The 102,412-nt window shown below is 65.0% G+C and carries 81 protein-coding genes and 7 pseudogenes; 48 read left to right on the top strand and 40 right to left on the bottom strand.

The window, feature by feature from the left end; translation table 11 throughout:
- Positions 1-165: 165 nt before the first annotated feature.
- A pseudogene (locus ACV22V_RS25675) lies at positions 166-490 on the top strand (transposase); the annotation flags it as partial.
- Positions 491-502: 12 nt separating this feature from the next.
- On the opposite strand, the gene ACV22V_RS25670 reads toward ACV22V_RS25675, so the two are convergent.
- Both ACV22V_RS25670 and ACV22V_RS25665 read right to left on the bottom strand, forming a co-directional pair.
- Positions 503-1,591 (bottom strand): aldose epimerase family protein, encoded by a 1,089-nt coding sequence (locus tag ACV22V_RS25670; RefSeq protein WP_448015876.1) that lies wholly within the window; start codon positions 1,589-1,591, stop codon positions 503-505.
- 27 nt (positions 1,592-1,618) lie between these two features.
- The gene (locus ACV22V_RS25665; RefSeq protein WP_448015875.1) at positions 1,619-2,812 is read right to left on the bottom strand and encodes a XylR family transcriptional regulator; all 1,194 of its coding nucleotides are present in this window, start codon (positions 2,810-2,812) and stop codon (positions 1,619-1,621) included.
- A 263-nt stretch (positions 2,813-3,075) separates the two neighbouring features.
- On the opposite strand from ACV22V_RS25665, the gene xylA reads away from it, so the two are divergent.
- From xylA to ACV22V_RS25640, 5 genes and pseudogenes are all read left to right on the top strand, one after another.
- Positions 3,076-4,398, top strand: coding sequence for a xylose isomerase (gene xylA / locus ACV22V_RS25660; protein WP_223964915.1), 1,323 nt, complete (start codon positions 3,076-3,078; stop codon positions 4,396-4,398).
- Between the two features lie 4 nt (positions 4,399-4,402).
- The gene (gene xylB, locus ACV22V_RS25655; RefSeq protein ID WP_448015874.1) at positions 4,403-5,881 is read left to right on the top strand and encodes a xylulokinase; all 1,479 of its coding nucleotides are present in this window, start codon (positions 4,403-4,405) and stop codon (positions 5,879-5,881) included.
- A 108-nt stretch (positions 5,882-5,989) separates the two neighbouring features.
- Positions 5,990-7,018: a D-xylose ABC transporter substrate-binding protein gene (gene xylF / locus ACV22V_RS25650; protein ID WP_059536104.1), complete on the top strand. Its 1,029-nt coding sequence runs from the start codon at positions 5,990-5,992 to the stop codon at positions 7,016-7,018.
- Between the two features lie 87 nt (positions 7,019-7,105).
- Positions 7,106-8,665, top strand: coding sequence for a D-xylose ABC transporter ATP-binding protein (xylG, locus tag ACV22V_RS25645; RefSeq protein ID WP_448015873.1), 1,560 nt, complete (start codon positions 7,106-7,108; stop codon positions 8,663-8,665).
- A pseudogene (locus ACV22V_RS25640) lies at positions 8,662-9,861 on the top strand (sugar ABC transporter permease). Before xylG ends, ACV22V_RS25640 begins: the two are co-directional and overlap by 4 nt.
- Positions 9,862-9,888: 27 nt before the next feature.
- Here the strand turns inward: ACV22V_RS25640 and ACV22V_RS25635 are convergent.
- A complete protein-coding gene (locus ACV22V_RS25635) occupies positions 9,889-10,845 on the bottom strand; it encodes a mannuronate-specific alginate lyase (protein ID WP_448015872.1) in 957 nt (318 codons plus the stop codon).
- A 111-nt stretch (positions 10,846-10,956) separates the two neighbouring features.
- Positions 10,957-11,886, bottom strand: coding sequence for a LysR family transcriptional regulator (locus ACV22V_RS25630; RefSeq protein WP_059700959.1), 930 nt, complete (start codon positions 11,884-11,886; stop codon positions 10,957-10,959).
- Between the two features lie 100 nt (positions 11,887-11,986).
- Between ACV22V_RS25630 and ACV22V_RS25625 the strand changes: the two genes are divergently transcribed.
- The gene (locus ACV22V_RS25625; RefSeq protein ID WP_448015871.1) at positions 11,987-12,862 is read left to right on the top strand and encodes an aldo/keto reductase family oxidoreductase; all 876 of its coding nucleotides are present in this window, start codon (positions 11,987-11,989) and stop codon (positions 12,860-12,862) included.
- A gap of 52 nt (positions 12,863-12,914) precedes the next feature.
- On the opposite strand, the gene ACV22V_RS25620 is transcribed toward ACV22V_RS25625, so the two are convergent.
- From ACV22V_RS25620 to ACV22V_RS25610, 3 genes and pseudogenes are all read right to left on the bottom strand, one after another.
- The gene (locus ACV22V_RS25620) at positions 12,915-13,313 is read right to left on the bottom strand and encodes a cupin domain-containing protein (RefSeq protein WP_059536128.1); all 399 of its coding nucleotides are present in this window, start codon (positions 13,311-13,313) and stop codon (positions 12,915-12,917) included.
- A 146-nt stretch (positions 13,314-13,459) separates the two neighbouring features.
- Positions 13,460-13,630 (bottom strand): hypothetical protein, encoded by a 171-nt coding sequence (locus ACV22V_RS25615; protein ID WP_162999306.1) that lies wholly within the window; start codon positions 13,628-13,630, stop codon positions 13,460-13,462.
- Positions 13,631-13,776: 146 nt separating this feature from the next.
- Positions 13,777-14,268 (bottom strand): annotated as a pseudogene (locus tag ACV22V_RS25610) (fumarylacetoacetate hydrolase); the annotation flags it as partial.
- Here ACV22V_RS25610 and ACV22V_RS25605 point away from each other — a divergent pair.
- Positions 14,244-15,392 (top strand): annotated as a pseudogene (locus ACV22V_RS25605) (aldehyde dehydrogenase family protein); the annotation flags it as partial. The pseudogenes ACV22V_RS25610 and ACV22V_RS25605 sit on opposite strands and share 25 nt — an antisense overlap.
- Positions 15,393-15,442: 50 nt before the next feature.
- Complete coding sequence (locus ACV22V_RS25600; protein WP_448015870.1) at positions 15,443-16,630, top strand: M20 aminoacylase family protein; 1,188 nt, start codon at positions 15,443-15,445, stop codon at positions 16,628-16,630.
- Between the two features lie 76 nt (positions 16,631-16,706).
- Here ACV22V_RS25600 and ACV22V_RS25595 read toward each other — a convergent pair whose 3' ends face one another.
- Positions 16,707-18,911, bottom strand: a complete 2,205-nt coding sequence (locus tag ACV22V_RS25595; RefSeq protein WP_448015869.1) for a LamG-like jellyroll fold domain-containing protein — start codon at positions 18,909-18,911, stop codon at positions 16,707-16,709.
- Between the two features lie 646 nt (positions 18,912-19,557).
- Between ACV22V_RS25595 and ACV22V_RS25590 the strand changes: the two genes are divergently transcribed.
- Positions 19,558-21,747 (top strand): TonB-dependent siderophore receptor, encoded by a 2,190-nt coding sequence (locus tag ACV22V_RS25590; RefSeq protein WP_448015868.1) that lies wholly within the window; start codon positions 19,558-19,560, stop codon positions 21,745-21,747.
- 47 nt (positions 21,748-21,794) lie between these two features.
- On the opposite strand, the gene ACV22V_RS25585 is transcribed toward ACV22V_RS25590, so the two are convergent.
- Entirely contained in the window at positions 21,795-22,913 is a 1,119-nt protein-coding gene (locus tag ACV22V_RS25585) for a helix-turn-helix transcriptional regulator (protein ID WP_448015867.1), read from the bottom strand.
- 233 nt (positions 22,914-23,146) lie between these two features.
- Here ACV22V_RS25585 and ACV22V_RS25580 point away from each other — a divergent pair, with 233 nt between their 5' ends.
- From ACV22V_RS25580 to ACV22V_RS25570, 3 genes are all read left to right on the top strand, one after another.
- Positions 23,147-25,228, top strand: a complete 2,082-nt coding sequence (locus ACV22V_RS25580; protein WP_448015866.1) for a hypothetical protein — start codon at positions 23,147-23,149, stop codon at positions 25,226-25,228.
- Between the two features lie 685 nt (positions 25,229-25,913).
- Positions 25,914-28,046 (top strand): hypothetical protein, encoded by a 2,133-nt coding sequence (locus ACV22V_RS25575; RefSeq protein ID WP_448015865.1) that lies wholly within the window; start codon positions 25,914-25,916, stop codon positions 28,044-28,046.
- Between the two features lie 34 nt (positions 28,047-28,080).
- Positions 28,081-29,319, top strand: coding sequence for a S53 family peptidase (locus ACV22V_RS25570; RefSeq protein WP_448015864.1), 1,239 nt, complete (start codon positions 28,081-28,083; stop codon positions 29,317-29,319).
- A 102-nt stretch (positions 29,320-29,421) separates the two neighbouring features.
- Here the strand turns inward: ACV22V_RS25570 and ACV22V_RS25565 are convergent, their stop codons facing one another.
- On the bottom strand, positions 29,422-29,574 hold the full coding sequence (locus ACV22V_RS25565) for a hypothetical protein (RefSeq protein ID WP_373557212.1): 153 nt from the start codon (positions 29,572-29,574) through the stop codon (positions 29,422-29,424).
- Between the two features lie 812 nt (positions 29,575-30,386).
- Positions 30,387-30,533, bottom strand: a complete 147-nt coding sequence (locus tag ACV22V_RS25560; protein ID WP_081053095.1) for a DUF3096 domain-containing protein — start codon at positions 30,531-30,533, stop codon at positions 30,387-30,389.
- A gap of 232 nt (positions 30,534-30,765) precedes the next feature.
- Here ACV22V_RS25560 and ACV22V_RS25555 point away from each other — a divergent pair, with 232 nt between their 5' ends.
- A complete protein-coding gene (locus ACV22V_RS25555) occupies positions 30,766-30,942 on the top strand; it encodes a CsbD family protein (RefSeq protein ID WP_059536240.1) in 177 nt (58 codons plus the stop codon).
- A gap of 207 nt (positions 30,943-31,149) precedes the next feature.
- Positions 31,150-31,425, top strand: a complete 276-nt coding sequence (locus ACV22V_RS25550) for a hypothetical protein (RefSeq protein ID WP_448015863.1) — start codon at positions 31,150-31,152, stop codon at positions 31,423-31,425.
- A gap of 486 nt (positions 31,426-31,911) precedes the next feature.
- On the opposite strand, the gene ACV22V_RS25545 is transcribed toward ACV22V_RS25550, so the two are convergent.
- Positions 31,912-33,540, bottom strand: a complete 1,629-nt coding sequence (locus ACV22V_RS25545; protein WP_448015862.1) for a hypothetical protein — start codon at positions 33,538-33,540, stop codon at positions 31,912-31,914.
- 503 nt (positions 33,541-34,043) lie between these two features.
- Here ACV22V_RS25545 and ACV22V_RS25540 point away from each other — a divergent pair.
- The 5 genes from ACV22V_RS25540 to ACV22V_RS25520 all read left to right on the top strand — a co-directional run bounded on the left by ACV22V_RS25540 (position 34,044) and on the right by ACV22V_RS25520 (position 39,756).
- Entirely contained in the window at positions 34,044-34,496 is a 453-nt protein-coding gene (locus tag ACV22V_RS25540; RefSeq protein ID WP_448015861.1) for a hypothetical protein, read from the top strand.
- 142 nt (positions 34,497-34,638) lie between these two features.
- Positions 34,639-35,292: a common pilus major fimbrillin subunit EcpA gene (locus tag ACV22V_RS25535; RefSeq protein WP_059536252.1), complete on the top strand. Its 654-nt coding sequence runs from the start codon at positions 34,639-34,641 to the stop codon at positions 35,290-35,292.
- A 112-nt stretch (positions 35,293-35,404) separates the two neighbouring features.
- A complete protein-coding gene (locus tag ACV22V_RS25530) occupies positions 35,405-36,112 on the top strand; it encodes an EcpB family pilus assembly chaperone (RefSeq protein WP_059536256.1) in 708 nt (235 codons plus the stop codon).
- 52 nt (positions 36,113-36,164) lie between these two features.
- Positions 36,165-38,840: a TcfC E-set like domain-containing protein gene (locus tag ACV22V_RS25525; protein WP_448015860.1), complete on the top strand. Its 2,676-nt coding sequence runs from the start codon at positions 36,165-36,167 to the stop codon at positions 38,838-38,840.
- A 178-nt stretch (positions 38,841-39,018) separates the two neighbouring features.
- Positions 39,019-39,756, top strand: a complete 738-nt coding sequence (locus ACV22V_RS25520) for a hypothetical protein (protein ID WP_059690528.1) — start codon at positions 39,019-39,021, stop codon at positions 39,754-39,756.
- Positions 39,757-39,832: 76 nt separating this feature from the next.
- On the opposite strand, the pseudogene ACV22V_RS25515 reads toward ACV22V_RS25520, so the two are convergent.
- A pseudogene (locus tag ACV22V_RS25515) lies at positions 39,833-40,081 on the bottom strand (IS3 family transposase); the annotation flags it as partial.
- A 534-nt stretch (positions 40,082-40,615) separates the two neighbouring features.
- On the opposite strand from ACV22V_RS25515, the gene ACV22V_RS25510 reads away from it, so the two are divergent.
- Entirely contained in the window at positions 40,616-42,772 is a 2,157-nt protein-coding gene (locus tag ACV22V_RS25510; protein ID WP_448015859.1) for an ATP-binding protein, read from the top strand.
- 2 nt (positions 42,773-42,774) lie between these two features.
- On the opposite strand, the gene ACV22V_RS25505 is transcribed toward ACV22V_RS25510, so the two are convergent.
- Positions 42,775-45,198 (bottom strand): ATP-binding protein, encoded by a 2,424-nt coding sequence (locus ACV22V_RS25505; protein ID WP_448015858.1) that lies wholly within the window; start codon positions 45,196-45,198, stop codon positions 42,775-42,777.
- A gap of 350 nt (positions 45,199-45,548) precedes the next feature.
- Between ACV22V_RS25505 and ACV22V_RS25500 the strand changes: the two genes are divergently transcribed.
- Positions 45,549-46,226, top strand: a complete 678-nt coding sequence (locus tag ACV22V_RS25500; RefSeq protein ID WP_306453744.1) for a response regulator transcription factor — start codon at positions 45,549-45,551, stop codon at positions 46,224-46,226.
- Positions 46,227-46,620: 394 nt separating this feature from the next.
- Positions 46,621-46,914: an H-NS histone family protein gene (locus ACV22V_RS25495; protein WP_059690532.1), complete on the top strand. Its 294-nt coding sequence runs from the start codon at positions 46,621-46,623 to the stop codon at positions 46,912-46,914.
- A 520-nt stretch (positions 46,915-47,434) separates the two neighbouring features.
- Here ACV22V_RS25495 and ACV22V_RS25490 read toward each other — a convergent pair.
- Together ACV22V_RS25490 and ACV22V_RS25485 are read right to left on the bottom strand one after the other, a co-directional pair.
- A complete protein-coding gene (locus ACV22V_RS25490; protein WP_448015857.1) occupies positions 47,435-47,749 on the bottom strand; it encodes a helicase in 315 nt (104 codons plus the stop codon).
- Between the two features lie 55 nt (positions 47,750-47,804).
- Positions 47,805-48,224, bottom strand: coding sequence for a DUF1810 domain-containing protein (locus tag ACV22V_RS25485; RefSeq protein ID WP_059536288.1), 420 nt, complete (start codon positions 48,222-48,224; stop codon positions 47,805-47,807).
- 324 nt (positions 48,225-48,548) lie between these two features.
- Between ACV22V_RS25485 and ACV22V_RS25480 the strand changes: the two genes are divergently transcribed.
- A complete protein-coding gene (locus ACV22V_RS25480) occupies positions 48,549-51,308 on the top strand; it encodes a UPF0182 family membrane protein (RefSeq protein WP_448015856.1) in 2,760 nt (919 codons plus the stop codon).
- 12 nt (positions 51,309-51,320) lie between these two features.
- Here ACV22V_RS25480 and ACV22V_RS25475 read toward each other — a convergent pair whose 3' ends face one another.
- The gene (locus ACV22V_RS25475) at positions 51,321-52,691 is read right to left on the bottom strand and encodes an MFS transporter (protein WP_223961358.1); all 1,371 of its coding nucleotides are present in this window, start codon (positions 52,689-52,691) and stop codon (positions 51,321-51,323) included.
- Between the two features lie 546 nt (positions 52,692-53,237).
- On the opposite strand from ACV22V_RS25475, the gene ACV22V_RS25470 reads away from it, so the two are divergent.
- From ACV22V_RS25470 to ACV22V_RS25405, 14 genes and pseudogenes are all read left to right on the top strand, one after another.
- Positions 53,238-53,915 carry a LuxR C-terminal-related transcriptional regulator gene (locus ACV22V_RS25470; protein ID WP_448015855.1) on the top strand — a complete coding sequence of 226 codons (678 nt, stop codon included), beginning with the start codon at positions 53,238-53,240 and terminating at the stop codon, positions 53,913-53,915.
- 122 nt (positions 53,916-54,037) lie between these two features.
- Positions 54,038-54,588: pseudogene (locus tag ACV22V_RS25465) on the top strand (FimD/PapC N-terminal domain-containing protein).
- A 143-nt stretch (positions 54,589-54,731) separates the two neighbouring features.
- A complete protein-coding gene (locus ACV22V_RS25460; protein ID WP_448015854.1) occupies positions 54,732-55,394 on the top strand; it encodes a response regulator in 663 nt (220 codons plus the stop codon).
- Between the two features lie 83 nt (positions 55,395-55,477).
- Entirely contained in the window at positions 55,478-58,420 is a 2,943-nt protein-coding gene (locus ACV22V_RS25455) for an ATP-binding protein (protein WP_448015853.1), read from the top strand.
- A 681-nt stretch (positions 58,421-59,101) separates the two neighbouring features.
- Complete coding sequence (locus tag ACV22V_RS25450; RefSeq protein ID WP_059700922.1) at positions 59,102-59,905, top strand: transporter substrate-binding domain-containing protein; 804 nt, start codon at positions 59,102-59,104, stop codon at positions 59,903-59,905.
- A gap of 4 nt (positions 59,906-59,909) precedes the next feature.
- Positions 59,910-60,644, top strand: a complete 735-nt coding sequence (locus ACV22V_RS25445) for an ABC transporter permease (RefSeq protein WP_059690538.1) — start codon at positions 59,910-59,912, stop codon at positions 60,642-60,644.
- The gene (locus ACV22V_RS25440; protein WP_448015852.1) at positions 60,641-61,528 is read left to right on the top strand and encodes an ABC transporter permease subunit; all 888 of its coding nucleotides are present in this window, start codon (positions 60,641-60,643) and stop codon (positions 61,526-61,528) included. The genes ACV22V_RS25445 and ACV22V_RS25440 overlap by 4 nt, the downstream gene beginning before the upstream one ends.
- Positions 61,529-61,554: 26 nt before the next feature.
- Positions 61,555-62,937, top strand: a complete 1,383-nt coding sequence (locus ACV22V_RS25435; RefSeq protein ID WP_059536327.1) for an LLM class flavin-dependent oxidoreductase — start codon at positions 61,555-61,557, stop codon at positions 62,935-62,937.
- A 150-nt stretch (positions 62,938-63,087) separates the two neighbouring features.
- Positions 63,088-64,014 carry a TauD/TfdA dioxygenase family protein gene (locus tag ACV22V_RS25430; protein WP_448015851.1) on the top strand — a complete coding sequence of 309 codons (927 nt, stop codon included), beginning with the start codon at positions 63,088-63,090 and terminating at the stop codon, positions 64,012-64,014.
- A gap of 47 nt (positions 64,015-64,061) precedes the next feature.
- Positions 64,062-65,093 (top strand): ABC transporter substrate-binding protein, encoded by a 1,032-nt coding sequence (locus ACV22V_RS25425; protein ID WP_448015850.1) that lies wholly within the window; start codon positions 64,062-64,064, stop codon positions 65,091-65,093.
- Between the two features lie 67 nt (positions 65,094-65,160).
- A complete protein-coding gene (locus ACV22V_RS25420; protein ID WP_448015849.1) occupies positions 65,161-66,150 on the top strand; it encodes an ABC transporter ATP-binding protein in 990 nt (329 codons plus the stop codon).
- Positions 66,147-67,034, top strand: coding sequence for an ABC transporter permease (locus ACV22V_RS25415; protein ID WP_448015848.1), 888 nt, complete (start codon positions 66,147-66,149; stop codon positions 67,032-67,034). Before ACV22V_RS25420 ends, ACV22V_RS25415 begins: the two co-directional genes overlap by 4 nt.
- 175 nt (positions 67,035-67,209) lie before the next feature.
- Positions 67,210-68,427, top strand: a complete 1,218-nt coding sequence (locus tag ACV22V_RS25410; protein WP_448015847.1) for an acyl-CoA dehydrogenase family protein — start codon at positions 67,210-67,212, stop codon at positions 68,425-68,427.
- Between the two features lie 39 nt (positions 68,428-68,466).
- The gene (locus ACV22V_RS25405; protein ID WP_448015846.1) at positions 68,467-69,855 is read left to right on the top strand and encodes an LLM class flavin-dependent oxidoreductase; all 1,389 of its coding nucleotides are present in this window, start codon (positions 68,467-68,469) and stop codon (positions 69,853-69,855) included.
- A 2-nt stretch (positions 69,856-69,857) separates the two neighbouring features.
- Here the strand turns inward: ACV22V_RS25405 and ACV22V_RS25400 are convergent, their stop codons facing one another.
- From ACV22V_RS25400 to ACV22V_RS25385, 4 genes are all read right to left on the bottom strand, one after another.
- Positions 69,858-71,069 carry an LLM class flavin-dependent oxidoreductase gene (locus ACV22V_RS25400; protein WP_448015845.1) on the bottom strand — a complete coding sequence of 404 codons (1,212 nt, stop codon included), beginning with the start codon at positions 71,067-71,069 and terminating at the stop codon, positions 69,858-69,860.
- Positions 71,070-71,166: 97 nt separating this feature from the next.
- Complete coding sequence (locus ACV22V_RS25395) at positions 71,167-71,715, bottom strand: c-type cytochrome (RefSeq protein WP_448015844.1); 549 nt, start codon at positions 71,713-71,715, stop codon at positions 71,167-71,169.
- Positions 71,708-72,967 (bottom strand): sulfite dehydrogenase, encoded by a 1,260-nt coding sequence (soxC, locus tag ACV22V_RS25390; RefSeq protein ID WP_448015843.1) that lies wholly within the window; start codon positions 72,965-72,967, stop codon positions 71,708-71,710. The genes ACV22V_RS25395 and soxC overlap by 8 nt, the downstream gene beginning before the upstream one ends.
- A gap of 132 nt (positions 72,968-73,099) precedes the next feature.
- Positions 73,100-74,284 (bottom strand): porin, encoded by a 1,185-nt coding sequence (locus ACV22V_RS25385; RefSeq protein WP_448015842.1) that lies wholly within the window; start codon positions 74,282-74,284, stop codon positions 73,100-73,102.
- Between ACV22V_RS25385 and ACV22V_RS25380 the strand changes: the two genes are divergently transcribed.
- The 3 genes from ACV22V_RS25380 (at position 74,283) to ACV22V_RS25370 (ending at position 76,178) form a co-directional block, all read left to right on the top strand.
- Entirely contained in the window at positions 74,283-74,672 is a 390-nt protein-coding gene (locus ACV22V_RS25380; RefSeq protein WP_156437207.1) for a hypothetical protein, read from the top strand. The genes ACV22V_RS25385 and ACV22V_RS25380 overlap by 2 nt on opposite strands.
- A 95-nt stretch (positions 74,673-74,767) precedes the next feature.
- Complete coding sequence (locus ACV22V_RS25375; protein ID WP_448015841.1) at positions 74,768-75,112, top strand: DUF3088 domain-containing protein; 345 nt, start codon at positions 74,768-74,770, stop codon at positions 75,110-75,112.
- A gap of 67 nt (positions 75,113-75,179) precedes the next feature.
- Entirely contained in the window at positions 75,180-76,178 is a 999-nt protein-coding gene (locus ACV22V_RS25370) for an ABC transporter substrate-binding protein (RefSeq protein ID WP_448015840.1), read from the top strand.
- A gap of 306 nt (positions 76,179-76,484) precedes the next feature.
- Here the strand turns inward: ACV22V_RS25370 and ACV22V_RS25365 are convergent, their stop codons facing one another.
- The 9 genes from ACV22V_RS25365 to argH all read right to left on the bottom strand — a co-directional run bounded on the left by ACV22V_RS25365 (position 76,485) and on the right by argH (position 86,521).
- The gene (locus ACV22V_RS25365) at positions 76,485-77,498 is read right to left on the bottom strand and encodes a hypothetical protein (RefSeq protein ID WP_448015839.1); all 1,014 of its coding nucleotides are present in this window, start codon (positions 77,496-77,498) and stop codon (positions 76,485-76,487) included.
- Positions 77,499-77,584: 86 nt separating this feature from the next.
- Positions 77,585-79,150, bottom strand: a complete 1,566-nt coding sequence (locus ACV22V_RS25360) for a methyl-accepting chemotaxis protein (RefSeq protein WP_448015838.1) — start codon at positions 79,148-79,150, stop codon at positions 77,585-77,587.
- A 154-nt stretch (positions 79,151-79,304) separates the two neighbouring features.
- A complete protein-coding gene (locus ACV22V_RS25355; protein ID WP_448015837.1) occupies positions 79,305-80,711 on the bottom strand; it encodes an MmgE/PrpD family protein in 1,407 nt (468 codons plus the stop codon).
- Positions 80,708-81,616, bottom strand: a complete 909-nt coding sequence (locus ACV22V_RS25350; protein ID WP_448015836.1) for a polysaccharide deacetylase family protein — start codon at positions 81,614-81,616, stop codon at positions 80,708-80,710. The genes ACV22V_RS25355 and ACV22V_RS25350 overlap by 4 nt, the downstream gene beginning before the upstream one ends.
- Complete coding sequence (locus tag ACV22V_RS25345) at positions 81,613-82,485, bottom strand: polysaccharide deacetylase family protein (RefSeq protein ID WP_448015835.1); 873 nt, start codon at positions 82,483-82,485, stop codon at positions 81,613-81,615. The genes ACV22V_RS25350 and ACV22V_RS25345 overlap by 4 nt, the downstream gene beginning before the upstream one ends.
- Before the next feature lie 7 nt (positions 82,486-82,492).
- Positions 82,493-83,326 carry an ABC transporter substrate-binding protein gene (locus ACV22V_RS25340; protein WP_059536384.1) on the bottom strand — a complete coding sequence of 278 codons (834 nt, stop codon included), beginning with the start codon at positions 83,324-83,326 and terminating at the stop codon, positions 82,493-82,495.
- 77 nt (positions 83,327-83,403) lie between these two features.
- Positions 83,404-84,171: an amino acid ABC transporter ATP-binding protein gene (locus ACV22V_RS25335; RefSeq protein ID WP_059536387.1), complete on the bottom strand. Its 768-nt coding sequence runs from the start codon at positions 84,169-84,171 to the stop codon at positions 83,404-83,406.
- Positions 84,172-84,203: 32 nt separating this feature from the next.
- Entirely contained in the window at positions 84,204-85,094 is an 891-nt protein-coding gene (locus ACV22V_RS25330) for an amino acid ABC transporter permease (protein ID WP_059693208.1), read from the bottom strand.
- Complete coding sequence (gene argH / locus ACV22V_RS25325; RefSeq protein WP_448015834.1) at positions 85,088-86,521, bottom strand: argininosuccinate lyase; 1,434 nt, start codon at positions 86,519-86,521, stop codon at positions 85,088-85,090. The genes ACV22V_RS25330 and argH overlap by 7 nt, the downstream gene beginning before the upstream one ends.
- A 126-nt stretch (positions 86,522-86,647) precedes the next feature.
- On the opposite strand from argH, the gene ACV22V_RS25320 reads away from it, so the two are divergent.
- On the top strand, positions 86,648-87,526 hold the full coding sequence (locus ACV22V_RS25320; RefSeq protein ID WP_448015833.1) for a LysR substrate-binding domain-containing protein: 879 nt from the start codon (positions 86,648-86,650) through the stop codon (positions 87,524-87,526).
- 13 nt (positions 87,527-87,539) lie between these two features.
- On the opposite strand, the gene ACV22V_RS25315 is transcribed toward ACV22V_RS25320, so the two are convergent.
- The 5 genes from ACV22V_RS25315 to ACV22V_RS25295 form a co-directional block, all read right to left on the bottom strand.
- Entirely contained in the window at positions 87,540-88,070 is a 531-nt protein-coding gene (locus ACV22V_RS25315) for an N-acetyltransferase family protein (protein ID WP_448015832.1), read from the bottom strand.
- Positions 88,071-88,170: 100 nt separating this feature from the next.
- Positions 88,171-88,920 carry an amino acid ABC transporter ATP-binding protein gene (locus tag ACV22V_RS25310; protein WP_448015831.1) on the bottom strand — a complete coding sequence of 250 codons (750 nt, stop codon included), beginning with the start codon at positions 88,918-88,920 and terminating at the stop codon, positions 88,171-88,173.
- A complete protein-coding gene (locus ACV22V_RS25305; protein ID WP_059700904.1) occupies positions 88,907-89,557 on the bottom strand; it encodes an amino acid ABC transporter permease in 651 nt (216 codons plus the stop codon). The genes ACV22V_RS25310 and ACV22V_RS25305 overlap by 14 nt, the downstream gene beginning before the upstream one ends.
- Positions 89,554-90,240, bottom strand: a complete 687-nt coding sequence (locus ACV22V_RS25300; protein ID WP_223960632.1) for an amino acid ABC transporter permease — start codon at positions 90,238-90,240, stop codon at positions 89,554-89,556. Before ACV22V_RS25300 ends, ACV22V_RS25305 begins: the two co-directional genes overlap by 4 nt.
- Before the next feature lie 89 nt (positions 90,241-90,329).
- On the bottom strand, positions 90,330-91,136 hold the full coding sequence (locus ACV22V_RS25295; protein WP_448015830.1) for a transporter substrate-binding domain-containing protein: 807 nt from the start codon (positions 91,134-91,136) through the stop codon (positions 90,330-90,332).
- Positions 91,137-91,634: 498 nt separating this feature from the next.
- Between ACV22V_RS25295 and ansP the strand changes: the two genes are divergently transcribed.
- Positions 91,635-93,125 (top strand): L-asparagine permease, encoded by a 1,491-nt coding sequence (gene ansP, locus ACV22V_RS25290; RefSeq protein WP_059693150.1) that lies wholly within the window; start codon positions 91,635-91,637, stop codon positions 93,123-93,125.
- A 93-nt stretch (positions 93,126-93,218) separates the two neighbouring features.
- Here ansP and ACV22V_RS25285 read toward each other — a convergent pair whose 3' ends face one another.
- Positions 93,219-93,830, bottom strand: coding sequence for a TetR/AcrR family transcriptional regulator (locus ACV22V_RS25285; RefSeq protein ID WP_448015829.1), 612 nt, complete (start codon positions 93,828-93,830; stop codon positions 93,219-93,221).
- Between the two features lie 497 nt (positions 93,831-94,327).
- Between ACV22V_RS25285 and ACV22V_RS25280 the strand changes: the two genes are divergently transcribed.
- The 3 genes from ACV22V_RS25280 (at position 94,328) to ACV22V_RS25270 (ending at position 96,809) form a co-directional block, all read left to right on the top strand.
- Complete coding sequence (locus ACV22V_RS25280; protein WP_059693148.1) at positions 94,328-94,912, top strand: tetratricopeptide repeat protein; 585 nt, start codon at positions 94,328-94,330, stop codon at positions 94,910-94,912.
- Positions 94,913-95,032: 120 nt separating this feature from the next.
- Complete coding sequence (locus tag ACV22V_RS25275; RefSeq protein ID WP_059693146.1) at positions 95,033-95,860, top strand: hypothetical protein; 828 nt, start codon at positions 95,033-95,035, stop codon at positions 95,858-95,860.
- Between the two features lie 154 nt (positions 95,861-96,014).
- Positions 96,015-96,809, top strand: coding sequence for a hypothetical protein (locus tag ACV22V_RS25270; RefSeq protein ID WP_448015828.1), 795 nt, complete (start codon positions 96,015-96,017; stop codon positions 96,807-96,809).
- Positions 96,810-96,845: 36 nt separating this feature from the next.
- On the opposite strand, the gene ACV22V_RS25265 is transcribed toward ACV22V_RS25270, so the two are convergent.
- Complete coding sequence (locus ACV22V_RS25265) at positions 96,846-97,166, bottom strand: DUF4148 domain-containing protein (protein ID WP_223960623.1); 321 nt, start codon at positions 97,164-97,166, stop codon at positions 96,846-96,848.
- 325 nt (positions 97,167-97,491) lie between these two features.
- On the opposite strand from ACV22V_RS25265, the gene ACV22V_RS25260 reads away from it, so the two are divergent.
- On the top strand, positions 97,492-98,445 hold the full coding sequence (locus ACV22V_RS25260; RefSeq protein ID WP_448015827.1) for a universal stress protein: 954 nt from the start codon (positions 97,492-97,494) through the stop codon (positions 98,443-98,445).
- A gap of 12 nt (positions 98,446-98,457) precedes the next feature.
- Here ACV22V_RS25260 and ACV22V_RS25255 read toward each other — a convergent pair whose 3' ends face one another.
- The gene (locus ACV22V_RS25255) at positions 98,458-100,749 is read right to left on the bottom strand and encodes a heavy metal translocating P-type ATPase (RefSeq protein WP_448015826.1); all 2,292 of its coding nucleotides are present in this window, start codon (positions 100,747-100,749) and stop codon (positions 98,458-98,460) included.
- A gap of 228 nt (positions 100,750-100,977) precedes the next feature.
- Here ACV22V_RS25255 and ACV22V_RS25250 point away from each other — a divergent pair, with 228 nt between their 5' ends.
- Positions 100,978-101,595: a VTT domain-containing protein gene (locus ACV22V_RS25250; RefSeq protein WP_059542018.1), complete on the top strand. Its 618-nt coding sequence runs from the start codon at positions 100,978-100,980 to the stop codon at positions 101,593-101,595.
- Between the two features lie 50 nt (positions 101,596-101,645).
- Here the strand turns inward: ACV22V_RS25250 and ACV22V_RS25245 are convergent.
- Both ACV22V_RS25245 and ACV22V_RS25240 read right to left on the bottom strand, forming a co-directional pair.
- Positions 101,646-101,768: pseudogene (locus ACV22V_RS25245) on the bottom strand (cation diffusion facilitator family transporter); the annotation flags it as partial.
- 202 nt (positions 101,769-101,970) lie between these two features.
- Positions 101,971-102,412 (bottom strand): CBS domain-containing protein (locus ACV22V_RS25240; protein WP_448015825.1); only part of this gene is annotated, 442 nt, incomplete at its 5' end.

The raw sequence follows: 102,412 nt of genomic DNA, 5'->3' as shown, positions 1-102,412 counted from the left end.
AGTAGATTATTTAGATAGGCTGACCTTGCTTCATAATCAGGGCGGATTTTTGAAAGAATTCGGTAAGGCAGTGTCAGGCGACAACACCGACCGAACTGACCTAAGACTTTTCCGTGGCCGTTTGGCAAGTGAGTTCTCTTTTATCCTAGAGGCAAGGAGAACTCGATGAAGAAGCGATTTACCGACGAGCAGATCATTCGGATCTTGCGCGAGGCCGAGAGCCGGGACGAGCCGGTGAAGGATCTGTGCAAGCGCCACAACATCTCGGAGCAGGCGTTTTATCGTTAGTGCAACGAGTTCGGCTGCATGGATGTGGCCGACACCCGTCGGCTCAAGGATCTGGAGTTGGAGAATGATCGGCTCAAGCGCCTGATCGCCGAGCAGATGCTTGTCATCGACGGCCTGAAGCAGTTCAGCCAAAAAAATGATCACCCCGACGGGCCGGCGCGAAGCGCTGGAAGTCCTGACTCGGCGGGGGCTCTCGCAACGTGATCCGCCACTGCTATCCGCGAATGCCGACCCGATACCGGGTCGTCTGGCGATAGGTCTGGCCCGGATGAAGGATGGTTTCGTCGCGCAACGCGTCCATGTTGACCTGGTTCGGATAGAACCCGGCTTCGACGCACAGTGCCGCATGCCGCACGCACGGGACGCCGCCGCCCACGCGCACGCCATCCAGATAGTTACCCGTATAGAGCTGCAGCCCGCGCTGATCCGTCGACACGGTGAGCTCCCGACCGCTTTCCGGATCGTAGATCGACGCGACGGGCCGCACGCCGCGCGTAGGGTCGCGCAGCACGTAACAGTGATCGAAGCCGCGCCCGCGCGCGAGCTGCGCATGCGGCCAGTCGAGGCGGGCGCCGATCGGCGCGCTCTGCCGGAAATCGAACGCGGTGCCGGTCACGTCGGCCGTGCCGGTCGGGATCAGCGCGTCGTCGACTTCGACGAACGCGTCGGCGTCGACCTGCAGCAGGTGGCCGCGCACGTCGCTGCCCGTGCGTCCGCTGAGGTTGAAGTAGCTGTGATTCGTGAGGTTCAGCGGGGTCGGCGCATCGGTTCGTGCCGAATAGTCGATCGTCAGCGTGCCGTCGTCGTCGAGCACGTAGCGCACCTGCACGCTCACGTTGCCGGGGAATCCCGCATCGCCTTCCGGCGAATCGAGCCGCAGCGTCAGCTCGCCGCGGTCGTCGATCACGTCCCAGCGCGCGCGATGAAAGCCGCTTGCGCCGCCGTGCAGCAGATTGCCGTTCTCGTTGCGGTCGAGCGTGTAATCGATGCCGTCGAGCGTGAAGCGCGCGTCCGCGATCCGGTTGGCCCAGCGGCCGACCGTCGCGCCGAGGTACGCACCCGATTCGAGGTACTCGGCCGGCGTGTCGTGCGCCAGCACGATATCGGCGAAGCGCCCGGTGCGGTCGGGGGCGAGCCACGACACGACGGTCGCGCCGAGATCGCTGACGACGACGCGCATGCCGTGCGCGTTGCGCAGCGTGTAGCGCCGCACCGGGTCGCCGCCGGGCAGCGTGCCCCACGGTTCGGACGGAATGCGGCCGACGTCGGATGCCGGGCGGGGGGAGTCGGTGTCGATATGCATGTGTGGGTTCGCTCGTGAGCGGTGAATTCAGTGAGCCGATGCCGCGCGTTCCTGGTACTCGCGCGGCGTGCAGCCGAGTTCGCGGCGAAACACCGCGTACATGTATTGCAGCGACGTGAAGCCGCAGCGGATCGCGACTTCCGCGCTCGACGCATTGCGGCTCGCGAGCAGCGCCTGCGCAGCCTCGATCTTGTGACGCAGGATTTCCTGGTGCACGGTGCGCTGCAGTTCGCGCCGGAAGTGCTCTTCGAGCAGCGAGCGCGACACGCCGACATAGTCGGCGACCTGTTCGGTCTTGATCCCCTGGCACGCGTACTGCCGGATGAAATGCCGGGCGCGCATCACGTGCGGGCTCGTGAGCGGCTGGTGGCGCGTCGATTCGAGCACGTTGATGCCGACCGGCGGCACGAGGATGCGCTGCCCGGGAAACCTCGCGCCGCGCAGCATCCGGTGCAGCAGGTGCGCGGCGGTGCGGCCCATTTCCTCGGTGCCCTGGATCACCGACGACAGCGGAATGCGCGTCAGCGTGCGCGTGAGCGGATCGTTGTCGATGCCGATGATCGCGACCTGTTCCGGCACCGCGATGCCGGCGAGCAGGCACGCCTGCAGCAGATGCCGCGCGCGCGCATCCGTGACCGCGATCACGCCGACGGGCTTCGGCAGCGCATGCAGCCAGCCGATCAGCTGCTCGATCGCGTGATTCCAGCCCGATGCGCTCGTCGACACGCCGCGGTAGATCGGCGCGTCGAGCCCGTCCGCGCGCGCGAGCCGGTCGAACGCGAGCTCACGCTGCTGCGCCCAGCGGTTCTCCTGCGCGACCGGCAGGCTGTACATCGCGAAATGCGCGAGCCCCGCGCCGATCAGGTGCGTATAGGCGAGCGACACGAGCTTCGGGTTGTCCGTCGCAATATATGGGACGCCCTCCGGGTACTGCGCCGGATCCTCGTACGACGAGCCGACCGCGACGATCGGCAGCGGCGAGCCGGCGAGCGCGTCGGCGACGGCCGGATCGTCGAAGTCCGCGATGATGCCGTCGCCGTCGAAGCGTTCGATGCCGGCAAGCCGGCAGCGGAAGTCGTCTTCGAGGAACAGGTCCCACACGACGCGCGTCGTGTGCAGGTACTGGCCGATGCCGCTGATGATCTCGCGGTCGTAGACCTTGTTCGCGTTGAACAGCAGCGCGATGCGGTGCGGCGTCTGGGCGGAAGAGGCACGGGTCATGTCGGTCTCGGGGCGGGCGCCGCTCGGGCGTCTCGCCATTGTCTCCGGGGCGCGCGGGCGGTGCCGCGCGGTTCTCTGGTGTCCGGCGATTGTAGGACGGAACGCACGCCGCGCGCAGCGGCTGGCAAGAAACGTTAAGCGTGCTGCGCAATTTCGCAATTGCCGGCCGGCAGGCGCGCGGGCACGATCCAGCCAACCGGATTCGGCCGCGTGCGTCATCGCGACGCGCGTTGCGCTGCAACAAGACCCAGCACGGAGACACCATGTCGTATTTCGAACACATTCCCGCCATTCGCTACGAAGGTCCGCAGTCGGACAACCCGCTGGCGTACCACTATTACGACCCCGAGAAACGCGTGCTCGGCAAGACGCTCGCCGAGCATCTGCGGATCGCGGTCTGCTACTGGCACACGTTCGTATGGCCGGGGCACGACATCTTCGGGCAAGGCGCGTTCCGGCGGCCGTGGCAGCAGCCGGGCGACGCGCTCGAACGTGCGCGGATGAAGGCCGATGCCGCATTCGAGTTCTTCACGAAGCTCGGCACGCCTTTCTATACGTTCCACGACACCGACGTCGCGCCGGAAGGCGACAGCCTGCGCGAGTACGCGGCCAATTTCGCACGGATGGTCGACTATCTCGGCGAGCGCCAGCAGGCGAGCGGCGTGCGACTTCTGTGGGGCACTGCGAACCTGTTCTCGCACCCGCGCTTCGCGGCGGGCGCCGCGACGAATCCGAACCCCGACGTGTTCGCGTGGGCGGCGACCCAGGTGCGCCACGCGCTCGACGCGACACACCGGCTCGGCGGCGAGAACTACGTGCTGTGGGGCGGCCGCGAAGGGTACGAGACGCTGCTCAATACCGACCTGAAGCGCGAGCGCGATCAGTTCGCGCGTTTCCTGTCGATGGTCGTCGAGCACAAGCACCGGATCGGCTTCAAGGGTGCGCTGCTGATCGAGCCGAAACCGCAGGAGCCGACCAAGCATCAGTACGACTACGACGTCGCGACCGTGCACGGCTTCCTCGTGCAGTACGGACTGCAGAACGAGATTCGCGTCAACATCGAGGCGAACCATGCCACGCTCGCCGGCCACTCGTTCCATCACGAGATCGCGAATGCGTTCGCACTCGGCGTGTTCGGCAGCGTCGACGCGAACCGCGGCGATCCGCAGAACGGTTGGGATACCGACCAGTTCCCGAACAGCGTCGAGGAACTGACGCTCGCGTTCTACGAGATCCTGCGCCACGGCGGCTTCACGACCGGCGGGATGAACTTCGACGCGAAGGTGCGGCGCCAGAGCATCGATCCGGAAGACCTGTTCTACGGCCACGTCGGCGCGATCGACGTGCTCGCGCTCGCGCTCGAACGCGCGGCCGTGCTGGTCGAGAACGACCGGCTCGATGCGCTGCGCCGGCAGCGCTACGCGCAGTGGGACGACGCGTTCGGCCGCAAGATCCTGTCGGGCGGCTATACGCTGCAGTCGCTCGCGGACGACGCGCTCGCGCGCGGCGTGGACCCGCGGCATGTGAGCGGCGCGCAGGAGCGGCTCGAGAACATCGTGAACCAGGCGATCTACGGGCTGCGCTGACGCCATGTACATCGGACTCGATCTCGGCACGTCGGGCGTGAAGGCGGTGCTGCTCGACCGCGACGGTGTGGTGCGGGCGAGCGCGAGCCGCCCGCTGACGGTGAGCCGGCCGCGGCCGCGCTGGTCCGAACAGGCGCCGCGCGACTGGTGGGACGCCGCGTGCGGCGCGCTGGCCGCGGTCGTCGATGAGGCGCGCGCGGCCGACATCGATCCGCGCGACATCGACGCGCTGGGACTGACCGGGCAGATGCACGGCGCGACGCTGCTCGATGCGCACCGCGACGTGCTGCGCCCCGCGATCCTGTGGAACGACGGCCGCGCGGACGCGGAGTGCGCGGAACTCGAGCGGCTCGTGCCCGCGCTGCGCGCGGTGACGGGCAACGTCGCGATGCCGGGCTTCACCGCGCCGAAACTGCTGTGGGTGCGCCGCCACGAGCCCGACGTGTTCGCGCGCATCGCACACGTGCTGCTGCCGAAGGATTACCTGCGCTACCGGCTGACCGGCGCGTTCGCGACCGATCCGTCGGATGCCGCCGGCACGCTCTGGCTCGACGTCGCGAAGCGCGACTACGACGATACGCTGCTCGCCGCGTGCGGGCTGTCGCGCGCGCAGATGCCGGCCGTGTTCGAGGGCAACCGCGTGACCGGCACGCTGCTGCCGGCCGTCGCGCGCGCGCTCGGGCTGCGCGAGATTCCGGTGGTGGCCGGCGGCGGCGACAACGCGGCCGGCGCGGTGGGCGTCGGGATCGTGCGGCCCGGCGACGCGTTGCTGTCGCTCGGCACGTCGGGCGTCTATTTCGCGGTGTCGGACGGGTTTCGCGCGAACCCCGAATCGGCGGTGCACAGCTTCTGCCACGCACTGCCCGATACCTGGCATTTGATGTCGGTGATGCTGAACGCGGCCGGCTGCATCGACTTCACCGCGCAACTGGCCGGTTACGACGGCGTCGCGGCGCTGCTCGCCGATGCCGAGGCGAACGCACGCGCCAGCCGCCCGTGGTTCCTGCCTTACCTGAGCGGCGAGCGCACGCCGCACAACGACGTGAATGCGAAGGGCGTGTTTTACGGGCTCACGCCCGACACGCAGCGCGCGGATCTCGCGAACGCAACGCTCGAAGGCGTCGGCTTCGCGTTGCTCGACGGCATCGATGCGCTGCATGCGGCAGGACTCGCGCCCGACGGCATCACGGTGATCGGCGGCGGCTCGCGCAGCGCGTACTGGGCGCAGATGCTCGCCGACCTGAGCGGTCGCGCGCTGACGCTGCGCGCGGGCGGCGAGGTCGGCCCGGCGCTCGGTGCCGCACGGCTCGCGCATCTCGCGCTCGAACCGGATGCGTCGCTCGACGACGTGTGTCCGCAGCCGCCGATCGTCGCGGTGCGCGAGCCCGATCCCGCGCGACACGCGTGGTATCGCGACGCGCGGCGGCCGACGTTTCGCGCGCTTTACCGCGCGCTCGAGCCGGTGTTTGCGACGGGCGCGTGACCGGCGCTTCGCCGGCGCGATCCCGTGCTTTGCAGTGACTCGATGCGGGCGGCGCATTCCCGCGGCCGCCCGGTGTTCGTGAGTTGTCCAATAACAAGGAGTGGAGACATGAAATCCGTGACGCGTCGTACCGTATTGAGTTCCCTTGCCGGCGCCGCAGCGCTGGCGCTCTTCGCGCTCGGCGCGCCGCTCGCGCATGCGAGCAAGGACAAGCCCGAGATCGGCTTCTGCATCGACGACCTGCGCGTCGAGCGCTGGTCGCGCGATCGCGACTATTTCGTCGCGGCCGCGACGAAGCTCGGCGCGAAGGTGTCGGTGCAGTCGGCCGATGCGAGCGAGGAGCGGCAGATTTCGCAGATCGAGAACCTGATCTCGCGCGGCGTCGACGTGATCGTGATCGTGCCGTTCAATTCGAAGACGCTCGGCAACGTCGTCGCCGAAGCGAGGAAGGCCGGCATCAAGGTCGTGTCGTACGACCGTCTGATCCTCGATGCGGACGTCGACGCGTACATCTCGTTCGACAACGAGAAGGTCGGCGAACTGCAGGCGAAGGGCGTGTTCGATGCAAAGCCGAAGGGCAACTATTTCCTGCTCGGCGGCGCGCCGACCGACAACAACGCGAAGATGCTGCGCGAGGGCCAGTTGAAGGTGCTGAAGCCGGCGATCGATCGCGGCGACATCAAGGTCGTCGGCCAGCAGTGGGTGCCCGAATGGAGCGCATCGACCGCGCTGCGCATCGTCGAGGATGCCCTCACCGCGAACAACAACCGGATCGACGCGATCGTCGCGTCGAACGACGGCACCGCAGGCGGCGCGATCCAGGCGCTCGCCGCGCAACACCTGGCCGGCAAGGTGCCGGTGTCGGGGCAGGACGCGGACCTCGCGGCGGTCAAGCGCGTGATCGCCGGCACGCAGACGATGACCGTCTACAAGCCGCTGAAGCTGATCGCGAGCGAAGCCGCGAAGCTCGCGGTCGATCTCGCGAAGGGCACGAAGCCCGCGTTCAACGCGCAATACGACAACGGGAAGAAGAAGGTCGACACGGTGCTGTTGCAGCCGACGCTGCTCACCAAGCGCAACGTCGACGTCGTCGTGAAGGACGGCTTCTATACCCAGGCCCAGCTCGCGAGCCAGTAACGGCGCGACGGGCAGGATGCATGCGGCCGGCCAGGTGCGGCCGGCCAGGTGTGGCCGGCCGCATGCTCACTGCGAGGCAATGAACGTATGACCGAACCCTTGCTGACGATGCGCGGCATCGTCAAGGCATTCGATGGCGTGAAGGCGCTCGACGGAATCGATCTGACCGTGCGGCCCGGCGAGTGCGTCGGGCTGTGCGGCGAGAACGGCGCCGGCAAGTCGACGTTGATGAAGGTGCTGTCGGGCGTCTACCCGCACGGCACGTGGGATGGCGAGATCCGCTGGGAAGGCGCGCCGCTCGTCGCGTCCGGCGTGCGCGATACCGAGCGCGCGGGCATCGTGATCATCCACCAGGAATTGATGCTCGTGCCCGAGCTGTCGGTCGCGGAGAACATCTTCCTCGGCAACGAGATCACGCTGCCCGGCGGGCGCATGCACTACGCGGAGATGGTGCGGCGTTCCGAGGCGCTGTTGCGCGAGCTGCGGATCGACGCGATCAACGTCGCGCAGCCGGTGATGAACTACGGCGGCGGCCACCAGCAGCTGATCGAGATCGCGAAGGCGCTGAACAAGCGCGCGAAGCTGCTGATCCTCGACGAGCCGTCGTCGTCGCTGAGTGCGGCCGAGACGCGCATCCTGCTCGACATCGTGCGCGACCTGAAGCGCCGCGGCGTCGCATGCGTGTACATCTCGCACAAGCTCGACGAAGTCGATGCGGTGTGCGACACCGTGACCGTGATCCGCGACGGCCGCCACGTGGCGACCGAGCCGATGCGCGGAATGACGACCGACCGGATCATCGCGATGATGGTCGGCCGCGAGATCCGCAACCTGTATCCGCGCGAGCCGCACGAGATCGGCGACGTCGTGCTGGAAGCGCGCAACGTGACCTGTCACGACGTGGCGAACCCGCGCCGCAAGCGCGTCGACGACGTGTCGTTCAGCGTGCGGCGCGGCGAGATCCTCGGCGTCGCGGGGCTCGTCGGCGCCGGCCGCACCGAGCTGATGCAGGCGATCTTCGGCGCGTATCCGGGCGCGAGCACGGCGAGCGTGCGGATGAACGGCCGGCCGCTCGCGATCCGTTCGCCGGCCGATGCGATCCGCGCGGGCATCGCGATGGTGCCCGAGGACCGCAAGCGTCACGGGATCGTGCCGCAGCTCGGCGTCGGCCACAACATCACGTTGTCGGTGCTGCGCCGTTTCGCCGCCCACGGGCGGATCGACGCGGCCGCCGAACTCGACGCGATCCGCACCGAGATGCAGCGGCTGTCGGTGCGTGCCGCGCATCCGTTCCTGCCGATCGCGAGCCTGTCCGGCGGCAACCAGCAGAAGGCGGTGCTCGCCAGGATGCTGCTGGCCGACCCGCAGGTGCTGATCCTCGACGAGCCGACCCGCGGTGTCGACGTGGGCGCCAAGGCCGAGATCTACCGGCTGATCTTCGCGCTCGCGCAACGCGGCGTCGCGCTGATCGTCGTGTCGTCGGAGTTGCCGGAAGTGCTCGGGCTCGCCGATCGCGTGCTCGTGATCGGCGAAGGCGAGCTGCGCGGCGATTTCGTCAACGACAGTCTCACGCAGGAACAGATACTCGGCGCCGCGCTGAAGCCCGCGCGGCAGCCGGCCGAACCCATTGCAGCGAGTGCCACATGAATAGCGAACTTTCCTCCTCGTCCGCCGTGCCGCCGGACGCCGACGCGCGCCGCACGCATCGCCATCCGCTTCGACAGATCTTCGTGCGCTACAAGGTGCTCGCGCTGCTGTTCGCGGTCGCGGCGATCTGGGTGTTCTTCTCGGTGCTGACCGACGGCGCGTTCGTCACGCCGCGCAACGTGTCGAACCTGCTGCGGCAGATGTCGATTACCGGGATGCTCGCATGCGGGATGGTGTTCGTGATCATCGCGGGCGAGATCGACCTGTCGGTCGGCTCGCTGCTCGGGCTGCTCGGCGGCATTGCGGCGATCCTCGACGTCAATCGCCACTGGCCCGTGGCCGCGACGGTGCCGGCCGTGCTCGCGCTCGGCGTGCTGGTCGGGTTGTTCAACGGCTGGTGGTCGACCTACCGGCGCGTGCCGTCGTTCATCGTCGGGCTGGGCGGGATGCTCGCGTTCCGCGGCATCCTGCTCGGCGTGACGGGCGGCTCGACGATCGCGCCGGTGTCCGACGGCTTCGTGTTCCTCGGGCAGGGCTATCTGCCGCGCGCGGCCGGCGACGGCCTCGCGGTGCTGCTGTTCGCGCTCGTCGCGCTGCTGGTCATCCGGCAGCGCGGCACGCGGCACCGCTATCGGCTCGCGGTCGCGCCGCTGTGGCAGGACGTCGCGAAAGTGGTCGGCGCCGGCGCGGTGCTGTTCGCGTTCGTCGCGACGCTCGACCGCTACGGCGGCATCCCGGTGCCCGTGCTGCTGCTGCTCGCGCTGCTCGGCGCGTTTTCGTGGATCGCGACGCAGACCGTGTTCGGCAGGCGCATTTATGCGGTGGGTTCGAACCTGGAGGCGACGCGGCTGTCGGGCGTCGACACCGACCGTGTGAAGCTCGCGATCTTCGCACTGATGGGGCTGATGTGCGCGTTCGCGGGCATCGTCAACACCGCGCGGCTCGCGGCCGGCTCGCCGTCGGCCGGCACGATGGGCGAGCTCGACGCGATCGCCGCATGCTTCATCGGCGGCACGTCGATGCGCGGCGGGTCGGGCACCGTCTATGGCGCGCTGATCGGCGCGCTCGTGATGGCGAGCCTCGACAACGGGATGTCGATGCTCGACGTCGACGCGTAGTGGCAGATGATCGTCAAGGGGGCGGTGCTGGTGCTGGCGGTGTGGATCGACGTCGTGTCGCGTTCGAACCGGCGGTGAGGCTGTCCGCGTGGAGGCGCTTGCCGCTCAGCGCAGCGGCGCGCCCCACGCCGCCGTCACGTTGCCGCCGAGCCGCCATTCGCTGAACGGGCGACGCGGTGCAATGATCGCCGGCAGGCGGCGATCGCCGAAGCGCGCGTAGTACGGTTCGACCCAGGCGAGCTCGTCGCGCAGCGTCCACGGGAACAGGTCCTGGCGGATCGGCGTGATTTTCGCGAAGCTCGCGGGATCGTCCACCGCGTCGATCACGAGATTCGCGAGACGGCCGATCGCGTGATCGTTTTCCCGATAGAGATCGATATGGCGCCGCTGCACGAGTTCGGCCGCGAACACGAGCGGCAGCAGCGCGAACGTGTGGTAGTGCAGCGCGCGGTTGCCGCGTTTCACTTCGCGCGCGAGCGCCCCGTCGGGGCCGATGTCGCGAATGCCCTCGCGCACGCTCAGCAGTCCGGAATCGACGAGGTTTGCGTTGTCCGTCACGGTGCCGATCGCGATCAGGTCGAGCCCGGCCCAGTACACGAGATTGTTGTGCAGATGGTTGATCGCCTCCGAATCGCGGGTGGCGATCGCGATCCGTTCGAGCCACGGACCGATTGCATCGAGCCGCGCGCGGTTCGCGTCGCGCACGTCGCGCGGCATGCGCAGGATCACCATCGCGAAGTCGGTGCCGGCCCACGAACGCTCGTAATAGCCCTGATAACCGGAGATCGGCTCCATCAGCGCGTCGGCTTGCGCCCAGCTTTCGAGCAGCGTCACCGCGCACGACCAGTTGCCGTTGTCGGCCGACGCATTGAGCCGCGCGATGAAATCGCGCATCGGCTTCACCGCGCGCGCATAGCCGGCCGCATCGTCGTAGTAGCCGGGGGGATCGATGCGCGTGACGGGGGCGGGCACGTCGCACGCACGCGCAGGCGGCACGGCGCACGACAGTGCGGCGGCGGCCAGCAGCATGGCGAACAGCGGGCGTTTCGTCGGATGGCGCATGCGGGCCTCGTCGATGACGGTGAAAGGGCACGCAGGCCGTGGCGGGCCGAGCGGCGAGCCGCGCCCGCTTATGCGAGGGACGTGCCGCACGCAGTCTAGCGTCGAGGTCTTTCATCCGCCTTTCTCGATGAACGCCTGTTGCTCGACATCCGCCTTGATGAAATCGACGAAGGCGCGTAGCGGAGCCGGCACGAAACGCCGCCCCGGATAGTACAGATACGGGCCGGAGAACGGCCGCCACCAGCCGTCGAGCACGGGCTCGAGCGCGCCGCTCGCGAGATGCGGACGAAGCCAGTCTTCGTAAAGATGCACGATGCCGAGCCCCGCACAGGCGGCGTCCACGACGAGATCGACGGCGCCGCCGATCTGCACGACGAGCGGCCCCGACGGCTCCACGCGGACCACTTCGCCGGCGCGCTCGTATTCCCACGCCGGCATCGCGCCGCTCGCGAACCGGCCGCGCAGGCATGCGTGATCGAGCAGTTCGCGCGGATGGGTCGGACGGCCGCGACGGTCGAGATAGGCGGGCGCCGCGGCGGTGGCGAAGCGTTGCGAACGCGGGCCGATGGGCACGGCGATCATGTCCTGTTCGAGGCGCTCGTCGTAACGGATGCCCGCGTCGCAGCCGGCCGCGAGGATATCGACGAAGCTTTCGTCCGCCACGATCTCGAGCCGGATCTCCGGATACGCGTCGAGAAAGCGCGGGACGATCGACGGCAGCACGAGCCGCGCCGCGCTCGTCGGTACGTTGAGCTTCAGCGTGCCGACCGGCCGCTCCCGAAACGTATTGACGACGTCGAGCGCCGCCTCCACCTCGCCCAGCGCCGGCGCGAGCCGCGCGAGCAGGCGCTCGCCGGCTTCGGTCGGCGCCACGCTGCGCGTCGTGCGGTGCAGCAGCCGCACGCCGAGTTGCGCTTCCAGCCGGCGTACCGCTTCGCTCAGGCCGGACGCGCTCGCACCGATCGTGCGGGCACCTTCACGAAAGCCTTTCGCGCGCGCCACCGCCACGAACGCGTTGAGATCGCCGAGATCGACTTGCATTGTTCGCCCTTTCGTACAGGTCGTGCGGATTATGACCGGTTATCGCGCAGCGCGTCGCGGCGTAACCTGCGGCTCATTCATTCGCCACAGGAGCACGATCATGTCCCCCGTCGTCCAGTCCGGCACGTTTTCCATCGCGGGCCGCCGCGTTCACCGCATCGGGTATGGCGCGATGCAGCTCGCCGGTCCCGGCGTGTTCGGCCCGCCCCGGGACCGCGATGCGGCGCTTGCCGTTCTCCGCGAGGCCGTTGCATCGGGCGTCGACCACATCGATACGAGCGACTTTTACGGCCCGCACGTGACGAACCGGCTGATTCGCGAAGCGTTGCATCCGTATCGCGACGATCTGCTCATCGTGACCAAGATCGGCGCGAGGCGCGGCGAAGACGGCTCGTGGCTGCCGGCATTCTCGGCCGAAGCGCTCGCCGCCGCCGTGCAGGACAACCTGCGCAACCTCGGTCTCGACGTGCTCGACGTGGTCAATCTGCGGATCATGTTCGACACGCACGGCCCGGCCGAGGGCTCGATCGAGGCGCCGCTGTCCGCGCTGGCCGAACTGCAGCGGCAAGGCTTCGTGCGGCACATCGGGCTGAGCAACGTCACGGCCGCGCAGGTCGCGGAAGGGCGCCGGATCTGCGACATCGTCTGCGTGCAGAACCACTACAACCTCGCGCACCGGGACGACGACGATCTCGTCGATGCGCTTGCCCGCGACGGCATCGCCTACGTACCGTACTTTCCGCTCGGCGGCTTCAATCCGTTGCAGTCGTCCGCGCTCGACACCGTCGCCGCGCGGCTCTGCGCGACGCCGATGCAGACCGCGCTCGCGTGGCTGCTGCGCCGCGCGCCGAACATCCTGCTGATTCCGGGAACGTCGTCGGTCGCGCATCTGCGCGAGAATCTCGCCGCCGGTTCGCTGGCGTTGCCGGAGGATGCCGTGCGCGAACTCGACGGCGTCGTGTCCGCTCGCGGTTGAACCCGGTGCGGCCGTCGCGCGGCGGATGCCCGAAGCGACGCCGGCACGGGACTCAGCGCGCCTGACCCAACTGCTCGTCGATCGTCCGGGTCAGCGGCGACTGGACGTCGCCGGTGTGTTTCGTCTGCACGGGCTCGATCAGCACGACCCAGCATTCGTCGTCGGCGACCGGATTGTGCCGCGTGCCGCGCGGCACGACGTGCATCGAGCCGGCGGGCAAGTCGACGGCGCGGCCGCCTTCATACTCGATCCTGAGGTGGCCGCGCACGACGAAGAACAGCTCGTCTTCATGCGCATGGTCGTGCCACACGAACTGGCCGCGCACCTTGGCGACCTTCACGTACTGATCGTTGACCTGCGCGACGACCTTCGGCGACCAGTACTCCGATACATCGGCGAAGGCAGCCTCTAGGTCGAACGATTCGGCAAACGGAACGGCGGGGAGGGTCATCTCGGCTCCAGATTCGGCTGTACGAATACACGATCGAAACCGGCACGTCGCCGATCATCGACTCGTCGGGAAAGCCGATTATATTGACGCGGCCGCCGCGCTGCACGACGCCTGAACGCATGCGGCATCCGGCGCGCGTTCAGGGGCTACGTCCGGTCGCGATTGCGTGCGCGCGTCGCGCCCGTGATCACCGCGATGCCGAACAGAATGACGGCGACGATCTCGATGATGTGTTGCGACACGTGCAGCGTCATCAGGCCCCATGCCACGCCGGCGATGAAAATGATCCATCCGAGCAGGTAGATAAGCAGAGTCATCGCTTTTCTCCTTGTAATTGCGGGTCATGACGCCGGTTGCCTGCGTTGCAAAACCTGCCGTGCAACCGGCAAACCGGGATGCGCGCATATTTCGTTCCCGGTTCGTCTGCGTCGTGCCGGATGCGGGCGGCATGCGGTTTATCGGCTCAACGGCATGCCGCGGCATCGAGCAGGCCGCGTGCGGCCAGATTGGCGTACAGCGCGCGCACGCCGAAGGTCCACGGCGCGATCTCCGTGCAAAGCCGCACGACGTCGACGAGCGCGCCGAGCGCGGGCGTGGAGATGGTGACGCGGTCGCCCAGGTGATGCGTGAATCCGCCGCCGGGCGCGTCGCGGTCCTGGATCGGCGAGAACATCGTGCCCAGGAACAGCATGAAGCCGTCCGGATACTGGTGATGCGCGCCGCAGGTCTGCACGACGAGATCGGCCGGGTCGCGGCTGATCTCGCGCATGTGGCTGATGCCGTCGAGGACGAAGTCGTCGTCCGCGCCGTCGACGCGCAGCGACACGCTGGCCTGCCGCACGCTGTCCAGCGTGAAGCCGCCGTCGAAGAGCCGCACGAACGGGCCGATCGCGCACGAACCGTTGTTGTCCTTGCATTTGCCGAGCAGCAGCGCCGATCGGCTATGCACGCAGCGCTCACGTGCCGCTCGCGGCCGAACATATCCGGGTCGCGCGCGACAATCTGGCCAGCTATCCGTTCCGGACCCGGCGCGGGACGACCGCGATCGTGCGCGAACCGATCGGCGTCTGTGCGCTGATCACGCCGTGGAACTGGCCGATCTATCAGATCACGGCGAAGGTCGGCCCGGCGCTCGCGGCGGGCTGCACGGTGGTGCTGAAACCCAGCGAGCTGTCGCCGCTCAGCGCGTTGCTGTTTGCGGAGGTGATCGCCGATGCGGGCGTGCCCGCGGGCGTGTTCAACCTGGTGAGCGGCAGCGGCACGGAAGTGGGCGCGTCGCTCGCATCGCACCCGGAAGTCGACATGGTCTCGATCACCGGATCGACGCGCGCAGGCGTGCTGGTTGCGCAGGCGGCGGCGCCGACCGTCAAGCGCGTCGCGCAGGAGCTGGGCGGCAAGTCGCCGAACATCGTGTTGCCCGATGCGGACCTGTCGCGCGCCATCGCGCCGGGCGTTGCCGCCGCGTTCCGGAACATGGGCCAGTCGTGCAGCGCACCGACCCGGCTGATCGTGCCGCGCGGCGTGCTGGGCAGCGTCGAGGCACTGGCCGTCGCGGCAATGGAGCGCATGGTCGTCGGCGATCCGTTCGCCGAGGCGACGACGCATGGCCCGCTGGCCAATCGCGCGCAGTTCGGCCGGGTCGCGCAAATGATCGACGCGGGCATCGACGAACGGGCGAAGCTGATCGCCGGCGGCCCCGGGCGGCCGGCGGGATTCGACCGCGGGTTCTATGCGCGTCCGACGATCTTTTCGGATGTCCGCACCGACATGACGATCGCGCAGCAGGAGATCTTCGGCCCGGTCCTCGCGATCCTGCCTTACGACACCGTCGACGAAGCCGTCGCCATCGCGAACGACACGGTCTACGGACTCGGCGCACACGTGCAGGGCACGGACAAGGAGCGCGTGCGCGAGGTGGCCGCGCGCATCCGCTCGGGACAGGTGCACGTGAACTACCCGGCGTGGGACCCTCAAGCGCCGTTCGGCGGATACAAGCAGTCGGGAAACGGCCGAGAATACGGGATCGAAGGGATGGAAGAGTACATGGAGGTCAAGTCGATCCTGGGGGTTCATGATTGACGCGGCCGCAGTCCCGACTTGAACCGGTTTGCCTTGCAAGGGTGTCGAAATTGGAAAACCCCATCATCCCCGAGACGTCGTTGACAGCGCATCACGCGCACTGGGCGACCTTGCGTCGCGACCTGCATGCGCATCCCGAGTTGCGATTCGAGGAACACCGGACGGCCGACGTCGTTGCACGCGAGCTTGAAGATCTCGGCTATGCGGTGACACGCGGGCTGGGCGGCACGGGCGTGGTCGCGAGCCTGCCCGGTGCGGACCCGCGCCGCGGAATCGTACTCCGTGCGGATCTGGATGCGCTGCCGATCCAGGAAGCCAATGATTTCGCGCACGCATCCGGCGCGCAAGGGATCATGCATGCGTGCGGGCATGACGGGCATACCGTCATGTTGCTCGGCGCCGCGCGCGTGCTGAAGGACCTGCCGCAGTTGCCGGGCACGGTTCATTTCGTGTTTCAGCCCGGCGAAGAGGGCGGCGCGGGCGCGCGGAAGATGATCGACGACGGGCTGTTCGAGCAATGCCCGACGGAGGCGGTATTCGGCATGCACAACTGGCCCGGTTTGCCGGCCGGGCATTTCGGGTTGCGCACGGGGCCGATCATGGCCGCGGGCTGCCGGTTCAGGATCACGGTGACCGGCAAGGGCGCGCATGCGGCGCAGCCGCACCTGGGCATCGATCCCGTCCCGCTCGCCTGTTCGATGGTGCTGCAGTGTCAGACCATCGCCGCGCGGCACAAGGATCCCGTGGATCCGGCCGTTATTTCGGTCTGCATGTTCCATGCGGGAACGACGGACAACGTCATTCCGGACAGCGCCGAGCTGCGCGGGACGATTCGCACGCTGTCGTCGGCCTTGCAGCAACAATTGCAGCGTGACATACGGCTCATGTGCGAGGCGCTCGCGCACGCTCATGGCGCGCAAGTCGACGTCGAGTTCTTTCAGTACTACCCGGCGACGGTCAACACGCCGGCCGAGACCGCGCTCTGCGAAGCGGTGATTCGCGACACCTTCGGCGACGCACGTCTTGACGCCAACGTGCCGCCGAACATGACGTCCGAAGACTTCGGCTTCATGCTCGAGGAGCGCCCCGGCGCTTATGTGCTGATCGGCAACGCGCCGGCCGGAACGGCCGCGCCGGCGCTGCATCACCCGAAATACGATTTCAACGACGACATCATTCCGGCCGGGGTCCGGTATTGGGTCGCGCTGGCGCAGCATTGCTTCAGGCGATCGCCGTGAGTGCGTGTGCGATGTCGCAGCGGCGGGCCGCGGAGGCGCCGCCCGCCGCTGCGCACATTCGAAACCTGGGCACGCATCACGCGCCTTGAGCGAGCGCCTTCACCTGCGCGGCCGACATCGCACCGCGATGGATGCGGAATTCGTCGATTGCGCCGTTGAAGAACGGGTCGCCCGGATACTGCGAGCGTCCGATCCAGTTCTGCGCGGTTTTGCCGATGCGCCATGGCGCGAAGATGACGTCGCTCGCCGAGCCGATCGCATTGCCGTTCAGGTAGAGCGTCGCGGTCGTGTCCGACAGCGTGACCGCGACGTGCGCCCATTGCCCGGCCGGCAGTGCGGCGTTGCCGTCGATCGTGCGCTCGCCATGCCCGCCATTGGTCGTGATCGCGAAGCGCATCGTCCCGTGTGCGCTTTTCGGCGTGACGAACAGATAGCGTCCGGTGCCCGAACCGAAATCGAAGATGCGCGACCACGTCTGCCCGCCGCGCCAGTGGACCCACGCCGCGATCGTGAAGTCCGACACGTCGGCGACGATGTCGTTCGGCAGCGCGACGTAGCCGCTGGAGCCGTCGAGCGACACCGCGTTGCCGCGCTTTCCCGCGACGTGCGATGCGCCGCCGGCGAGCGTGGCCGCATGGCCGTTGCCGCTTGCATCCGCCGAAATCGTGCCGCCTGTCTCGTCGAAGGTCAGCAACGTATGCAGTTGCAGCGCCGTCGACGCGGCGACTTCCGGCGAATTCGCGGATTCACCCGCCGCGGTCCGCGCACTGATCACGTAGTACCAGACGCCTTGCGTGGGCGTGTCCGTGTACGTCAGCGGATCGACGATGCCGCTGGCAACGGTCGTATACGGGCCGTCGGAGACGGACGCACGCTTCACGTCGTAGCTCGCTGCGTTCGCGATGCCCCACCACGACAGCACGACCCGCTCGGCGGCCGGCCACGCGGTCAGCCCGCTCGGTGCGGTTGCGGGCGCAACGGGGTCGCGCGTGCATGTCAGCGTGCCGTAGCCGAGCTGATCGTATCCACCGCTCGCCTCGCCGTAGTTGCCGCCGCCGCCCTCGGGCTGGATCGCGCGCGCGAACTTCGCGGACCACGGCGCGGACAGCCCCTTGCGGTTCACGTAGTGGTTGTAGACGAGCGCCCAGCACGGGCGGATCACTCCCTGGCCGGCGGTCGAAAATTGCGCCTGCGTGACATCGACGTTCGCATACGGCGCGTACGGCACCGGAAGGAACGTGCCGTCCGGCTGCACGAGGTTCGCCTTCGCGACGTACTCGGCGCCCGCGAGGAAACGGTTGTTGTCGTGCCCGTACAGGTCGACGCCCTGGTTCCACGCCATTTCGCAGATCGCACCGCCGAGCGCGATGCCGAGCGTGTTGTGCCCCTGGTCGCGGCCCGACTCCTGCCATTGGCCGAGATGGCCGGGATGCAGGTAATAGACGGCCTGCGCGATCGCGCCGTTGCCGGGCCCGTCGATGAAGTAGTTGACGGCTTCGTCGAACTTCGCGTGGTCGTCGCACAGCACGCCGATCGCCATGATCGACGCGATGTTGCACAGATCCCAGTTCGCCCAGTAGTGCGTGATGTCGGTGTTGTTGTGGCGGTTCAGGAAATCGGCGTTGATCGGGTAGAACCTGGTGGCCATCATCGCCTGGAACGCGGCGAAGTCGGCGGCGGCCCAGCCGCGGTAAGTGCGCATGATCTCGCCGGCGTTCGCGAATTCGTAGCCGTAGATGCCGGCCGCCAGATCGACGTTCGAATCGCCGGCGAGATGCTGCAGCGTCGACGACCACGCATTCATGATCTGCACGGCCTTGTCCGCATATGCGGTGTCGCCCGAGATCTTCCAGCGCAGCGCGCACGCATATGCGGCCGCGATGTCCTTGTACAGCACCGGGTAGTTTTGCGAGCCGGTGCCGCCGCGCGTGACGACGGCCTGCGGGCGCGGCGACCACGACAACTGCGCATGCCCGTTCGCGATCAACGTGTTCCAGCCTTCGCGCCAGGGCAATGCGGCGGCCGCCACTTTCTGTGCGATCCGTTCGAAATCGGCTTGGGTGTGCAGCAGGCCGGGGTGCGCGAACGCGTCGTTCGTGGCGATGGCCGGCGTGCCCGTGGCCACGCGCGCGAGCGCACGGTTGCCGGCCGCGGTGCCGGCGACGCTTTCGCTCGCCCCCGTGCCGCCGCAAGCGGAAAGCGCGAGCGCGCCGATGCTGTAAAGGAAGGTGCGCCGGGAAATGCGCGCGCCGGATTCAAGCCGAAGCTGCGAGTCGTTCATGTGGTGTACGTCCTTCCTTGACGGGACTCAGCTGAAAAGTGGCAGCGTCATTTGAAATCAGTCATCGCATGACGATGCGGATTGTACTGGAAGCGTCGACGTTTTCGAGCACGAGCTGGCCCTGGGGGCGGCATATTTTCGAGATGCGGATTCTGATGAATTTGTTGATTAACATGCTAAGAATACGGAAATGAATGGCGATTGAAACGTTTGCGAGATATGATCGTCGCCGGCCGGCGAGCGGCAAGCTTTTCAGGTATCCAAAGCGATAGATTCCCACTATTTCATTATGTTGTCGTACAACATATGACATGTTGCGGGTTACAGATCGTTTCAGGGCCAACGGGCTGCGGCTAGCGCATGCTGGTGAAACGGCGTCGGCACCGCGCGACGAATGAAAAGAATCGGAGGGCGGCGCGAGGACGCGACGCAGGCGAGGGAACGGTACATCGTGAACGTTCCTGCACCCGCGATACGGGGATCGCGTTCATGTGCCTTTTCATAAAGCGCGCACTCCGCGGCCGATATCATTCACGCGCGCGAAAACGACCCGATCGATCGACGCGCACCGATTCGTGCGCGGCGGGAAGCACGGCAGCACACGCGGCGGCGGGGCCGCGACGGCACGACGGAGAGTATCGAAACGATGGGAAAGGCGACAGGTTCGGTGCGACGCGCAATCGCGATCGCGGCCGGGGGAACGTTGTGCGCGGCGGCCGCGGGCGGCGTACACGCGCAGGCATCGGGTACGGTGACGGCGCCGCCAGCCGACACGGCGGCGCTGCTGCCGAAGATCGACGTGACAGGCGCGGCCGACCGTGCGTCGCTCGGGCTGGTCGGGTTGCGCACGGCCACCGCGACCAGGACCGACACGCCCGTCGCCGAGATCCCGCAGACGACCAACCTCGTGACCGCGCAGCAGATCGAGATGACGGGCGCGACCGACCTGAACCAGGCATTGCGCTATGTGCCGGGTTTCGCGACGTTCGGCGCCGACAGCCGGACTGACTGGTACGCGGCGCTGCGCGGCTTCACGCCGACGCTGTATGTCGACGGCGTGCCGGCGCCGAACACGGCGGTCATCGCGAACTGGCGCGTCGATCCTTACACGATCGACTCGATCGCCGTGCTGCGCGGGCCAACGTCGGTGCTGTACGGTGCGGGCGAGCCCGGCGCGATCGTCGATGCGCACACCAAGCTCGCCGACGGCGAGCGCATTCGCGAAGCCGGCGTGCGGATCGGCAACGATGCGCGCAAGGAGACCATGCTCGACGTCGGCGACACGCTCGATCCGGACGGCAAGTATGCGTATCGCTTCGTCGGCGTCGCGCGCGACGGCAACGCGGCGACCGGCCCGAACGCCGACCGGCGCGTCGCGGTGGCGCCGTCGTTCCGCTGGCGGCCGACGGCCAGCACGTCGCTGACGGTATCCGCCTCGTTCCTGCAGGATCACGGCGACATCTCGTCGAACTTCCTGCCGGCGTCGGGCACGGTGCTGCCGAACCCGAACGGCCGCCTGTCGCAGGACATCTACATGGGCGACCCGGCGTTCAACGACTATCGAAAGAAACAATGGTCGCTCGGCTACGCGCTCGAGCATCGCGTCGATTCGATATGGACGCTGCAACAGGATGTGCGCTGGTCGCGGCTGTCGCTCGACGACGCGACGGTATTCGGCAACGGGCTCGTACCCGGCAGCACGACCAACATGATGCGCACCGCCGGGCTGTTCCAGTTGAACTACAGCCGGCTGGACATCGACAATCGCGCGCAGGCGCGCTTTGCCACCGGCCCGCTCGAACACACGCTGCTGCTTGGCCTGCAGTTCGACCGGCAGACCACGACCAACAGCGTGTGGCTCGCGCTGGCGCCGTCGCTCAACCTGTACCACCCGGTCTATCGTCCGGTGACGGCCGCGATCTTCTCCGGCCGGACGTCGCTCGGGCGTTTCGATCAGTACACGGCGATGAACACGCTCGGCGCGTACGCGCAGGACCAGATCCGCTGGAATCGCTGGACGCTCACGCTCGGCGGCCGCGAGGATCGCGTGAGCGCGCGCTTCGACGACCGCGTGGCCGGCACCGGCACGCAGCAGGACGTCAGTGCATTTTCCGGGCGCATCGGGCTCACCTGGCAGGGCGATGCGGGGCTGGCGCCCTACGTCAGCTACTCGACGTCGTTCGATCCGGTGATCGGCGTGCGCATGTACGGCGGCGGCTTGCCGAAACCGACGCGCGGCAGGCAGACCGAGGCCGGGCTGCGCTGGCAGCCGCCCGGCCGGAACCTGATGCTCACGGCGGCTGTTTATCGGATCGATCAGACCAACGTCGTGACGCCGGCGCCGCCGAGTCTCGATCCCACCGGCACGTCGTCCGTGCAGACCGGCAAGGTGCGTTCGCGCGGCGTCGAGCTGAGCGCGGTCGGGAAGGTGACGCGCGAATTGTCGATCGTCGCGTCGTACGCCTACCAGGACGTCAAGAACGTGCAGGCGAACGATGCGTCGCTGAACAACTGGCCGGTGTCGGTGCCGCTGCCGCGACAGATGGCGTCGCTGTGGGCGGACTGGACCTGGCACGGCGGCGCTCTGGCGGGCGTCGGGATCGGTGCCGGCGTGCGCTACCAGAGCGCGTTGGCCGGTGCGCCGGACAATTCGCTGACGGTGCCGAGCACCACGCTGTACGACCTGGCGATGCACTACGACCTGCGTCACTGGCGGCTCGCGTTGAATGTCGCGAACCTGTTCGACCGGCGCTACGTCAGCGGCTGCCAGTCGTGCGCGGTATGCGTGTTCGGCAACGAGCGAACGGTGCTGGCGAGCGCGAAATACAACTGGTAGCCGCGGCCCCGTTTTTCGATACGTCGGTGGCTCGCGGTTTCGCGCGATCACCCGTCACGCACGTGCTGCGGGAGTACCCACAGCATCCGCCCGACCGCCTCGGCCTGATTTCGGGAATGCGTCTTCTCGTAGATCGCGCGCAACTGCGTGCGAACGGTCGAGAGCGACACGCCGGCGATGGCCGCGCATTCCTCCGGCGTCTTGCCGCCGATCAATGCTTCGGCGATGGCCGCTTCGGCGCTCGTCAAGCCGAATGCCTGCCGCAGTTGCTGCGCGACGACGAGCGGAGCGGCGCTGCGACGTCTGGCGGTGATCAGTATCGCGGCGTCGCCGAGTGCGCCATGGCGTGCTTGTCCGGACAGCGAAGCGATGCCGAGAAAGATTTCGTGCGCGGCACTCACGGTCCCGGACAGGGCAAGGTTCTCGCTTTTGCGGGTCTGCGCGACACGTGCCACGGCCGCCTTGAGCGCATCGTTCTGCGGCGCGCTCGTCGCGCTCAGATGGCCGTGCTCGAGCTTGAGGCAAGTGGTGGCGCGCAGCATCGATTCTGCCGCCCGGTTGACGAATACGACGCGCGAATGCCGGTCGAGCGTGAAGATGGACAAACCCAGTTCCGCCATCAGTTCGTTGCCGAGCGCAGCGTCCCGACGCAGCACGTTTGCGTCCTGCCAGAGGTTGATCGCGCGTTGCAGATGCCCGGCCATGCCCGTCAGGTTCGCGCGTTCCTCTGACGAATAAGGCGGCCGGCCGTGCGCTCTCAGCAAGCCGAGCAGGATGTCGTCGCTGCCCGGGCGCGCGAAGCGCATTCCCATCAGGTAGCGAATGCCCGACGGAATCTGATAATCCTGAAAGAATTCGCTGCGCTCGACATCGCGGTCGGTCAGATGATCCTGGCAGCAAACGAATTCGCCAAGCGGGGCGTTCTCGACGAAGCCGCGGCGCGGATCGAGTGCGCCGTAATACTGGTCGTAGAGTGCGACGATCGAGTCGAGTTCGGCACGCGGCGAATAGATCGAGAATTTCGGAGCATTGCGCGCGGCGTCCCAGCTGAACATATGAAAGATGTTTGCGCCGAGCGATTCGGATACCCGATGGAAGACTTCGAGAAAACCATCCGGGTACAGGGCGGCCTCGTAGAGGTCCCCGATGAGCTGGTCCCGTTGCATGTTGCCCCCGCCGCGTAATGATTTTGTATGTATGTTTTATCTGACGAATATTGATTCGAATACCGAATTTGTTTCAGGCTAACACAGGTTATTTTCCTTCAGTACCGCATTGTTTCCGGATTTTCATTCACCTGAATGATGATTGCAAAAATCGCCTTTGCGAGAATTCCGATCAGCGTGCATGCGCGTCGCGTATCGCACCTGATAACCAGAAGAATCACAGGGGAAAATCAATGAAACTCAAACCTGTCGTGTGGGGTATCGCAGCGCTGGCGGTGTCTGCTTGCGGAGGCGGCGGCAACTCATCTTCGTCACCGTCCGAACCCGCTGCACAGACGGTCAGCGGCGTCGCGGCCGCGGGCGCGGCCATGCAGGCCGCGACGGTCAAACTCATGGATGCGACCGGCAAATCGGTCGACTGTCCGGCCGACGCCACGACCGGCGCGTTTCATTGCACCGTGACCGGGCTGACCGCGCCTTTCGCGTTGTCCGCTTATGGCAACGTCGCGGATTCTCAAGCCACGCTGATCGCACTCAGTGCCACGGCCGGCACACAGACGATCAACATCACGCCGATCACGAATGCGATCGCCGCCACGATCATCGGCGACAACCCGACGAAGTTGCTGGCCGACACCGGGCTGCTGCAGAGCAAGGTCACCGCCCAGGCGGTCGCCAGCACGGTGCAGGCCTATGCGTCGGCACTGGTCGACCTGCTGACCGCAACCGGCAATACGGGCGTCGACCTGATCTCCGGCCCGCTGACCGCCGGCGGGCCGGGCCTCGACCGGCTGCTCGACCAGGTGAAGATCAACGTGTTGCCGGATGGCGGCGTGCAGATCAGCTCGGTGGCGGGCGCGTCCGGCGATACGCCGGTGCAGCTTCAGCTCGCGCCCGGTGTCGCGCCGCAGCCGAGCGACAAGGCCAGCCTGCCGGCCGCCGCGACCATCAACGGCACGGTGATGTCGAACCTGCCGAGCGCGAGCGACCTGGCGGGATTGCAGAGCGCGCTCAATCAGTGTTTCGCCGGTTCGACCGGCGCGGCGCGCGCGGCGGGAAACGTCCCGGCGTGCGGGCGGATCTTCGTCGACGGCGTCGCGTCGGGCGCACTGAACGCAGGCGTGCCCGCTGCCTATCTCAACAACGGCATGTCGGCCGACCAGGAATTCGGCGCGCATGCCGGCAGCGCGCCGGGCATCGTGGCCGACGACGCGATGAACAATGCCAGCTTCAGTTTGCCGGAAGTCATCCGCGTCGTCGCCAGCGACACGATGTGGGTCAAGCTCGCGTGGACGCGCACCGATGGCATTCGCGACGGCATGCAGCAGCATGTGCAACTCGCGGTGCAGGCGAGCAGCCTCGCGAACGGCGATACCGGCTGGCGCGTGGTCGGCAATCAGCGCGCGGTGCTGAGCAAGGTGACCGCGAACGCGCAGAAATGGGACTGGCTGAATCCGGCAAATCCGTCGACGGGGACCAACGCGTTCGTCGATTCGCTCAACCTGCAGGTGGGCACCGTCGATGCATCGGGCACCGCGGTGGATTTCGCGATCGTCACCGGCCCGGGATTGCGCAACGGCGTGTTCCTCCAGCCGTCGAGCGGTACGTGCGACACGCTGAACATCCGCGCGCAAATCGCGAGCGGGCAGACGCCGGCCCAGCTCGCCGCGCTGACGAAGAATGCGCTGTGCCGCAACAATTTCCGTCTGGCCGGCGTCGCGCAGGACCCTGCCAGCCAGGGCCTGTTCACGTGGCCCGGCGATGCGCCGCGCAACAATACCGCATGGGCGAAGCCGCAATTGAGCGCCGCCGAGCTGGCCGACATCAAGCCGTTCAGCGCCTATACGATCGACGTCTACCAGAACGGCGACACGTCGGCGCCGGCCCGGCACTATACGGTCCGGTTGCGTACGCCGTCGCCATTGCCCGACGCGCTGCGCCAGTATGCGTGGCACGATCTGGCGCAGTCCACGCGCGACAGCCTGACGCCCGGCACCGCCAGCACGTTCGCGGGCGGCGCGACGTTCCCGCTGAGCTGGACGTCGAAGGCGGGGCTGCCGTTCGTCAAGCGCGGCAACGTGCAGATTCGCGCAACCGCGTCGGGGCAGACGGTGCCGACGTTCGTCAACGGTTCGGCACAGGCGTCGCCGGTCCTGCCGGGAGCGGCGGTGACGCTCAACGTGACGGGCGATCAGGGCGTCGCGTTCCCGTCGGTGGCCGGCTGGACGGGCGGCACCGATTTCTCGTTCGTGAACCTGGGCTGGTCCGACACGATCGACACGGTCTTTACAGAGTCCTTCGAATACGACAAGTGACGGAGGTCGGGCAGATACGCCCGTTGAGAATGAGGCTGGCGGGGTGAATTTTGATCCCGCCAGCCCCTTTTGCGTCATGGCGTGGCGAGTCGGCGTGCGCCACCTCCTGAACGACTTTCTTGCGTGAACATCTTTCTTGTCACTGCATCAGGCATGACTCGGAAAAGGTCACGCAGTGCACGCGTGCAGCGCCGGTGTTACTCGACAGAATCATTTTCCGTTGATTTCGGGCGCGTGCTGACGCCCAACCAGGGCGATAGCGACCGCGAGTCCCATGCGGCGCCGCGCCAGATGCCTCAAATCGTCCATCGCGACGCTTCCCGTCTGCTTCGTCACATTGCGCCGCCACGTACGCGTATCGACGCTGTAACGTTTTTGGCACGATTTTCCCGTTCCGTGCGCTTTCCATGGCCGGGGGCCGTTGCGGCAGCGTGATTGCGGGACTGGCACGTTGTTAGCTTCATCGGTTGTGGTGGGAACGACAGCTGCCGCGCGTTTGCGATCGTCCGACGAATCGATGTACTTGCGTTGCCGAGACGTGTCCGAAACGCGGCACGTTCGCTCTCCCCCTCAGCCGATGGCGCCACACGGCCCGGCCACCGCTCGCCCGATCTCGATGGGTGGAGCGCGGCGGCAGCGACGTGTCGGGCATCGGCAGTCATCCCACCTCCGTCGGGAGAGAACAATGTTGGCCAAGTCAATTCGGCCCCTACGGGCCCTTCTGATCGTCTTTTCCGTTTGCCTGATGACGTTCGCAGCCGGGCCGGCGAATGCGCTGTCGAACCAGTTGCTGTTGCTGCTGCCGGACAACTTTACGTTGCCGGATCCGCGTGTGTCCGCTTGGCTCGATTCGGCGGCGGAGGAGGGGTTGCAAATCTCGCTCATCAGCGACACGCAATTCAAGCAGGGCGGCACGTCGCTGCAGCAGTATCAGGGGCTCATCCTGCCGGACCAGGTGCATACGGTCGCCGACGATACGCTCGTGACCGCTATCCAGAACTACGCGCTGAACGGCGGGCGCGTGATGCTCGTCTATGATTTCGGTGTGCTGAACGCGACGGGCTTTTATCCGGCCGGGCAATCGCGATTCAGCTCGATGGCCGGCGTCAACTACGTGCTCTACGATACGCTCGGCGGAAGCATGATCGGCCTCGGCCCCGTGACCGGGATGGGCAGCACGCTGCGCGCGCTGCAGGTTCCGCCCGGGAAGTCCATGACATGGTCCGGTTCGACGACGGCCGCGACGACGTTGGCCGCCACCACGTCGACTTCCTCGACCGGCTCGACGACGAATCAGCTGCTGTTCCTGCAGCCGAGCACATCGAACCCGGGCGGGCTTGCCGGGTACAACCATCAGACGTACTTCACGTACAAGATGGAAAACCGGCGCATGACCGGCGTGCCGCTGAATCTTGGGCGCGTGTCGACGGGGCGCAAGGTCAGATCCGGAACGTATTCGCCGACGTCGACGATGCTGTCGTCGGTATCGACCGCGGTGAGTGGCGCGACGTCGCTCGCGACTGCGACGCCGTCGGCGACGACGGACGTGCTCGAAGGCATTTCCGGCTACGTATACGGCTTCCTCACGTATCCGAGCTACGTCACGCAGGGCACGTATACCGGCACGACGCTGCTGACGTCGCCGAACTTCGGTCTCGTCGCCGGCTATCAGGCGTACGGAAACGGCGGCGTGATGTTCGTCAACCTGCCGCTCGCGTATCTCGACGGACAAACCGACAGCATGCCGATCCACGGCTTCCTGCGTTACTTCACGACGAACATCCTGTCGATGCCGCACCTGTCGCTGCAGCCGCGCGCGCAGGCCGGGATGGTCCTGAACTGGCACTTCTGCGCGGAAGATCAGATCCAGCCGGCGCAGTACCTGAAGAACTTCGGTATCTGGAACAGCGGCCCGTACTCGATCGTGATGACGGCCGGCCCGGACGACGTGACGATCGGCGACGGTCTCGGGATCAACCTGACGAACAATACGCAGGCGAAGCAACTGGTCGCGTTCCTGCTCAAGCGCGGGCACAAAATCGGCAGCCACGGCGGGTGGGCGCATGACTACTGGGGGGCGAACGCCAGTGAAACGAACGCGAGCACGTTCACGCAATATCTGGTGCTGAACCACAATGCGGTCCAGTCGGTGACGGGCAGGCCGGACGTCGAATGGGCGGCGCCGGAAGGCAACACGCCGACGTGGGCGGTGAACTGGCTCGAGTCGAACGGCTATTCCGGGTACTACTTCACCGGCCATACCGGCAACGCGCAAACGCGTGCGTATCGCAATGGTTCGCTGCTGAATCCGGGCATCTGGGCGTTTCCGGTGATGCCGTTCGGCAAGTATGCGACGTTCGAGGAGTTCCAGGAGTTCGCGGTGCCGACGACGGATGTCCAGAACTGGTATCTGTCGCTGATGGACTTCGTCGTCGCGAACCGCACGAGCCGGCTGGTCTACATGCACCCGCTGGGCGCGTCATGGTATCCGAACGTCGTGACGACGTTTCTCAGCTACGCGGCGTCGCTCGCGACGACCGGCCAGTTCAAGTGGTTCACGATGGACCAGCTCACGCAGTTCGACCGGCGCCGTCTGCTGGTGAACTGGACGGCGACCGATACGGGAACCAGCTGGACATTCAGCGCGACGCAGCCGACGAGCCTGCAGGACATGACCTGGCTGCTGCCGAAAAGCACGTATCAGATGCCGAGCGTGAAGAGCGGGAGCGCGACGATCGTCACCACCGATCCGAACAACTGGCTGGTCATCGCGGGCACGGGCAAATCGCTGTCGTTTACGAGCGCGAAGGTGCACTGACGCACGTCAGCTCGTCTGCCAACGGGGGAGCATCATGAAGCGAGCTTCGTTCACGCGTGTGTTGCGCACGCTCGTCGTCATATCGGCGAGCGTCGCGCTCACGCTCGGTGTGTCGTTCGCGCAGTCCGCGTCGCGAGCGCCGCGGGCGTTTGCACGACCGCCGCTCCATCTGCACGGATCGGCGAAGCGGAACCCGGTCGGCCTGTCGCCGCAGCAGATCCGCCGTTTCTACGGGTTCGATCAATTGCCGGCGCGCGGCTATGGCGGCGACGATCAGGTCATCGCGATCGTCGATGCATACGACAATCCGAATGTCGAAGCGGATCTGAGATTGTTCAGCAGTACGTTCGGGTTGTCGCCGTGCGCGTCCCCGCGCTGTTTCACGAAGGTGTACGCGACACCGGACAAGCGGCCGCCGCCGCCCGATGCGCTGTGGGCGCTCGAGAGTTCGCTGGATGTGCAGTGGGCGCACGCGATCGCACCGAATGCGCGGATCGTGCTGGTCGAAGCCGCATCGAGTTCGCTGGATGACCTGATGAGCGCAATCGCGCTCGCGACGCGTCCTGCGCCGGGCGGCGTCGGCGCGAAGGTCGTGTCGATCAGCTGGGGGACCGCCGAATTTCTGGCCGAGACGCAATACGACGGGCAGCTCGCCAGCGCGAACGGCGTGTCGTTCGTCGCTGCGTCCGGCGACGGCGGCAATGGTGTCGACTACCCGGCCGCGTCGCCGTACGTGCTGAGCGTCGGCGGCACGTCGATCGCGATCGATGCAAGCGGTGCCTACGCCGGCGAAACGGCGTGGGCCGGAAGCGGCGGCGGACAGAGCGCCGTCGAGCCGGAGCCGACGTATCAGTCGAACTTCGGGATGCCATCGGACACCCTCGGGCTGCGCGGCGTGCCCGACGTGGCTTACGACAGCGACCCGGCTTCAGGCTTCGCGGTCTACGATTCGTACGGCTATGCGGGGCAACGCGGCTGGTTCGTCGTCGGCGGAACGAGCGCGGGCGCGCCGCAATGGTCCGCTTTGGTCGCGATCGCAAACAGCTTGCGCGTCGCGCGCGGCAAGACGACGCTGAACGCGGTGAGCGCGATTCAGAGCGTGCTTTACGGACTCGCGTCGAGTGCCTACGCGGCGAACTTCCACGATATCGTCAGCGGATCGAACGGCGCATGCGGCACGCTTTGTACCACGGCGGTCGGGTACGACTACGTGACCGGCCTCGGGCGCCCGATGGCCGCCAATCTGATCCAGGCGCTTATGGCTGCGCCTTGACGTATATATGTTCGTGATCCGAATAAATCTGGCCGGCCCGTGCGCCACGTACGAGACTGTTGAGCAGGAGCGGTTTTCCTGGTATCTCGCAGCGAATCTGCACTATTCACGATAGTCGTGTTCGCGCATGCGCTCGCGCTCGTGCTCCCGCCACGGGTCATGTTCACGCGGATGACGGTGCATCCACGCGTCGTGCTCCCAGTAGCGATGGCCGTCCCAGTAGCGGTCGCCGTGCATGCCGATTGTGATCGACACACCCGGCGCCGGGGCGGGCTCTTCGTACCTCGGTGGCGGTTCAACGTAGACTTGCGCCACGGCCGCGCTGGCCGCGACGAGTGCGCTGCTTGCCACGAGTGTCGCCAGAATCCGGCGGTTTGAGAGTGTCATGGGCTTCATCGTGCTGTCCTCCATTCAGTGCCTGACAACGAGCACGATTCGTTCCCATACGGAGCGGCGGGTGCTTCGCTCGCTATTTCGATCACGCGATCCGCGTCTCTTGTCAGTCGTGCCGATCCAATGCTCGAACGCGCGATGTCATCATCGCTGCACGGCACGACATGTCTAATAATGTGAAGGAATGCAGATCATGATGGCGAGAGGCGGAAGCGAAAGTGCACGCGGACGCGATTCACAATGCTATCGGGATGTGCGTTCAGATCCGACAAAGCAACACTTACATTGAATTGAAATGAAAACGGAGGAAAAGCGGTAAAAGTCTGACGTAGCGGGACTCGATGTGTGACCAAGAGAGTGAAAATTACCCATCCCCTTCCGCCGATGTCGGGTCGAATATCGCTTCGCATCCGAAGGGGAGGCCCCTTCACCGCATTGCGAGAGGATGGGCCCTGCGGTATCACGGCCCCCGCATCACGCGGCCGGCGCAGGGGAGGCGAGTCATCTCATCAAGGAAGACGCGCGATGTCGTTGTTCGATCGTTTACTCACCCTCATGCGGCCGGCATATCTATTGCTCATTGCACTGGTGGTGTTCGCCACCACCGGACCCACGCATGGCACCACGACGTAACTGATGCGCGTTCGTGAACGGCTATCTCGTGGTCATTCCATTCAATGGAGACGTCCTCCGAACAGGCCGAGCAGCCCGATGACGATCAGGTAGAGCGCAACGATGTAATTCAGGAGGCGGGGCACCACGAGGATGAGAATGCCGGCGATCAGTGAAACCAGCGGGCCGGCGCTAGTGAGCGTGTTCATGCTTCCTCCGCAAGATTGAAAACGAGTGGCCGCAGCCTGCTTTGCCTCCGGCACCCGTTACAGAGACGCGAGCCTGGCGAGCGTCAAGCTTTCGGCCATCAACTCGCTGTTGTCCACAAGCGAGAACGCTTCGACCCGCGCAATCGCCGTGCCTGGACCGACGTTTCATCGCGATTCCGCTTGGCGTGCCGGACCGCAGTTCGAGCATTCGTCGGTTTCAAGGAGCAATGTCATGAACAAGGATCAGATAAGAGGTCGCATCACGGAAGCAAAGGGAAAACTGAAGGAGATGGTTGGCAGGGTCGTGGGAAATCGAACAAGCAGACTGACGGGCAAGGCCGAACAGATCGTCGGGAAGACACAAGCATCATTCGGCGATGCAAAGGAGCGATTCAAGAAGCGGCAGTAGAGCCCGACGTGGAAGCCCCCGAACTGGCGGCCGCGCACGTCGACGTTCAGACTTCGTGGGGAAATCCGCAGATGAGCGAATTTGCTCTGATTGCGACCGGCGTTGTGTTTTGTAAGCGCCAGGCCCTCGTGTTCGAGGGCCTGCGTACTTCCCAGCGGGGACGGCGAATTTACCCGGGCACTGCGCGCCCTCGCTTACGGAAAATTAATGATATTGGTACGGCGCGTAGTTCGCGGCCGCTCCGCCAAGGGTGTGCGTCAGCTGACAACGGGACATCAAATACTGGCGCTTTTCCCGGAGCTTCTGCGCCTTGATCCTGTCGCCGTATCTGCTCGCGATTTCGGCTTTGACTTCAAGTCTGTGCAGCTTCTTTTGATAGCCGTAGCTATTGCATTGGCCTGCGAAGGCGGGCGCGGCGAGCGCCATCAAGAGAAGAGACAGGGTTATTTTTTTTATTGTTCTGAACGGTCCCAAAAAATCTGAGTGAATGGTTCGCACGGAAGAAGTCGGGTTACCGGACCGACGCCTCCCACGCGAACCTATCGTCGTGGAATCGACTGATCGGAACAATCAGATATGTCTGAAAAAAAGTTAAAGATGGACAATGACAGGCTCGAGTGCTGGTGTAAAGCGCGCGACGCGTCCGGATTTTTCAAGAAAAGGACGACTGCTATTCGATTAGACGACTTCAAATCTGACAGGATCTTGACGTGTGGCGAAAAATTAGCACATCTACGAAAGATTTAACTTGGCAGAATCAAATTGCGAGGTGCTCCAGACGGCGATCGGGCGTCAGGATCGGAAGCCGGTCATGCGGTTGCAGCACCGCATATCGATCGCCGTTGGGGGCCTGAGACAGTCGCAGACGAAACCGTCACTCACCGTGCTGGCGAAGCGGTGCGGAATCGAAGGATTTATTTGCGCAATGTCAAATATTAGCGTGCGGCGCACCGCCAAGGCCGCAGTCGCTCAGAGCCAATCAGCACGGACACGCACTTCGCCGCTGGCCGAAACGGTACCAAACCAGGGCGTACCTGTCGTGTCGGTCGCCAGTTGCTTTGGATCGAGCGGGAAGCGCAGGTCCATATCGAGGGCCCCCTCGTACGCGAATGCGCCGCCGAGGGTCTCGCGCCACTTTAGCGTGGCGACGTCATACACGGTACCGGTGCAATTGTCCGGGCGATCGTCGAGCCCGGTGCCGTCATAAAAGCGGACGATTGACGGCACTGCAACCACGGTTGCCCCGCTTTGGTCGACGAATTTGCAACGTGGCCCGTCTGCGGTTTGCACACTGGGCGCGAGCACGTCTACCGACACTTTCGTCGCCTTCGACGCGCCGTACTGCCGGATCGTGAGCGGTACGACGATCTCGGGATCCTGGCCGATCGAACCGGAATATTTGCCCATCGCAGCGGGGTCGCGCTCGTCGATCGCGACGCCGAATGTAAGACGTTTCAGTTCCGTGTCATCGAAAAAGGACACTTGCATGTCGACGGCCGTTCCACCGGTAGTCTGCACGATCGCGCCGATGGCATCGTCGAGCGGTTTCGTCTCGGCGTCGCCCAGCAGCGAATCCAGCAGATTCGCCGATACCACCAACTTCGATGTGCCCAAGGCAGTCGCAGTGACCTTTGATACCTTCTGCCCGCTTGCCGTCATGAACCATATGTCGGACTGCTGAGAAGGTGGAACGACGAATGATACGTTCTCCATCGTGGCCGTGGCGTTGGTGGATATCGGGCATTCCATGTTGCCGTCCGTGATACGGCAGACGGGTGGAACCGATACGAGCATTTTGCCATTCGACACGCTGATGGTGCCGCTGATCGGTGACAGCTTGAACATATTGCTGGCGCTCGGCGTCACCGTCGTTCCATAAACGTACTCGTTGGCGTATCCACAAAGGCTCCAGGAATCTCCTTTTACCCACCAATCAGCAAGCTGCTTACCACGATCTCCATCGAGAAGGGGGGAGTAGAACATACGCGCACCGAACGTCATCGGTGACTGGTTTAGAAAGGCGTCCGCTACCATCTTTCTGGCGACCGGATCCTGCACTTGAGTACCCGGCCCGCGAACGAACTGCCCCAGCGAGTTCGCGGTTTGCTGCGTAAACATAAAAATTGACGCGATTTGCATGCCGTTGACGATGTAGTCCGCGCCGACACGATTCTGTGCGCTCTTGGCGGAAAAGGGAAGGTTGGGGAAGCGCACATCCTGGCTATCCGGAACAACGATCGAGCGCGATGCACCGCCCGCCGACACCCATGCGCTGACGGCGACGTCCGGAAAATAGTCCCAAGTGGTAGCCTCCTTGAAGATGATGGCCAACTGCGTCAGTTGGGGATTCGACTTGTGAATGCGCCCAACGAGTGCGCCCGTGGTGCCAGCGGGAATGTCGGGCAAATAAAGATAATCGCCCATCTCAATCACTATTGGCGCATAGGAATGACTGGAAGTCGTGGGAGCACGGCTGCACGTAATGGCAAGCGAGTCATCGGCCGCAGCATGGGCAGTGACAGCATGGCCGAGCGCCAGCACGCCGCTCAGGCAAAGGCGAATCCCGGCGCGTAGAAAAAGTGGTTTGAGATTTGACATTTCAATGGTGAGGCGAGGAATAGACGCAGTCGGTGGAGTGCATATGACTTTTCGGCCGCCATTCCGGATTCAGGTCGACGCGCAACGCATGCTCGACATTGAGCGATGGAGCGGAGGGGGCTGCAATGAGGACCGGATAACCGAGTCGTTCCGTTAGTCACACGCAAGATGGCTTTCGTATGCTAATGGAGGGCCGCGCGATCAGAATATGAGAACCGTCCTAAATGCATCCCGCAGCGCAGATATCCGCGCAATTCCCACACGGCTTGCCGGTGGAGGCTCGGGAGGTCTCTGCGATCGCCGATGTCTCTTTGACAGGGAATGCACGAGGTGTATACCTACTGCGGTCACTCTGCTGGGGCGCCTGTCAAGATGTATCCGTCCGCGATCGAGCGCGAGGGCGGTGTGGATGTTCTCGCGCGGACTGCCGCGTCGCGTTCGTTCGCGCCCGGAAGTGAGCTGGCCGGCCGTTGTTTAATGCCCCGCGCCGGCGATAGTCGGCGATGGGCATCTCTGCTCGCTTAACGATCCGCCGAAACGGCGGACACGCCGCGGACCTCACGCTGCATGCCGGCATCTTGTCTGCGCTCGTGCGACGCATGGTTGGACCGGTCAAGATGTATCGAACCAATCGCGGTATGGCCCATTCAGCGCATGTGAGAACTCAAGCAGACGTGATTGGGCAGTGCATCGCAGGTGCGCCGCGAAACGCACCGGCAATTGTGGTCGTGATGCGCGTTGTCTTCGGTTCCGGCGCGCCCACCGGACCTGCGCGTCCAACCCATCTCGTCCTCGGCAAACCTTCTTGCGCTGATCTTCTCCTCGCGCAGATCAATGCGCTTGGGCGCGACCGTCACTCATCAGCACGGGCGCTCTACGGAGTGAACCCGTGCCCGCTCGAAGCGGATCAAGGACTTTTTAGGCCGATTCTTATATTTCATTTACCTTTCATTTGAAATAATTTGTTTCGCCGCCGTGATCTGGCAAATCCATTGAATCGGCGGTTGGTAGGACAGGTGGTCCAGAAGCATATCCCCGGGTATGGGGCTGTCGTCCGGTCATTCCAAGTCAATTGATGAAACCCTTTGAGAGATCGATATGAAGAAAACTGCAATCCGCCTCGCAGTGGCATCCGCACTCGCAGTCGCGTTCGCGGTTCCGGCCATCGCCGCAACCGTGGGCCCGGAAGAAGCCCGGGTGAAGTGGACGGCATCGGTTGTTAAGAAGTCCGACGTGACGCTGAGCGTCTTCGCTGAAGGTAGCACGACGCTCGATTTCGAGTGGAACCCGTCGAGCGAAGCATTCTCGACGCAGGACCGCACGCTGACCGTTCTCGCGGCGGGTTATGAAGGCGGCACGGGCTACAAGATCCAGGCGCAACTCACGCAGAACACGTTGAATGCCGTTGCTGGTGGCGTGAAGGATTCGCTGAAGGTCGGCGTCGATCTCGGCGGCATCGAGCTGAGCCAAAACCTCACCGACATCCTGTCGGGCACGGGCGGTGACGCGGCGCCGTCGATCGCGGCAAATGGCCTGCAGAACATGAATCTGGCAAAGGTCGGCCCGAACAAGACGCCGAACGGTTCGTACCACCAGGCGAATGGCGTGCCGGTGAAATTCTCGATCGCGGAAGGCACCGACAAGGACGGCAACCCTCTGACTGGCGCGGGTCTGTCGGGCGTCTCCGATGGCCGATACAACGGCGACGTCGAAGTGCGTTTCGTCGCGAGCTGGGAAACGCCGAGCGCGTAAGTTTCGCCGAATGCCTGCATAGATTCGGTCGAAGCAGGCTTGACTCCGGCAATGCCGGATCTCGGGGTCCAGGGGTCCGGCATTTTCTTTTTCTTTTCTTTCGGAGGACACGATGAAGCCACTCAAACTTTTGGCGCTGGCGGCCGCGCTGATGGGCGCACAGCACGCATCGGCGATCGGCATCGGATCGTTGACGACCGAAATGCAGGAAAACGAGTTCTACGTCGTCAAGCAGATCAAGAACGACGACTCGATAGCCAAATTCGTGTCGACGGAAGTCCAGGAGATCACCAATCCGCGGCAATTGACGGTGCTGCAGGAGCAGAAAAAAGATGTACTCATCTCGCCCGCGACGGTGTTTCTACCGCCGCATCGAACGGCGGACGTCAAAATCTACTACCAGGGCAAGCGGGACGACAAGGAGCGTTACTACCAGTTGTCGTTCGTTGAACAAGCCGTGTCGTCTCAAGCGAACATCAGTGATGGTGTCAGCTTGTCCGCAAAGCAGCGCATTCGGTTGAGCTCGATCCTCGTCGTTCGCCCACGCACGATCCACTTCAAATTCGAAAACGACGGCAATGGGCGCGTGAAGAACATCGGAAATACCTTCGTCCATGTCACGGCCACGGGGAAGTGCGAAGAAAAGGGAGCGACTGAACCGAAGGCGTGCAGCCGATCCACTTTCCTGCTTCCGGGTGAGTCGGGAGACATGCGCAAGGAAAAGGGCCTGGTATCCCTTCAAGGTATTGGCGTCTGGAAAGGCAGCGAATACCAGTATTTTCCGATGAATGCTGCGCCGTCGAAGGTCGTAGCAAAGTAAGCAAATCACGGTTTCGTTACGTGACTCAACAGAGATTCAATTTGGACTGCGAATGAAAAAGTCGACAATGACAGCGCTTAACGTCGCCATATCCCTAGCGGGAGGATGGGTGTCGTCGGCTGTGCTTGCGGCGGATCATTCGGTGATGTTCGATCGGGGCGCGCGGGAAGTCGAGAATCCCGACGCTGACCGGCGTCGCTACGCGTCTGCACACGCCGTCAGTGTCGACGCGATCACGGCCTCGGAACACGTATCGGCGTCCGTGCCTGAGTCGAACACGGAACCGGGCAGCGACGCTCGCTTGCTGCATTCGGAGAATGCCGAGTACGCGCCTGATCCTGCGGATGGTACACATGTCGATGGCACATTGGCTGCCGGTCAGTACACTTTCCCTGACAACCTGCTCGGCGCACTCGAGCAGGGTGTCGAAGTGCCCGTGCGGCTCAAGACCGACAGCGGTTCCGAGGAAGCGGGCCGTGCGACCGTCAAGTACGATGGTCGCACGCTGACGCTGGTCGACTTCAACCTCGCGAAGATCGCCATCACGGATGCCGCGAAGCAGAGGGTTGCGGATCACTACGGTAAGCCGCTGCGCGTGGTCGCGGAAACGTCGACCGCACGCCAGGACGCATCGGACGTCGAGCTGGAATTCAATCTGCGGACGTTCGAACTGGTCGCGGAACTGCCGAGGGATGCCTATGCAAGCGAAGGCGCGCCGCGCCTGCATATGCTGCCCGACAGTACCGAGAAGCATCCGAGCGGTGTGCTGAACTACGACATGTCGGTCGTGAAGAACGCCAGTGCCGACGCGAACGGCTACCTCCACGTGCAGTCGGTCAGTGCTATTGGTGTCAATCACGCGTATGTTGAAGGCGACATTCGCAGCGGCGACGATTTCAACCTGTATGAAGCGCGGCTGGAACGTGACTACCGCGGTGTAGCGATCACGGCCGGCTATCTGAGCACTTGGTCGATGAATGCGCTGGGACAAACGACGTTCCTTCCGGGCGGGCGCTTCCTTGGCGTCAGCGCGGGCACCGCGAGCCGCTCGGAGTTGAACGACGGCTCGCTGGCGCGCACGCCGATCTTCGCGTTCATGCCCGCATCCGGCGAAGTGCAGATCCACCGCGACGGCAAGCTGATCAACGTTCAGCATCTTCCCCTCGGCAACCAGGAAATCGATACGCGTCAGTTGCCAGTCGGGAGTTATCCGATTCGCGTGGACGTCGTTGTCAACGGTCGCGTGGTGTCGTCCCGGAATGAGCAGGTTTACAAGCCGAGTAACGGCGGTACAGGTGCGGACACGCAGTATCAGTTCTATGTCGGCCAGTATGTTGCGAACAACGTCGGGGGACGTGGTTCGATCAGCCGACAACTCGTCGGCGCGAGCGGCAAGATGGCGACTCGGCTCGGTACGTTTCACGGTAGTGCCTATTATTTTGACGGCCTGGCCGCCGCCGAACTGCGCTATCAGCGGAGTTTCAAGTACGGTAACGTCGGCGTCGACACGGGGGCGACGAGCGACGGCGGATTGCGCCTGAATGCGAATGCCGCGGCTAACATTGGGCCGGTCGGCGCATGGGCGAACTACATGCTGACGACGGGCAGCACCGCGAAGAACGGCGTATACAATCAGCGCACACTGAGTTTCGGCTCGAACGTTAGTGTTTCGCGAATGTTCGGTTGGGCCAACAACGCGACGCTCAACGTGAGCGGTAGCGTATACCAAGGCGGGGGTCAGGACTATCGAATCGACTGGAGCCAGGACATTTACGCGAACAAATGGATGCGCGTGATGCTCAATGGCGGCCAGATGTTCAGCAGGAATACCGGCGGCATGGGCCGTAAGTGGAACAACGCGTTCTACGTCGGCCTGAATGCGACGTTCTCGTTCGGCGACGCGGGCATCGACTATTCGCGTTCGCTCGATACCGAGCAGATCGGTGCGCACGTCGGCTGGCGGCCGGAGCGTATTGCTGGCGTCGACTATCTGTCGGCAGGAGTCAACCGCTCGCGTTCACTGTCGAGCGATTATGGCAACCCGACGAGCACCCAGGCGCATCTCGGCGCGCAGGGCCACAACCGCTGGTTCGGCTGGCAGGGCAACGTGAACATCGACGACACAGGCGATGCCAGCGGCACGGCCGCGATGCAGGGCAGTGTCGGGTGGAACACGCGCGGCATCGGGTTCAACAGCAAGAAGGGCGAAAGCGGTGTGATCGTCGGTGTGGACAAGTCGGCACGCGGCAACCTCGAGATGGTGTCCACGAACGGGGCATTGGCGCTCGATTCACGTTCCACGTTCGTTCCTCTGACGGGATACCGCGAGCACCGCGTGAAGATTCGCACGCGTCGTGACACGCCGGAAAATTTCGATATCCAGGAAGGCGACGCCAAGCTCGTGCTGTATCCCGGCAACGTCGCGTCGATGACGCCGAAGGTCCGCCGGCTGGTAACGGTGTTCGGCGTGCTGACCGAAAACGGCTTGGTGAAGCCGAACACGGAAATTCGCAACCACATCGGCAAGGCTACGACCGCGGCCGACGGCGGTTTCGTGATCGACGTCGATACCGCCTATCCGGTCATTCAATACGAGACCGATGCCGGCGGAACGTGCGAGATCGACGTTGACCTCAGCAAGGCGCAAGGCGCGCTCTGGGTTGATCAGGTCGAATGCAAACCAAAAAGCGTGGCCGATGCGGGTCCGGTTCGGCGCCGCGAAGGCTGATGCCGAAGCAAAAGAAGGAGGTATGTCCATGTGCGCGGCCGACGTAGTCGGTCGCGCATCCATTTTTGTCGGGTAACGCGCGATGCCGGGCCGACTGGCTGAATTGAAGCGGGTGAGATGCGCATGCGCGGACCAATAACCAGTGAGGAATCGATTGAGGCAATTCGCAGCGTTCGTGATGTTGGCCTGGTCCTGCACCGCGCAGGCATTGTCCGTTGGCGACATGACCTATTTCATGGGGTCCGGGAAAGACTATCTCGTTCGCGAGGTCGTGAACGACAGCGACCAGACGCGCGTGTACGGCGTGTCAGTGGAGGAAAGCGCTCCTCCGTATGGCGACGTCGCGACCTGGAAGCCCAAAGGCGGCGACTTGATGTACGCGCCGAAGCAACTCGTGTTGCGCCCGAACATGAGTGGCTGGTTGCGTCTGTATTTCAAAGGTGTCAGTGACGACTCGCCACGCTATTTTCGCGTAACGTTCCGGGAGGAGCGCGCTGTTTCGATCGATACGGATGCAGTCAAGGTGAAACCGCGTCTGGAGTTGCAGACAATTCTAGTCGTGCAGCCCAGGTCGCCAAGGCAGGCTTATCGGGTCGACGGGACGGCATTCGTTAATACAGGAAACACGGTCATGCTAGCAACCGCGCATGGCGAATGTACGCTTTCGACCGTTTGCATGCGGGACCGCTATTTGTCGCCTGGCGAATCGCTCGATCTGGTCGGGCTGAGTCCAGTTGGCAGCCCAGTCAGGGTCGTCTTGGCAAACGGGACGGACACGCATGAAGTAAAAGTGGTGCCGGTGAATCAATTTGACCGTGTCGTCTCATTCGCAAATCGGCCTTCCACTGTTCTCCCGGACGGGTTCACTGGCCCGCAATACGATGCTCGAGCTAAACCTAACGAAGTCGAGCAGTGAGCGCCGGCCTTTGGCATCAGCCATCGAGGCGATTCCTGAGGACAATGCAGCGGTGAAAAGCGACGTTGTATCAGTTCGGCGGGCCGAGTCGCCAGGGTGCCATCAGCAAAGTGTCTGGAGCCGTCTTCGCGTGCGTCGTGTCACTCATCGACCAATCGACGATACGGCGGGGGTGAAAAACCATGACCGCGGCGACGAACGGCCAGCCTTCGGCGGCCCAGATGTAGGTAAGGTCCGCGACGCATTTCTGATTCGGTGTATCGGTTTCCAATTGACATCGTAGATGATCTGGTGCGATGCCATGGGCGGCCGGGGCCTCCGAGCTTGTGTCCAGTAGAACAGGGAGGGCCAAAAACAGAACACCAATTCTCGGCACTGCAAAAGAAATCCAAGCGGTTCAGCCTGCGAAACACTAACACTCACTTGTGCCCAGACTTATTAAAGCAGATCAGAGTTATTCATTGATTGCTAACAGTCCTTCGTGAAGTCATGGCGCCGATGACGGCGCTTTTCATTTTTAGGACAAGTCTTATATTGCGGCATCAATTTGTAATACAGAATTCCGACCAAACAACGTGCGCAATAACGCGATCGACCGCTGACAAGTTCGTGCGCGACACACCTCTCATGCCTTCTTTATGCAGGTGTTGCATTCTCAGGGCCTTCCATACGCAACACCTGAGACCGGCAGCAGCGTGGTGACCCGACGGACAACCTGCGGGATTCTGACGGCGATACTTGAACGAGAGGCGAATTGTCGGGCTTTGTGCGATGCATCGAATGAGTCGAGGTTCTGTTCACGACGCGGCGGCGCCTCGCGATTCATTCAGCGTCGTCACATTTCTAAGCTGCATCCATCATGAAAAATATACACGCTTCGCGCTGGACCCAATGGTGTTCGCTCTGTCGTGCATTGCTTCTGGCCGTCTGCGTGGTCTCGCTGCCGGGCGCGGTTGCGTCTACGCTTTGGCAGAAACCGGTCTTCACCGATGAAGAACTGCGATGGATCGACGCACACCCGGTCGTTCATATAGCAGTCGAGGCGAACTGGAGTCCACTCGAATATCTCCACAACGGACAGCATGCTGGTCTTGTCGCCGGTTACCTGAACGCGATTTCGAAAATGACCGGACTCACGTTCGACACCGTGCCCGGGACGGAATGGGGTCGTGCATACGACGCGCTCGCTACCGGCAAGGTGGATTTGCTGCCGGGCGTCTGGCGAGAGCTGGTATCCGACCGTGTCGGCAGCGGCGCGCTCGTCAGTTCGCCTTATCTGGTCGGTCGGCTGACTGCCGTGACACGTGACAATTCCGCGATGGTTTTCAGTCTGAAGCGGCTCGAAGGCCGACGCGTCGCGATCAAGGGGCGCGGCGCGGTCGAATACTTCACCCGTCATAGCGGTGTCGCGCTCGACGTACTGACGTTCGACACCGAGGAACTCGCACTTGCCGCGGTGGCCAACGGCGAAGCCGATGCCGCGCTTGGCATCGACGTCACAATCCTGCCGCTCGTTCGCCGGCAATTTCCGGGGCAGCTTTACATGTCCGGCATGCTGGCAGATCGCTCCGTGTCGCTGGCCATGCTCACGCGCGCCGATCTGCCGATTCTGGCGTCGATCATCGACAAGTCGCTCGCGGCGATTCCGGCGAGCGAAGCCGCTGCGATCACGCGGGACTGGGTTGAACTCGGCGACTACGGCAAGCCGACACTACGCTCAATCCTGCATTATCGCGCGCCACAGGTGGTCGCGATTGCCGCGACGTTGCTGATATTCGCGGTGTTTGCCTATCTCTCCTGGAAATCCCGCGCGGCAGCGATTCGCAGCAAGCGGGACAAGGCGATGTTCCTCGCGTTCGTGAGCCACGAAATCCGAACGCCGATGCAGACTGTTCTGTCGTCGCTGGATTTTCTGCGGCGCTCGCGGTTGCCGCCACGACAGGCCGATCGCGTGGATGCGGCCGTGTCCGCGTCGGAAACGCTCTTGACGCTGCTGGACGACATCCTGGAATACTCCCGCCTCGAGTCGAGCAAGGTGACGTTCGACGCGCAGATAGTCGAACTCGAGTCGTGGGCCCGGGAAACTGTCGATATGGTGCGCTGGCGTGCCGAACCCAAGGGAATCGCGATGGCGTTGGACATCGAGATCCCGCCGGCGCTGCATGTCGAGATTGATCCGGTCCGCGTGCGCCAGATCGTGCTGAACCTACTGGTCAACGCAATTCACTTCACGGACGGCGGCAGCGTGACGTTGCGTGTTCGAATTGCCACGATCCGCCGAGGGCGAAGCAGCACGCTGCTACTGGACGTTCGCGACACCGGGGTCGGCATTGCTGCCGATCAATTCAAGCATCTGTTCGATGGGTATTGGCAAAATGATCGCGCCGCACGTTCCGACGGCGCCGGCAGCGGGCTCGGCCTCGCGATCTGCCGTGAACTCGTCGAGTTAATGGGTGGAACGATCACGGTCTGCAGTACACCGCGTGTCGAGACCGTCTTCTCGGTCAAGCTGCCGGTCGCAGTCACGGATCGCACGTCGTCGGCCCGGTTAACCGCCTGGACGCCTGTGCGCGCACCAGCGTCCGCCGCCCAACCATGCCGGGAAGTGCCGTACATCCTGATCGTCGATGATCACGAAGCCGTCCGGGCCTCGCTGCAGGATCAATGTGAAGCGCTTGGCTGCGTCGGCATCATCGCTGACACGGGGGAGACCGCGTTGCAGCAACTTGCGCGCACGCATGTCGACATGGTGCTGCTGGATTGCAATCTCCCGGACGTAGATGGCTACGCGCTCGCACGCGCGATCCGTCAACGCGAGTCTGCAGGAAAGGGGCGACACGTTCCGATCATCGCCATATCGGCAATCACCGGCGACGCGCACAAGGTGCGCTGCTTCGAGAGCGGCATGGATGGCGTGCTCGGCAAGCCGCTGCGGCTCGAAGCATTGCGGCAAATGATCGCCATGTGGTGTCCTGCGTATGCGGGTATTGCACTGGATCAGGCGGCAGCCTCATAGGCTTATGCGCGCGTGCTGCAGGGCTTCGATTCGCCTGAATCCGGTGTCGCCGTTTCGGCGCGATGCTGGCGCAACAAATCATCATGAAGCGGGCCGACATTGCTCGGAATCCCGTCGGATACCGCTTCCAGCATCCGCTCGAGGTCGGCTGCCAGGTTACTCGTCCCGGCATGCCCGGCAATCGCGGCCGCCCCTTTGATTCTGTGCGCCACATAGCGCGCCTTCTCAGCATCGCCGGCCGAGAGCGCGGTGCTCAGGGATGCCAGATCCGCGTCGATACTTCGACGGTAGATCTCGGAGAATTCCCGACCTGCTATGGGTGTTGGTTCGACAGACGGCTGATGCCTGTCAAGCTTGCTTGCCGGGCACCAAAGATCGATCATCTGCCGCAACGCTTCGAGCCGAAGCGGCTTGCCGAGCACACCATCCATGCCGCTGTCGAAGCAGCGCTCACGATGCGCATCTTCCGTCGACGCCGAAATCGCGATAATCGGTGTGCGCGCCTGCCCGCGTTGCTGCTCGCTGGCGCGCATGCGCTGTGCGACCGTATAGCCGTCGAAGTCCGGCAGGTCGCAATCGAGCAGCACCATGTCGTACTGAGCGCGCTCGAACCGATCAAGCGCTTGCGCGCCGTTGCCGGCGATGGCCGAACGGCACGCGAGCGCATCAAGTTGATGCTGGATCGCATGTTGAACGGCTTCGTGATCGTCGACGACCAGAATCATCGGACCTTCGTCGACTCGCTGGGAAGCCCGGGTATCGGTCGTGTCGACTTCGCGTGACGGGGCCTCCGGCGCGGCCGCATCCCGGCCGGCTACCCAGGGGGTACGTTGCGCAGGCAGGATCACGGTAAAGATCGTGCCCTTGTCGGGGCTGCTGCTGACGGTAATCACGCCGTTCATGAGCCCAACCAGTTCGCGGCAGATCGACAGGCCCAGGCCGCTGCCGTTCACGCGACGGCTGCCCGGCTCCTCGACGCGCTGATAGGGCTCGAAGATGCGGCTCTGACGCGCGGGCGGGATGCCGATCCCGGTATCGCGGACCTCGATCACCAGTGAACCGGCAGTGTTCGGCTTGCCTTCCAGGTAGTCGACACGCAGCCAGATCGACCCCTCCGACGTAAACTTGATTGCATTGACGAGCAGGTTCAGCACGATCTGCCGTGTGCGGACCTGATCGATCAGCAAGGTCAAATCGGCAGGACAGGCGAGTTCAATCGCAAGGTTCAGTCCTTTCTCGTCGACCCTCCAGCGCACCATGTCGGCGCTGCGCCGCAACCACGCGTCAATTTGCGTTGGTTCGGGCGTGAGTGTGACGTTGTGCGATTCGAGTCGCGAGTATTCGAGCAGGTCATCGAGCAGCGTCAGCAGCGATTCCGAGGCGGCAACGGCTGCATCCGCTCGGCCCGCCTGTTTCGGCGTGAGCTGCGACTGCTGCAGCAGTTCGAGCGACGAAAGGATCGTGTGCATCGGCGTGCGGATCTCGTGGCTGATGAATGCGAGGAACATAGCCTTTTCGCGCTCGCTGCGAACCGCAGCGGTGCGTGCGCGCCACGAAAGGAACGCGATGGCCGCCAGCGCGAACACAGTGGCGCCGGCCGCAATGACCTGCCAGCGTCGGTAGTAAAGAATTGAGCGCAGCGTCGGCTCGCCGTAGTCGGTCGACGTCATCCATCGGCGCGAAATCTCCTCGCCCGTGCGAGCGGGAATCGCGGCCAACGACTTATCGAGAATGGATGCGAGCACGGGCATGTCGCTGCGGGTTGCCAGGGCCAGCGCATATGGCCGGTCCGGCAGGCCGCCCGCCAGGAACAGCTGACCCAGGAACCGCCGGCGTAGCAGCGGCAGGATCGACATGTCCGGGCCGACGGCCACATCCGCTTTGCCGTCGAGGACGGCCGCGAGCGCATCCTGTTCGTCGTCATAGGTCAGCAGCGTCATGGGCAGGCCGCTCTGGCGAAGCGCATATTCCAGCCCGCCGTTGCCCTTGATCGCGATCCGTTTGCCGGCCAGGTTGCGGGAATCGACGAACAGATTCAGGTGTTCCGGCGCGACCACGACAATCGTGCCGACGAAGTATGGCTGGCCGACAATGACGCCGTCGCGATACATCGACACATCTGCGCTTTTCGATACTTCCGGCACCAAATCGATCTTTCCGGAGATCAAGGCGGCGTGCGAGTCCGCCCATGACTGGCTGTCGACATACTCGAAGCGCAATCCGCTCACGCGGGAAATCGCATCGAGGTACGACGGCACGATGCCAAATACTTTCCCGTGGTCGCGAAACTCGAACGGCCGCCAGTGTGGATCGATTCTGGTGCGCACCACCGGATGCGCGGCAATCCACGCCTTCTCTTCAGTTGTGAACTGCGGCGAATTGCTTGCCCATCCGAACGTGGGCGTCAGCCAGACGAGTGCGCTCATTAATACGGCACATCGTTTCAAACTCAGCTTGCTCACGTTGTTCAACCAGATTGTTGGCCGGTTTGCCATGGACGGTCCTCAGACGAGTATCGGGCGCTGAGATGGCCGCAGGTAAAAACCGTAAAACGAGACCGACATCATAGGTCGCGCGTTGCGGAAACGCAATGCGGCACTGCGGCCACATCACCTTCAGATTTGGTCACCAGGGTTAAAAATTGCCCCAAAAGCCGGTAAGCTAGTCGAAATAATCATGGATGGCATCCCGCGACAATAACGGGGCTAGCCGTTTCGCGCCGTATACAACAACGATAGGGGTAACTATGAGGCCTGGGCACCAGCCGATCCGCGTCGTGATTCTGGACGACCACGCCATCGTCCAACTCGGGATTGCAAGTTACCTGACCGAGAAGAACTCCATCGAGCTGGTAGCGAGCTTCGCGAAGTCGCGCGACCTGATTCGCTGGCTCGAATCGAACCGTGCCGATGTGGTGCTGCTCGACTACACGCTCGGTCCCGACGAGATCGATGGCCTCGATCTCGTCAAGCTCATCAATACGCGCTTCCCCGATTGTCGGATGCTGATGATGTCGAGCAGCGATTCGTCAGCGACCGTCAACATGACGATGCGCGCAGGTGCGCTCGGTTTCTTCGGCAAGAGCGAGGATCTCGGCGAACTCGCCCGCGCGATCCGCCTCGTGGCAAGTGGTCAATCATTCATAAGCGCCGAACTCTCGCACCGGATCACGTGGGGCACGACGACAGATTCACGTGGGGCCGAACCGAGGACCGCTAGCGGCGACGATTCACCGTCGTCCGATTCTGGGCCGGCGGCGGATTTTCTGCTCAGCCCGCGCGAGCATGAAGTGTTGCGGTGCTTTCTTGCCGGTATGTCCGTGTCCGAGATCGCGTCGAAATTCTTCCGAAGTCCCAAGACGATCAGCGCGCAAAAGCAATCCGCCTATCGTAAACTCGGTATCCGCAACGATGCCGAATTGTTCGCTGTCCGCAACTTGATCGAGAAGAACTGAATCAACTCCGGTCACATTTCACGCATCGCCATCGTGATCCGCTCCATTGCAGCCATCGCAGCTTCCTGCGCGGGATTGCCAGCGGCCGGTCAGCTTGCGATCGGTCGAAAATCGGACATCTGAACTTGGCGAGAACCGGACATTTGTATTTGTGTGAATTTAAATCGGTAATCCGAAGCGTGAACTCTACGTGCGGAGTACCATTCGCTGAGCGTCAGCAGCGTTTGCGAGATTCACGAATATGACCACGACGATAGTGTCATGCGGCGTCGAGCCATTTGGTTCTTGCTAAACCATGAATATAATGTGTCTGTCGAGGTCGACGGGTCTTCGCTCAAGCCCAAGGCCATTTCAACCACCGGTCAATCTTCTAAATCGGAGTCCCTGCACATACATGGCTACCTATCTCGAGTTGAAAGCCCAAGCCGAAGCGCTGGCACAGCAAGCGGAAGAAGTTCGACTTGCTGAACTGGACAGCATCATCACGACGATCCGTGAACAGATCGCCGAGTATGGCATCACGCCGGAGCAGCTTTTCGGGCGGCGCCGTGCGGTTGCGACGAACGTAAGTGCGCCGGTTGCGCCGAAGTATCGCGACCCGAAGACTGGCGCAACATGGAGCGGTCGTGGCCGGGCCCCTCAATGGATTGCGGGAGCAAAGAACCGCGACCGGTTCTTGATCAAATAGTGAGTCGAGTTGCCGGTTGAGCACAAAATCGCTAACGCTTGCCGATGGGAAATACTGGGCGACGTGTCGCGAGCGGACGGTCTTCGCTGCTACGGCAAATGGATACGGCGACGTATTTCCCGGTGCAGACGTGATCGTCAAGGATGGTTGGGCTTCCTTCACCCGTGACGGCGTCGAAGTGTGGAACTGCAGCGCGCGATACGCCGCAGCTCACTTCGACGTTCGGCCCGCTTAGGAAAATCCGCGGATGAGCGAACTTGTTCAGATTGCGCCCGGCGTTGTGTTCTCATCCGATGTGCTTGGCGCCGATTGGGTGCGAAGGTATCGACCGGACGACGGGCGTTCTCAGTCCACGGACAGGCCGAGCCTGACGCCACGAGAGGGCGGTCAAGCAGTTTGCACCAGCACACCGGCCCAGTTATCGTTGTTGTAGAACACCGTGGATGACGGACACCTTGCCAGTCGGGCCCGGCTTCAGAACAGGCGAAACGCCCCCGTCCGCGTCCGGTCCAACCACTGTTTACGCGTCGTTCAACCAGGGCATTTCTACCGGTGACACGACCAGTTGCCGGAAGTCTCGCTTCAAATCGAAGATGAATCCGACCAGGATCATGGACTCGGCGTAGGGAATCGGAAAAACCTGCGGATTTTCCGGCGTCCGCAAGGGGCGCTCGGGCGTGTCCGCTGTCGCCGCGGCGTTTTCGCGAACGCTTTCCAGTTCGTCAGCCATGGCCAGGCCACCGACTTTCAGTACACGGCTGCGCAGGTCGCTGTAGGGTTCGATGCGCGAAGCGTCTTCGTGGTATTCGGGCACTTCATAAACGAACCAGGACATTGTCGTCTCCCATGAGAAGGGGCGCTATTCTAACGCGGCGCGACGCCGACATCGCCTAGATTCGTGCAAGCGTGTCGTGATCGGCCTCGCCGCCGAAATATTTCTCGAGCGCCTCCACGAACACCGCGTTGTCGGGTGTCGCATGCGCGAACAACGTGACCGACGACCGGAATTTCAGGTAATCGGGATACCCGAAGATCGTCTGGATCGACTTGCCTTCGACCTGATTGACCAGTCGTGTGCATTCTCGCAGCCTTTCGCCGAGCAGCGGATGCTGAAGATACGCGACGGCTTCGGCCAGTGTCGAGATCGCGTATCGTTGCGCCATCGCGCTGTCGCCAAGCCCTTCGATCTGCGGAAACACGAACCACATCCAGTGACTTCGCTTGTGTCCGTGCCTGAGCTCGTCGCAGACCTGCGCATACACCGAATCCTGTGCGTCGACAAAGCGCTGAAGATCATGGGGATCGTCCATTTCGCCCTCCGTCCGTTCCGGCGCGGAAAGCTGCCGGAACGTCTATTGTGAGCGCGACCCGGATGGCGTGCAAACGCCACCTTGACCGTGCGCTCCGTGAGCTGCGCATCGCGTCCCGCGGCGGCGAGATCGAATTTGCTGCAGTGCACTGCACCGTGTTCGACCGTTGCCGGCGACGTCGCGCATGCCGCCGGATGGCGATGCGTCGACAACGGGCGTAGCATTCAGACATGCGGCCGGCCGTGATTCTCGCTGACGGATCGGCGGCACACCCCCGTCCGGTCGCGGCCGGCCACGCATGACGGCCCGGCAAAGGAAGCTTCGATGCGCTCGCAAGCAACGTCCGTCCCGCGCCTGAGACGCTATGGGATCGCGGCTGCGATCGTCATCGCCTGCCTGATCGTCGTCGGGCGCATCACCGGTCTCCTGGTCGATTGGCTCTGGTTTTCGTCGATCGGCTATGCCGGCGTCTTGTGGACGATCCTGTCCGCAAGAGTGCTGCTGTTCGTCGCCGTGTTCGCCGTGTCGGCGGTCGCGATCGGCGCGTCGGGGTGGCTCGCGCATCGTTATGCCAGGCCCGTCGATGTCTGGCAGGTAGCGGACACTTCGTCGACGCGGGCGGAGGATGTCCTGCGGGCGTTGGCAGGGGAGGTCGCGTCGCGCATTCCCTGGCGCGCGGTCATCGCTGCGGGCGCCGTCATTCTCGGGCTTGCGATCGCCGCCGGTGCGATGTCGAGCTGGGATGTTGCGCTTCGTTTTTTGCATCGGGTGCCGTTCGGCGCGCACGATCCGATCTTCGGCAAGGACATCGGTTTCTATCTGTTCGCGCTCCCCGTCTGGATCGTGCTGAAGAACCTGCTGCTGCAAGTGGTCGTCTGCTGCGCGATCGTCGCAGGCGGCGTCTACTGGCTGCGCGGCGACATCATGCTGCGCCCGCCGAAGGGGCTTTCGTCGGCCGCCGCGGTTCACGGGTCGGCGCTGCTGGCACTCTTCTTCCTGGTGAAAGCCTGGTCCTGGTGGCTCGAACGCTTCCTGCTGCTATACGACAACAACGGTGTCGTGGTCGGCGCCGGTTATACGGATGCCCACGTGATGCTGCCGGTGTTGTGGCTGCTCGTCGGCCTGGCCATTGGGGCGGCCGTTGCGATGGTGGTCAACATGCGCCGGCCCGGCTATCAGTTGCCGGCCGCCGCGGTGCTGCTCGTGTTCGGCACTTCGTTTGCGCTCGGCATCGTCTATCCCGCGCTGTTCCAGCGCTTCTACGTCAAGCCGAGCGAACTGCAGCTCGAGACGCCCTATATCCGGCACAACATCGCGTTGACGAGGCAGGCTTACGGTCTCGTGCAGATCGAGGTCAAACCGTTCGCGGCCGAGCAAGGCCTGAATCTTGCGTCGCTGCAGGCCAATCGCGCGACAGTCGACAACATCCGCCTGTGGGATGTGCAGCCGCTGATGGATACCTATGCGCAGTTGCAGGAGATCAGGACTTACTACAAGTTCTTTTCCGTGGATATCGATCGCTACCGTCTCGACTCCGGCTACCGGCAGGTCATGCTGTCGGCGCGCGAACTGGAGCATACGATGCTGCCGGAGAACGCCCGAACCTGGGTGAACCTGCATCTTCTGTTTACCCACGGCAACGGCATCGTGATGTCGCCGGTCACGGAGAAATCCACGGAAGGCTTGCCGTCGCTCTATCTGCGCGACATTCCGCCTGTCGCCGACGGCGGACCGGCGATCAACGAACCGCGCATCTACTTCGGTGAAGGCGGGCAGGGCTATGTGATCGTGAAGGGCAGTGTGCCCGAATTCGACTACCCGAAGGGTGATAGCAACGTCTACACGTCCTACAGCGGGCGCGACGGTGTCGCGATCGGCGGAGCGGTACGACGGAGCCTGTTCGCATGGCAGTTCGACGATCCCAACATCCTGCTGACGCACTACATCACGAACGAGAGCAGGATCCTCCTTCACCGCAACATCCGGGACCGGATACGCACGATTGCACCGTTTCTCGCGCTCGACCACGACCCCTATGTCGTGGCGAGCAACGGACGCCTGTTCTGGATGCAGGACGCCTATACGACCAGCCGCTGGTTTCCGTATGCGCCGCCCGGCGTCGGCGATGGCGCCAACTACATTCGCAACGCGGTCAAGGTGGTGGTCGACGCGTACAACGGAACGGTCGACTTCTACGTCAGCGATCCTTCCGATCCGCTGGTGCGGACTTACGCGCGCATCTTCCCCGGCATGTTCAAGCCGTTCGACGCGATGCCGCAGGATCTTCAACGGCACATCCGCTACCCCGAGGATCTGTTCCTGATCCAGGCGAATCTCTACCGCGCTTATCACATGGACGCGCCGGAAGTGTTCTATAACCGCGAGGACCTCTGGCAGTTTCCTCGCGCGCTGGGCGATATCGACGGGGGCGACACCGCGAACCGGCAGATGGCGCCGTACTACACGATCATGAGGCTGCCCGGCGACGCGCAGGCCGGCTTCGTGCTCATGCTGCCGATGGTGCCGAGCCAGCGCGAGAATATGATCGCGTGGCTGGCCGCGCGTTGCGATCCGCCCGGGTACGGCAAGCTGATCGTCTACGCGTTCCCCAAGGAAAAGCTGATCTATGGGCCGTACCAGATCGAGGCGCGCATCCAGCAGAGCACGGAAATCTCGCAGCAGATCTCGCTGTGGAACCAGATGGGCTCACGCGTAATCCGCGGACATCTCGTGGTCGTTCCGATCGAGCACTCGATCCTCTACGTGTCGCCGCTCTATCTGCGCGCGGCGTCGGGCCAATTGCCCGAACTGAAACGGGTGATCGCCGCCTATGGCGATCGCGTCGTGATGGAGGAAAACCTGGGCGAGGCGCTCGCGGCGCTCTTCAAGGAGACGAGGCCGGAACCGGCGGCGGCGCCGGCGGGCGGCGCAGCGGATGTGCGCGCCCGTGACGCGCTCGCCCATTACGATCGTGCGATCGAGCGGCTGAAGGCGGGGGATTGGGCCGGCTTCGGCGCGGAACTCGATGCGCTCCGACCGTTGCTCCAAGCGCTGGGCACCGTTCGCGCGGACAACAAGCAGTGAGGGTGACGCTCGTCAGGTCAGCGGTGGCGCGTGCCCATGATCCTCCAGATTTCGCGCGTCGTCGTATTCCCGCGAAATATCCTTGTTCGTATAGTCCCCGAGCTTCGATGCGGCAACCAGGCTCAGCACCGCGCACGCCAGCACATACACCGCGATCGCATACCCCGAATGGTAGTAGGCAAACAGCGCCGTCGCGATCAGCGGTGCCGGACCGCCTGCAATGACCGAAGCGAGCTGATAACCCATCGACGCACCGCTATACCGCAACCGCCCGGTAAACGACTCGGCAATCAATGCCGCCTGCGGCCCATACATCATCGAATGCGGGACCAGCGACAGCACGATGGCCGCGAAGATCCATATCGGATTCCGGCTATCGACCATCGCGAAGTAGAGAAATCCGAATACGCCGACGGTGGCCGCGCCGATCATGTACATTCGCCGCCGCCCGATCAGATCCGACACGTGTCCGAACAGCGGAATGGTGAAGAATTCGACCACGGACGCAACCAGCACCGCCGTCAGCAGCAGCTCGCGCGTGGCGCCCAACGCCGTGATCCCGTAAGTGAACACGAACGCGGTAAAGATATAGAACGGCGCCTGTTCGGCCATTCGCGCAAACGCCGACAGCACGATATCCCTCGGCTGCTTGCGCAGCACTTCGAGCATCGGCGTTTTCTCGATCCGGCGCTCGGCCAGCAGCTTCGCGAAGATCGGCGTCTCGAGGATATTCAGGCGGATGTAGAGCCCGATTGCGACCAGTACGATGCTGAGGAAAAACGGAACGCGCCAGCCCCACGTGAGGAAACTGTTGCCGGAAAGCCAGCTCATGGCCAGCACGGCGAGGTTGGCGAGGAACAATCCCGCCGGCACGCCGAACTGCGGCCACGACGCGACGAAGCCGCGATGCGCATTGGTGCGCGCCCACTCCATCGACATCAGGACCGAGCCGCCCCATTCACCGCCGACGCCGACGCCCTGGATGAAGCGCAGCACCGTGAGAAAAACGGCGCCCCAGATGCCGATCGTTGCATAGGTCGGAACGAAGGCCACGGCGAACGTGGCGAGCCCCATCAGCAACAGGGTCACGATCAGCGTGGCCTTGCGTCCGATGCGGTCGCCGTAGTGGCCGAAGATCGCCGCGCCGACCGGCCGCGCGACAAAGCCGACGGCATAGATCAGGAACGCCTGCAGCGTGCCGACGAGCGGGTGGGACTGGGGGAAATACAGTTTTGCGAAGACCAGGCCGGTGACCGTGCTGTAGAGGAAAAAGTCATACCATTCGATCGTGGTGCCAATCGTGCTGGCGATGACGGCGCGGCGCAACTGGCGCCGGGCTTCCTCGTCGGAGAGGGGCGTGGCCGCGGATTGCATGGCAGCCATTTTGATATCTCCCGGAAAAGGGCGACTCAGAAAGCAACCATACGCCCGGCGATGGGTTCCGGCAAGTGCAAGTCATGAACGGATTGTGGCACGTTCAATCCTTTCAATAAGAAGTCCTGATATAGCGATCGACCAACTTAAGACGCGGGCGCGCATGTCGATGAAAGCGCGGGTTCGTGAGGGAATCGTCGTAGAACGCACGGCTATCATCAATCGGATTCACGGTATCTCTTGAGCGAAGTCGGGGTGGTGCGCATGACACGGAAGAAATTCTGGACAGCGACGCCTTCCCGGAAATCGCATCGCCTCGCCTACAAGGTGTGACAGGCAGGATGCGCACGTCGCCACAAAGTAAAAACATGTCATCCATAGGACTTGTCTGATGTGGCGGGCCTCGGATCAGGCGTTGGTCCCATATCTCGCTTTGTAAGGATTTTATAAGATACCGATCAAGAGATTTCGCATGGCGACCTTGAGCTCGAGATGCCGGTGGGATTCCATATTTTCAATGTGTGACGACAGTTTGAGTTCAGGTCGGAATTTCAAATGAGAAAATTTGGCGTAAAAACCATCTTCGCGAACGATAGGCCGTTGACGCTTGCCGGAATGGAATATGTCGCGAGGAATACCAACGCGATCGATTTGATTGCCATATGCAGGACACCACAGAATTTGATCGAGTCGATGTCTCGCATGCGTTGCGATGTCGTGGTCATCGATTTTGCGATGCGGGGCAACGGGCAAATTGAAGGACTCGCTCTGCTCGGATATCTGAGACGCACCTATCCGAAGGTCGGGATCGTCGCACTGGTCACGCATGAGAATCCCGTGATCCTCCGATCGATTCTCGATCGGGATGTCGCAAGCATCGTCAGCAAGTTCGACGACGTCGGCCATATCGTCACCGCGATCCATTCATGCTTTGGGAGCGGCAGTTATCTGTCGCCGCTGATCAAGCGTTCGCTCGAGCTGGTCGAGTGCAGTAGTAATCAGCGTGTATCGAAGCTGTCTCCGCGTGAAATCGAGGTGATCAGGTGTTACCTGTCAGGAATGACGATTACCCAGATCGCGGAATACATGAAGAAAGGCAAACAGACAATCAGCGCCCAGAAGACCAACGCGATGAAGAAGTTGGGGGTAAAGAATGACATTGAACTGGTCCGTTGCGCGACGTGTCTCGATTTGATCGACGAGGAGAGTGCGAGTCGGTTCGAAGTTCAGTGATGCCGTCGTCAAGCACGAGGCGCTCGGCGGCTTAATGAGAGGGGACTGTCGGCCGTTGCGGGCTGGCACGCGAGTGCCAGCGGCATGCAGGTCGAATAAGCAGCGGAGGCCGCCAGACGGACTTGTCCCGGTTCGAGAATGGCAACGTCGTTCTGCCTGGACTGTACGGCGTCGATGTGTACGTCAACGAGAACCTTGCCACGAGCGTGCAGATCCGGTTCCTCGCGTCGGCCCGATCCACCGACGCGCAGCCGAGTTTTGACGACAAGCTGCTGCAGGACGTTGGCGTCGACGTGGAACGCCTAACCGCGGACGTGAACGCCCAACTCTGCGACCCGCACGCATGCATCGAGCTACCCGACGCGATTGCCGATGCCACTTCATGTTCGCGTTCGACGAACAACGTCTGCGACTGAGCATCCCGCAAACCGCATTGCGACGCAGTCCTCGCGGGTATGTGGGCCAGGAGCGTTGCGATTCCGGCGTGACGGTCGGTATGCTGAACTACAACACGAACCTCTATACGAACCGTACCAGCGGCGGACCGCCGATCACGCAGCGGTACGTCGGCCTGAGCGCGGGTGTGAACGTGCGGAAGTGGCGGTGTGAAGCGCTTCAGCGGCACCGGCGCGCGGATCAGCTGCGCGAAATCGATCGCCAAGACGCAGACTGACGTGACGCTTGCCGCGTACCGCTATTCGACGACCGGCAATTCCAGGTCAAGCCAACTTATCGAGATATAATCCGCACGAAATGGGTTTCGAATAAGTACAACATGGCGCTAGTGCGCGCCTCATTCCAGAGCGCGGGTGCATGATGGACGAATTTTCGGTGCGAGTGATTGTCGCGGACGACCATCCGGTGTCGGGGTACGGCATCGCGCAGGGTTTGGGCAGCATGCCTACGATCGAGGTCGTCGCGGTCGTGTCGGACACGGCCGCACTGATCGACCGGCTGGACACGACATCGTGCGACGTCCTCGTTCTCGACTACGTGATGCCGGCCGGGCAATACGGCGACGGCCAGACGCTGGTTTCATTCCTGACTCGGCGCTATCCGCAATTGCGCATCGTGACGGTGACCATGCTCAATTCCCCGGCGGTTTTTCGCGCGCTGCAGCAACTTGGCGTGCACTGCATCGCAAGCAAATCCGACGCAATCTCGCACATGGTCGCCGCCGTGCACGCGGCTTACTCGAACGGCCACTATCTGTCGCCCACGATTGCGTCGCTCCTCGCACAGGTGGATACCGGCGTCAGCACCGCACTGTCGAAACGGGAGTCGGAAATCGTCCGGCTGTTCCGTGAAGGCTACAAGGTGACCGAAATCGCCGATCGACTGAATCGAAGCAAGAAAACCATCAGCGCGCAAAAGCTGGCCGCAATGCGCAAGCTCGGCATCACACGCGACGCCGATCTGATCAAGTATGGGGGCGAGCTCGAGCCGTCTGAAAACATCGACCTTCGGTCGAACGATTGATCCGTGCCGGCATGTACAGGTTCCGCGGATGGCTGTCCCGCCTGAGTCGTCCTGCGAGCCGCAGGCAATTCGATCCGGACTGGATGCGCGCGTATCAGCGCCGGTTGCTGTACGGCGGTGGCGCGGCGCTAGGCATCTTCATGCTGGTGTGCGCAGCCGCTGTCGCGCGAGGCGAGTTCAGCGACTACCAGGCTGCGTTGCGTACGCACTTCCTCACCGTGAAGTCGCAACTGCTGGTTCGCATGTCGGAAAACAACGCGCTGCTGAAGCAACAAGTGGCGACGGTACAAGGCGGATGGAATGAGCGAGCGCGTCCGACCCGGCTGACTGAGCAGGCGTTTGTCGATCAGGATGGGTTGATGATGCACGACGCCTACGAATTGGACCGGGCATACGCGCTGAAGGCCATCATCGATTCCGCTCATCCGGCGAGCGTTTATGGGCCGCTGCTCGCTTTGAGCGAACGGGTCTTCGAGAGCAGCCGGTGGGTGAAGAGGGCGCAGCCGCTGTCGAACGCGGCCTACATGATCGGCGCCGACGGCCGTTTCGTCACGCTGTCGCTCTACGTTACGTCCCCCTCGGCGTTGCGGCAGGCGCAGGCCGCACAACTGCCGTCGCTGCTGCCACAGGCGTGGCCGGACGTCGCGGCGATGGTGCGTGCCGCGGCGTCCGACCCGGAGCATGTGCCCGATGGCGTGATCTGGCTGCCGCCGCGCGCGGGTGTCATTACGGGGGAGCAGCGCGTGCGCGTTGCATCCTGGGCCTTCGATGGCCGTGACCGACCGATTGTGCTGATCGTTCAGACGATACGTCCCGAGCGCCTTTTGAACGAACTCGACGACGAATCGCGCGGTGGCGCGTTCGCGGTGGTCGATCATGCCGGGAACATCCTGCTGTCGGCGGCACGGCATGCCGATGCGGCGAACGTTGCGCACGCACTGGCCGGCGACCGTGTGAACGACATCGAACAACTGTTTCGCGACGGGCGCTTCGAGATTCGCGATGCGATTCCCGGTACCGATTGGACATTGGTCTACGTCTATTCGATACGAACCGTGATGCGCGGCGTCGCGGCTCGTATGTTGGAGATTGCCGGCGTCGCGCTATTCGGTTTGGCGTTCCTGTGGTGCGGGATCGTGCTGATCAACCGGCGCATTCTCGCGCCGTCCTACCGCAGTGCTTCGCGTCTGAAGGAAAGCGAGCAACTCAACCGCACGCTGATCCGCACGGCGCCGATCGGCCTCGCGCTGATCGGCGAAGCGAACGGCACGATGCTGCTGAGAAACGCAGCGATGGCGCGCTACGAGACCGCCGCGGCAGGCGAACCGCTGTCGCGGCAGATCTGGCGGACGTTCGCACAATCGCCCGATCCGCGCGCGCCGGGGCGGCGACGCGCCATCGTCGGCCGAGAGATCGCACTCGCGGGGGCGGGCGACGGCACGGAAGACACGCATCTGCTCGTCAACATCGCACGCGTCCGGTATCGCGGCGCGCAAGCGCTGCTCGCGACCGTCAACGACATCACCGCGCGCAAGCTGGCCGAGCAGTCGCTCGTCGAGGCCCGGCACGCAGCCGACCAGGCGAATCGCGCGAAGTCGGTGTTTCTTGCCACGATGAGCCACGAAATCCGCACGCCGCTCAATGCGGTGATGGGCAATCTCGAGCTAATGAAGCGCGGGCCGCTCGCCGATACGCAGCGCCGCCGGCTCGAGATCGTCGATTCGTCATCGTCCGCGCTGATGCACATCCTCAACGACGTGCTCGACTTGTCGAAGGTCGAGGCCGGGCAACTGCGGGTCGATGCCGTGCCGTTCGACTGCGCGGCGTTGTTGCGCGACGTCGTGGAATCGTTCCGGCCGCTTGCGACGGCGAAGGGGCTGCACCTCGGTTTCGACATCGCGGCAGACATGGCGCGATACCGGGTCGGCGATCCAATCCGGATCCGCCAGGTCGTCGCGAATCTGCTCGGCAATGCAATCAAGTTTACGGAGGCGGGCAGCGTCATGCTGTTCGCGGGCGGGCACGACGACGTCGAGATACGTGTCGTCGATACGGGGATAGGCATTGCGCTGCCGGCGCAATCGACGATCTTCGAGCTGTACCAGCAGGCCGACGATTCGATCCATCGCAAGTACGGCGGCACGGGCCTGGGTCTTGCGCTATGCCGGCGGCTCGTCAATGCGATGGGGGGCGAGATCGTGGTGCGCAGCGCGCCGGGCGAGGGCAGTGCGTTTAGCGTTCGCATCCCGCTGCCGATGGCCGATGACGTGCCGGCCGGCGATCTCTACGACGATGCGGTCGGCGATTCTCCCGATGCGGTCTCGCTCGCGGGAGACGGGGACATGCCGCTGCGCGTGCTCGCCGTCGAGGATCATCCGGCGAGCCGGCTGCTGCTGGCGGACCAGTTCCGTGAGCTCGGCGCCGATGCGACGATCGTCGAAAGCGGCGGACAGGCGCTGGCGGCGCTCGAGCGCGGCCGCTTCGACGTCGTGCTGACCGATCTCGGCCTGCCTGACATGGACGGCTGGACGCTTGCGGCCGCGATTCGTGAGCGCGATGTGCAAGTTCGCGTCGTTGCGATGACGGCACACGTCGGTCCGCGGGAAGAGCAGCGCTGTGCGGCTGTCGCGATTCGTGTACTGCTGCCGAAGCCCGTCTCGTTGCGTGCGCTGGCGCGGGCGCTTCGCGCGCAAGGTCGCGTCGGATTTGTGCACTCGGCGGAGGACCGCCCGGCAATGCCGAAAACCGTGATGGCCGCGATGCGCCAAGTCACGCTGGCTTCGTTCGAATCGATCGAGCGCGCGCTGGCAGGACGCGATACCGATACGGTCGTACGTGAGCTACATGCGCTGAGCGGTGGTTTCCTGTCGGTCGGGCATGGCGTGCTGGCGGAGCTGTGCGGTGGGCTGCAACAAGTCGTGCATGACGAAGGTCTCGGCGTTTTCGCTGAATTGTGGCCCGCGTTGCGCGGCGAACTGACCGACGCGCTCGATGCGCTGAGGAGCCACGACATACCGGCGCCCTGATTTCATCGCATTTCCGAAACGCGATACCGCAGATTTCAACTTCTCCCGGATTCGGATGTCGTAGCGCCGGCTACATACCGATGTCGCACGTTTCATCGGTTTCCCGTCATTCAGCGTTGAAGGAACAGGCCTGAAGCAGCAGGGCGCTTACGCTCACCCGCGGGCCTTCGCGGACCGCCGCTCAGTTCCTGCTTTTGATGCGATCTCCAGAATCGCCGTCTCCATGTCAGCCGCCGTGAATCGGCGCGGTTTCCTGGTGCCGGGTTGCGCTTCGTTTCCCCGCACCGGAAGCCCTCGATGCGTTCGCGACGGCGCGATCCCGATCCGCCGGCTGTCGCGCTGCGCTTGAAACGCTTGCGCCACTCGCAGCGCGTGGCTCGGGCGCTTGTGGTCCACGATTGCGCCTTGATCGACCTCGGCCAGCCGGCCCCAGAGCTTATCGCAAGCCAATGTCGACCCGAAATCTGAAGCTGCCGTCGGTGCGGCGCGCAACTGCGCAGGCGTGAGCGGTCGAACGATGCACCGTGCTTCACGTTCGACGGTGCGCCGTTCCGCCATATCGCGCGATCAGATATCCATCGAAAAAATAACCATTTGGTACACGCTTCGGCGCGCTTTACAGTTTCGCCTCATGCCGGCTGCGAAGCCGGTCGTTCCGACGTTATTTCAGAATTTCGCCACATGAATCGTTTGATGCGTTCCAGGGTCCGCCGTGCCGCGGCCGCGCTGTTCGTGCTCGGCCTCGCGCCGGCTTCCCATGCGGCTCAGCCGACGTTGCGCGTCGGCATCGACGCCGAGTCGTATCCGCCGTTCTTTTCGAAGGACGCGGCCGGCAAGTGGAAGGGCTGGGAAATCGACGTGCTCGACGCCGCGTGCGGCAAGCTGAACGTGCGGTGCGAACTCACCGACATTGCATGGGACGGCCTGATTCCGGCGTTGCAGAACCGCAAGATCGACGTGATCTGGTCGTCGATGACGATCACCGGCGAACGGCAGAAGGCGATCGATTTCAGTCGCGCGTATTACGAATCGCCGACGGTGTTCGTCGGCGCGAAAAGCGACCGGCGCCGCGTCGATTGCGCGGTGCCCGCGAGCTTCAAGGGCCGCGTGATCGGCGTCGAGGCCGGCACGAACTTCTCGGCGTTCCTCGACTCCCGCTTCAAGCCGGATGCGCAGATCAAGGCGTTCGACAAGTTCGACAACGCGCTCGCGGATCTGGTGTCCGGCCGTGTGGACTACGTGCAGGAAGGCAAGGGGCTGTTCACGGCATTCCTCGCGTCGCGCGACGGCAAGGACTTCGAGGTCAAGGCGACGTGCGCGGACAACCCGGTGCTGGGCCTCGGCATCGGCGCGGGTGTGCGCCAAGGCGATGCGCTGCGCGGCAAGCTGTCGACCGCGATCGCGCAACTGCAGCAGGATGGCACGTGGGATGCGATCACCGCCCGCTATCCGAACCTGAAGGGCACGATCGAGAAGGGCCGCTGACGCGATGGCCGCTGACGATTCGCTGCTCGCGTTGCTCGCATTCGGCGACGGCGGGTACGGCCGCGTGTTCGCGGGCGCATTCGCGCTGACGTTCGGCGTCGCGGCAGCGTCGTTCTGCACCGGCGTGCTGCTGGGCATCGCCGGCGCGCTCGGCAAGCTGTCGCGCCACGTGCCGCTCGCGTGGCTGGCGCGGCTCTACACGACGCTGGTGCGCGCGCTGCCCGAGCTGTTGTGCCTGCTGCTCGCGTTCTATGCCCTTGCACCTGCCGTCGAGGTCGCGCTGCACCGCGGCGGTCTGGTGCCCGACGGCTTCGCGTTCCCGCCGTTCCTGGTCGCTGCGCTGTCGCTCGGTTTCATCCAGGGAGCTTATCTGACCGACATCTTTCGCGCGGCGCTCGTCAACGTGCCGACCGGCCAGGTCGAAGCCGCGCACGCATACGGTATGACGCCGTGGCAGACGTTCACACGCATCCGGCTTCCGGCCGCCGCGCGGCTTGCGTTGCCGGGCGTCGGCAACGTGTGGCTGAACGCGACCAAGGATGCCTCGTTCGTCAGCGTGCTCGGCTCGTTCACGGATCTGCTGAAGGCAAGCCAGCTCGCGGCCGGCGCGACGCGGCACTACGTATTCTTCTATCTGGTCACGGCTGCGCTGTTCCTGCTGCTGAGCATCGCGTCGACGGGCATTTTCGCGGCGCTCGAGCGGCATGCGAACCGTGGCACGAGGCGCGCAACCGCATGATGTTCTCGCTGCCGTTCCTGTTCGATACGGTGATGCCGAAGCTGCTCGCCGCAGTGCCGACGACGCTCGCGCTGACGTTTTTGTCGGGTGCGGCCAGCGTGCTGCTGGGCGTGCCGCTCGCGCTCGCCGCCGGCGCGCGCCATGCGCCGCTGCGCTGGTCCGCGCGCGGCTGGATCATGTTGATTCGCGGCACGCCGCTGCTCGTTCAGCTTTATTTGCTGTACTACGGATTCGGTCAGATCGTGCCGCGCGAATGGATGCGCGACAGCTGGGCATCGCCGCTGCTGCGCGACGCGTTCTGGTACGCAACCGTCGCGTTGAGCGTGAACGAGAGCGCGTATGTCGCGACGATCCTGCGCGGCGCGATCGCCGGCGTGCCGGCCGGCGAGGTCGAAGCCGGGCACGCATACGGAATGACGCGCATTCAGGTGCTGCGCCGCATCGTCGGCCCGCGCGCGTGGCGGCTCGCGCTGCCCGCGCTCACCGGCGAGGCGATCCTGCTGCTGAAATCGACCGTCCTCGCGTCGACCGTGACGGTGTTCGACGTGATGGGAACGGCCAATACGCTGCGCTTCGAGACGTTGCGCGTGTACGAACCGCTGGCCGGCGAGGCGATCCTGCTGCTGAAATCGACCGTCCTCGCGTCGACCGTGACGGTGTTCGACGTGATGGGAACGGCCAATACGCTGCGCTTCGAGACGTTGCGCGTGTACGAACCGCTGGCCGGCGCGGCTGTCGTCTATGTCGTGCTCGTCGCGCTGCTCACCATCCCGGCCGCTCGCTTCGAGCAGCGTGTCAATCGCCATCTGACGCGCGCCCCCGACGCTCGCGTGCCTGTACGCCGCCGCCGCGCGTCGCCGGGCGCGTGGGCGGCACCCAACTGATTCCTGCCCTGGTAACGAACCCGACGATGTCCGATCCTCGCCCCTTGCTGTTTTCCCTGTATGAACAAGCCAGCGTCGGCTGCGGCGGCGCGCCGAGCCTGTGGACCCATCCCGCCGACGAACGGCTGCGCGCGAATACGCTCCCGTTCTGGTCGAACCTCGCGCGCACGGCCGAGCAGGCCGATCTCGACATGCTGTTCTTCGCGGACGTGCTCGGCCTGTACGACGTCTATGGCGGATCGGCCGACGCAGCGGTCCAGTGGGCGGTCGAGGCGCCCGCGAACGATCCGATGATGCTGATTCCGGCACTTGTCGCGCAGACCGAGCGGCTCGCGTTCGGCGTGACCGCGAGCACGACCTACGAGCATCCGTTCGCGCTCGCGCGCCGCTTCAGCACGCTCGATCACCTGAGCAACGGCCGGATCGGCTGGAACATCGTGACGTCCTACCTGACGAGCGCGGCGCGCAACTTCGGGCTCGACCGGATGATCGGCCACGACGAACGCTACGCGCGCGCCGAGGAGTTCCTCGACGTCGTGTACAAACTGTGGGAAGGGAGCTGGGCGGACGATGCGGTGGTCGCCGACAAGCACGTGCCGCGCTATGCGCGCGGCGACCGCGTGCGGCCGATCGCGCACGAAGGCACGCACTACCGCGTGCAGGGGCCGCACGTCTGTGCGCCGTCGCCGCAACGCTCGCCCGTGCTGATCCAGGCCGGCTGGTCCGGGCGTGGGCGCGAATTCGCGGCGAAGCACGCGGAGGTGGTGTTCGTCGCGAAGTCGAATCCGCACGAGATTCGTGCGGGCCTCGACGAGATTCGCCGGCTCGCGACGGAGCGCGGCCGCGCGGCGGACGACGTGAAGTCGCTGACCGTGCTGCGGATCGTGACCGCGCGCTCGTCGAGCGACGCGAAGGAGAAATACCACACGCTGCAGCAGCACTACCACCAGCACGCGCAACTCGTCAGCTATGCGGGCGACACCGGCATCGACATCGACCGCTATGCGGACGACGAACCGTTAACGACGCAGACGGAAGGGTTGACGTCCTACGTCGTGCGGCCCGACGGCAGCGGCAAGCCGCTCACCGCTGGGGACGTGCGGCGCAAGTTTGCGAGCGTCACGCGCGGCACCGATCTGATCCTCGTGGGCTCGCCCGACGAGGTCGCCGATCAGCTCGCCGAGCATGCGCGGCAGTCGACGACGAGCGGCTACATGCTCAATCCGCTGGTCAGCCCGGGCACGCTCGACGATTTCGCCGAGCTGATCGTGCCGGAACTGAGAAAACGCGGCCTGTATCGGACGACGTCACCGGCCGGTACCTTCCGTTCGCGGCTGAGCGGCCGCGACCGCCTGCCGGACACCGCGCATGGCGCGTCGTTCCGGCAATCCGTATCCGACGGACGGTGACGAGCCGGGCGATGCCGCCGCCGGCCGGCGCCGTATGCACGAGCAGCGATCCTTATCACCGCAGCAGATAAACGTATCCGAATCGCTTCGTTGACGCAGTCCGGCACGCCCTCGTAGATTCGCGTTTTGACCTTACCAGGGGCCCGTGCCGTGACGACTACCGCCATCCGCGACGCCGCAACGCTTTCCGCCGGGCATCCCGCCTTGCGGCCGGGCGGCGCGGCCCAGCACTTCGACATCGTGCCGTTCGACGCGCCGCTCGGCGCCGAAGTGATCGGCCTCGACCTGTCGCGACCGCTCGACGCCGACGATTTCGCGCGTATCCATCGTGCCCATCTCGATCACCACGTGCTGGTGTTTCGCGACCAGATCATCACGCCGGACGAGCACATCGCGTTCAGCCGCCGCTTCGGCCCGCTGCAGATTCACGTGCTGCACCAGTTCGCGCTTGCCGGCCACCCGGAAGTGCTGATCGTGTCGAACATCGTCGAGAAAGGCAAACCGGTCGGGCTCGGCGATGCCGGCCATTTCTGGCATTCCGACCTGTCGTACAAGGAAAAACCGAGCCTCGGCTCGCTGCTGCACGCGCAGGAACTGCCGGCGGAAGGCGGCGACACGTTGTTCGCCAACATGCATCTCGCGTGGGACACGCTGCCGGCCCACTTGCGCCGCGCGGTCGAAGGGCGGCGCGCCGAGCATACGTATCTCGCGCGCTATGCGGAACTGCAGGCGCGCAGCCCGTGGCGGCCGAACCTGTCGCCCGAGCAGATCGCGCAGGTCGCGGCGGTCGTTCACCCAGTCGTGCGCACGCATCCGGAAACCGGCCGCAAGGCGCTGTTCGTCAGCGAGCATTTCACGACGCGGATCGTCGGGCTGCCCGACGACGAAAGCCGCGCACTGCTCGACGAGTTGTTCGCGCACAGCGTGCGCGCCGAGCACCTGTATCGACACGCATGGCGCGACCACGATCTCGTGTTCTGGGACAACCGCTCGCTGATGCATCTGGCCGCCGGCACGCCCGACCACCTGCGCCGCAAGCTGTACCGCACGACGATCGAAGGTGACGCGCCTTTCTGAGTTGCACGCGCATCCTTCATATCAGCCCCTTCCCGACTGGAGTTCCGATGTCGTTTTCGTTTTTGCCGGCGCGCCGCGCGCTGGCGGCCACGCTCACCGCCGCGCTCGCTTTCGCGGGTGCGGTGATCCCGCAAGCCGCGCACGCGGAGGGCCGCATCCGCATCGCCGAGCAATTCGGCGTCGTCTACCTGATGCTGAACGTCGCGCGCGACCAGCAACTGATCGAGAAGGAAGGGCGCAAGGCCGGCCTCGACATCAAGGTTGACTGGGTGCGACTGTCCGGCGGCGCGGCCGTGAACGACGCGCTGCTGTCCGGCGCGGTCGACATCGCGGGCGCGGGCGTCGGGCCGCTCTTGACCGTGTGGGACCGCACGCGCGGCCGGCAGAACGTGAAGGGCGTCGCGTCGCTCGGCAATTTTCCCTACTACCTCGTGAGCAGCAACCCGAACGTGAAGACGATCGCCGACCTGAGCGCGAAGGACCGCATCGCGGTGCCGGCGGTCGGCGTGTCGGTGCAGTCGCGCGTGCTGCAGTATGCCGCTGCGAAGCAGTGGGGCGACAAGCAGTTCGACAAGCTCGACGCGCTCACGCAGGCGATTCCGCATCCCGACGCGACGGCCGCGATTCTCGCGAACAGCAACGTGATCACCGGCCACTTCGGCAATCCGCCGTTCCAGGAGCAGGAACTTGCCGGCAATCCGAATGCGCATATCGTGCTGAATTCGTATGACGTGCTGGGCGGCCCGAGCTCGGCGACCGTGCTGTACGCGACCGAGAAATTCCGCAACGACAATCCGAAGACCTATCGCGCGTTCGTCGCCGCGCTGGCCGACGCCGCACGGCAGATCGCGGCCGATCCGGAGCGCGCGGCCGATACCTATATTCGCGTGAACGGATCGAAGATCGATCGCGCGCTGCTGCTGAAGATCCTGCGTAATCCGCAGGTGCAGTTCAAGACCGCGCCGCAGAACACGTTGCCGCTCGCGCAGTTCATGCATCGCACCGGCGCGATCCGCAACGAACCGAAGTCGTGGCGCGACTACTTCTTCGACGATCCCGCGACGGCCGGCGGCAGTTGAGCGGCGCCGATGTTGCGACGTCGCGATCGACGCTTATGCGTCGGCGCGGTTTCGATATGCGCAATCGATGGTTGGTCCGCACGATACGCGGCCGTATGTTGATGCTTTTCCCGCAAGAGATTCGATCGTGAACGCCACTTCTCCCCGAACCTGGTTGCCGCCGTATGCGGCACGTGGCGGCGCGTCGCCGGCCGCGTCCGTCGTGCCCGATACACGTGCGGAGGACCGCTCGGCCACGCACTCCGCGCCGGCCGGCGCGCACAGCGAACGCCAGTTGGCCATCGACCAGGTCAGCCTCGAATACCGCAGCGGCGCGCGGATCGTTCGCGCGACGCATCAAGTGAGCTTCGACGTGTACGGCAGCGACCGCTTCGTGCTGCTCGGCCCGTCGGGGTGCGGGAAGTCGACGCTGCTGAAGGCGATCGCCGGCTTCATCGAGCCCGTCGCGGGGTCGATCGCGCTCGACGGCCGGCCCGTGCGCGGGCCGGGCCCCGACCGCGTCGTCGTGTTCCAGGAATTCGACCAGTTGCCGCCGTGGAAGACGGTGGTCGAGAACGTCGCGTTTCCGTTGCGCGTTGCCGCGAAGCTGTCGCGTGCCGAAGCACGCGAGCGCGCGCTGCACTATCTCGACAAGGTCGGGCTGAGCACCTTTGCCGATGCGTATCCGCATACGCTGTCGGGCGGCATGAAACAGCGCGTCGCGATTGCGCGGGCGCTGGCGATGCAGCCGCGCGTCCTGCTGATGGATGAACCGTTCGCCGCGCTCGACGCGCTCACGCGCCGCAAGATGCAGGAGGAACTGCTGCGGCTGTGGGACGAATTCCGCTTCACGCTGCTGTTCGTCACGCACTCGATCGAGGAGGCGCTCGTGGTCGGCAACCGGATTCTGCTGCTGTCGCCGCATCCGGGCCGCGTGCGCGCGGAGCTCAACAGTCACGAACATTCGCTCGAGAACGTCGACACCGGCGACTTCCGCGACAACGTCGCGCGAATTCATCGCCTGCTGTTCGACACCGCCGCACCGCACGTACCGACGACGGAGGATGCCGCATCATGAGCACGATCGATTCGGCCCTGCCGCCGCTGCCGCCCGTGCGCGACGAATACACGCGCTCGCTCGACACGCTGCCCGACGCCGAGCGCGCGGCGCCGGCGCCGCTGCTGCACCGCATCGCCGGTGCCGCGTGGTTTCGCCGCGGCGTCATCGCGCTCGTGCTGATCGCCGTATGGGAGATCGTCGCGCGCATCGTCGCGAACGACCTGCTCGTGCCGACCTTCGGCGCGACGCTGGCCGCATTCGTGCAAGGCATCGAGTCGGGCGAACTGCTCGTCAAGACCGGCATCTCGATGTCGGTGCTGCTGCGCGGCTATGCGCTGGGCGTGCTGCTGGCGTTCGCGCTGACGTCGCTCGCGGTGTCCACGCGCATCGGTCGCGATCTGCTGACGATGCTCACGTCGATGTTCAATCCGCTGCCGTCCATTGCATTGCTGCCGATCGCGCTGCTGTGGTTCGGGCTCGGCACCGGCAGCCTGCTGTTCGTGCTCGTGCATGCGGTGTTGTGGCCGCTCGCGCTCAGCATGTACACCGGCTTCGCCGGCGTGCCCGCCACGCTGAAAATGGCGGGGCGCAACTACGGGCTCACGGGTCTGCGCCAGATCGCGCTGATCCTCGTGCCGGCCGCCCTGCCGTCGATCCTGGCGGGGCTGCGTGTCGGCTGGGCTTTCGCGTGGCGCACGCTGATCGCGGCCGAGCTCGTGTTCGGCGCGAGCGCGGGGCAGGGCGGGCTCGGCTGGTACATCTTCCAGAACCGCAACGAGCTGTATACGGATCGCGTGTTCGCGGGCCTCGCTGCCGTCATCGTGATCGGGCTGCTGGTCGAGAATCTGGTGTTCGATACGCTCGAACGCGCGACCGTGCGGCGCTGGGGCATTCAGCACTGAGACGTCCGGACGCGATCAATCCCGGCGCGTGCATAACGTAAGCTGAAATCGGCTTTTCACGCGCAGCGGGTGGGTCCCTATACTTGCGGACGGCGCGTAACGTACGCCGTGTAACGGATGCCGCGTCGCGCGCTGCCGCGACGTTCCCCGAACGACCCGAACAAGGACCTGCCGAATGACTGCCCGTGACGCCGTCGATCCGCGCGACGCATTGCGCGACGCGCTCGCCGCGCTGCCCGATCTTGCGACCGCGATCGGGCAGGATGCCGCACAGCGCGAGGCGCGCCGCGAACTGCCGTTCGAAGGCTTCGCGATCTTCCGGCGCTCGGCGCTGGGCGCGCTGCGGATTCCGGTCGAGCGCGGCGGGCTGGGCGGCACGCTGGTCGACCTGTTCGATACGATCGCGACGCTGGCGGCCGCCGATTCGAATCTCGCGCACGCGCTGCGCATCCACTACGACCAGACCGAGACGCTGCGGTTGTCGCCGCGCACGGCGTTCAACGACGTGCAGCTCGAGCGCGTGCTCGGTGGCGCGATCTTCGGCGGTGCGTCGACCGAGCGCGGCACGTCGCGCCCGGGCGAGAACACGACCGTGCTGCGGCGTGACGGAGATCACTACCGCGTAACGGGCCGCAAATACTATTCGACGGGCACCGCGTTTGCCGATTTCGCGCGCATCAACGTCGAGAACGAGCAGGGCGACGCGCTCGCCGTGATCATCCCGGTCGCGCGCGACGGCGTGCAGGTGCTCGACGACTGGGACGGCATGGGCCAGCGCATGACCGCGAGCGGCAGCCTGCTGCTGCACGACGTGCAAGTGTTCGCGAATGAAGTCGCGGTGCGAGACGGCTCGACGCTCGTCGGCCGCCATTGCGGCGCGCTGCGGCAGCTGCATCTCGTCGCGACGGCCGCGGGCATTGTGCGCAACGTGGTGGCCGATGCACGCAGCTACGTGCTGACGCACGGCCGGCCGGTGCTGCACAGCCCGGCGCCGAGCGCGCGCGACGATCACTTCATTCAGCAGATCGTCGGCGAACTGTCCGCGCACAGCCACGCGATCGATGCGCTCGTGCGCGACAACGCGGCGGCGCTCGACCGCTCCGCCGATGCGATCGAGGCCGGCGACGCCGATGCGCACGAACGCGTGCTCGACAGCGCGCTGGCGACCGCGCGCACGCAGCTGATCGTCGGCAAGCTCGCGCTGCATGTGGCCGAGCGGCTGTTCGAGGTCGGCGGCGCATCGGCGACCGCACGCGTGCACAACCTCGATCGCCACTGGCGCAACCTGCGCACGATCTTCAGCCACAACCCGCTGCTGCACAAGGCGCGCGTGATCGGCGACTACGACCTGAACGGCGTGACCACGCATCTGACCGAAGGACGCGTGTTCTGATTCCGCCGCATCCGCGGCCCACTTTCGGGAAACCTCACGATGACGATCCGCACCGGCCATCTGCACCTCGGCGCGTTCCTGTATCCGACAGGCCATCACATCGCCGCATGGCGCCATCCGGATTCGCACGCGGACGCCGGCGTCGATTTTCGTCACTACGTCAGGCTTGCGCAGGCGGCGGAGGCCGCGAAGTTCGATCTCGTGTTCCTCGCGGACGGCGTCGGCACGCGCGGCGACGACGTCGAGTTCCTGAGCCGCACCGCGCACAGCTACGTCGCGCAGTTTGAGCCGCTGACGCTGCTGTCGGCGCTCGCGGCCGTCACCGAACGGATCGGCCTCGTCGGCACCGCGTCGACGAGCTTCAACGAGCCGTTCCATATCGCGCGCAAGTTCGCGTCACTCGACCACATCAGCGACGGCCGTGCGGGCTGGAACCTCGTCACGTCGTCGAGCGTGCACGAGGCGCGCAACTTCAACCGCGACGCGCATTTCGAGCATGGCGAGCGCTATGCGCGCGCGGAGGAATTCGCCGACGTCGTGCGCGGGCTGTGGGACAGCTGGGACGACGACGCATTCGTGCGCGATCGCGCGAGTGGCCGTTTCTTCGATCCCGACAAGCGCCACATGCTCGATCATCGCGGCCGGTTCTTCCAGGTGCGCGGGCCGCTGAACGTTGCGCGCGCGCCGCAGGGCCATCCGGTCGTCGTGCAGGCCGGGTCGTCGTCGGCCGGCACGCGGCTGGCCGCGCGCACGGCCGAGGTGATCTTCACCGCGCAGCAGACGCTCGACGACGCGATCGCGTTCTACGCGGACGTGAAAGGGCAACTTGCCGCGTTCGGGCGCGACCCCGACTCGCTGAAGATCATGCCCGGCGTCTTTCCGGTGGTTGGCCGCACCGAAAGCGAAGCGAAGGAAAAATTCGACGCGCTGCAGGCACTGATCGACCCGAAGGTCGGGCTCGCGCTCGTGTCGGGGCTGACGGGCGGCGTCGATCTGTCCGGCTATCCGCTCGACGGCCCGATCCCGCCGTTGCCGGAAACCAATGCGAGCAAGAGCCGGCAGACGCTGACGCTGGACCTCGCGCGCCGCGAGAACCTGACGATACGCGAACTCTATCTGCGGGTCGCGGGTGCGCGCGGTCATTGGCAACTCGTCGGCACACCGGAGCAGATCGTCGATGCGCTCGAGGAGCGCTTCGTGCAGTACGGCGCGGACGGCTACAACGTGATGGCGCCGACGTTGCCCGGCGGCCTCGACGATTTCATCGAACTCGTGCTGCCGGAGCTGCGTCGGCGCGGGCTGTTTCGCAGCGACTACGCGGGCCGCACGCTGCGCGATCATCTCGGGCTGCGGCGGCCCGCGCGGCGCGCATTTGCCACTTCCCCGGCGGTGGCGGCGTCTGCGGATTCGAGGGCCCCGGTTGCCTGAACTCAGCGCCTCAGGCCCGCTTCGCGCAGCAGCGGCAGCACGCGCGCGCCGAAGAAATCGAGATCCGGCTTGAAGTCGTAGAAGCTCAGCTGAATGCCGTCGATGCCGGCCCGATGCAGCCGCACGATGTAATCGGCGACTTCGTCGGGCGAGCCCGTGATCGAGATGTTGCCGCCGATCGCGCGCGCGGCCGCCTGCGAGCGGTGCGCGAAGCCGCCGCGCCACGCATGGGCATCGCTGTCGAAGCGGTGAAAACTCCCTTCGTCCGCATGCGCGACGATCGCATCGCGATACGCGCGCGCTTCCGCCGCCGTTTCGCGGCAGATCACGAGCGGGTTGAGCAGCGTGCGGATCGTCCGGCCGCGCGCGGCCGCGGCCGCCTTCACGCGGGCCGTATGCGCGGGCAGTGCGTCGAGCGCGAGATCGACGTCCGGGCCGGCGGGGCTCGTGACGAACACGATGTCCGAATAGCGGGCCGCGAAATCGATGCCCGCATCGGAGCCCGTCGCGTTGATCAGCAGCGGGCGGCCGTATTGCGGCTTCGGCGTGACGAACGCGCCCGAGAGCCGCCAGCTCGACAGCGCGGGCGCGTAGCTGAAATTGTCCGGTTGCGCCCACAACTGACTGACCGCATCGACGAATTCGGCGGCCATTTCGTAGCGTCGGTCGTGCTCGATCCGGTTCCAGCCGAACATCTCGTGTTCGATCGCCCGGTGGCCGGTCACGACGTTGATGCCCCAGCGTCCGCGCGAGATGTGGTCGAGCGTCGCCGTGAACTTCGCGAAATGCAGCGGATGCCACGGACCGTACAGCACGTGGCTCGTCGCGACGAGGATGATCCGCTCGGTGCGCGCGGTAAGCGCGGCCAGCGTCATGAACGAGTCCAGCGCGTGGCCGTCGAATACGCCGCCGTAGCCGCCTTTCGGCAGCCACTGCGACAGCGCGAACACGAGATCGAAGCCCAGCGCCTCGGCGCGTGCGACGAGCGCGGCGTTGTAATCGAACGTCCAGTCGGTCGTGCGCGGCAGCGTCGATGCGCTCCAGCCGCCGGCCTGGATCGGCAGGAACAGGCCGAGCATCAGCGGCTGCGCGAGCACGCGCGACGCGGGGCTATCGGGGAAATCGGCCGGTGAGCGGACGTCGACGAACGGCGTCGGCGTGAACCCGGCGTCGGCACGGGCGAGGTCGGAAGTGTCAGTCAAGATGGGCTCCATGCGACGCGCGCCGGCGTCGAGCGAAAGCATTGCGCGTACCGTGTCGGCAGTCGGCACGCACTGGTTTCCGGCATGCCGGCACATGCGTCGTGTCGCGTCACAGCCGCCCCGGCCGCGGGTCGGGCACGAAGCCGTCGCGGTTCGGCATCTGGATGCGCGGCAGCGTGCGCGCGTCGAGCGTCGCGTCGTCGGGCACGATGCCGTTCAGGTGCAGCACGTATGCGGTGACCGCATAGACGTCGTCTGCGCTCAGCGATTGCGGCGCGTTGTACGGCATCGCGCGGCGGACGTAATCGAACAGCGTCGTCGCATAAGGCCAATAGCTGCCGACCGTTTTCTTCGGCTTGGCACCGGCGAGCGAACCGCTGCCGCCGACGAGCGGATCACCGATGCCGCCCTGGCCGCTGGCGCCGTGACACATCGCGCATTTGTCCGCGAACACGTGCGCGCCGCGCGCGACGGTGCCCGCGCCGCGCGGCAGGCCGCTGCCGTCGGGCGCGACGTCGATGTCCCAGGCCGCGATCGCCGCGCGGTCGATCGGCCGACCGAGACCGAAGCCGGCGCCGAGGGCCGGCAACGCGATCGTGGCGATCGCTGCCGACACGACGGCGTACGACACGAGCAGACGTGCAAGCGGCCTACGCATTGCGCACCTCGCCGTCCGCGCCGACACGCCAGTTCTGGATGCCGTTGTAGTGGTATTGCGAATTGACGCCGCGTGCGGCGACGAGCGCATCGCGGGTCGGCTGCATGTAGCCCGTTTCGTCGGTTGCGCGGCTTTGCAGGTCGGCCGGCTCGCCGTTCCAGACCCAGTCGGCCTCGAAGCGCGTCAGCGCGCGATCGCGCACGTCGCCGGCGAGCCGCGCGGCGCGCCACGTGCGGCCGCCGTCGATCGACACGTCGACCGCGCGAATCCGGCCGCGCCCCGACCATGCATAGCCACTGATCGGGTAATAGCCGCGCGACGCGAGCCGGTGGCCGGCGGACGGCCGCGTGATCACCGATTTCGCGTCCATCTCGAACACGAACTGGCGCGCGCATCCGTTTGGCAGCAGGCTCGTGTACTTCGACGTTTCCTCGCGGGTCATCTCCGGCGCGCGTACCAACTTCAGCCGCCGCAGCCACTTGATGTTCGTGTTGCCTTCGAAGCCCGGCACGATCAGCCGCACCGGATAACCGTTCTCGGGGCGCAGCCGCTCGCCGTTCTGCGCATAGACGACGAGCGCGCGCTCGAGAATGCGGTCGAGCGGCAGGCTGCGCGTCATCGCCGCGCCGTCCGCGCCTTCCGCGAGCAGCCATTGCGCGGCCGGGTCGATGCCGGTTTCGTCGAGCAACGTCGACAGCCGCACGCCGGTCCATTCGCAGCATGACAGCAGCCCGTGCGTGAACTGGACCGGCAGCCCGCTCGGGCCGTTCCATTCGCTGCCGGTGTTGCCCGAGCATTCGAGGAAGTGGATGCGCGATTCGGACGGAAAGCGCAGCAGGTCGTCGACCGTAAAGACGCGCGGCTCGCGCACGAGCCCGTGCACGACCACGCGATGGCGCTGCGCGTCGATATCGGGCACGCCCGCATGATGGCGTTCGTACACGAGGCCGTTCGGCGTGATGTCGCCGAACAGGTCGGCGAGCGGCGTCATCGACGAGCCGGAGCCGGGCAGGGCAGGCGAGCGCGCGCTGCGGCGAATCACGTCGCGTTCGTGCTCGCCCGGCACGCCGTACGGCGGCGACAGCAATGGTGCGCCCGGCGTGCGCGTCCACGGCGGGATGTCGAGCGGCGCGAGCGTCTGGCTCGCGAGCGCGCCGCCTGCCGGCAGCAGCGCGGCGGCCCAGCCGCCAGCGAGCTGGCGCAGTGCCGTGCGGCGCCCGGTGCGGTGTGGGCGGGAAGCGTTATCGGTCATCGGCGAAGCCATGCCGCGCGTGGCGCGGCAGCATCCGGAAAAACGGACATTGTCGGCAACCGGGCGCGGCGCGACAAACAACGATTCCCGCTTTGCTTATCGCGCCGCGCGCGTGTCATGTTGGACGCACGTTCAGAACTTCACGCGCAACCCGCTGACGACCGCGACCTGACGGTTCGTCGACGACGCGCTGCCGATGTTCGAGATCGCCGCGATCTTGCGATAGCCGCCCGACGTCGCGGTGCTCGCATCGCCAGCCGCGAGCTGGTAGATGCCGGACAGATAGATGTCGGTGCGCTTCGACAGCGCATAGTCGAACCCGAGCGTGAATTGGTGCCAGCGCGGCTTCAGCGTCTGGCCGCCGGTGCCCGGCAAGCCGCTCGCACGTCCGTCGGTGAACGTGTAGACGCCGATGAGCGTCGCCGCCGGCGTGATCTGGTAGCGCCCGTTTACATCGTAGTTGTTGAACTTGCGCGACGAGCCGTCGACATAGTCGAGTTGCGTGTGGCTCCACGCGAAGCCGAGCGTCGCGCGGCCCAGTGCGTAGTTCGCGCCCGCGACGCCGATCTGTTGCTTGCGCACGCCGCCGTTCAGCCCGTAGAAGAATGCGCCGCTGTAGTCGTTGCCGGTCGTCGTGGTCGCGCCGCCCACCGCGCCGCTCGTGTTCGACGTCGCGTTCGGGTGATTCAGCCGCACGTAGCCCGCGCCGGCCGAGAACGGGCCGTTCACGTAGTTCGCCGACATGCCCCATGCGTTGTTGTTCGAGAAGCCGGTGCCTGCGCCACCGTTCGCCTGGTTGCTGAAGGCGTAGAGCACGTCGGCCGTGAAGCCGGCGATCGTAGCGCTGCGGAACTTCACCGCGTTGTTGATGCGGAAGCTCTGGTTCAGGTTATCGTTGTCGCCGACGTGGGTTGCCGGCGACCAGAAGCCGGAACCCGAGTACGGCGCGACGAGGTCGGTGATCGGCTCGTACTGGCGGCCGAACGTCAGCGTGCCGAGGCCGGCCTGGTTCAGGCCGACGTACGCGGAGCGGCCGAACAGGCGGCCGCCCTGACCGAGCCCGCCGTCGCTCGGCCGGAATCCGCCTTCAAGCGTGAACACCGCCTGCAGGCCGCCGCCGAGATCCTCGCTGCCTTTGAGGCCCCAGCGGCTGCCGCTCAGCTTGCCGCTCGTCTGCTGGATGTTGCTCGCGCCGCCCTGGTTGTTCGTATAGGCGAGCCCGGCGTCGACGACGCCGTACAGCGTGACGGAACTCTGCGCATGCGCGCCGATGGAACCGATCGAAACCAAACCCAGGACTACCGATTTCTTGATCATGAATATCCTCTGTTTTTATGGGTACGTCTGCGAGGATCACGATGCTATTGACTTCGGCGTGGTCGGCGAACACTCGTTCCGTACTTTGCAATTCGCTGCGCGAACGGATTGCAATGCGCGTCGATGCCCGCCCGGCGCACGCGCCACGATCGCGTCCGGCTCGCTTGCTGCGGCGAACGCATTGGTATCGATGGCAAACGCCGGGCGACCGCAACGTGCGCTCGCGCCCATATCGATCGATGAAATCGTTCGATGCCGCGCCGAAGTTCGTCTCGCTGACGATGTGTTTACGCAACGCGGCACTGTGAGGCGCACGGCAGATGCGGTATGCGCGCCGGCATATCGATTCCGCAAAATGTTCGTAGGGCCGCACGATGCGAGGCGGTAGAGTCGGGCATCCGGCCGTGATCCGGCCTGCGCCGGACGCCATGCATGCAGAGTGCATGCATGCCGGCCGAACCGTGAACATGGGAGCCGTGTGAAATGAGTCGGGATGTGCTGTTTCTGCTGGAACCGGGCTTTGCCGATCCGAAGTATCCGGGGCGACACTTCGTCTGTCCGCATGGGCTGGCGATCGAAGGGCTGCTCGCGAGCGCACCCGATCGGGCCGGCCGTGTCGACGTGCGCCGCGTCGGTTTCGAACGGCCGCGGCACGCGGTGATCGACGCGCTCGACGACGCGCATCAGGGCCTGCCGGTGCTCGTGCTCGGCAGCGCGCAACCGGCCCCGGACGATGCGCAAACGCTCGGCGCGGTGCGCTTCGTCACCGATCCGCGCCGGATTCTCGACCTGCTGGCCGAGCGCCACGGCTTCCCGGCGGTGCATTGACGCACGTCGGCCGTCGCGCGCGGCGGCTTCCTTTTTTCCATTTTCCTTGAATCGACAGGAGCATTCGATGGCGCCAACTTCGGCGGCGCGCCGCCGCCTGCTGTTCGCCGGCGCCGCGCTCGCGACGTCACCTGTAATCGCGCGGGCCGCGCTTGCCGCGCCGGCCGCCAGCACCGATCTGGCCGGCACCACGTTGCGTGTCGCGACCTACAAGGGCGGCTGGCGTGCGTTGCTGCAAGCGGCCGGGCTAAGCGACACGCCGTACCGGATCGAGTGGCGCGAGCTCAACAACGGCGTGCTGCACATCGAGGCGCTGAACGCGGATGCGCTCGACATCGGCTCGGGCAGCGAGATTCCTGCGGTATTCGCCGCGCGGCAGAAGGCCAGCGTCCGGTTCATCTCGCGCACGCGCGAAGACCTGAACAACCAGGTCACGCTCGCGCGCAAGGAAACACCGATCCGCAGCATCGCGGACTTGAAGGGCAAGCGCATCGGGTACGTGCGCGCGACGACGTCGCACTATTTCCTGTACCGGCAGCTCGCGGAGGCCGGTCTCGGGTTCGACGACATCCATCCGATCAACCTGTCGCCGACCGACGGGCTGTCCGCGTACGATCGCGGCGATCTCGATGCGTGGGCCATCTACGGCTACAACGGCCAGCTCGCGCGCAATCGGTATGGCGCCCGCGTGCTGAAGACGGGCAAGGGCTATCTGTCCGGCAATTTCCCGGTCTATGCGAATCCGCGCACGCTCGACGATCCGCGCCGGCGCGCGGCGACCGGCGATCTGTTGCTGCGGTTCCAGCGTGCTTATGCATGGGCGAACGGGCACTTCGATGCGTATGCGCGCGTGCAGAACGGCGAGACGCGTGTGCCGGTCGCCGATCTCTCCGCGATGTTCGCCCAGCGCAGCGACGACTACGCGCTGCTGCCCGTGACGTCCGACGTGGTCGCGCAGCATCAGCAGGTCGCGGACGTGTTCGCGCGGATCGGCGTGCTGGATGGTCCGGCGAATGTCGCGCCGTTCTGGGATACGTCGTTCAATGCGTTGGTGGCGTCGGCGTGAAGCGGTGGAAGGTGGATGGGCGTCATGCGCGATGCATGACACGACGGCCAGGCGCGTGCGCCGAAGTTCGTATCTGGAAAACGTCGTCGCGACCATGATGCCGAACACCAGGCCGAGTGCGATGCCGGACCGTCAGGCCCAGCCGTTGTGCCGTGCGGCCAGGCTTCAGGCCCAAATCCGCCACGGCCTGAATAGGCTTACCGAGGTCCAAATGCGACATTTCTAAAAAGCTACCACATCCAAACCGCTGATCATCGGCATTATGTCAACTCAAATCGCAACACAGCGAACCTGCATTCACCGCGCCTAGAAATTGCGCGCCACGCCGACCATGAACATGTCCTGATCCTTGTCGTTGCCGGTTGCGACACGATTGAAGCGCAAGCTCGCAGCCCAGTCATTCGTGACCTGATACGTCACCTGCGCGCTGAGCAAGGCATTGAGTCTCGTCTTGCTCGAGGCTTCGTCCCGGTCACGCGAGAGATACGGACCTACGCCGGCCGAAAGCGTCCATTTGCTCCTGATCGGCGCGACGTACCAGAGTTGCGCCGCCACACCTCTTCGACCTGCGACGCCATTATTGCCCTCGTAGACGAAGCTCGCCGAATAGGCCCACGCGTTGCCGAGCGGCCGCTTGACTTCGACCATATACCCTTTCTCGATCGGCACTTGAGGACGGTTCGTCTGCGACGTGCCGGCCCAAACGCTAACCTGCGTCTTGCCGTCCGAAAGCGCGGGGCCGGGATCGCCGCCGAAATCCGAGCCGATGCCGAAGAGCACCGCGTCGGAATTGAATCCGCCAATCATCTGGACGTGGTTGTACTGGACCTTGAGGAAGAAGCGGTTGGGAACGACGTAATACCGCACCGCTGCCGACGCACGCACGCCCCATCGCTTTTCGTTGCGCACCTCGTTGTCGACATGCGTCGTATCCATGCTGAAATACGGTCCCGCCGAGAATTCGAGCGCCACGCGACTGCCGAGCGGCCAACGAAACGAACCCAGGGCGGCGAAGCCGTCACGGTGGTGATCCAGGGGATGTCCCTCGTTCACATACGCGAGGTAGACCGAGAGGTAGTCATTCAGGACGTCGCCGAAGCCGACTTCGTAGGCGCGCCAATGCATGTCGCCACCCTCGGTCGCGCGTCCGTCGCCATACACGGCATAGACGTTGAGCTTTCTTTCAGATTGCTTGACATCGGTCGGCAAGCTCGACGGACTGTCCGCGGCGTGCACGTGGCCTGGGCCGGCCAGAATCGCCAGACCGGCGATCCAGCTTGTGAGCACGAAGCGCGAATAGATGCGACGGCACTGTCCCATTTGGACACCCCTCACCCTGGTAACCGCGATTTCCTGGACAAGCTGGTAACGATTATAGGCTGCCTCAGGTAACCGGTCGCCCGGGTTTACGCAACAGCCTGCGTGGCACCGATCCGAAAGACCGAGACGGTCGCCTCCAACTGCCCCGCCTGCTCCCTCAGCGACAGCGCGGCCGCTGACGCCTGCTGAACCAGCGCCGCGTTCTGCTGCGTCACCTGATCCATTTGCGTCACCGCCTGATTCACCTGTTCGATGCCTCTGGACTGCTCGTCGGACGCGGCGGCAATCTCGCCCATCAGCACGTGCACGCGTTGCACCGACGTCAGGATCTCCGACATCGTCCCGGTCGCGCGATCGACCTGTCGCGCACCGGTCTCGACGCGTCTCAGCGAATCCGTGATGAGTTCCTTGATCTCCCGGGACGCCGTGGCGCTGCGTTGCGCGAGCGATCGCACTTCGCCTGCGACGACCGCGAATCCGCGTCCCTGCTCGCCCGCTCGCGCAGCTTCAACGGCCGCATTCAACGACAGGATGTTGGTCTGGAATGCGATACCTTCGATGACGGAGATGATTTCGGCGATCTTGCCCGACGCTTCCGACAAACCGCGCATCGTGCTGACGACTTCCTGCGCCGCCTGATTGCCCTCTTCGGTCAGCAACGCCGCGTCGTGCACCACCTGATTCGCCTGCTTCGCGTTCTCGGCATTCTGGCGCACCGTCGAAGTCAGTTGCTCCATCGAGGCGGCCGTTTCCTCCAGCGACGCGGCCTGCTCTTCTGTCCGTTGCGACAGGTCCATGTTGCCGGCCGTGATCTCGTGCGCGGCCGTCTCGATGGAGTGCGAACCTTCCCGCACCACGCGAATCGTTTGCAGCAGCTTGCCTTGCATGGCCCGCAGGCCGGTCATCAGTTGCCCCATCTCGTCGGTCGAATCGACGTCGATCCGCGTCGTCAGGTCGCCGCCGGCAATCGCGCTGAAATGGTCGAGTGCGTGCGCAAGCGGCGCACCGATCGCGCGCTGAAGCGACCACCACGTGAGTACGGCTGCGCCGAGCGCGACCAGGATGCCGGCGATCGCGATGCCGACGAACCAGTGGAAACGAGCCTGCGCGGCATCGAACGTCACCCGCGAGGCCGTGATCTGGATTCGGCCGAGCGCGTCCATCGCGTCGGAGACGTCGATGAACAGCGACGGCGGTATGTGCCGCCAGACGTCGGGGATTTTCGCGGGATCGTGCGCGGCAATGGCGCCGAACATCGGTTCGAGGCCGTTCTCGACGAGCGCGTTGAACTTCGTGTTCGCGTCGGCCGCGCGGCGCGCTTCTTCGGGGCCGGAGAGCCGCAACGCGCGATACGCGTCCCACGCCTTTTTCGACGCGGCGAGCAGTTCACGGGATGTCGCGGTTTCCTGCGGCACGTCGGGGCTGTCCGGATCGAGCGCGATGCGATACAGCCATAGACGGGTTCTCGACAGCGCGACATTCGCCTGCCCAAGCGCCTCCGACGATGCGAGCCGGTCGGAATACAGCGTCTTCACATCGTCGTTGCTTATCGCCACGCCAATCACGCCGATGATGCCGCCGATGACGAGCAGCACGCCGAGAAAACCCATCGCCAGCGCCAGCCGGACGCGAATGCTGAAATTCCTGATCATGATGAGGGAAGCGTTGAGCACGAAACCGTTGCATGCGACGCATGCGTGTCCAGCCGATCGAAGGCGGCACGTGCGAGACCGATGCCTCGATAACGACCGGAGCGGCGCGTGAATTAGTGCGGAACCGACAAGGAACGTTTCCGGAAACGGCGAGTTATGGGCGGAATTTCGGCGTGTTAGGTGAATCGCCGTCATCGGCCGCGAGCAACGCGTTCAACACCCGCGCGTCCGACAACCGCTCCAGCGACAGGCATGCGTCGCTCAACGCATCGGCCTGCGCCGGGGCGAGCGCGATGCCCGCCAGTGCCCGAAACTTCGCCAGCAGCGCCGCATCGGACAGCGGATTGCGCGGATCGCCGAGCGCGATCGGCACGTGACGCGATTCCCGCCGCCCGTCCGTGCGATGCAGGATCACGGTCGGCTCGTCGAGATCGCCGAGCGCCGGATCGACCTCGATCGCGATGCGCGCGAGCAGCGCCGTGACGCGCGAGTCCGTGCGCCTGTCGTCGCGATAGGCACCGATCCCCGTGTCGCCGAACGCAAGCGCGGCCGCAACCGCGTACGGCAGGCTCATCTGCGACGACGACAGTGTCGACAGGTCGCGGCCGCCGCACATCCGGGCCACGAATGCGCTCGTCCGCACGACCACCCGCTCGATTTCGCCGGCCTCGAACGTGCGACCTTCGGCAAGCTGCAGCGCCGCGTCGACCGCCGCGTGCGCGCTGCGGCACGACGCGTGCGGCTTGATCGAGCAGCGCATCAGTTTCCAGTGCACGCCGAGGCCGTCGGTCAATGCGTCGGGCGCATGCGATTGCGCTGCGAACGTGTTGAAGAAGCCGCCCCAGACGTCGTCGAACACACTGGCCGGGCCGCTCACGCCTTCGCGTGCCAGCAGCGCCGCGAGCACGCCCCCTTCCGCCGCGCGGCCGGCATGCAGCCGCTTCGTCTGCGATCCGTCATGGATGAAGCCCCACAAGCCACCGGAGAAACTCGCCGCATGACCGAGCGCGTCGCGCGTGCGCGCGGCGTCGAGCCCGAGCACGCGTGCGCTTGCCGCCGCCGCGCCGAACACGCCGCAACTGAGCGTCGAGTGCCAGCCGGCCCCGTTGTGCGCCGCGTAGCCGCCGGCCGCTTCGAGCACGCGCCGGCCGACGTCGTAGCCGAGCACGATCGCGGCCACGCATTCCCGGCCGGTCACCGGGCGTTGCGCACACGACAGCGCGGCGAGCACGGCCGGCATCACGACCGCGCCCGAATGATCGCAGCCGCCGGAATCGTCGAGTTCGAGCGCGTGCGCGGCGATTCCGTTCACGAACGCCGCATCGCGCGCGCCCGCGGCCCGTCGTGTACCCCACAGCGTTGTGCCGCCACGCTCGACCGTGCCGGTCAGCGCCCGCGCACTGCGCGTCTCGGCCGCGAACGTACCCGCCAGCGCCGCGCCGAACGTGTCGAGCACATGACGCTTGGCCTTCGCGACGACGTCGTCCGGCAACGCATCGGCGGCCGTCTGCGCGACTAACGCCGCGAGCCGCGTGGCGCGGGTTTGCGTCCCCGTCTTCATCGCGCCGATTCGTCCGTTAGACAACGCGCGAACACGTCGACCGGATGGCCCGGCGGGTTGACGGGCATCCGGGCACGCCACCAGCGCGCGATGTCGCGCCCGGTCGCGAACCATACGTCGCCCGCGTCGCGCAGATGAGCGAGCAACGCGCGCAGCAAGTCGATGCGCCCCGCAGTGCCGATGATCTCGGGATGCAGGCGCAGCACGCAGCACAGCCCGAAGCGGCGAAACGCGTCGACGTCTCGCCGCCAGTTGTCGAGTACGTCACGGTACGCCGCGATGCGCGGCTGGCCGGCCGGCACCGGCGGCGACAGGTTGAACTCGAAGTACGGCTCGTCCTCGAGCTCGTAGTGCAGCGGCAGCTCGACGAGCCGCGCGCCGTCCGCGCGGTCGTCGCCGCGCGGATGCACGTACGGCAGATCGTCTCCGCGCCACGACGACGACCACGTGAAGCCTGCCGCGACGAGCCAGTCTGCGAAGCCCTCGGCCCAGTTGCCGGTGAACGAGCGAAAACCTTCCACGTCGCGGCCGATCGTGTCCGCAAGCGCCGCGCGCCCGGTGCGGCACGCGTCGATCTGCGCGGCGAGCGGCAGCGCGTCGAAGTCTTCGCAGCGATAGCCGCTCACGCCGAGTTCATGGCCGGCAGCGGCGATTTCGCGTACGGCGTCCGCATGCGTTTCGGCGACGATGCCCGGGACGAACCAGCTTGCGGGCACACCGGACGCATCGAACGCATCGAGCAGCCGGTCGACGCCGCGCATCGCGCCGTAACGCCACACAGACAGCGATTTCTCGCGGCCGACGATGCGCGGCTCGCGTGTCTGGATACCGTGTATGTCGTTGAAGTCGACCGTGATCGCGACCGCGCAGCGCGCGCCGTCCGGCCAGGCTGGAAGTGTCGTCACGGGCTGCTCCGTTGCGTCGGTTGCGTGTTGTGCGCGTGCTGCGCGAGCCACCAGTCGGCCACTTCGCGACAGCGCGCGAACCAGACGCCGTCCCGCGCGCACATGTGTTCGAACCACGCTTCGAGCAGTGCGAGGCGACCGGGTTTGCCGCAGACTTTCGGATGCAGCAGCGTCGTCAGGCACATCCCTTCGCGGTATATGCCGTCGAATTCGCGCGTCCAGTTGTCGAGCGTCGCATCGTAGCCGGCGATCCGGTCGAGCCCGGCCGGATAGTCGGGATTGCGGTGATACGCGAGCGACGCGTAATCGTCGGTCTCCCAGCGGCCGGGAATCTCGACAAGTGACGGCTCGCCGTCGGCGCCGGGCAGCAGATAGGGACGATCGTCGCCGCGCATCGAACTCGAATAGCGCACGCCGGCTTCGCGCAGCACGCTCACGGTCGCCGCGCTCCAGTCGCCGGACGGCGTGCGGAAGCCGACCGGCCGCACACCGAGCGTGCGGTAGAGCACTTCGGCCGACTGCGCCATGATCTCGCGCTGCCGTTCGGGTTCGAGCGTCCAGAACGCTTCGTGCCGGTAGCCGTGATAACCGATCTCGTGTCCGCGCTCGACGATCGCCGCGCATTGCGCGGGCCAGGTCCGCGCAACCCACGCGGGCACGAAGAACGTCGCGGGCAGGTCGAACGACGCGAGCACGTCGAGCAGCCGGCCGAGCGCGCGCCATGGCCCGTAGCTGCCGAGCGTGAAATACGCGGGGTTGCGCCAGATCGACCCGTTCAGCATCGCGTCGCCGGTCGGGCCGTCGAGATCGAACGCGAGCGCGACGCACGCGCGCTTCGCGTCCGGCCAGCGGGGAGCCAGGGCCATCATCGCGCGCTCAGTGCGTGCCGTTGACCATCGCCTTCGCCACCGCGTGCTCCTGCAACCCCCATTTCGCGAGCAGCTTGTGATACGACCCGTCCGCGATCATCTGGTTGAGCGCCGTCGTCAGCGCGCTGCTCAGCGCGGTGTTGCTCTTCGCGACGCCGATGCCCGTGTATTGCGACAGGAACGGCTTGCCGACCGGCGCGTAGGCGTTCTGCTCGAGGCTGTTCTGGTACGGCAGCGTCTCGCCGCCCTGCACGGCCGCGTCGATGCGGTTCTGGCGCAGCTGCATGCGCGCATCCGACGAGCCGTCGGTGCCGACCACCACGATCGCCGGCTTGCCGGCCTTCACGCAGTTCTCCGCGCTCCACGCGGTCGTGTTGTCCGGGAACGACGTGCGCCGGCTCGACCCGACGCGCTTGCCGCACAGCGCGCCCATCTGCGCGAACTCGCCCGCGCGCGTCTTCAGCACGTAGAACTGCGGCCCCGTCTCGATGTAGTCGACGAACGTCACGGCGTCGCGGCGCGTCGGCAGGTCGGTCATGCCGGACAGGATCATGTCGACGCGCTGCGTCGCGACCGCGCTCATCATCTGGTCGAAGCTCGTCTCGACCCAGTTCAGCTTCACGCCCATCTTCGCGGCGAGCGCCTCGCCGAGGTCGACGTCGAAGCCCGCGAGCTTGTCGGTCGCCGGGTCCTTGTATTCGAACGGCGGATAGTTCGGCACGATCGCGACGTTCAGCGTGCGCTTGACGTTCGCGGCCTGCGCGAGCGCGAAGGAGGCGTGAAGTGCAAGCGCGCCGAATGCGACAGCGGCCAGCGTGCGGGTCAGGACGGATGCTTTCATGGGGGTGTCGCCTTGTCGTGGTGGTGTAAGGGGTACCGCGGTGCTGCGTTGGACGTCTCGTCGGAGGCGCGATCCGCTCAGGCAATCACGGCCGAGATGAAGTCGCGGGTGCGCGCATGCGTCGGTGCGGAGAGCACCTGGTCGGGCGGCCCGCTTTCGACGATCCGGCCGCCGTCCATGAACACGACGCGATCGGCGACCTCGCGCGCGAAGCCGAGCTCGTGCGTGACGACGATCATCGTCATTCCGCTCTTCGCGAGATCGCGCATCACGGCCAGCACTTCGCCGACGAGCTCCGGGTCCAGCGCCGACGTCGGTTCGTCGAACAGGATCAGTTGCGGATGCATCGCGAGCGCCCGCGCGATCGCGACGCGCTGCTGCTGACCGCCCGACAGCTCGACCGGAAACGCGTCGCACTTGTGCGCAAGGCCGACGCGCGCGAGCAGCGCGCGGGCCTCCTCTTCCGCTTGCGCACGGCGGCGCTTGAGCACCTGCACGGGCCCCTCGATCACGTTTTCGAGCGCGGTCTTGTGCGGGAACAGGTTGAAGCGCTGGAACACCATGCTCGTCGCGAGCCGCTGGCGCGCGACCTGACGCTCCGACAGCTCGTGGAGCCGGTTGCCCGTGCGCCGGTAACCGGCCAGCTCGCCGTTGACCCACAGCGCACCCGCGCTGATCGTCTCGAGCTGGTTGATGCAGCGCAGGAACGTGCTCTTGCCCGAGCCGGATGGCCCGATGATGCACAGCACTTCGCCCTGCGCGACGTCGAGCGTGATGCCGTGCAGCGCCTGGAAATCGCCGTACGCCTTGCGCACGTCGACCGCGCGAACGACTGCGTTCGTCATGACGTTCTCCTTACGATTGTGAGTCGCGCCGCTCATTTGCGGCCCGCCGCGCGGCCCGCGCCGCGTGCGAAGCGCCGTTCGACGCGAGCCTGCGCGAACGACAGCACGGTGACGACCGCGAGATACCAGATGCCCGCGACGATCAGCAGCTCGATCACGCGCGCATTCGCGTAATAGATGTTCTGCGCGTTGTGCAGCATCTCCGCGTATTGCACGACGCTCGCGAGCGACGTCAGCTTGACCATGCCGATCAGCTCGTTGCCGATCGGCGGCACGATCACGCGCATCGCCTGCGGCAGGATGATCCGGCGCAGTGCCTGCAGGCGCGCCATGCCGATCGATTTCGCGGCCTCGTACTGGCCGGTGTCGACCGACAGCAGCCCCGCTCGCACGACTTCCGACGTATACGCGCCCTGGTTGATGCCGAGCCCGAGCACCGCCGCGAGGAACGGCGTCATCACGTCGACGGTCCGGAACTCGGCGATTCCGGGAATGCCGAGCGTCGGAAACACCAGCGCGAGGTTGAACCACAACAGCAGCTGGAGAATCACCGGCGTGCCGCGGAACAGCCAGATGTAGCCCTGCGCGATCGCGCCGAGCACCGGGTTCGACGACAGCCGCATCACCGCGGTGACGACCCCGAGCACGATGCCGAGCGTCATCGCGAGGACGGTCATCACGATCGTGTTGCCGAGGCCGGTGAGAATCGACCGCGCGGTCAGGAACTGGCCGACGACGCGCCATTCGATCTGCCCGCGCGCGAACGCGAGCGCCACGTAGGCGAGCGCAGCGATGATCGCGATCGACGCGACATAGCGGCCCCAGTAACGCCGGCGCACGCGCACGAGTGCGGCGGTGTCGTCCGCGGCGACGGCCGCGGCCGGTGCGCCGTCGAGACGGTGCGAATCGGATGCGCTCAGCATGACGGCCCCCGGTAGTCGGCCGCCCACGCGGCCTGGCGTTCGATCGCGATGCTCAGGCGGCCGATCTGCTCGCGCACCCGCGTGGGCGACGTGCCGCCGGCGCCGCCGCGCGCGGCGACGGCCGCGTCGAGCGTCAGATGCGCGCGCACCGCCGGCGCGAGGCGCGGGTCGACGGCCTGCAACTGCTCCGCGCTGGCATCCGCGAGCTCGATGCCGTCGCGTTCGCACGCGCGCACGAGCGCGCCGGTGATCTCGTGCGCCTCGCTGAACGGCACGCCCGACAGCGCCAGCCAGTCGGCGACCTCGGTCGCGAGCGTAAAGCCGAGCGGCGCCTGGCGGCGCATCTCGTCGACGTTCACGCGCATCGTGCGGATCATTCCCGCCATCGCCGGCAGCACGAGTTCGAGCGTGTCGATCGAATCGAACGCGGCGATCTTGTCTTCCGCGAGATCGCGGTTGTACGCGAGCGGCAGCGACTTGAGCGTAGCGAGCAGGCCCGTCAGGTTGCCGATCAGGCGCCCCGCCTTGCCGCGCGTGAGTTCCGCGATGTCCGGGTTCTTCTTCTGCGGCATGATCGAGCTGCCCGTCGCGTAGCCGTCGTCGAGTTCCACCCAGCGGAATTGCCGCGACGTCCACAGGATCACTTCTTCCGACAGGCGAGACAGATCCACCGCCAGCATGCTCGTGACGAACGCGAATTCGGCGACGTGATCGCGCGCGGCCACCGCGTCGATCGAGTTCTCGCACGGCGCGTCGTAACCGAGCTCCCGCGCGGAAAGATCGGGCCGCACGCAGATCGCCGAGCCGGCCAGCGCGGCCGCGCCGAGCGGCGAGCGTGCGGTGCGGCGGTCCCAGTCGACCAGGCGGTCGGCGTCGCGATACAGCGACTGCGCATGCGCGAGCAACTGATGGCCGAACACGATCGGCTGCGCGGGCTGCAAGTGGGTGAAGCCGGCGGTGACCGTGTCGATGTGCCGGCTGGCCTGGCTGATCAGCGCATCCTGCAGGTCGAGCACGCCGCGCACGAGCTGGCGCGCCTTGTCGCGCAGATACAGGCGCAGGTCGTTCGCCGCCTGGTCGTTGCGCGAGCGCCCCGCGCGCAGCTTGCCGCCGAGCGCCGGCAGCCGCTGCGTGAGCACGCGTTCGAGGAACGTGTGCACATCCTCGTCGGCGAGCGACGGCGCGATCGCGCCGGCCGCGTAGTCGCGTGCGATGCCGTCCATCGCGGCCAGCAGCTGCGCGAGCTCGTCGTCGTTCACGATGCCGGCGCGGTTCAACTCGCGTGCATGCGCGCGGGAGCCTGCCAGGTCGTACGGGACGAGTCGGTAGAAACTCGGATCGGAGCGCGACAGGTTCTGCAGCGCGTCGGACGGTTCGGACTGGAAGCGACCGCCCCACAGGCGCTCGATCGGTTCGGTAAGGCTCATTGCGGTCGACCTTGTCTCGGTTGGAGTGCCCCCACTGTAGGCATTCAATTTTTTTTGTTGTAGCGAGAAATTGAATCCGCTTAAATGAAATTTTTCTCAGCACCGTCGCTGCCGACACCCCCGCCGATGCGCAACCGCCTCCCCCCGTTGAACCCGCTTCGCGCGTTCGAGGCCGCCGCCCGGCGCGGCAGCGTGTCGGCCGCCGCCGACGAACTGCACGTGACCGCGAGCGCGGTGAGCCACCAGATCCGGATTCTCGAAAGCACGCTCGGCGTCGCGCTATTCGTCAGATCAAAGGCGCGCGTGAAGCTGACGCCCGAGGGCGAAGCGCTGCTGGAACCGATCGGCACCGCGTTCGACATCATCGCGAACGCCACCGTCAGGCTCGATTCGCCGGCCGCCGTCGGCGATCTCGTCGTGTCGACGCCGTTGTCGCTGACGTCGCGCTGGCTCGCCCGGCATATCGGCGATTTTCTCGAGCGCTATCCGGGCATCCATCTGAAGGTGATTCCGTCGAACGACGAGCGCGAAATCCATTCGCCGGATGTCGATGTCTGCATCCGCTACGGGGAAGGCAACTGGCGCAACCGGCACGTCGAGCTGCTCGAGCATCCGGCGCTGTTTCCGGTCGTGAGCCCCGCGCTGATGAACGGGCGCGATGCGATCCGCAAGGTGCAGGATCTCGCGGGGCGCACGCTGTTCTGCGAGCACGCGGGCTCGTGGATGCGCTGGCTGGCCGAAGCGAAGGCCGACCGGCTGCCGGGCATCCGCATCCTCGAGATCGGCAACGCGCACATCGGTGTCGAAGCCGCGGTGCACGGCCAGGGCGTCGCGCTCGGCGACAGCCTGTCGGTGCGCGACGACCTGATCGACGGCACGCTCGTGCGGCCGTTCAGCGAAACGGTGCCGTCACGTCACGCGTACTATCTCGTCACGCGTCACGAGCTGACCGAAACGCCGCTCGTGACCGCGTTCACGTCGTGGCTGCGCGCGCGCCTCGCGTGACGCGCACCGGACATCAGGCAACGAGACTCGCGAAGTCGTCCCACACCATGACGATGTTCCGCGATCGCCAGATCGGCCCCGCATCGACGTACTCGCCCGCGAACCGGCCGTTCAACGCCTCGTAAAACGCGATCGCGGCCGCGTTTCCCTTGACCACGCTCAACGCGGCGCCCGGATACCGCAACGCTTGCAGATGCGCCGCGAGTTGCGCAAGCAGCATGCGGCCGATGCCGCGACGCTTGAAGTCGGGATCGACATACAGGAACTTGATTTCGCCACGGCCGCCGAAAATCGGTTCCGACGGCGCGCCGGCCGCTCCGATGCCGACGATCGTGCCATCGGTTTGCGCCACGAGCACCAGCTGATCGCGTGCGTTCGTCGCCAGCTTCTCCCGCCATTTTCCGCCGCGATACTGCTCGTCGAGGACGGCATGCGCGTGCGCCGGCGCGAGATCGCGATAGGTATGCCGCCAGACCTTGACGTGAAAATCGGCGATCGCCTGCGCATCGTCGAGGTTGGCGGGCCTGATGGATATTCCGGACATGGAGGACTCTCTCGGGCGGCTCGGCGCGCGCGGGCGCGGCGCACACGCCGGATTGTCGGCGATCCGTGCGACGATGTCAGCACCGCGCAGGCATGGCCGATCAGCGCGCCACGGCTTCCGTGTTCCGGACGCTGCCCAGAAACCGCGTCAACTGCACCGTCTGCGGCCGCTCGAAGATGTCTTCGGCCGTCCCGCTCTCCCACACCCTGCCCTGGTGCATGAAGACGATCCTGTCGCTCACCGCACGCGCGAAGTTCATCTCGTGCGTGACCATGATCAGCGTCATGTCCTCGCGCGCGAGCTGCTCGACGACGCCCAGCACCTCGCCGACAAGCTCGGGATCGAGCGCGGACGTGATTTCGTCGCACAGCAGCACGCTCGGCTTCATCGCGAGCGCACGCGCGATCGCGACGCGCTGCTGCTGGCCACCCGACAACTGCTCCGGGAACGCGTCGAACTTGTCGCCGAGGCCGACGCGTTCGAGCATCAGCTCCGCGATCGCGCGCGCCTGCTGGCGATGCGTGTTCTTCACGACCGACTGCGCGAGCATCACGTTTTGCCCGGCGCTCAGATGCGGAAACAGGTTGTACTGCTGAAACACCATCCCGACCTTGAGCCGCAGCGCACGCAGGTCCGCGTGCCGGGCATCGACGCGTTCGCCGTCGATCGAGATCGTGCCCGCGTCGATGCTCTCGAGCCCGTTGAGCGTGCGCAGCAGCGTGCTCTTGCCCGAACCGCTGCGGCCGATGATCGATACGACCTGCCCGCGCTCGACGGAAAAATCGATGCCCTTGAGCACATGATGGGTGCCGAAGTTCTTTTCGAGACCACGGGTTTCAACGAGCGGCATGCCATCTCCTTTGCAACGTGCGCGCATAACGGGTAAGCGGATAACAAAGCGCGAAATAGATCAGCGCGACGAGGCCGTACACGACGAACGGGCGGAACGTCGCGTTCGAGATCGCGATGCCGACCTTCGTCAGCTCGGTGAAGCCGATGATCGATACCAATGCCGTGTCCTTCACGGCCTGCACGCCGAAGCCGACCGTCGGCGCGATCGCGATGCGGGCGGCCTGCGGGAGGATCACGTGACGCAACTGCTCGACGTAGCTCATGGCCAGGCTCGACGACGCCTCCCACTGCCCTTTCGGCACGGCCTCGACGCACCCGCGCCAGATTTCCGCGAGATACGCGCTGGTGAAGAACGTGAGCCCTGCCGTGGCCGCGACCCAGGGCGGCACGTCGAGCCCGACGAGCGGCAAGCCGAAGAACACGATGAATAGTTGCATCAGCAACGGCGTGCCCTGAAACACTTCGATGTACAGCTTCGCGATGCCGCGCAGCACTGTCGAACTCGACACGCGCATCACGAGCAGCCCGAGGCCGACGAGGCCGCCGGACACGAACGACACGATCGACAGCACGATCGTCCAGCGCGCGGCCAGCAGCAGGTTCGCGAGAATCTGCCCGAAGGTGAAATCGGTCATCGCGCACCTCGCACGCGGCGGGAGAACAGGCGGCGCCCCATCGTGCCGAGCGCGCCACGCAGCAGCAGCGCCATCGCCAGATACGCGAGCGTGATGACGAAATACGTCTCGAATGCGCGGAAGTTGCGCGACTGGATGTAGCCCGCCGCGTAGGTCAGATCGGCCACCGAGATCTGTGACACGACCGCCGAACCGAGCATCGTGATCACGATCTGGCTCGAGAGCGCGGGAAACACCTTGGCGAGCGCCTGCGGCAGCACGACGTGGCGCAGCATCTGCGCGCGCGACATCGCGAGCGCGGATGCTGCCTCCAGATGCCCGTTCGGGACGGCGGCGACGCCCGCGCGCACGATCTCGACCGAATACGCGCCGAGATTGAGCGTCATCGCGAGAATCGCGGCCGTGTATTCGTCGATGTGCACGCCGAGCGCGGGCAATCCGAAGAAGATGAAGAACAGCTGGACGACGAACGGCGTATTGCGGATCGCCTCGACGTACGCGCCGATCAGCGGGCGCAGCCGCACGGCCACGGGCGCGTCGGCGCTGTACGCGGCCGCGCCGAGCACGCCGATCGCCACGCCGAGCACGGTCGCGACCGCGGTCAGCGCAAGCGTGATCGCCGCGCCGCTCGCGAACACGCCGGCGTATTCGGCGAGCTCGCCGAATTGAAGCTGATAGCTCATGACGATTGAATGAATTCGGGTTCGGACAACGACACCCGCCGCGCCGGCGGAGCCGGCCGCGGCGATGTATCAGACGACACGGCGATCCGTCACAGGCCGGCCGGCAACGGCTGGCCGAGCCACTTCTTCGACATCGCGCCCAGCGTGCCGTCCTGCTTCGCATGCGCGATCGCATCGTCGATCTTCGCGAGCAGGCGCGGTTCGTTCTTGTTGACGCCGACGAAGCACGGCGAATTCTTGATCACGAACTTGACCTCGGGCCGACGCGGCGGATTCTTCGCGAGAATCGCCGCCGCGACGATGTTGCCGGCGGCGATCAGCTGCACTTGCCCCGACAGGAACGCCTGGATCGTCGCGTTGTTGTCCTCGAAGCGCTTGATCGTCGCATTCGGTGCGAGCTGCGACAGCGCGATCTCCTCGAGCGCGCCGCGCGTGGCGCCGACCGTCTTGCCGGTCAGATCGGCGGGCGCGCCCACCTTCACGTCCGCCGGGCCGAACACACCCTGGAAATACGGCGCATACGCGGTCGAGAAGTCGATGACCTTCTCGCGTTCCGGCGTCTTGCCGAGCGACGAGATCACCATGTCGACCTTGTTGGTCGTCAGATACGGAATCCGGTTCGCGCTGTTCACGGGCACCAGTTTCAGCTTCACGCCGAGCGACTTGGCGAGCAGCTCGGCCATGTCGATGTCGTAACCCTGCGGCTGCATGTCCGTGCCGACCGAGCCGAACGGCGGATAGTCTTCAGGCACCGCGACGCGCAGCGCGCCGCTTTTCGCGATGGTGTCGAGCGCATCGGCATACGCCGGCGCGGCAGCGAACAGCGCCATCACGGGGGCTGCGATCAACGCAGCCAGCCAGGTGCGTCGGGGGAACGGTCGAGTCGTCGGGCTCACGGTGAATCTTCCTTGTCTGGTATGTCGTCGGGCAGCGCGCAACCGTTGCGCGGCCGGACACCTCCAGCAAAAACCGGGCCATCGCCGTGAAATGCTTGCCGCACCGGCACGATACGGAAATTCCGGTGAACCGGATTCCTCATTTCGGTGCACGAATCGGCGCACGCGGCGGCGCCTGCCCCCGCAGTGCGCGCCGGCGCACCAAATTACCTGACTGGTACATCCGGGGGATTCGGACGCCGGCGTGTTCGCTTTGCAGCGTCGTCACCGAGGCCCATATGCGCGGATTCGAACAGGTTCAGTCGAAATTTGCATTCTGTTTGTGACCGGAATTACGGCTGAATACGTTCGCGAGGTACCGTGCCCTTCGCCACGATCGGCGAACCGCAATCAGGACGGGTGCGCTTGATTTCGCGCCCGGGTCCTTCGGTATCGGTGGCTCCCGATCGTCTCGCGATCGGGATGATTCCAATCACATCCGCGCGCGAGGATACAGTCATGGCATCGATTCCCGAACCGTCGACAACCGGCGAAACCGACAAACGCAGCTGGCTCGAATCGCACGAAGCCGGCTATCACAAGACCCTCGGCAATCGACAGGTGCAGATGATCGCGATCGGCGGGGCAATCGGCACGGGGCTGTTTCTCGGGGCCGGCGCCCGGCTGCAGGCCGCCGGGCCGTCGCTCGCGATCGTCTATCTGGTGTGCGGCGCGTTCTCGTTCCTGATCCTGCGCGCGCTCGGCGAACTCGTGATGCATCGTCCCAGCAGCGGCAGCTTCGTGTCGTACGCACGCGAATTCCTGGGCGAGAAGGCATCGTTTGTCGCAGGCTGGATGTACTTCCTGAACTGGGCGATGACCGGCATCGTCGACATCACCGCCGTCGCGCTCTACATGCATTACTGGGCGCCGTTCGCGGGTGTGCCGCAGTGGATTTTCGCGCTCGTCGCGCTCTGCATCGTCGCGACGATGAACCTGATCGGCGTGAAGTGGTTCGCCGAGATGGAGTTCTGGTTCGCGCTGATCAAGGTCGCCGCGATCGTGTTGTTTCTCGCGATCGGTTCGCTGATCCTCGGCACGGGCGTGCCGGTCGCCGGCCATGACACGGGCATGCATCTGATCACCGACAACGGCGGGTTCTTTCCGCACGGACTGATGCCCGCGCTGGTGCTGGTGCAGGGCGTGGTGTTCGCGTTCGCGGGCGTCGAACTGGTCGGCACGGCCGCCGGCGAGTGCAAGGACGCGCGCAAGGTGCTGCCGCGCGCGATCAACAACGTAATCTGGCGAATCGCGATCTTCTACGTCGCGTCGGTCGTTCTGCTGGTTTGCCTGCTGCCGTGGAGCGCGTACAAGGCGGGCCAGAGCCCGTTCGTCACGTTCTTCGGCGCGCTCGGCGTGCCGGGCATCGGTTCGGTGATGAACCTGGTGGTGCTGACGGCGGCGCTGTCGAGCCTCAACTCGGGCCTCTATTCGACCGGGCGCGTGTTGCGTTCGCTGTCGATGGGCGGCTCGGCCCCCGCCTTCCTGTCGCGGATGAGCGCGCAATCCGTGCCGTACGCGGGCATTCTCGTGACGGTCGCGATCTACGTGGTCGGCGTGCTGCTCAACTATCTCGTGCCGTCGAGCGTGTTCGAGATCGTGCTGAACATCGCGTCGCTCGGCATCATCAGCACGTGGGGCTTCATCGTCGTGTGCCAGATGAAGTTTCGTGCCGCGGTGAGGCGCGGCGAGGTGGAAGACGTGTCGTTCAGGATGCCGGGCGCGCCCGTCACATCATGGCTCACGCTGCTGTTCCTGCTCGGTGTGCTGGTCCTGATGGCATTCGACTACCCGAACGGGACGTGGACGATCGCGTCGATCCCGCTGGTCGCACTGCTGCTCGTGGCCGGCTGGAAGTGGCTGAGCAGCCGCGCGCGTCGCGCGTTGCTCAAGCCGACGATTCCGTCGGTCACGCTCACGCAGAACGTGCTCGAGCAGGGGAACGACTGAAACCGCGCGCAACCCGAGGGCGGTACCCGGCTTGACGAAAGCCGCCGCCCCCGAGGATCAGGCGATCTGGCGGCGGCGTATCAGGCTGGCCCGCTATGCACGCTCCGTCGCGCGATCGGTGTCTGTTGCCGGCCGATTCGCGGCGCTCATCGCCTGTTCAAGCAGGGCCTTCGCGGCGTGCCATGCGCGCCCGGCGGATGCGGAATCGTTGAACGCCCGCGCGTCGACCGTCGCGCCATCCAGCAGCATCATGTAGACGCCGGCCAGCCGTTGTGCCGTTTCGGGCAACACGAGCGGCGCGAGCAATTCGGCGATCCATTCGACCATTTTGCGGCGGTAGCGGATCGCGACGTCGGAGATCGGTGCGTACGCGGTTCCGAATTCGGCCAACGCGCGCTCGAACAGGCAGCCGGCAAACTCCGGCGTATTGAACCAGGCTTCGTACCAGTCGAAGATCGTCTTGACTCGCTCGACCGGATCGCGAACGTCCCGCAGTTGCGCTTCGATGCTGCCGATGATCAGGTCGTAGCGCTGAACCAGCACTTCGCGAATGAGTTCGTCCTTGCTCGGAAAATGCCGGTAGAGCGTCATTCGCGCAACGCCGGAATCGTCGATGATCCAGTCGACGCCGACCGGATGAAAACCGTGCCGGGAGAACAGTTCGGTAGCTTTGTCTACCACCACCTGGCGTTTGTTGGCTCTCACGACCGTGCCCTCCTCCTCGAGGTTTCATTCCATGTAGACGGATTATTCTAGCATCGCCGAATCAGCTGCCTCTGTGCGCTCGGCCCGACGTGTGAAGGGCCGGCTCCCCCACCGTTGGGCCGAAATCCGGACGTGTAAGTCGCCTTGACTATTAGATAGACCGATATGTATCATTTGATCCGAGAAAATAAGGATCGATATTTTCCGCTGCCGAAAGCCGAAACATGGGCCGAGCCTTTTCCGCCGGATAGCGCGGTATCGGCACGGCGGCGGAATCGAGCAAAGGCCGTGGGCGGCGACATCTGCCTGCCCTGCCTTTGTCGGCGTCAGACGTTGCAGTGATGTGGCAAACCGAAAAGAGAACCTGAGAGAGCCTTGGCGGTGCGCTGGTGTGGGTGAAGATGTGTTCACCGGGCCGCGCGCAAGCCGGGTGCGCGCTCGCGGGGGTGAGATCGCGCGAAGCAGTGCGGCGCAAATAAAACGTGGGGAAAGTAAAAATGGTTCGCCGTTTACTGGCACCGGGGCTGCTGCTGTTGGCCGCGTGCGCGCATGATCCGTCCGTCACCGGCAACACGGTACGGATCTGCGACGACACCGGGTGTTTTGATCGCCCTAAAGATCAGGTCTCCTATCAAAAAAGGGACGATTCCGACGATCGCGAAGATCCGCGCATCGTTTCGCTGAAGCAGGCCGCGAAGACCCAGCCGAAGGCCGCCTACGACCTCGGCCTGCGCTATTTCCGCGGCGATGGCGTGCGGCAGGACAGCTACCAGGCTCTCAAGTGGATGCGCGATGCCGCCGAGCGCGGCGACCTGAACGCGCAGAAGGCGCTCGGCAGTTTCTACCTGTTCGGCCTCGAGGAGATGGGCTCCGATCCGCGCGAAGCGGACAAGTGGCTGTCGATCGCCGCGGGCCGCGGCGACAAGGAATCGAAAAAGCTGCTCGAGCTCGCCCGCAAGGCGAAGAAGGAAGACGAAGAAGACTGGAAATGGCGCACGCAATGGCGTGACGTCTATTACGGCTACTGGTACTCGGGCTATCCGTACTACGGCGTCTGGCATCAGACGTACTGGTACTACTGACCGGACCGAAAGCAACGGGGGCGGCTGCGGGGAGACCACCATCGCGCGCCACGCCGGGGGGCTTATCGAAGTTCGCACGAACACATAAGCCGAACAACGACTCTATCGAGCGACAACGACATGAAGACCATCCTTTCCCAACGTCTCACTCAAGGTGCGCTGGTTGCAGCGCTTTGCGCGTCCGTCGCCGGCTGCGGCGGCATGGTGACGCCCGGCGGCCAGAACGCCGGCGTCACGGGCGCTGCCGCGGGCGGCGCGAGCGCCGGCGCGGATTCGCAACTGCAGCGCTGCGCATCGCCGCTCGGCACGATCGCCGTCGACGACGGCCGCAACGCCGACTGGTGGGGCCCGTTCGGCAGCGCGACCAAGGTGACGAGCATCGACCCGCTGTTGCGCCTGGCAGTCCAGCAGTCGAACTGCTTCGTGATCACGTCGATCGGCAACCAGAAGAGCGACGCGCGCCTGTCGCGCATCACGCAGCTGCAACGCAGCTCGGGCGAATACCGTGCGGGTTCGAAGCAGCAGAAGGGTCAGCGTGTCGCGGCCGATTACTACATGGAACCGCAGATCGTGATCAACGATTCGCCGATCGCCGGCATCGGCAGCATGATCGGCGGGCTGATCGGCAACAGCGCGGTGGCGGCGGTGGCAGGCCACCTGCAGACGAAGGCGTCGGTCGTGACGCTGACGCTGTTCGACGTGCGCTCGGCCGTGCAGATCGCGGCATCGGAAGGCAGCTCGACGGCGACCAACTACGGCGCGGCGCTGGGCGGCCTGGGCGGTGGCGTGGGCGGCGGTCTCGCCGGCTTCTCGACGACGCCGGAAGGCAAGGCGACGGTCGTCGCGTTCATCGACGCATGGAACAAGATGGTCGTCGCGCTGCGCAGCTACAAGGCGCAGGACGTCAAGGGCGGCCTCGGCCGCGGTGGTCAGTTGCAGGTCAACTGAGCGATGACGCGACACCGGCGCTGCGTCACTCCGGTGTTCGCATCGACCGAAGGGCGCGCGATTGCGCCCTTCCCGCAGCCGCACACATCACCGATCGGCGAAACGATAAAAACCTTCGATGGGCATGGTGTTCAACCGACCTGAGAGAACAAAGATGAAGAACAGGCAATGCGTGTGGTTTCCGATCGCCGTATTGATCGGTCTGACGTTGGCCGGTTGTGGCGGCAACGATTCTCCGGCCCCGGCCGCCCAGGGTACGTCGAGCGACACGACCGGCACGACGCCGCCGCCGGGCGCGCCGAGCGGCGGGTCCGGCACGACCACGACCTCGAACCTCGAGTGCGATCCGGTCTATCAGCAAGGCGATACCGTGAAGCTGCACATGTACACGCAGGCGACGTCGCAAAGTCCGGACGTCGACAATGGCCTGTACACGCGCACCTACGGGCCGGCAACGTTCGAAGGCGTCGCGCTTACTCAGCAAGCCGAAACATCGACCGGCTCGCCGATCCAGACGAATCATTATTATCTCGTCGGCAACGGCGCGCGCGCGAACTACGGCGGCGAGATTTACAGTTCGGGCGCCCTCGTGTTGCGGAACGTCAACTCGCCGCCGTATGTCGAGACGATCGGACTGTCGGGAAGCGAGACGGCGAACTACGTGGATACACCCGTCATTCCGTCAGGCGGCGCCCAGACGGCGGTATCGATCCAGCGCGCGTACGTCGCGCGCGAAACGGTCAGCCTGAAGAACGGCAAGGTGTTCGAAAACGCCTGTCACTATCACATCACCGAGACGTTCTCCAATCCGGCGCTGACCAGCACGACGGTCGCCGACGACTGGCTCGCGCCAGGCGTCGGTCTGGTCAAGTCGGTCGCCGATGTCGGCGGCACCCAGATCATCACGCGCGAGCTCGAGTCGGCGACCGTTGCGGGCAAGTCGTACTGAGCGCCGGAGCCCCGACGCGTGCGTGCATGCGTGCCGTCAATGATGTGTGTACAACCGAGGCGCCGCGGCGTGACTCTGGACCGCTGCTCCCGAGTCAGCCCCTGCCCCGTATGCAGGCCCATAGCCAGACGCATCGGCCTGCGGCGTCGATTCGGATGACTGAATGCGTGCCTCGGCCTGCTGGATCGATTGCGGATAATGAATGTCCTTTCGGGCCGGGTTGTAACCGGCCTGCTCGACCTGCGTGATCTGGGCGCGGACTTCCGCCCGGGTCAGCGCGCTGCCTGATTGCGCTGCCGATGCGAATGCGGGGATGATGGCCGCCGCCAGCATGATGGTACGGATAGCGAATTTCATGATCTCGACCTCCAGTGAACAGGGTCGGCATCCGAGAACATCTCTTCTGCCTTGAGGACAGCATGCTCGCTGAAGCTGAAGGCAATGTTAACTTCGCATTCTCGAACGCACCGGATGCGGAATTCGCGGACAACCCGGCCTGCGTCCGGGCGACGCCATAAGCCAGACATATCGCATCGCCATCGCGATTGACCGAGTAGATCGATGTGATGGCGTCCGGCCCCGGCGCCACGGAGAAAGACGCTTGACGAAGGTCAACCCTGTGAAGACCGCACGTGCGAAAAATTGCGTATGCACGATCGCGGGATGACACCGGGAGACATTCATGAGCGCCAGCACTTCATCTTTCCAAGCGGCATCCACTCTCCAACGGGTGCTGATCGCCATCGACGGTTCCACCGCATCCGCGCATGCACTCGCGTATGCCAAAGCTTTCCTTCCATCGAATGTTGCGGTGCATATCGTCAGCGTTGCAGACAATCCGCGAACGCTCGTCCCGCGCGGATCGAGATCCGCGGCATTTCTCGAATCGGCACGCGACGAGTTGCTGCGAGACGCATCCGACGCGCTGTCGCGCGCCCAAAGCGCGATTCCGCGCGACGACATCACCATCGACACGGAAGTCATCGACTTGTCCACGCATGGCGGGGATGTCGTGCATGCGCTGGCCGACAGCGCGCAAGCCTGGCAGGCCGAACTCCTGATCGTCGGCGCACGTCAGCATCATGGCCTGCTCGGATGGATCGAAGGAACGGTTTCCGGCCAGCTCGGCAAGCTGGTCGGTTGCCCGCTGCTCATCGTTCCGGAAGGCTTCGCGTCGGTCGCCGAGCACCTGCCGCGGCGAATGCTGTTCGCGGTCGACGGCAGCCCGATTGCGCTCCACGCATTGCAAACGGGGTTGAAATTCTCGCGGCCCGACACCGAATTTCGGGCGATACACGTGCTCGATCGCCCCACATCGCTGGGTGATTTCGTCCCCGTCGACACACTGGAACAGGCGTTGACCAGCGAAGGCAATCACGTATTGCAAAAGGCCATGGCCCTGCTCGACGGCATCCCCGCCGGACGCTCGCAGTCGCAACTGATTCAAACGGACCGCACTGGCGAAGACGTGCCTCACGTGATCGTGCGAGACGCCATCGAATGGAACGCGGACATGATCGTCATGGGCACCCATGGGCGGCGCGGTGTCACGGGCTGGCTCGTCGGCAGCGTGGCCGGACGCGTTGCGCGCATCGCGAAAACGCCGGTTCTTCTGGTCAGTGCGCCGCATGCGTGATGCGCGTCGTCGTCACGCATCCGCCCCGACGGCGTGGAACAGTTCCTCTTCCTGAGCGCAATGCAGGCGTACGATGGCCTCCAGCCCGTACAGCAAACGCTGTATCGCCTGCGCCTGCATGGCGTTCGTTCCGTCGCGCGGCAGGTCCGCGACCATCTGCCTGAGCGACCGGACCATCTTGAAGATCTCCCGGTGCGCGCCGCTCATCGCCGCGAGCGGGTCCTCGCCGCCGAGAAGCGGGGCGAGACGCGCATAGACGTCCCGATCGTCGGCGCGTTCGTGCGGCAGCAGCCGTTCGTCCAGCGAATCGATCATGTGACCAAGCTCGCCGGCGATGGCTGCCCCCGATAGTTGCGGCATGCGATCCGCGAGGTCCCTGATCTGGTCCAGCAACGGTGACAATGCCGTGTGCTCGCGTCTGAGTTGCTCGACGTCGACATCGGCCAGCCGGGCGTCCGTCGGCCGCGGGCGAACCAGCAACACGCGTAACGCATTGACGATGACGACGACGTCGATGACTTCCTGAATCACCGCACCGGCGATCGGCTGCAGGAATCCGGCCGCTGCAACCGCCATGGCGACGACCGACAGCGACATGCCGGCCACCACGCTCTCGAGTGCGATCCGGCGCGACCGTCGTGCGATACGTATCGCATCCACGAGCCGATCCAGCCGGTCCACCAGCAGTACCACGTCGGCCGCTTCGGATGACGCGGCCGCCCCGCGCGCGCCCATCGCGATACCGACGTCGGCCGCCGCCAGCGCGGGTGCGTCGTTCACACCGTCGCCGACCATGATCGTCACGCCCTCCTTGCGCGCGGCCTGAATTGCGACGAGCTTGTCCGTCGGCGTCTGCTCGGCGCGTACGTCGGTCACACCCAGCAACTCACCGACGGCCTGGGCGATGTCTCGCCGGTCGCCGGTGAGCATGACGAGGCGCTCGACGCCTTCTCGTTTCAACAGCCGCAATGCCCGCGGCGTTTCCAGCCGCACCTGGTCGGCCATCTGAATCGCGCCGATCATGACGCCATCGACGCCGACGAACACGGCAGCCCCGCCCTCGTTGCCGATCCGCTTCAGGAACGCGTCGCTCCAGGGGGCGACCGTCGAACAGGCGGAGACGTATTCGAACTGGCCAATCGCGACGGTCCGGTTGTCGACCCGGCCTGCCACGCCCTCACCCGCCGTTTCCATCACGAATGACGGCGGCGACAGGTCGATCCCGCGTTCCCGCGCGGCGACCGTCAGCGCATCCGAGATGACGTGCCCCGAAGCCTGGGCCAATGACGCGGCGAAACGCAGCACGTCGTCCGTACCGACGTCCGTGGCGCATTCGATCGCGACGATGCGTGCTCGCCCTCCGGTCAGCGTCCCGGTCTTGTCGAAGAACAGGATCGTCGCTTGTGCAAGACGTTCCAGCGCGCCCCCTCCCTTGACCAGGATGCCGCGTTTCGAACAACGCGACATGCCGGACACGATGGCGACCGGCACGGCGAGGATCAACGGACAAGGCGTGGCCACGACGAGCACGGCGAGCGCACGCGCGACGTCGCCGGTCAACAGCCAGGCGATGCCCGCGACGAGCAGCGAAGCGAGCACGAAGCATGCCGCGTAGCGATCCGCGAGCCGCACGGACGGACTTCGCTCGCGCTGCGCGCGCTCGACCATGCGGACGATGCCGGCAAACGTGCTGTCGCCTGCCGTCGTGCGGGCAACCATTTCGAACGGCGCGCCGGCGTTGACCACGCCGCTGCATGCGCTCTCGCCGGCGCGCCGCCGCTGGGTGGACGACTCGCCCGTCAGCATGGATTCGTCGAGTTCCGCGTCATCGGTCAACGTGCCGTCGACCGGCACGAACTCGCCGCTTCGCACGAGCAGCCTGTCGCCGGGAGCGAGCGTTTCCACGGCAACGGAACGCCATTCACCGTTCTCGAACCGGGTGGCCTGCCGAGGGGCACGGGCGAGCAGCGCGGTCATCTCGCGTTGCGCGCGGTGTTGCGCATACCGCTCCAGCGTCCGCCCGCTCGCCAGCATCAATGCGATGACGGCTGCCGTGAGCGTCTCGTCGAGCGCGATCGCCAGCGCGATGGCCAGCCACGCGAGCACATCGATGCCTGCCCGCCGTTTCGCCACGGCCTTGACGAGCGATACCGTCAACGCAAGCAGGACCGGCAGCGTGCCGAGCAACCAGACGAGCCGCGCGAGTGAAGGCAGGCCGAACGCAGCGCACACGCCCCCTCCGGCGAGCGTGACGGCCGCCAGAACCAGCAACGCGAGATCGATCGACCAGGGGATTCGCGACATGACGATTGTTCCGATTGCCGTGCAGGGAGGCGTTCGCTGCATCCGGTTCCGGTTGCAGACGGCGTGGCATCAGTCTAGGAAACGCCGCGGCTCGGCCGTTGACATGGGTCAGCGCGACGCGCCTCGCGCGACATGCCGGCACGGCGCCTTGCTTGACGTGAGTCAAGCCGCCGGCCCCTTTCCTCAGCAAAATCGAAAGGTGACACCGGACGCCCTGGAGTCGATATCGTGCTGACGCTGGCTGTACTCTTTCTGCTGATTCTTCTGCTGAATCTCATGCCGGCGTTCGCCCCACCCACCTGGATGGCGATGTCGTGGGTCGGGTTCAACCTGCCCGACGGCAATCCGTTGATCTTTGCCGTCGTGGCGGCAGGCGCCGCAACGATCGGCCGCGTCATTCTGGCGACCTTCGCAAGATCGCTCGTCCGTTCCCGCTGGATGCGGGAATCGGATCGCGAGAATATCGATGTCGCCACACGCTGGCTGCGCAAGCACCGGACGCTCACCGCCGGTGCGTTCTTCTTCTACGCATTGAGCCCGCTGCCGTCGAACTATCTGTTCATCGCGTACGGACTGTCCGGGTTGCCGCTGAGGATCATCGCGGCGGCGTTCTTCGTCGGCCGCGCGACCACTTACGCGATCTGGGCGCACCTCGGCCGCTTCGCATCGACCCGACTGGACCTGGAATCCGGGCTCGAAGGCACTTACCTCGGCGGATACTTCATCGTCACTCAACTGGTGTTGCTCGGCGTCGTGTTCATGTTGACGAAGCTCGACTGGCGCGCGCTCTTCAACGAACGTCGGTTGACGTTCCGGCGCGGCCATCATCCGCGCGGTTCCGAATGACACAGGCGTGCGCGACGTGTTGAACGGCCGTGTTGGCCGAGAGTCGCTTCCTATCGGCCACGGATCCCGGACGTGACTTCAACGACGCATTCCCGCTTACGCGGATCGACGTGCGTCATCACGTTCAGGACGCGGTGATGCTTCATCACGCGAGCACGCGCGTCCACGGCGACTGCGACGTGGAATGCGTGCGTTGCACGATCGACCAGCCGAGGCCGCTCCCGCCCGGCCGGGTGCCGGCCGGACGAAAGAAGCGTTCGCCCAGTCTGCGCAGATCGCGCCTTCCGTACGAGTGCGGAAAAATTTTCGGGCGACACAGTGCCGTCACCGACCTTCTTCCGGTGTTCCGATGACGCGCCGCCGACGCGTGTCGATTTACATCGACGGAAGCGTAAGCGGATAGACAAGGTGACTGATTACCTGTTTCACCCCCGGGACGGTCTGGGCGGCGACGCACACTGCTTTGCGCTCCTCCTCGCTGAAGATCACGCCCCAGAGATGCACCTGTCCGTTCTTGACGATGACCTGACCCCGAGATAGCGCCCAGCGTTGGCCAGACATCGCCTTCAGTATCGCCTCGCGTATCTCCACGTCGGCAGGTGGGACCGGCGACTGTTGGTTGTGCGTATCGCTGGCCAGCGCACGCACGAGATCGGCGCGGCTCACCAGGCCCGTCACCTTGTCGTCCTTGACGACCGGCACGCGCTTGATACGGTACCGCTCCAGCAGATCCGCAACTTCAGACAGCGGAGTGTCCTCGTGGACAGTGACGACGTCGACACTCATCAGGTCCTTCACCTTCTGCGCATGCTCCCTT

The sequence above is a fragment of the Burkholderia sp. AW33-5 genome, from assembly GCF_053427615.1.
Note: the sequence above shows the minus strand (reverse complement) of the source record. Positions and strands in the feature narration are given on the sequence as shown.

Coding starts and splice junctions, on each gene's coding strand:
- ACV22V_RS25670 (WP_448015876.1), bottom strand. CDS start 1,591: ATGCATATCGACACCGACTCCCCCCGCCCGGCATCCGACGTCGGCCGC.
- ACV22V_RS25665 (WP_448015875.1), bottom strand. CDS start 2,812: ATGACCCGTGCCTCTTCCGCCCAGACGCCGCACCGCATCGCGCTGCTG.
- xylA (WP_223964915.1), top strand. CDS start 3,076: ATGTCGTATTTCGAACACATTCCCGCCATTCGCTACGAAGGTCCGCAG.
- xylB (WP_448015874.1), top strand. CDS start 4,403: ATGTACATCGGACTCGATCTCGGCACGTCGGGCGTGAAGGCGGTGCTG.
- xylF (WP_059536104.1), top strand. CDS start 5,990: ATGAAATCCGTGACGCGTCGTACCGTATTGAGTTCCCTTGCCGGCGCC.
- xylG (WP_448015873.1), top strand. CDS start 7,106: ATGACCGAACCCTTGCTGACGATGCGCGGCATCGTCAAGGCATTCGAT.
- ACV22V_RS25635 (WP_448015872.1), bottom strand. CDS start 10,845: ATGCGCCATCCGACGAAACGCCCGCTGTTCGCCATGCTGCTGGCCGCC.
- ACV22V_RS25630 (WP_059700959.1), bottom strand. CDS start 11,886: ATGCAAGTCGATCTCGGCGATCTCAACGCGTTCGTGGCGGTGGCGCGC.
- ACV22V_RS25625 (WP_448015871.1), top strand. CDS start 11,987: ATGTCCCCCGTCGTCCAGTCCGGCACGTTTTCCATCGCGGGCCGCCGC.
- ACV22V_RS25620 (WP_059536128.1), bottom strand. CDS start 13,313: ATGACCCTCCCCGCCGTTCCGTTTGCCGAATCGTTCGACCTAGAGGCT.
- ACV22V_RS25615 (WP_162999306.1), bottom strand. CDS start 13,630: ATGACTCTGCTTATCTACCTGCTCGGATGGATCATTTTCATCGCCGGC.
- ACV22V_RS25595 (WP_448015869.1), bottom strand. CDS start 18,911: ATGAACGACTCGCAGCTTCGGCTTGAATCCGGCGCGCGCATTTCCCGG.
- ACV22V_RS25590 (WP_448015868.1), top strand. CDS start 19,558: ATGGGAAAGGCGACAGGTTCGGTGCGACGCGCAATCGCGATCGCGGCC.
- ACV22V_RS25585 (WP_448015867.1), bottom strand. CDS start 22,913: ATGCAACGGGACCAGCTCATCGGGGACCTCTACGAGGCCGCCCTGTAC.
- ACV22V_RS25580 (WP_448015866.1), top strand. CDS start 23,147: ATGAAACTCAAACCTGTCGTGTGGGGTATCGCAGCGCTGGCGGTGTCT.
- ACV22V_RS25575 (WP_448015865.1), top strand. CDS start 25,914: ATGTTGGCCAAGTCAATTCGGCCCCTACGGGCCCTTCTGATCGTCTTT.
- ACV22V_RS25570 (WP_448015864.1), top strand. CDS start 28,081: ATGAAGCGAGCTTCGTTCACGCGTGTGTTGCGCACGCTCGTCGTCATA.
- ACV22V_RS25560 (WP_081053095.1), bottom strand. CDS start 30,533: ATGAACACGCTCACTAGCGCCGGCCCGCTGGTTTCACTGATCGCCGGC.
- ACV22V_RS25555 (WP_059536240.1), top strand. CDS start 30,766: ATGAACAAGGATCAGATAAGAGGTCGCATCACGGAAGCAAAGGGAAAA.
- ACV22V_RS25550 (WP_448015863.1), top strand. CDS start 31,150: ATGATATTGGTACGGCGCGTAGTTCGCGGCCGCTCCGCCAAGGGTGTG.
- ACV22V_RS25545 (WP_448015862.1), bottom strand. CDS start 33,540: ATGTCAAATCTCAAACCACTTTTTCTACGCGCCGGGATTCGCCTTTGC.
- ACV22V_RS25540 (WP_448015861.1), top strand. CDS start 34,044: ATGGGCATCTCTGCTCGCTTAACGATCCGCCGAAACGGCGGACACGCC.
- ACV22V_RS25535 (WP_059536252.1), top strand. CDS start 34,639: ATGAAGAAAACTGCAATCCGCCTCGCAGTGGCATCCGCACTCGCAGTC.
- ACV22V_RS25530 (WP_059536256.1), top strand. CDS start 35,405: ATGAAGCCACTCAAACTTTTGGCGCTGGCGGCCGCGCTGATGGGCGCA.
- ACV22V_RS25525 (WP_448015860.1), top strand. CDS start 36,165: ATGAAAAAGTCGACAATGACAGCGCTTAACGTCGCCATATCCCTAGCG.
- ACV22V_RS25520 (WP_059690528.1), top strand. CDS start 39,019: ATGTTGGCCTGGTCCTGCACCGCGCAGGCATTGTCCGTTGGCGACATG.
- ACV22V_RS25510 (WP_448015859.1), top strand. CDS start 40,616: ATGAAAAATATACACGCTTCGCGCTGGACCCAATGGTGTTCGCTCTGT.
- ACV22V_RS25505 (WP_448015858.1), bottom strand. CDS start 45,198: ATGAGCGCACTCGTCTGGCTGACGCCCACGTTCGGATGGGCAAGCAAT.
- ACV22V_RS25495 (WP_059690532.1), top strand. CDS start 46,621: ATGGCTACCTATCTCGAGTTGAAAGCCCAAGCCGAAGCGCTGGCACAG.
- ACV22V_RS25490 (WP_448015857.1), bottom strand. CDS start 47,749: ATGTCCTGGTTCGTTTATGAAGTGCCCGAATACCACGAAGACGCTTCG.
- ACV22V_RS25485 (WP_059536288.1), bottom strand. CDS start 48,224: ATGGACGATCCCCATGATCTTCAGCGCTTTGTCGACGCACAGGATTCG.
- ACV22V_RS25480 (WP_448015856.1), top strand. CDS start 48,549: ATGCGCTCGCAAGCAACGTCCGTCCCGCGCCTGAGACGCTATGGGATC.
- ACV22V_RS25475 (WP_223961358.1), bottom strand. CDS start 52,691: ATGGCTGCCATGCAATCCGCGGCCACGCCCCTCTCCGACGAGGAAGCC.
- ACV22V_RS25470 (WP_448015855.1), top strand. CDS start 53,238: ATGAGAAAATTTGGCGTAAAAACCATCTTCGCGAACGATAGGCCGTTG.
- ACV22V_RS25460 (WP_448015854.1), top strand. CDS start 54,732: ATGGACGAATTTTCGGTGCGAGTGATTGTCGCGGACGACCATCCGGTG.
- ACV22V_RS25455 (WP_448015853.1), top strand. CDS start 55,478: ATGCGCGCGTATCAGCGCCGGTTGCTGTACGGCGGTGGCGCGGCGCTA.
- ACV22V_RS25450 (WP_059700922.1), top strand. CDS start 59,102: ATGAATCGTTTGATGCGTTCCAGGGTCCGCCGTGCCGCGGCCGCGCTG.
- ACV22V_RS25445 (WP_059690538.1), top strand. CDS start 59,910: ATGGCCGCTGACGATTCGCTGCTCGCGTTGCTCGCATTCGGCGACGGC.
- ACV22V_RS25440 (WP_448015852.1), top strand. CDS start 60,641: ATGATGTTCTCGCTGCCGTTCCTGTTCGATACGGTGATGCCGAAGCTG.
- ACV22V_RS25435 (WP_059536327.1), top strand. CDS start 61,555: ATGTCCGATCCTCGCCCCTTGCTGTTTTCCCTGTATGAACAAGCCAGC.
- ACV22V_RS25425 (WP_448015850.1), top strand. CDS start 64,062: ATGTCGTTTTCGTTTTTGCCGGCGCGCCGCGCGCTGGCGGCCACGCTC.
- ACV22V_RS25420 (WP_448015849.1), top strand. CDS start 65,161: ATGGTTGGTCCGCACGATACGCGGCCGTATGTTGATGCTTTTCCCGCA.
- ACV22V_RS25415 (WP_448015848.1), top strand. CDS start 66,147: ATGAGCACGATCGATTCGGCCCTGCCGCCGCTGCCGCCCGTGCGCGAC.
- ACV22V_RS25410 (WP_448015847.1), top strand. CDS start 67,210: ATGACTGCCCGTGACGCCGTCGATCCGCGCGACGCATTGCGCGACGCG.
- ACV22V_RS25405 (WP_448015846.1), top strand. CDS start 68,467: ATGACGATCCGCACCGGCCATCTGCACCTCGGCGCGTTCCTGTATCCG.
- ACV22V_RS25400 (WP_448015845.1), bottom strand. CDS start 71,069: ATGGAGCCCATCTTGACTGACACTTCCGACCTCGCCCGTGCCGACGCC.
- ACV22V_RS25395 (WP_448015844.1), bottom strand. CDS start 71,715: ATGCGTAGGCCGCTTGCACGTCTGCTCGTGTCGTACGCCGTCGTGTCG.
- soxC (WP_448015843.1), bottom strand. CDS start 72,967: ATGACCGATAACGCTTCCCGCCCACACCGCACCGGGCGCCGCACGGCA.
- ACV22V_RS25380 (WP_156437207.1), top strand. CDS start 74,283: ATGAATATCCTCTGTTTTTATGGGTACGTCTGCGAGGATCACGATGCT.
- ACV22V_RS25385 (WP_448015842.1), bottom strand. CDS start 74,284: ATGATCAAGAAATCGGTAGTCCTGGGTTTGGTTTCGATCGGTTCCATC.
- ACV22V_RS25375 (WP_448015841.1), top strand. CDS start 74,768: ATGAGTCGGGATGTGCTGTTTCTGCTGGAACCGGGCTTTGCCGATCCG.
- ACV22V_RS25370 (WP_448015840.1), top strand. CDS start 75,180: ATGGCGCCAACTTCGGCGGCGCGCCGCCGCCTGCTGTTCGCCGGCGCC.
- ACV22V_RS25365 (WP_448015839.1), bottom strand. CDS start 77,498: ATGGGACAGTGCCGTCGCATCTATTCGCGCTTCGTGCTCACAAGCTGG.
- ACV22V_RS25360 (WP_448015838.1), bottom strand. CDS start 79,150: ATGATCAGGAATTTCAGCATTCGCGTCCGGCTGGCGCTGGCGATGGGT.
- ACV22V_RS25355 (WP_448015837.1), bottom strand. CDS start 80,711: ATGAAGACGGGGACGCAAACCCGCGCCACGCGGCTCGCGGCGTTAGTC.
- ACV22V_RS25345 (WP_448015835.1), bottom strand. CDS start 82,485: ATGATGGCCCTGGCTCCCCGCTGGCCGGACGCGAAGCGCGCGTGCGTC.
- ACV22V_RS25340 (WP_059536384.1), bottom strand. CDS start 83,326: ATGAAAGCATCCGTCCTGACCCGCACGCTGGCCGCTGTCGCATTCGGC.
- ACV22V_RS25335 (WP_059536387.1), bottom strand. CDS start 84,171: ATGACGAACGCAGTCGTTCGCGCGGTCGACGTGCGCAAGGCGTACGGC.
- ACV22V_RS25330 (WP_059693208.1), bottom strand. CDS start 85,094: ATGCTGAGCGCATCCGATTCGCACCGTCTCGACGGCGCACCGGCCGCG.
- argH (WP_448015834.1), bottom strand. CDS start 86,521: ATGAGCCTTACCGAACCGATCGAGCGCCTGTGGGGCGGTCGCTTCCAG.
- ACV22V_RS25320 (WP_448015833.1), top strand. CDS start 86,648: ATGCGCAACCGCCTCCCCCCGTTGAACCCGCTTCGCGCGTTCGAGGCC.
- ACV22V_RS25315 (WP_448015832.1), bottom strand. CDS start 88,070: ATGTCCGGAATATCCATCAGGCCCGCCAACCTCGACGATGCGCAGGCG.
- ACV22V_RS25310 (WP_448015831.1), bottom strand. CDS start 88,920: ATGCCGCTCGTTGAAACCCGTGGTCTCGAAAAGAACTTCGGCACCCAT.
- ACV22V_RS25305 (WP_059700904.1), bottom strand. CDS start 89,557: ATGACCGATTTCACCTTCGGGCAGATTCTCGCGAACCTGCTGCTGGCC.
- ACV22V_RS25300 (WP_223960632.1), bottom strand. CDS start 90,240: ATGAGCTATCAGCTTCAATTCGGCGAGCTCGCCGAATACGCCGGCGTG.
- ansP (WP_059693150.1), top strand. CDS start 91,635: ATGGCATCGATTCCCGAACCGTCGACAACCGGCGAAACCGACAAACGC.
- ACV22V_RS25280 (WP_059693148.1), top strand. CDS start 94,328: ATGGTTCGCCGTTTACTGGCACCGGGGCTGCTGCTGTTGGCCGCGTGC.
- ACV22V_RS25275 (WP_059693146.1), top strand. CDS start 95,033: ATGAAGACCATCCTTTCCCAACGTCTCACTCAAGGTGCGCTGGTTGCA.
- ACV22V_RS25270 (WP_448015828.1), top strand. CDS start 96,015: ATGAAGAACAGGCAATGCGTGTGGTTTCCGATCGCCGTATTGATCGGT.
- ACV22V_RS25265 (WP_223960623.1), bottom strand. CDS start 97,166: ATGAAATTCGCTATCCGTACCATCATGCTGGCGGCGGCCATCATCCCC.
- ACV22V_RS25260 (WP_448015827.1), top strand. CDS start 97,492: ATGAGCGCCAGCACTTCATCTTTCCAAGCGGCATCCACTCTCCAACGG.
- ACV22V_RS25255 (WP_448015826.1), bottom strand. CDS start 100,749: ATGTCGCGAATCCCCTGGTCGATCGATCTCGCGTTGCTGGTTCTGGCG.